Here is a 112,430-nt window from a genome sequence, read left to right on the forward strand (position 1 = left end):
GCTCCGATGCCGGGCCGGGGTACTACAACCTGACCACAGCAATGAAACAGGGCGGACAAACTGTCGGCGGCGCTTCCATCATCCGCGTGGTCACGTCGGCCGCACGCCACCCCGCGTGACCTGGTTGCTACAGCAAAGCAGCCACCGCACACGTCCGCCCGCAGCGCGGTACGACCTACAACCAGCGTGAGCTGCAGGGTGCCGATCCGTAGACTGGGCGGGTGCACGCCAACGAGCTGATCTGCCACCTGCACGACCTCGCCACGGTCTTCCGCTCGACCGCGCCCGGCCTCGAGCGGCTCCGCCGGATCCGGGCCGAGGCGGAGACCGCGGCGGCCGCGCCGGACCTGTGAAGGGATCCCGCGCGCGGGCGGGCGGTCGGCGTCCGCCTCGCCGTCGTCACCCGTGAGCTGGCCCGCGCCGAGACGGTGCGCCGGCGGCTCGACGACGCGCGACAGCTGGTCGCGCTGGCGGTCGACACGCACGATGACGCGGTCCTCGCCGACCTGCGGGTCGAGGCCGAGGCGCTGAGCGCCGCCGTCGAGGACCTCCAGATCCGGATGCGCCTCGACGGGCCCTTCGACCTGCGGGGTGCCGTGGTCGTCGTTCGCGCCGCCGGAACCGGCGAGGACGCGGCAACGTTGGTCGTGACCGTGCTGCGGCAGTACCGCGAATGGGCCGAGCGGCACGGCCACGTCGTCGCGTTGCCCGACGACGTCCCGCCGGGATCGCGCCTGTTGGAAGGAACGCTGGTCGTGGCCGCGCCGTACGCGTACGGCCTGCTGCGCGCTGAGGCCGGCCGGTTTCGCGCCGGCTCGGCCGAGGTCACCGTCACCGTGGCTCCGCTGGTCGAGGACGACGATCCGGAGACTGTCCAGGACGAGGATGTCCGGGTGGATCTGATGTGCACGCGGGACCCGGCCACGGCGTCGGTGCGATTCACCCATCTGCCGACCGGCCGGAGCGTGTCGTTCCGTAACGATGCGCGCGCGGGGCAACGGCGCGAGGTCGCCCGCCGGGTGCTCCGTTCGCTGCTGCTCGTCGCGGACGTCGAAAACCTCGGCTGACCGCGGTGCTCAGCCGGCCGGCGGGCCGTCCTGCTCGTGCTCAACCGCTCCCCGTCAGGCAGCGAACGGACGCGACAGCCTGATATCTTGGCCGGCTGCCCACCCGAAGGATGACCGTATGTCCACCGACCGCGTCCACCTGCCCACGTTTCGTCTGCTCACGTGGCCTGACGTCGACCCCGCCACGCGTCCCGGTTTCGATCCGGCAGGCGTGGCCGAGTTGGTGCGGTCACTACCGCCGGCCGCCGAGATCCCGCCGGCCGGCACCGATTGGCGGCTCGCTGACTTCTGGCTGGATCGGATGACAGCGGCTCTGGTCGAGCGCCTCGGCGCATGGGCGGTGGGCTGGCAGCACACGGTGGTGATGGAGGACTACCCCGGTCGCGGCGTCATCCCGATCTGGTGGAACATCGAGCTGCCGATCACGACGCCGGCCGAGACCCTGCATCGCCTCGCCGAAGCCCTCGTGGCCTGGCACGAGTTGACCGTCGAGCTCGCTACCGACGCCCGGGGCCGGTTCGCCGCATCAACACCGGCCACCACCGGCAGCAGCGATCCGGTGGCTTGGCAGGCAGTCAAAGCACCCGGTATCAGCCGTACCGACCCGGCACACTTCGACCGACGTTTTCCACACCCGAGCATGTTGAGCTGGGCCGACGTTGATCCGCGGAAACGGAACTTCGACCCGGCGTCGGTTGCGGCGGTGACCGCCGAGCTGGTCACGGCCGGCAATATTCCGGCGCAGGGCGCGGACTGGCGCCTGCGTGACCTGTGGCTGGAGAGCGTGTCGATCGGATTCACCGAACGGTACGGGTTGTGGGCGGCCGGCTGGCGATGGTCGGTCGGCGAAGGCGACCTCGACGGTGGGCCGGTCGCCAGCTGGTGCTGTTTCTCGCACTCGGTCACGACCCCGGAGCAGACCGCCGCGGCTGTCTGCGCCGCACTGATCGAGTGGCGCGATTGGCTGGAGGACCTCGCCGACAGATTCGACCAGTTCCTTCCGCTCGCCGCCGGCGAGCTGGACGGCTGGGAACGCGCGGTAGCCCACCTGGTGACCGCCGTCGGTGACCGCACGCAGTACGAATCCGCCTGGTATGACTGCTGCACCACCGTCCTCAGCTGGTTCCTGGAAGCGGCCGGTATCGCCCCGGACGAGCGCGAGCAGCTGCTCGAACACGCCATCGGCGGCCGGTTCGCCAGCTGGACGGAACCGGATCAGGAGCTCATCGCATCGGTGGCCGAGCGTCTGGCCGGGCAGGTAGCCGATGCCTGACCACCTCACCACCTGGCAGCAGACTCGCGAACAGGTGCCGTGGCGCGATGTCATCCCGCACCTGCAAACCCCGGTACGCGCTGTCCAGGACGGGTTCATCGCCCATGCCACGGCCGGCGAGGACCAGCAACGACAGAGTCTGCTGCTGACCGCCTACGGCGACGTCCGGAGTGCTGCGGCGACCGGAGCCGACCTCACGCCGAACCTGACGGCACGCTGGAACGGGATGCTGCGCGGGATCCCGGCAGCCGGTTTCCGGCAGGGCCTGGCTCTCGCCAAGAATGGCCGGGATCGTTACGGGCTGCACCCCGACACCCAACGGCGGTACGAGGCGTGTCTGTCGGAGTCCGCCGACCTGACGATCCCGGTGGCCGCGCGGGCGGCTCGCGCCCATCTCGACGTCGCGTTCTTCCACCCGTACGACGACGGCAACGCTCGCCTCGCCGGCATGGTCCTGCACTTCGTGTTGCTGCGCGCTGACATCGAACTCGACGAGGTACGTCCGATCCTCACCACTGTCCGACGCGCTGACGACCCGGAGGGTGCAGCCGGCTTCGCCCGCCTAGTGCACGGCATCGCCGCAGCCACTCACCGCCGCTGGCTCCGCTCGTCGACCCCTGAACAGCAGCCGATGACGCCATGACAGCTGTCTGGGTGGCCAAGGTCTGACGTACGCCCGGTCTCACCTACAACGTCGCGCCGCCAGATCCTCATCGCGGCTAGTTGAGTGCAACGGTCGTCGACCGTCGGTGAAGATTGGTGCTTGCCGGAATCCGTACGCAGACGGCACGATCCAACCGTGGATGATCTTGTGAGCCTGGTAGGCCTGCTCCAGTTGCCGCCGATGGACAAGGCTCATTGGCGATCGTCAGACTGGTCGGCTATCGAAACGGCACTCGGTGCTGAACTGCCGAGCGATTACAAGGTTTTCGTCGACGCATACGGGCCCGGCGCTATCGACGATCATCTGCTCGTATGCGCACCCGATGCCTCTCGCGGCTGGACTGACTTGGTCGACAACAATGCGGTGGCGCAGGAGTCGTGCCGGATCTGGTTCGGCGGCGTTGATGACGACTCGTTCAGCCGTCTCGAACGGGCTTGGCCGCTAGGTGATTCTTCCCGTTGGGACGGCGACGATGTTCCCGACTGGTTCCAGCCCGGCGATGACCTCATCTCCTGGGGCGGAACGCCCAACGGCGACTTCCTCTTCTGGCACGTCAAGCCCGGCGTTTCCCCCGCTGATCACCCGGTGGTCCTTTGCGAAGAAGGGCCGTACTTCGAACGCTTTCCCGGTGGGTTTGCCAGGACACTCGGGGGTTTGCTCACCGGCGCCATCCGTTCCCGATATTTGAGTAAATGGCTAAATGTCCCGCATTCTTACGGATTGGCCGGCCACAGAGACATCAATGGCAGGGATCTGGAGTGAATCCGTGGCCGGGAACAACCGAAGCACTCAACTCGGCAGTTCCGGGCGTTGAGCCTTGGCGTACTGATGACGCGTTGTGACGAGGGATGCTGCATCGGGAGCCGCTGGCCCGAATTTAGGTCATGGTGCTTCGGTGTCGTGATGGCGAGGGGCTAGCTTGTGGCAGATGACGGTAAGGGCGCCGCTACCGAGGATCAGCGACATGTCCGGGGTGCCCGAGACGGTGTCGGGAGCGGTGAACGCGGCGGCGTCCAGCGTGAGGCGTGTTGGCCGGGGAAACTCGAGCGACTGTAGCGTCCAGCCGTTGTCATCGTCCGGGGCGGCGAGGTTGATCACGGCGGCGGCATCATGTGGTGTGCCGTACAAAGTGTGGGCGGCGGTGTAACCGGCCAGGGTGAGCTGGGCCTGTGTAGGTATGCCCGCGGCGGCAGGCCGGTGTGGGCCGGTCCGCGACAGTTGATGGAGCCAGTGGCCGTCCGGGAGCCATCTCGCAATTCTGCGGGCCAGCTCGGGACTCGCGCCGATCCATTTCTCAGCAAGCTGACGAAACGCATGATCACGTTCTGATCGGGGCTGCGCGGCGGCGGCGAGTATTCCGTCGCCAGCGTCGGCGAAGGCGTGGCAGAGTTCCCGCAGTGGGGCCGAGCCGGCAAGCTTCGCGTAGCGCACCGAACGGATCTCCAGCATCGCCTGATGGAGCACGAACGCGGCGTCCGACGCGGCTCCACGCGGTTTCGGCCGAGTACGCTCCCGGGGCCTGCGTGTGGTGGTGCTTCGGTTCGGGGTGTCCGCGTCGGCGGCCCGACCACGCCGCGAGAGGTGCCAGGACGGGTCGTCGAAGGTGACGACGGCAGAGGCGGCGCGAAGGTGACCTTGGGCGCCGATACGAACCTCGACTCCGTCGGCACCGGTGGTCAAGGTCGCGCCGGCCCCGTCGCCGCTGTCGAACCGTACGTCCCAGACGTCATCGAGCATCACCTGCACGACCGCATCCGTCTGATCGGGTGGGCTGGCGTAGCGGCGCCGGGCCGTCAGCGCGAGATAGCCGGACAGCTCCCGTCCGGCGCGTTCCACCCGGACGGTCCGAACCTTGGCGCGGGTGAGGTCGTAGTCGTCCGCGATGCTCGCCGCGACCGCCTCGGTCACCGGTACGGCACCAGGCCAAACCCGACCCAGGCTGTCGCGGTGGTGCACCGTCTCGGGAACCGGTGGGCCGAGCAGCGGCTCTAGTCCGTACCCGGCGGCCCCGGCTTGCTCGATCATCCACGCCCGGCGCTGCGATCCCAGCTCTGCCATCCAGCGCAGCGCCGCTCTCGCACGCCGTTCACGCACCCACCCTGGACGGCACAGCGCGACGCCGAACAGCGGGTAGGTGTTGTTGTCCCAGACGTCCGCGACCTGGATGACCTTCTCCCGATCGAAGAAGCGGCCATCGGCCGCCGAATCCCTGATCTGGACGAACGAGCGGTCCAAGAGGGCGGCGAACATCGACATCGCGGAGGCCTCGGTCATGACCGAGGAGCCTAAGGGAAGCCCGAAATAGCCTCCTGGCCCCGGGACCGCGGCTCAACCATCCGCGTCGGGTGAACGCACACGACCGGCGGCAAAATATGGTAACCGTGAATGGCGTCCGGCCGGGCTGGCCAGTTACTGAATCTCATTTTTGGCTACAGATATGAACTCGTCGAGTAGTTCCAGGAGCTTCTTTTCGTGACTGACCAGTTTTTCGCGGTCGGGTGCGTGGGAGATGGCATCAATAGGATCGAATGCCGCACCAGCCAACGCAACTATTCGCGCGTCGCTGGCGACCAACTGGGCTCGAAGCCTTGCGTGGTTGGCCAATGCGCCCAATCTGTCCGCCTCTGTGTGGGCGGCAAGAAGCTCGGGACCATCCTTCATTCGCTGCTTCACTAGCCACAGACTTACGACGCCCTGCCGAAGGCTCGCCATCGCACCGGCGAATCCGCTGTAAGCGGCCATGCGCTCCTGCCGGAGACGTTCGTCCCGTGTGAATACCTCGGAACGCAGCGCATTGGCACGCTGGAAAAGATATGCCAGAGTGGCGCCCAGCAGGGTCCCTGCCACCGCGATCACACTGCCCACCCATCCGGCCATATTCGCAGTGTGGGCACTCGCTGCGAGTCATCTGACGACGACGTCAGCTATCCGACTGACCTCTGACGCAGTCAACCCGGCAGGACCGGACCTCGGTGTCGAGCGCTTGCCTTCCCAGCAGCACTTCATCGCTTCCCGCCACGGGGTTCGTGTCCGTAGGATCACGGTGTGCCACGCCGTCGCGCTTCGCGGATCCTGATCGTCGGAGAGCACACGTTCCTGTGGTCCATCGGCCACCTCCACGAGCGCGTCGACAACCCGCAGAGTCCGCCGGTCTTGGCGGCCGGTGGTTCGACGAGCAGCCGTGGACGTTTGCCCTATCCGGCGCCGGTGTCTCAGCGGCGTTGTAACGGGGACTTGTCGCCCACGAGCCAGAGATGTCCGTACGGATCGAAGAAGCCACCTTGCCGATGTGTCCCCCACGGCGCTTCATGGTCTCGTACCGGATCGTGGTAATTCGCTCCGGCAGCTGCGGCGTTGCCGGCGAACGAGTCCGGGTCGTCCACGAACACCTCGACCCGTACCGTCGTGGTGCCCAGGGCGACCGGGCTCTCCCAGCCGTTGCCTTCCGGCTGTGCCAGAAAGATCGGCGCGCCTCCGATTTCCAAGCCGATTACCGAGCCGAGGTTCCACAGTTCGGTGGCGCCGAGAGCGCGTTGATACCAGGCGGATGCCGCAGGGGCGTCCGGCACCGCGAGCATCAGAGAGATAGCGGTCACGAGCCGCACGATACGCACCGGAAGTCCTCACCCGGGCGTGACGCATGAACGGCGGTGGGCCGGGTACCGGGGTCGGTCAGCACCGCAGCTTCTGCGCGTGCGTCTGACGAGCACTTTCACGCTGGAGGAAGATCATGGCGACTACGGCGGCACTTCCCGAACTGGTCGACGAGCTTTATGGCGGGCAGGAGCGGATCGATCGGAACGAGATCTATCGCCGGGCGGTCGCCGCGGAGCTGCCGTCCGACGACATGGCCGTGCTCGACCGGCTGCCCGAGGGCGAGTACGCCGAGGACGAGCTGAACGAGGCCATCGCTCAGATCGCTGAGCCCGGCGCTTCCCCGCTGAGTGTTGCCGAGGAACCCACCGACTGACGCGCGCGCCCGTCCACGCGGAGACCCGGGGCAGACATGCCAGGATGCTCGGCGTGGATCCTCGGCACCAACCTCGTGTCAGGGCCGATGCCAACCGCAGCAGATCCGCCATCGGAATTCGCCGGGTCAGGTGGCGAGGACCCGCTGGTGCAGGGCGGTGACGGCGGCGCGGGCGGAGACGAAGGCGCCGTGCTGCCAGGCGACCTCGTGGCTGAGCCAGTCCCCGGCGAAGTAGACCCGGCCGGCGGGTTGCAGCAGCAACCGGTAGGACGCGCTGGTCCAGGGCGGGGAGGTCCAGGCGCCTTCCAGGTACGGGGTGCGGTGCCAGGCGATCGAGAACGCGGCGGCCAGTTCGGTCCGGTACTTCTCGCCGTGGATCTTCACGCCCTGTGCGACGGCCCGGGCGGTGCGCTCGTCGGGGGTCAGCACACCGTACGCGCGAGCGGCGGCGCCGGTGTTGTAGTAGCCGACGATCAGGCCGCGGCGGGCGTGGAAGTCGTGCGACGGATACCAGACGTGGGCGAGGTCCATGTCGGTCTCGGTGATGCCGCCGTAGATACGTAGGTCGGTCTCCCACCAGCGGCTGCGGTACTCCAGACCGATCTTGCCGGAGGCGGCGGCGGGGAACGCGCCGAGGGCGGCTGTCACGTCGGCGCCGAGGTTGTGCGGGATCCGCGCCATCAGGTGCGGCGGCAGCGTGGCGACGCAGAAGTCCGCGACCAGCGTGTGCACCCGCCCACCCCGCTGATAGGTGACCGTGACGTCACCGGCGCGGCCGGTCACGTCGAGGACCTCGGCGCCGAGGCGTACCCGGTGCCCGCCGACCGCGGTGGTCAGGGCGGCGGCGATCCGGTCCATGCCGCCGACCGGCTGGAACATCATCATCGCCTGGTCGTAGCCGAACTCGAAGGTGAAATACCGGCCGACGTTGCTGGCGAACACGTCGGAGAGCGCGGCCGGTCCGGGCAGCGGCGTGCCCGCGTCGTCGCCGGCCCCCGGGTACGAGGTGAAGCCGCGCCGGCTCGTGCCGGTGTACTGATGCGCCGAGCCGATCGCGCCGAACCCTTCGAGGAACGACAACAGCCGGGCCTTGTCCTCGGCGGTGATCCGGCCGTCGAGTGCGCCCTGGTCGGTGGCCTTGGCGAGCAGTTCGGAGACGTACCCATAGACGTCGGCCTTCGCGGTGCGGAAGCGGACCGGGGTGCCGGTGGCCTCGTTGTAGATCAGGGCGTCGGCGTTGGTGTTGACGAACGGCTGGATCGGCACACCGAGTTCGCGGCAGTAATCGAGGGTGACCATCCACTGTGCGATCCGGGCCGGCCCGGCGTTGAGGTAGGTGCCCGGCGAGTACCCGGCCTTCTGGGTGTGGCCGTCGAGGTCGGTATGCGTGGTGCCGCCGCGGACCGTGAAGTTGCGGCCGCCGGTGACGGCACGGGCTTCCAGGATCGTGCAGTCGTACCCGGCTTTGCCCAGCTCGTACGCGGCGGCGAGTCCGGCGATGCCGCCGCCGAGGATGACGACCTTGCGGGCGGCGCGCCCGGTCAGGTGGAAGTCGGAACGTTGTGGTGCGCGGAAGTCCGGGGCGGTGGCGTGGGCTGGTGCGAGGCCGAGCGCGCCCATCGTGGCGAAGAGCGCACCGGCGCCGCCGGTGGCACCCACGGATTGAAGGAATCGGCGCCGGGTGACTGACTCTTCACGCATCGCCCGAGTCTCACGGCGGCGAATTACATCGACAGCTGTCGAATGTTGCGGCCCGGTTTCCGGCCTGGCCGCGTACCGAAGATCGGTTCTTAGAAGTAGTCGTGCAGTGTCGGCACGGGGCCGGCGGTCGCGGTACGCAGCAGTTCGTCGGTGTCGGCGTCCCCGCCGGTCAGGAAGCCACTGCGGCGCAGCTGCTGTGGCGTTGCGGCGCCCGCGTACCAGGCGGCCAGGCCGCGTGGTGTCAGCCGGACAGTGCCCGCGCCGCCCGGCTCCAGCCGCGCGTTCCCGCCGGAGAGCACCAGCCGGTGGCGACCCTGGTTCCATGGGCAGACGTCGTCGATCAGTTCCAGGTCGACTTCGCCGGTCAGGTGCCGTGGCCAGCCGCGGGCAGCGACCGCGCCGGACGCGTCGACGACGCGCAGCATCCATGGCTGTGTGGTCTCGGGCTTGGCGTCGCCGCGTGCCAGCAATGACCAGGCCGGGTCGGCGGCGCCCAGCCGGATCAGTACGGTCGGCGCTACGCTCGCCCAGCCGCCGAGCATGGCCAGCAGCGTGCGCGTCGCCTCGGGCGTCAGCCCGATCAGATCGTGCACGGTGAGCGTGCCGCTCGCGTCGTAGCCTGGGCCGCGGTTCCAGGAGGCGTATCCGACGATGGTGCCGGTGTCGTCAACGGCGACGGTGAAGCCGTGGTAATCAGCCAGCAGCTGCGCCGGGGTCGCTCCGAAGGCAGGCCCGGAACGCTCCATCATGGCGGTGCCCGTCCGCGCCACCTCGCGGTAGATCTCGTCGACGGCGGGGATGTCGGCCTCGGTCGCCGGTCGCAGCGTTGTTGTGGTGTCGGGGCGAATCTCGGCCAGCACCCGGGTCGGCGCCGTCCAGTAGACCAGCGCACCGACCTCCTCCCAGCCCAGCGCCCGGTACGGTCCCGGCGTGGTGTCGAACAGCGTGCTGATCACCGCGCCCCGTTCCCGCGCGTCGTGCAGCAGCCGGGTCAGCACGAGCCGGCCGAGGCCACGCCCACGCAGCTCGGCCGCGGTCGCCACGCCGGCGACGCCGCTGACCGGTACGACCCGGCCGCCGAACCACTGGCCCTGTTCGCGGTCCACCGCCTTGGCGACCAGCCGCTCGGCCGGGTCGAAGACACCGACCGTCCGACGGCCAGGGGAATCGGAGGCCCAGCCTTCCGGCATCGGCCGCTCGTGGTAGCCGAACGCGAGGCTCCCGAGGTTCCACGCGAGCTGCTGATCCTCCGGCCCGAGCAGCCGTACCTGGTATGTCATACCGGACATCCTGCCAGGCCACCCCGCCACCTTGCCGCGATCAACGAGTGGCTATGACGTCGAAACGCGCCGTAGTCGCCGGATGGCGGGGGAGGGTCGTTGCGTCGCGCGGACATTCACGCTCAAGCAACGGTCACTGGCAGGCTCGTGTGGTCGTCAGAAGCCAGCCGCCTTCGTCGCCCTTGTCGAAGGTGAGCACGGTGGCGACACGGTTCGTCGAGTCGGTGAAGGTGATGTAGGTGAAATGATCGGACTGGTGGGCGACCGTGGGGCTGCCGGTGACCGAACCGCCCTGAGCTGCAGCCCAGGCTGCTGCCTGCACCTCGGGCGAGCGCGTCTCACGGGTCCCGGGGGCATAGTCGGTCATGGTGGTGGCGACGACCTCGTCACTGGTGCAGGACAGCAGGTCCGCGGGGCGGCTGGTTGTCGGCGCCTGCGGTGCGGGAGAACCCGCCTCGGAGGCCACCAGCTGCGCACCGCCGCACCCGGTCATTGCCGGCCCGGCCAGCAGGAGGACCGCCAGGGAGTTCCTGAGTCGTCGGGTCCGCGCGCGTGCCGGCCGATGAAACAACGATGGATTGGATGTCAAGGAAGGTCTCCTCTCAGGGCGGGCAGGGGCTTGGACTCCTCCATCGAGCTGACGGTTCCCGGTCACCTTCGGCGAGGTGATCGCGGATCCGCAGCGCGGACACCGGAACACCGTCGCTGGTCCGCTCCCGGGCGTAGTCAGCGGTTGAGGTAGGCGGCCAGGCCGCCGAGTTCCTCGCTCGCGATGAACACCGACCGCACGTTGATGATGGCCTCCTCGACGTGATCAGGGCAGCCCCACGCCGCGTCGCCCCACGAGTCGGCGATCTTGATCTCGCCCGGTGCGGTGCAGCCCGCTCCACCGCCGAGCTGGCAGTGCTCGAGGCGCGGTTCGGCGGCCTGCGGGATCAAGCCTCGGATCAGCGTGGCGGTCATCGGAGCCTCCGTGGTTCGGCGTGTGGTGTCTTCATCAAATCCGGCCGGACCGCCTCCGGCCAGCCGCTCGGCCGGACCCGTCCGGCTCCGGCCGGCCTCGTTGGATTCCGGCCGGATCCGGCTGAATCCGGCTGGATCCGGCTGTCTGCCTACACTTGCCCGGCAAGACGATCTTGGGGAGGAAGCATGGGTACGGAACGGGGCTTCCCGTGCCCGGACGAGGCGGCTGACCTTGCCGGATTCGTCAGAGCCCTGCGTGATGTCAAGGTGTGGGGTGGCAACCCGTCCCTGGAGGTGCTGCGCCGGCGGACCGGGGTGGCCGCGAGCACGCTCTCCGACGCGTTCAGCGTCAACCGCCGCCGTCTGCCGTCCCTGGATCTCGTCCGGGCCGTGGTGCTGGCGTGCGGCGGCGACCAGTACGCGATCGGCCGGTGGGAGCAGTCCTGGCGAACCCTGGCCGAACGACTCCACACCGCGCCCGCAGCGCCGCCGAACCCGGATCCCGCGCCGCAGCCCGCACAACCGCAGGACTGGACGCCGCGGCAGCTGCCACCGGACGTCGCCGGTTTCTCCGGCCGCCATGAGGCCATGGACGTGCTGACCGCGATCCCCGGGCAGGCGCCGGCCACGCTCATCACCGGAACAGCCGGTGTCGGCAAGACCGCGCTCGCCCTGCATTGGGCCCACCGGATCGCCGGCCGGTATCCCGACGGTCAGCTCTACCTCGACCTGCGCGGACATTCCGGTGATCCGACGATCCCGCCGGTCGAGGCGCTGTCGCTGCTGCTCCAGTCACTCGGCGTGCAGGCCGAGCGGATTCCGGCCGACCTCTCCCTGCAGACGGGTCTCTACCGGTCGATCCTGGCCGGCAGGCGGGTCCTGGTCGTGCTGGACAACGTCGTCGACACCACCCACGTCCGCCCGTTGCTGCCCAGCGGAGCCGGCTGCCACGCTCTGATCACCAGCCGGGACGCCCTCACCGGCCTCGTCGTCCGCGAAGGCGCCGCCCGGGTCACTCTGGAGACCCTCGAAGCGACCGAGTCGGTGGATCTGCTCGCCACCCACCTCGGCACGACCCGGGTGGCCGCGGAACCGGAGGCCACCGCGGAACTGGCCGCCCTGTGCGCACACCTGCCGCTCGCGCTGCGCATCGCCGCCGCGAACCTCGCCGCCCGGCCCCGGCACACCATCGCCGCCACCGTACGCGAGCTGCGCGGTACGGACCTGCTCGGCCGCCTGCAGGTGGTCGGTGATCCGGAGAGCGCCGTCGCCGCGGCCTTCGACATCTCCTACCGGGCTCTACCCGCCGAGGCCCAGCGCCTGTTCCGGCTGCTCGGCCTGCTTCCCGGCCCGGAGGCCAGCCGGGAGGCAGCCGCGGTTCTGCTCGGCCGCGATCTCGACGACCCGGTCCCCGAACTCGACGAGCTGGTCGCCGCCCACCTGCTCGCCGAACCCACACCCGACCGCTACCGCAGCCACGACCTGCTTTCTCTGTACGCCCGGCGCCGGGCCGCCGGCGACCCCGACACCGTCCGCGAACAGGCCCTGCACCGTCTCGTCTCCTGGTACCTGCTGAGCGCCGACGCCGCATGCGAGACGCTGGCACCCGGCCGCTCCAGCCGCGACCGCGGTGAGCTGTCACCGACCGGCAGCCCTCATCGGTTCACCGGTCCGGAGGAGGCCGGCGTCTGGCTCGACACCGAACTGGCGAATCTGACCGCGGCAGTGAACCATGTCGCCGACCACGGCCCACGGCCGTTCGCCTGGCACCTGGTGCACAGCCTGGGCGTGTACTTCTACACCCGCAGCCGGTCCGGCGTCATCCACCTGTCCATGGCCCGCGCGGCGCTGCGCGCGGCTCGGGCCGCCGAGGACCCCGACGGCCAGGGGCTCTGCCACATGGCGCTGGGCATGGCCAACGAGAATCTGCACGACCCGGCAGCCGCCGCCGACGAGTTCGCCGCCGCGATGGAGCAGTTCCGGCTCGCCGGTCGCACACGCGGCGTCACCGCCGCCTCGGCGAATCTCGGCGACGCCTACATCCGGACCGGTGACATCACCCGCGCGCTGCGCCTGCTCCAGGAGAACCGGGCCGGCGAAGAGATCCGTACCGCGGTGGACGCGGTCAATCTCGACAACCTGGCCACGGTCCAGCGGATCCGGGGAGATCACGCCGAGGCGCTGCGCCTCGATGCCGCATGCCACGCCTTCGGTGCGCGTACCGGCGACCCGTTGCTGGTGATGACCGCCGAGGTCAGCATGGCGATGACGCATCTGGAACGCGGTGACACGGCGGCCGCCGAGCGACTGCTGCTGAGCGCGCAGTCGGCGGCCGAGGAGGTGGGAAGCGAGGCTCACCTGTACGACGTCCTCGCCGGACTGACGCTGCTCTGCGCCCGCGCTCGGCGTCACCCGCAGGCCGTACGCTGGGCCGCTGCCTTGACGGCGCTGCTGGACCGAGGATTGACCAGCTACAGCGGCGAGGACTGGGCGCATGTCGCCATCGTCGAGTCACACCTGGCCGCCGGCCGTCCCGAGCAGGCCCTCGCGATAGGTGTCCCGGCACTGGAGGCACACGAGCGGACCGGTTACCGGCTTCTGGAGATGCGGCTGCGCCACCTGCTCGGCCAGGCCCACCTGACCCTCGGCGACACCGCGGCGGCGCGCACTCTCCTGTCGGCCGCTCTGCTCTACGCGACCGAGCAGGATCTGCCCGACCGCACCCGCATCGAGACTCTGCTGGAAACGGCCGCCCCGGATCCACGGGACACCTGATGGGTGCGAGCGAATTTTGTACTCTCTCCGCTTATGGACGAGATCGCGCTCTTCTTCCGGCAGTCCAGCCCGACCTCCGGTCTCGGGCGGCACCGCGACCGAGTGCCCGGCCTTCCGGCTGACCCCGAGGAGCTCAGCGCGATCGTTCGCGGGCTGCTCATTCACAACTACACGGCGACGGTCCAGGGCCTGCGGTTCTCCGCCGAGCGCATGTCGCACATGGAAACCGTCGGCGCCGCAGCGATCCTGGACAATGTGATCGGTATCGATCCGGCGCCCTTGGATCGTGAGCGGCCCGTCGAGCGGAGAATGTTCGGCTTCTGCTATCACTTCGCGCTGCTGCACTGCGCCTTGCTCCGGGCAACGGGCACACCAGCCCGTATCCGATGCGGCTTCGCCGGCTACTTCGTGGCGCAACGCTGGATCGACCACTGGGTGGTCGAATACTGGGATGGTTCCGGCTGGGTGCTGACGGACCCTCAAACCGGGCGCGGCGACTTGACCGGTGACGACTTTCAGGACGGTGTCACCGCGTGGAATCTCTGTCGCGGTGGTGCTTCCCGGCCGGCCGTATACGGCAACGGGGAGCTGTGGGGCTGGGATGAGCTCAGGGGCAGTCTGATCAACGATGTCGCCGCCCTCAACAAGGTCGAGGTCGCCGGCTGGTATTGGTGTGACCGCCTCCACGTGGAGCCCCTCGACCAGCCGCACGATGAACTCGACATGTCACTCGATGTTCTCGCGCGCCTCGCAGCCGCCGCGGATGCGGTCGACAAGCTCCGGAACTGCGTCGACCTGTATCCGGAGTTTCAGCCACCAGCAGGCGCCGTCGCGAGATAGAACGCTTTCTCATCGGCCGGCCGCGGTGAATGAGGCGCAGCACCCAGGAGCGGCCGACCCGAGCGCGGCGCCTGCGAGGGGCCACGGGGACAATCAGGCCATGATGGGGTTGCCGGAGATTGCTGTCGTGCTGCGGGGTACCACGCTGGCGGACCTGCCGATCCAGGAAGGGCCCGCCGGCGCGCTGGTGGTGTCCGGGATCGGCGCGGATGGTCTGCACGAGGCGTGGCGGGAGGCGCATGCACTGCTCCCGGTGACCGGCCGCTGGCCGATGCTGATCACCACCGATTTTGACGACGCACTGCTGGAGCCGAGGCCCCTCGACGCCGCAGCGCTGACGGCCCTCGATCGGGCGGCGCGCACGGTCGACCCCTGGCCGATTTTTCAGGACGGGGACGATGACGCTCCCGACGTCGAGTTGTCGTTCTACACCCAGGGCCAGTACGGCGTCGACGTCACCGCGGACGTGCTGCCGACGGTCGGGCCGGACGCCGGAACCCAGCAATTGCTCCGTACGGCCTACGACCACGTGCTGTCCGACCCCGGCCTGACGGATCAGGTGCGGGAGGGCACGCGCAGCGTCGTGAGCACTGACTACTGGTTTGTCCCGGATGAGGTGTCACTGCTTCTGTTGCCGACCGCGTCGTCGTGGCTCGCGCCGTACTGGGCCGGCTTTTTCGGTGCCCTCGGTCGTGAGGGAGATCTGGCCGCCGTGCTCTGGCAGTGGCAGCAGCGGTGGGACGCCCGGCTGGTCGCGTGCTGGGACACCATGTTGCAGTTCGAGGTGCACCGGCCGCCGGTGCCGGGTGACGACGCTTGGGCGGCTGCTCGGCAGTTGCTCGCGCTGGGGCCGAACTTCGACATCCAGCAGTGGGAGCTGGCGGTCGCGGTCACCGAGGGCGACGCGTGGTTCGTGCACAACCGGCCCTGAGCATGGCCGCAGTCCGTAGCGGCGGACACCGACGACCACCTCGCGCAGGAATCGACGATCTCGGATGTTGGATCTAGGGTCGGGAGATGGTGCGGACCGAGATTCTGGTGCGGCAGGGTGCGGACGTCGTCGTCGACGAGAGTTCGTCGACCCGATATCAGATCGCCTCGGTCAGCAAGCAGTTCACCGCTGCCGCAGTGCTGATGCTGGTGGAGCAAGAGGTGCTCGGCCTGGATGATCGGCTGGAGCAGTGGGTCGGTGGGTGGCCGGACGAGTGGCGGGGGATCACGCTGCATCAGTTGCTCACGCACACGTCCGGGATCGGGCACTGGGAGGACTATCCGCGGATTGATCCGGCGGTCCGGGTCGAGCCCGACGAGCTGCTCGACCACTTCCGGCGGCGGCCGCTTCTGTTCGTGCCGGGTGACGGCTGGCATTACAGCAGCCCGGCATACGTTCTCCTGGCGCACATCGTGCAGCGGGCCGCTGACCTGCCCTACCGGGACTTCCTCGCCGACAGGTTCTTCGGGCCGTTCGGGTTGAGCAGGACGTTCGCCGGGTCACCCACGGACGAGACGGAGGTGGCGGGTGGGCATGATGCGCAGGGGCAGCCGCTGCCGAGCTGGGAACTGGATGTGGTCGGCATGGGCGCCGGGGATGTCTGGTCGACGGCCGCCGATCTGATCGACTGGCTCGATGCTCTTGAGGACGGGCGGGTGCTGGGGGAGCCCTATCGGACGCTGATGCTCGGTGAGCGGGTGCGGATCGGCGGGAAGGACCCGGAGACGAGTGGGTACGGCTACGGCGTCTTCACCGGTGAGGTCGCCGGCCGGTCGTGGTGGTACCACAGTGGACACAATCCCGGATTCAAGGCGTACGCCGGGAGCATCCCGTCGACCGGGCGTCGTCTCGTGGTGCTCAGCAACACCGAGGCGACTGACGCGCGGGTGCTCGCCGACCTGGTCGGGAGCTGAGCACGGCGAGATCACCCTCTCCATCAGAGCCGGGCCATCACCGTACGGTGACGGGCTGGACGGCGGGGAACCTCACCCCGGTGAGGCCTTCGGACACGGCCCACAGCCGCTGCTGGAGCGCTACCTCGTACGACTGAGGGCTGGAAGTGACCAGCCGGGGGTGGCCTTTGACCTCGTTGCGTCCGCCGGGACCGTAGTACTGGCCGCCGAGCGCGGCCGGGTCGGTGGCGGCGCGCAGGGTCGGCAGGGCGCCCATCGCCGGCGTCTGGGTGATCAGCGGCGCGAGCCAGGTGAGCGGGAGCCGGAGGGCCGCGGGGGTGTTGCGGGCGAGTTCGGTGCTGGACATGCCGGGGTGCGCGGCCAGCGCGACGGTGGTGCCGTGCGTGGCGAGCCGGCGCTGCAGTTCGTAGGTGAACATCAGATTGGCCAGCTTGGACTGACCGTAGGCGCCGACGCGGCTGTACGACCGGTCCCACTGCAGGTCGTCGAAGTGGATCGCGGCCCGGATGCGGTGCCCGGTGCTGCTGACCGTCACCACGCGGGAGCCGGGCACCGGCAGCATCCGGTCCAGCAGCAGGCCGGTGAGTGCGAAGTGGCCGAGGTGGTTGGTGCCGAACTGCATCTCGAAGCCGTCCCGGGTGGTCTGCTTCGGGGTGTACATCACGCCGGCGTTGTTGATCAGCAGGTCGATCCGGTCGAGCCGGGACCGGAGTGCTGCCGCCGCGGTCCGGACGGAGTCGAGCGAGCTCAGGTCCAGTGCCTGCACGGTCACGTCTCCGGCGATGCGGGCTGCGGCCTGCTCGCCCTTGTCGACGTCGCGCACGGCGAGGACCACTGACGCCCCACGCTCGGCGAGCGCCTTGGCGGTCTCGTATCCCAGCCCGGTGTTGGCGCCGGTCACCACGGCCACCCGCCCGTGCTGGTCCGGAATGTTCGCCGTCGTCCACTTCTGGCTCATGTCTGAACTCCCAGCTCATTAACGTACCGAAGGTATCTTGTGCCGACGACGTTAAAGTACTTTCGGTACGTTGTCAACGTACCGTTGGTACGTAAGTTAGGCTGGTGACCGTGACTTTCCAGCGGGCGCGAACCGAAGAGCAGCGGGAGATCCGCCGGCGGGCGATCCTCGACATGGCGTCGGCGATGCTCGACGAGATGCCGGTCGCCGCGGTGACGCTGAACGAGCTCAGTCGCCGGGTGGGCCTGGCGAAGCCGAACGTGCTGCGGTACTTCGAGTCCCGCGAGGCCGTGCTGCTCGAACTGCTGGACCACTTCCTGCGGGAATGGCTGGCCGAGTTGGCGGGCGAGCTGGCCGCCGGTGTCGACGAGAACCAGCCGATGGCCGAGCGGGCGGCGGCAGTGGCCGAGATCCTCAGCGGTTCGCTGTCCCGCCGGGTGGTGCTGTGCGACCTCTTCGGCGCGCAGGGCAGCGTCCTGGAGCACAACGTCTCGGTCGAGGTCGTGGCGCGGTACAAGCGCGCTTCTCTGGACCGGCTGACCACCATGACCGACCTGATCCAGAAATGCCTGCCCGAGCTGGGCGAGGACGCGACCCTGTTCAGCCTGCAGACCATGGTCCTGGCCGGCGCGCTGTCGGCGTACAGCACACCGCCGCCCAGCCTGCGGGCCGCCTATCAGGCCGAGCCCGAGCTGGCGCGGTTCCATCTGGAGCTGAAGGATTCCTTGAGGCTGGCGCTGACCGCTTCCCTGCTGGGTGTGCTGCCCCGGCGGTGACCGGCGATCCCGGCTCCCGGTCGTCGCTGGAAGCCGGGATCGTCAGGCGTTCACGTCAGGCTCGGTCGGCGACCGGTTCGCTCGCGGGTGCTGTCGTCGAGGGCGTGGTCCCGGCGTCGGCTGGTTTCGCGCGCCTGCTGCTGATCAGGGCGTCGACGGACCAGGGGCCGGCGCCGACGACGGCGATGAGCAGGAAGGTCCAGGCGTACAGGGCCGGGGTGACGCCGCCGTTCTCGATCGGCATCAGGCCGTCCGGCTGGTGGACCACGAAGTAGGCGTACGCCATCGAACCGGAGGCGAGGATCGCCGCGGGCCGGGTGAACAGGCCGGCGATGACCAGGGCGCCGCAGACGAGCTGGATGAGGGCGGCGTACCAGCCCGGCCAGACGCCCATCGGGACGGGCTCGCCGGTTCCGCGGCTACCGCCGAAGAGGCCGAAGAGGCTGGACAGGCCGTGGCAGGCGAACAGGAGGCCGACGGCGATGCGGAACAACGGCCAGGTGACGTTGGCGAACCGGGGGGAAGACAATAGGGGCTCCTTGTCGGGAAACGGGCTAACCTGGCAATCGACGCTAGTCGCCGCCCGTTACGCCTTCCATCGAAGTTTATAAATGTTTTCTAAGAAGCGTCGGTGCTGCGCCTGCTCAGCCGTTTACGCGCAGGGGCGGCACTGGCCCGTGATCAGCTGCCGGGTCGCGTAATACAGTGCGCGCCCATGGGACATGTTTTCGCTCGCCTCGCTGGTCACGGGGTGGTGCTGATGCCGTATTGGCCGTACACCTTCGAACTCCCCGACGCCGAGTCCGAGGTGGTGCTGGTGACGAACTGGCGTGCCGACGGCCCGGCGACGGCCCTCGTCGATCCGTCGGATGCGCAGAGCGTGCCCGGCGTCGTGGACGTCGAGCCTGGCCCGGACCACCCGTTCTGGGTCATCGAGACCTCAGGATTCGATGCGGTCTGGCCGCGCGGTTTCAGCGTCGAGTCGAGCGTTGCCCCGTACTGCCTCGTGGGTGAGCACGACTCGTCGATCTCGGTGCAGGGCCCGGCGCACGTCGCCGACCCGGACGAGCTGATCGCGCCGGGCCAGACGGTCGTGGACCGCCGCACGATGGGTGAGGGCGTGCGAGTTCTCGAGCTGGCGTACGAGCATGACGGCGAACCGTGGTGGCAGGGCCTGTACCTGCTTCCGCGCAAGGGCGGGCGAGTGCTCGTCTTCACCGCGCAGTCCAGGGAGCCGGGCGTTACCGCCGCCCGGCACGGCGTGGAGTGGATGATGGGCCTGGCCTGAGTTCACGCGCGGTGGATCGCTCCGTCGAGCCGCACTGCGTGACCTCCCGAGCGGTAGGTGCCGATGTTATGCCGCGAGCAGGTCGGTGATCGCGGGCTCCAGCTCAGGGTGGGTGAATGCGAAACCCGCCTCGATCAACTTCTTGGGTACGCCTCGGCGGCCGGACAGTGCCAGGGCCGGGTCGGCGCGCAGGAACACCGAGCCGACGTGGACCACTGGAGCAGGGCTCGGCAGGCCGATCGAGCGGTGCAACGAGCGGCGCAGCGTGGACATGAGCTCGGCGTTGCGTACCGGGTTGGGGGAGGTGGCGTGCACGATCCCGGACAGTGACGGGTCGTCCAGGCAGAAGCGCACGATGGCGCACATGTCCTCGACGTGCAGCCAGCTGATCCACTGCCGGCCGCTGCCCATCGCGCCGCCGAGACCCCAGCGGACGAACCCGGTCAGCCGGTCGAAGGCCGGGGTGCCCGGATCGAACACGATGCCGGTGCGCAACGTGACCCGGCGGGCAGCGGGGATCTCCGCGGCGGCGTCCTCCCAGGCCTGCGCCACACCGGCCATCTGGGGCGGGCCGTCAGCCGGTGGCGTGGACTCGTCGAGGACCGTCTCACCGGCGTCGCCGTAGATCGCGAGGGTGCTCATCTGCAACAGCACCGGGATCGGCTGGTCCAGGTCGGCGCAGGCGCGGGCGAGCGCCCGGGTGGGCTCGGTGCGGGAGCTGGTCAGCAGGGCGATGTTGGCCGGGGTCGCCCGGCGGAACACCAACTCGCCGCAGAGGTCGAGCAGGGCGGCGCCGGCGAGTTCGGACGCCCAGCCGGCCTCGACGGTCCGGCCGTCCCAGCGCACGTGCCGGCCCCAGCGGACCGGGGTGGCCGAACGGCTCAGGACGACCACGTCGTGGCCCCGGCCGACAAGATCTTGAGCGATGCGCTGCCCGAGGGCGCCGGAGCCGCCGGCGATGACGACCTTCATCGGGCGGGGGTGAAGGCGGGGCCCACGGTCATGGGCGGCAGCGGATTCCACACGGCGGGGACGTCCCGCATCAACAGCCCGCAGTCGGGCACCGCGGATCCCGGCGGGAACCGGTCCGGGTCGTCGAAGAACGAGGACCGTACCGACACCAGCTCCACCGGCGTGACCTGCCAATCCTTGACGGTCAGTGCGATGCCGTCGAGGCGGCTCGGATCAGGTGTGTCGGAGAAACCGGCTGCGCCGCGGCGGAAGAACTCCGACGCCTGGTCGACGCTGCCGAAGACCTGGCTGGCCGACAGGTCGGCTGCCATGCGGGCGTGGACGTCGACGCGTACCTCATCGCCGAAGGCGATCCGCAGCTCATCCGCGCTCTCCCGCACGTCGAACCGGCTGCGGTGGTGCCGCCCGGGGAAGACGCGGCCGCCGGCCCAGGCGTTGAGCCGCGACCCGGTGTCACGACGCGGGATGTAGACGCCGTAGGCGACACCGTCAGGCGTGTCCCATTCGACCGCGATCCGGTGCGCCCCGTTCTCACTGCGCAGACCGGCCAGCATGCTGAGCCGGATCAGGCAGATACCCGACACTGCCCACCCGTCGACGACCTGCGGGCGCAACGGCGCGGGCAGCAGTCGCGCGGTGACCTCCGGGTCGGTGCGGTAGTTCACGAGCAGGCGTCGCTGAACGACGCTGACCAGCCGCGGGGCTCTCATCGGGTTGCCTCCGTAAACGAATTGAGCGGTCGCTCAAATGAAGACTACGGCGTCTTGAGCGACTGCTCAACCCCGCTGATCGAATGGCCGCGGTGATCTACCGTCAAGCCATGATCGAAGACGCCACCTGGCTGCCGTACGCCGTCACCGCCTTCCTCGTCGGCGTTCCGGCCCTGGTGGGCATCGCGCTGATCGTCGCGGCGGTCCGGCGGTGGCTCACCCTGCGTGCTCTCGCCGCATCCGGCCGCCCGGCGACCGCCCGCGTCGTCGACAACCAGATGGAATCCAGTTCCGAGGGGCAGATGAGCTTCCGGCCGGTCGTCACATTCCGTACCGAAGCAGGCCAGGAGGTGACGACGCCGCTCGCCGACCTGGACGGGTTCCGCTCCCACATCGTCGGCACCGAGATCGCCGTGCTCTACGACCCGGAAAGGCCCTCCGAGGCGACACCGGCGCGCGGCAGCAACACACGACTGATCGCCACGGTCGTGTTCGGCGTGATCTTCCTGGTCTTCGCGGTGTGCGCGTACCGGCTCGGCAGCGCGATGATCAGCGACTTCCTGGACATGCCGGGCGGCTTCGGCCAGGACAACGGCTTCGGCCAGGACATCGACTTCGGCGAGGACACCGACATCCCCTGACGCCGCGAAGCGCATAGGCTGCGAGCATGGTCCGCGATGAGCTGCTGCGCCTGCGAGCCCGCGCCCAGACCGAAGCGGCGACTCTCGCCCACGACCTCGAATCGGTGTTCGCGGCGTCCCGCGACTCCAATGCCGACGACGAGCACGACCCTGAAGGTGCCACCATCGGCTTCGAGCGCGCCCAGCTCACCGCGCTGCTGGCCGCCGCAAGAGACCGGATCGCCGAGGTCGACGCCGCGCTCGCCCGGGTCGACGCCGGAACCTACGGCGTCTGCGAGCGCTGCGCCCAGCCGATCGCCGCGGACCGCCTGGCAGCCCGCCCGTTCGCCCGCCACTGCATCACTTGCGCTTAGCGCGCCTCAGACCCCTTGGGTACGCGGAAACGAGACCCCCCTTGGGTACGCGGAAACGAGACCTTCACCGGGTGAAGCGCTCCAGCTGAGCCACGTCCACAGCCGCGCCCATCGCCAGGAACCCGGCCCGGTTCGGATGCAGGTGATCCCCGGCCCCACCGGCGCTGCTGTTGGTGTCGAACTCCGGCCGCAGATATCCCGGCCGCGCCGGATCCTCGGTCACCGCCGAGAAGTCCGCGACCCCGTCGAACAGCCCCGACGTGCGGATGAACGCGTTCACCTCGCGGCGCTCGGCGTCGGTCTCCGCGGTGCCGTAGAGCCCGAACGCCGTACCCGCCGACGGCGTCAGCGTCGCCCCGATGATCTTGATGCCACGCGCGTGGACCCGGCGGATGATCTCCCGATACCCGGCGATCACCTGCTCCGCCGTGGCGCCGCCGCCCCCGAGATCGTTGATGCCTTCGAGCAGGATCACCGCGCGTACCCCAGGCTTGGCAAGAACGTCGCGGTCCAGCCGGTCGAGAGCCGGCGGCCCGTCGCAGGGTGTGCACCCGCCGGGCGTGCGACCGATCCGGGTGACCATGTTGCCGCCGATCGCCTCGGTGACCACGGAGATCGAGCGACGGCCCTGCGCCCGCGCGTCGAGACGGCGTTGCAGCACGTCGGGCCAGCGGTCGGCGCCGTTGATCGTGGAGAAGAAGCCGTCGGTGATCGAGTCGCCGAACGCCACCACCGTGGCCGTGTCACGCCGCTGCGCCTGCACCTCGGAGACGAAGAACCACGAGGTCGTCGAGTGCGGGAACGCCGTGTCGGCGAGGTCCGCGGTGTGGTCGCCCGCGTTCGGATCGGACAGATACGACGTGGTGAACGCCGCCGCGTGCCAGGTCATCGGCCCGCTCGCGCCCGCGACGAACACGCTCACCGCGAGACGCTGCGACCCCGCGTCGGTCACCCTCACCGATACCGGATCGCTCAGCGTCGTCTGACCCTTGGGTACGGTGACCGAGCTGCGACCACCGAAGGTCAGTGCCCGATTCGTCCCGGGGGTCACCGTGCCGCCACTGGACTGCAGGCCCGCGTACGCGCGTCCGAAGGTGACCGGCCGGGTGCCGTACTCGTTGGTGAGCCGGATCCGCCAGCTGGTGCCGGTGACGCTGGGATCGACGATCAGGCGCAGGGTCTGGTTGCGGGCCTGGTTGTCCGGGAGTGCTGCGCTCAGCAGCGGCGCGGTGTTGCCGGGGCCGGCCGGGCCGGGGGTTCCGGGCTGCGCGACGGAGTACCCGACCGGGTAGACACCCTGCGCGGATCCGGCCCAGGCGGCGGTCCAGGGCGCCGGTGTTCCGGTGGTGTGTGCGATCGGTTCGTGGGCGATCGCGGCCGCGGGGGCGAGGATCACCCAGGCGACGGCGGCGGTGACAGCTCTGCTCGGACGTGTGACTCGCATGGTCACTCCCTCGTGGACGCCGATGTCCCATCGATGTTCATCGTTAGCACGTGTGCCGGGCACACTCAATGCCACGCACCGCTCTCACCGTCGGGTGAAAAGCCACCCGGGTCGGATTTGATCGATTTATGTCGTTAGAGTGCCTGTTTCGGCGTACCCAAGAGGGGTTTGTCTTTGACGGGGGTGGCTTGATGGGCAGGCGGACGGCTCGGGGTGGGGCGGCGCTGGTCGTGGCGGTGGCCATGGCGATGAGCGCGTGCGGAGGCAACGGCGCGACACCGGAGGCCGGTGGCGGCGTGAAGCCGACCGAGGCGGCGAAGGACGCGAGCACCGCGCTGATCGACGCCGCGACGACGCTGCAGAAGCAGTCGTTCAAGAGCGTCATCGACATGGGTGAGGCCGGGACGGTGAACGGCGTGATGGACCCGGTCACCAAGACCGGCGAGTTCCTGATGGAGGCCGAGTCCGACGGCACCACGGTCAAGACCGAGATGCGGATCGTCGGCGGCGTCAACTACGTCAGGCTGACCATTCCGGGCGCCGACATCCCGGGCATGGACGGCACGACGTGGCGCAAGCTCAGCGGCGCCGGCGGCACCGGCACGCTCGGCGGATTCGACGCCTCCGACACCGTGAAGAGCCTGGAAGCCGCCAGTGAGGTGGCCTGGGCCGGCGACGACGCGGTGACCGGGACCATCGATCTGACCAAGGCCGGGCAGCAGCTCGGGATGGGCGCGGACGTCGCCGACAAACTCGCGACCAAGACGGTGCCGTTCCAGGCGGGGTTCGACGGTGAGGGGCGCCTCGTCCGTTACTCGGTGACGGTGCCGGGCGTGGGGTCGGAGCCCGCCACCACGATGAACATGACGTATTCGGACTTCGGCCTGCCGGTCACGGTGAAGGCGCCGGCGGCGTCGGAGATCGCGACCAGCTGAGAGCGGGACCGGCCCGGTGCTTGGCGCACCGGGCCGGTTCTTCGGGAGAGGGTCAGTCGGTGATGGAGATGTCGTCGATGAAGCCGCGGTAGGCGCCGGTCTTGGCGGGCTGGTCGTAACCGATATGCTGCCGTTGTACTTCTGCGGGTAGATCCAGTAGCTGAGCACGATGGACGCCTGCACGCGGATGCCGCTGAGGTTGATCGTGCGCATGTACGCGTACGACTGGGTGGCGTTGTTGTCCATGCCGGAGATCCCGACGCGCCGGCGTACGCACGTGCGGCGATGGCCCACCTGAACCTCGTGGCCGTCCACCCGTGGCGCGACGGCAACGGCCGGACCGCACGAGCACCGCACACCCTGGTCCTGGCCCGCGCCGGCGAACTCGCCCCCGAGTTCTCCTCCATCGAAGAGTGGCTGGGCGAGCAGACCAACACGCCGCACTACTACGAAGCCCTCCGCACCACCCAGGGCGGCAGCTTCCAGCCGCAACCCGAGCGCAGGTCCTCGTTGAATAGACTCCGATGATGAGTGTGGTCTGGGCGGCGACCGAGCTGAGATCCCGCCGCTTCTCTCCCGCCGTGGTGCGGTCCGACCCGGCGGAGCTGGAGGACCGATTCCGCCGGCTGCGCAGCCGGCGCATCCGTGGCTACATCGAAGTGGGGATCCCGGACTCCGAGTCCCCGAAGCTGACCATCGGCTTCCGCGGCGAGTACGCGGTCATCCACATGGTCGCGGGCCCACAGTCCTTTCTGCTCGCCGGCGACGACAGCGTGCCCGACGAGGCCTACGTCGAGCTGCCGGTCATGGACGAACTGGCCCGGTTCACCGGCGACGTCGTCCTGCGGGTTCATCGCGGGTGGGACCTGATGCGCGCCTTCATCCGCACGGGTCGGGCCGCCGACCTCGGCGAGTGGCGCGCGTTGTAGCCGGGGGAACTGCGCTGCGCGGACGAAATGGCCCGGACCGCCGGCGACCACCATTACCCGGTTGTGGTCGTCCTGGCGGGCCCGCTCAACCGCGTGCAGCACCAGCTCGTACGCCACCCGCTGCTCATCGAGCAACGTGAAGTGCGACCGTTCCTTCAGTTTCTCGGGCGGCGAACGTCAGCAGGTGCCGGCTCGGGCGCACAGCACTATTCATGAACCGGTCCGCAGCGAATTCCGCGACATCCCGATCGACGGCATTGTGCAGATAGGTGCCCGCCATGTGCTTGACGGTGACCAGTCGTTCATTGCCTTCGTGCAACTGCACGAAATGATCGTGCGGATGGGAGGCATATCCAGGTTCGGGAAGCCTGTCGGACCGCTTACTTGACTACGCAGACCTTATCGGTGTCCGCTCTGTCGCTACGACGTGCGAGAGCGGGCCTTGCGGACGTCGGCGAACTGAAATGCCAGTTGGGCTGCGAATTCGAGGCCGGCCATGCGTACGGCCAGGGCTCGGGTTGGGTGGGTGTGGCCGTTTCGGGTGAGGCGGGTCAGCCAGCGTTTCTCCAGCTGGTGGCGGGCCACGATCGCGGCGACGCTCAGGCCGATCGCGCCCACGGCCAGGGCTGCCTTGCGTTTGTCGAAAGGCGGCTCGGGCTCGCTGGTGGCTGCACCCTCACTCACCGGGAACGGGTTCTCTCCGACGATCAGCTCGGCATCAGCATCAAAGGCGTCCTCTGAGGTGGAGGCGTCGTCCGGTGATACCAGGTATCCGACCGCTCCCACCACCGCCACCGTGCCGAGTCGCGCCAGGCGGCGCTTTGCCGGTGGGAGTTCGCGAGCGGCGATCCATGCGCTGCTGAGGACGGCTTGCAGAGCGGCCAGTCCGATGGCCCGCGGATATGTAGCAGGAGCACCCATACCGCGACGATAGCCTCACCGGTCAACAAGATCGGCAGGCGAAATGCCGAGGCGCGGGTGGATCTTGGAAACCTATGCTGCGGGCATGGGTGTGCTGGTGGCTTCGGCTGTTTCTCGGTGGGGGGATGATCCCTGGGCTCGGGGGTCCTGGAGTCTGATCGGGCGTGGCGGGTCGCCTGCTGATCGGGCCGCACTCGGGGAGCCGGTCGGTGGGCGGTTGCGGATCGCTGGGGAGGCTACGCATCCGACCCGGGCCGGGATGACTCATGGGGCCTATGAGCAAGGAGTTGCCGCCGCGGAGTGGGCTGTTGAAGCCGGGCACCTTCGGATCGCTGTCGTCGGGGCCGGGATGGCCGGCCTCGGCGCCGCCCGGGAACTCGGTCGGCGGGGTGTCGCGGCTGAGGTCTGGGAAGCCCGGAACCGGGTCGGCGGGCGGACTACCGGGGTGGACGTCGGCGGGTTCGGTTTTGACCTGGGCGCCAACTGGCTTCAGCAGTATGACGACAACGTTCTTGCTCGGCTTGCTGAAGAAATCGGGCTCGCCGTTGTTGCCACCGATTTCACGGATCCTTTGGTGCTGGGGCCGGCTCGTTTGGGCGTACCCAAGGAATTAGAGGGTGAGTTGCGCGCTCGGCTTGGGTCTGCGTCGCCGCAGGCGGCGATCGGGGATGTGGTGGGTGAGTGGCTTCGGGAGCCTGGGCGGTTTGCGGCGGCGGCGATTCGCGATTTTGTGGACGCTGAGATCGTGATGGATTCCGGGGCGCCGTTGTCGTGGTTGAGTGCGCGTTATGGGTTCGAGCCCGGGGTCGGCGAAGGGGATCGGTGGATCGTCGGGGGATATCGGCTGTTGGTGGAGCATTTGGCCGGCGGGGTGGATGTCCGGCTGCAGCGGCCGGTGACCGAGATTCGGGTTGGGGAGCGTGGCGTCACGCTTGTCGGTGATGGGCAGGTGGCCGATTTTGATGCGGCGATTGTGACAGTGCCTCTGCCGGTTCTCGCGACAATCGGCTTTGCGCCTGCTCTTCCGGATAGGCATCGGGTCGCGGTGGGGCGGCTCGGTATGGGGCGGGTGGAAAAGGTGGTGCTGCGGTTCGAGCGCCGATTCTGGCCTGAACATGCGGCGGGGTATTACCGGGTTCACGGGCCTGGTGAGAACGAGATCTGCGAGTGGCTGGACGCGAGCGCGGCGGATGGGGTGCCTACGTTGGTGGGGCTTTTCGCCGGCCCGTGGCTTGAAGAATTGTGGGACGGGACCGACGCCGAGGTGGCGGAACGAGCGGCGGAAATTTTCCGGGACGCCGTGGGATAGAGAGAAGCCACCCCGCAGCAGCGGGGTGGCGCTTCTTCACGAGGGCGTCGCCGCCGGCTCCGGCTTGGTCGTCGGTGCGGGCTCTGAAGACGGGCCGTGGTCATCAACCATCGTGGACTCGTCGAACGGGTCGCCGCCGCTCAACACCAGCGCTGCCCTCTCCCGATCAAATTCGCGAGTCCACGTCCCGATCAGCACCGTCGCCACCGCGTTGCCGGCGAAGTTCGTCAGCGCCCGCGCCTCCGACATGAACCGGTCGATGCCCACGATCAGCCCGACACCGTCGACGAGATCCGGCCGGTGGCTCTGCAACCCACCCGCCAGCGTCGCCAACCCGGCACCGGTCACCCCGGCGGCACCCTTGGACGCGATGATCATGAACACGAGCAGGGAGATCTGCTCGCCGACCGATAGCGGATCACCCATCGCCGACGCCACGAACAGCGACGCCATCGTCAGATAGATCGCGGTGCCGTCGAGGTTGAACGAATACCCGGTAGGCACCGTGATCCCGACGACCGGCCGCGAAACCCCGACGTGTTCCATCTTCGCGATCAGTCGCGGCAGCGCCGACTCCGACGACGACGTGGAGACGATCAGCAGGAACTCCCGGCCCAGGTATTTGAACAGGGTGAAGATGTTGATCCGGGCCACCATCCAGAGGATCGCGCCGAGCAGGCCGAAGACGAAGATCGCGCAGGTCAGGTAGAAGCCGAGCATGATCTGCCCGAGGCTGATCAGCGCGTCCACGCCGGTGGCGCCGACGACCGCGGCGATCGCACCGAACGCACCGATCGGGGCGAGCCACATCAGCATCGCCAGGACCCGGAAGACTACCTTCTGGAACAGGCCGATCGCCCGCAGCACCGGCGCGGACGACTCGCCGAGGCCCTGCAACGCGAAGCCGACCAGCAGGGCCGCGAGCAGCGTCTGCAGCACGTTGCCCTCGGTCAGCGGGGAGATCAGCGTGGTGGGAATGATGCCGAGCAGGAAGTCGGCGGTGCTCTCGCTGCCGGTCTCACCGACGGCCTTCTGACCGGCGGCGGCGATCGTCTCGTTGAGTTGCATGCCGGAACCGGGGTGGATCAGGTTGCCGACGACCAGACCGATGGCGAGCGCCACCGTCGACATCGTCAGGAAATACCCGAGGGCGAGCCCGCCGACCTTGCCGACCTTCGCGGCCTGCCGGACGGAGCCGACCCCGAGGACGATGGTGCAGAAGATGACCGGGGCGATCATCATCTTGATCAGATCGACGAAGCCGGTGCCGATCGGGCGCAGCTCGACGGCGAAGTCGGGCGCGAGGAAGCCGACGCCGATGCCGAGCAGGACGGCCACGACGACAGCCGGATAGAGGTATCTGGTGCGGTCCTTCTTGACCTTCGGGGCGGGTGCGGTTTCCATGACGTGAATGTGGCCTGGGTCTCACTCCAGATCACGATTGAGTTCATTCTGTTCACCCGAAGGCGAACTCGGAAGGCGTGCAAGCGTGACGAAGCGGTGGAGCATCGCCAGACAGCTCTTCGCGTTACAAGTGCTGGTCGTGACCCTGCTGGTCGCGGTCGGCACCACCGGCGCCGTGCTGCTGGCCCGCAAGGACGCCCGCAACGCCGCGGTCGAGGAGGTCAAAGCCGTCGCCGAGACGATCGCGCTGTCCCCGGCCGTCGTCGACGGGCTGCACAGCAGCGACCCGACCGCCGCCCTGCAACCCTGGGCGGAGGCGACGAGGAAGGCGACCGGCACCGACTTCATCGTGGTGATGGCACCCGACCGGACCCGGTACACCCACCCCACCACCAGGCTGATCGGCCTGCCGTTCGCCGGGAACATCGACGGCGCGCTCGACGGCGGAACCGTGGTCGAGGAGTATCGGGGGAGCCTCGGGGACTCCGTGCGTACCGTCGTCGCGGTTTTCGAACCGGGGACCGTGAGCGTCATCGGCCTGGTCTCCGTCGGCATCACCACCGCCGCGATCAACCGCAACCTGATCGCGCAGCTGCCGGTGGTCGCGACCGCGACCGGCATCGCGCTGCTGCTCGCCGCCGCTGGGGCGTGGCTGCTCAGCCGGCGCCTGCGGCGCCAGACTCACGGCCTCGGCCCGGCCGAGATGACCAGGATGTACGAGTACTACGACGCCGTCCTGCACGCGGTCCGCGAGGGCCTCGTGGTCGTCGGCCGCGACGGCGAAGTCGAGTTGATCAACGATGAGGGTCGCCGCCTGCTGGGTGTTTTGGAAGAAGGACCGACCGACCTGCCCGACGAAGTGGCCGCCCTGATCAGCGAACAACGCCCGACCGTCGACGAACCGGTCCTGGTCGGTGACCGGACGCTGGTCGCCAGCCGCCGCGAGACCCGCTTCGACGGCCGTCTGCTCGGCACCGTGCTCACCCTGCGCGACCACACCGAACTGCGCGCGCTCACCGGCGAGCTCGATTCGGTACGGGGTCTGACCGAAGCTCTGCGCGCCCAAGCCCACGAAGCCGCGAACCGCCTGCACACCGTGCTGACCATGGTGGAGCTGGGCCGCACCGACGAGGCGATCGAACTGGCCACCGCCGAACTCGCCCTGGCCCAGCAGCTCACCGACCAGGTCGTCGGCGCCGTCGAGGAACCCGCCCTGGCCGCGCTGCTGCTCGGCAAGAGCGCCCAGGCCGGAGAACGCGGCGTCGAACTGACCGTGGACCCTTCATCCCGGCTGGAAGGCGGTGTGGAAGGCGCGCCGCTGCCGGCCCGCGACCTGCTCACCGTCGTCGGCAACCTGGTCGACAACGCCCTGGAAGCCGTCGCCGGCCGCGACCTGCCCCGCAAGGTCGAGGTCCTGATCCGGCACGCCGACGCCGAGGTGCTGGTCAGGGTGCGCGACAACGGGCCGGGGCTGAGCCCCGAGCAGGCAGCTGCCGCGTTCCGGCGCGGCTGGTCGACCAAGCAGGGCGAGGGACACGGCATCGGCCTGTCCCTGGTCCGGCAGGTCGCCGAACGGTACGGCGGAACCTACGAGATCTCGTCGCCGGAGGACGGGGGAGCGGTGCTGACCGTCCGGCTCCCGGTGCCGTCGTGATCCGCGTCCTCGTCGTCGACGACGAACCACTGATCGCCGAAGCCCACCGCGCCTACACCGAACGCGTAACCGGATTCACCGTCGTCGCCGTCGCGCACACCGCCCGCGACGCCATGACCCGGCTGCGCGCCGAACCGATCGACCTGGTGCTGCTCGACCTCAACCTGCCCGACAAACACGGCCTCGAGATCGCCCGCGCCCTGCGCGCCGCCGGCAGCGGCACCGACGTCCTGGCCGTCACCTCGAACCGCGACATCGACATGATTCGCCAGGCCGTCGCCCTCGGCGTCACCCACTACCTGCTCAAACCGTTCACGTTCGCCGCGTTCCGCGACAAACTCGACGGGTACGCCTCCTACCGCCGCCAGCTGCTCGAAGCCGGCCAGGTCGCCGCCCAGCACGAGGTCGACCGGGTCTTCGCGACCCTGCGCGGCGCCACCGGTGACACCCTGCCGAAAGGCCTCGACCAGCGCACCTTCGACCTGATCCTCGGCGCGCTGCGATCAGCCGCACCGGCCGGGCTCTCCGCCACCGAGGTCGCCGGGCGCACCGGAACCTCCCGGGTCACCGCCCGCCGATACCTCGAACACCTCGCCGACGCCGGCCGGGTGGTGCGCAGCCCGCGATACGGCGGACCCGGGCGCCCCGAAGTCGAGTACCGGCCCGGTCCCGCGGGTATCGGGAATCCATGACGGACCAGAGCCTCATCATTCTCGGCGCGAGCGGCGACCTGACCGCCCGGCTGCTGCTGCCCGGCCTCGGCGCGCTGCTCGCCGCCGGACACGTCCCGGGCCTGCAACTGATCGGCGCGGCGACAGAGGACTGGGACGACGCGCGCTGGCGTTCGCGGGTGAGCGATTCCTTCGGTTTTTCTTGGGATAAAACCCGCTATATCCAGGCAGACGTCACGAAGGCAGATGATCTCCGTGCGGTGCTCGCCGCTGCGGACGGACCTCCGGCGATCTTCTTCGCCCTGCCGCCCGCCGTGACCGCCCGCGCCTGCTCTGTTCTCCTCGACGTCGATTTGCCGCCGGGCACTCGCCTCGTGCTGGAGAAACCGTTCGGCACGTCATCACAGGCGGCCGCTGAGCTGAACAGCCTGCTGACCCGCCTGGTCCCCGAGAAACAGATCCACCGCGTCGACCACTTCCTCGGCAAATCCACGGTCCTCAACATCCTCGGCCTGCGCTTCGCCAACCGGATCTTCGAACCCCTGCTCACCAGCACCCACGTCGCCTCGGTCGACATCGTCTTCGACGAGGACCTCGCCCTGGAGAACCGCGCCGGCTACTACGACCACGCCGGCGCCCTCGCCGACATGATCCAGAGCCACCTGCTGCAGATCCTCGGCCTGCTCACCATGGAGCCACCCACCAGCCTCGACGCCGGCGAACTCCGCGACCGCCTCGCCGACGTCCTGCGCGCCACCCACATCTGGGAGGGCAACCCCGCGGCCTTCAGCCGCAGAGCGCGATACACCGCCGGCTCACTGCAGGGCAGACAACTTCCCGGGTACGCGCAAGAGCCCGGCGTCGATCCGTCCCGCAACACGGAGACCCTGGCCGAAGTCGTGCTGGCCGTCGACACGTGGCGCTGGGCCGGTGTGCCGTTCCGATTGCGCTCCGGTAAGGCGATCGGCGACAGCCGCAAGGAAGCCGTGATCACGTTCCGCTGCCCGCCCCGGGTCCCGGACGGCCTGACCGGATACGACGAACACGACCGGCTGCGGATCGGCTTCGGCCCGGACAAGCTGGCCCTGGACTTCAACATCAACGGACCCGGCGACCCGTTCGTGCTGGACCAGGTGACACTGGAAGCGGGCTTCGGACCGGGCGACCTGCCGCCCTACGGTGAGGTGCTGCGCGGCGTCTTCGACAACGACCCGACCCTGTCGATCCGGGCCGACGTCGCCGAACAGTGCTGGCGGATCGTCGAACCGGTGACGGCGGCGTGGGCCGATGGGAAGGTGCCACTGCTGGAATATCCGGCGGGCAGTACCGGTCTTACGGATTCGCTGTTGAAGCCGTAGTCACCACTGTTGTGTAGTCGATCGTGACGGTGCCGTCGAGGGCTGCGGCGAGGCCGTCGAGCAGCGCCTGGAGTTCGCCGGGCGGGAGAAGGTTGTGACCGCCCGCGGTCGGAACCATGTCCAGCCAGGCCTCCCGGGTGTAGGTGTGCTCCCAGTCGAAGTTCCAGAGAACGGGTTCGCTGAAGGCTTTGCTCTCCCGGAGGCCGTCAGCGGCCCGGTCGTGGAAGCCGGTTCCCGTGTTCTTCGGGACTGCCCACGGGTTGAACGGCAGGCTCGGCGCCACCCGGCGATAGACCTCGCCGAACCGGGCCGCCACCTCCGGGCTCGGCGCCAACGCGTTCCAGAACAGCGCGATCATCCCGCCCGGCCGCAGCACCCGCGCCGCCTGTTGTGCGCCCGCCAGGGGATCCACCCAGTGCCAGGTCTGCCCGGCGATCACCGCGTCGAAGCGTCGGCGTTTTGGATCCCAGGTTTCGAAGGCTGACACCTCCACCTCGATGCCGTGCGTGCGGGCGAGCGCGGCCATCCGCTCGTCCGGATCGACGCCGAGCACCCGGCACCCGGCGGCTTGGAACTGCCGGGCCGCGATGCCGGTGCCGACACCGACATCCAGCACGCTTTTCGGGCTCGGCAGGGCCGCGACGATCCGCTCGACCATGGGCTCGGGATAGCGTGGCCGGGTCCGGTCGTAACGCTCGGCGTCCTGGCCGAACGACTCCGCGATCCGACGTAGCTCATTCGGAGTGGGCATGTGCCCACTATAGGAAAGGCGAGGCGTTGCCGACAGGGGTAGCCATCCGTGACGTGCGCGAACAGCTCTTCGACGCGGCCGACCGCATCCTGCTCACCGCCGGCCCCGACGCGCTGACCAGCCGCGCCGTCACCACCGAGGCCGGATGTGCCAAAGGTGTCCTGCACCGGCACTTCACCGACTTCGACGCATTCCTCGCCGATTACGTGCTCGACCGCGTCCACCGGATGGACGCCCAGGCCGCCCGGCTCACCGAAGCCGCCGGTACCGCCACCGTCGTCGACAACGTCGCCGACGCCCTGACGGCCCTGTTCGGGTCGGTCGCCGTCGCGATCGTCGCCCTCGTGACGTTCCGCGACGAGCTACGCGCCCGGCTCCGGGAATCCTGGCCCGCCGGTGTCCCGGTGCTCACCGAAGGCGCCCTCATGATCGCCGGATACCTCGAAGACGAACGCGCCCGCGGACGCGTCCCGGCCGACGCCGATGTGGACACGCTCGCCGCGATCCTGATCGGGACCGGACATCTGCTCTTCGCGGACCGTACCGGAGCCTCGCCCGAACCCGCAGCCGTCAGGCACATGGTCTCCCGAGTCCTGGTGTGAGTTTTTCTCAGCGGCGAGCCGGCGCCGCTCGGCGTCGCCGATGCGCCGCGCCGACCCACGAGACCGCGACGACGACGGCGGCGAGCACCTGGATCGGCACCAGGAACCGCTCCGGATAGATCACCCCGGTCAGGTACGTGTCGATGAAACCGCCGCTCAGCCCGGCACTGCCGGCCCGCTCCCGAGCCCGATCCTCCACCCAGGTCAGCGGGCAGTTGAACCGGAACACCGCGATTGCCAGACCCCAGCTCGCGGCCAGCAGATGCGCCCAGATCGCCCTCGGCCACCGCCACGCGAGGAAGCCACCGGCCACCACGAACGCGACGAAGGCGAAGTGCAGCACCATCGTCGCGTCGGCCAGGATGCGCCATCCCATGCGACCAGTCTGGGCCACCAGGCACAATTCCGGCTATGGGCGGACGGTGCGCGGGCAAGATCGTGGTGGTCACCGGTGCGGCACGCGGTCAGGGCGCCGCCGAGGTCGACGCGTTACGCGCCGAGGGCGCCACAGTGATCGCCACCGACGTCCTGCCCGGCGAAGGCATCCGCCTGCTCGACGTGTCCCGCCTCGACGAATGGCAGATCCTCGCCTCGGACCTGCGATCCACCTACGGACGCATCGACGCCATCGTCAACAACGCCGGCGTCACCGGCCGCGACCGGCTGCCCGACATCGACCCGGCCAACTGGGAACGCGTCATGGCGATCAACGTGACCGGGCCGATGTACAGCATGAAAACCCTGGTCCCGCTCATGCCGGCCGGCTCGTCCATCATCAACATCTGCTCGGTCGCGGCGATCTCCGGGCACGCCGCCGCGCCGTACACCGCCAGCAAGTGGGCCCTGCGCGGCCTCACCCGCAGCGCGTCGCTCGAACTCGGCATCCGCGGCATCCGGGTCAACGCCGTGATGCCCGGCCTCATCGACACCCCGCTGATGGACTCCGCCCCGCAGGAGTTCTTCGACGCGGCCCTGCCGGAGATCCCACTCGGCCGGGTCGGTGTCCCGGCGGACGTGGCGCCGCTCATCGTCTACCTGGTGTCGGATGAGTCCGCGTACGTCAACGGCGCCGAGATCGTCGTCGACGGCGGCCTCACCGCCCACGTCTCCCACAAGGCCATCGCCGACGCCACCCGCCCGCCGTTTAAATAGATTGCCGGTGCCGCGCCAGCTGCCTATCGTCGTACTCACCACGACGGGAAAGGGGCACGACGATGATGCGACGAGCAGTGCTCCTCCTGAGGTGGCGCGCCTAGCACTCCGCTAGCGACTCACGCGCCGCCCTTTCCGACTCCGGAAACCGGGCGGCTTTCTTTTTATCGACCTTTCTCCATCGGCGCCGCGTGCTTCTCTCTCGCGCCGCGCCGCCCACCCGGCTGTCCGGCCGGGTGGGCCCACGTCTCCGTAGCTCAGCGGATAGAGCACCGGATTACGGATCCGGCGGCCGGGAGTTCGAATCTCTCCGGGGACACGCACGCAAGTGGAAGCCCTCGTGGCCCAACAGGCAGAGGCACCAGGCCGAGGACCTGGACGGTGCGCGTTCGAATCGCGCCGAGGGCACGCAGTTTGTTGTTGAAGGGCTCGTAGCTCATCTGGGAGAGCGCCTGTCTTGCAAACAGGAGGTGGCCGGTTCGACCCCGGCCGGGTCCACGCACGTCATGTCGCCGTAGCTCAGGAGGCAAGAGCGCCGCCCTCATAAGGCGGAGGCCGGTGGTTCGACCCCACTCGGCGACACCGAGGAAGCCATGCCGAACGACGGCGTCGCGTGAATCCCGGTTCCGTACTCGTACCGCAGGTTCGCGTCCGCGATGACCCGAGCGGCGTGCGGCAGCACCGGGTGCGGACCGATCTTGTCGACGGCCATCCGGCGGATCGCCCGATTCAGCTTGCTGGAGGCACTGGTGACAGCCGGCCAGTCCCACGCGGCCGGATCACCCAGGCGGCGAATGGTTCCTGCCCACGCTGACGCGCGTTTCTCGCTGTTGTGATTGGTGTGGGTCCAGCGCAACTCCTCCGTCCCGAAGAGGCCGCCGTAATCCAGCTGAATGAGCCCCCAGCCCTCGCAGGTGTATCGGAACGTGGCATCGACGACCCCGGGAACGAAGTTGATACGTTCCGCCACCGGCTCCGGTCCGGCACCGACCACCAGCAGTTGCAGGTGCCGTCCATGCTGATCCGCAGGCACCTTGTCGAGGGCCCGGAACTCACGCAGCTGGTGATCGTGCCGCGAGCCGGACTCGAAGACACGGAACAGCCCCAGCTCGAACACCGTCCGAAGCACCGCGGACCAGTCCTCGTCCGCGGCATAGAAATCCAGGTTCGGCACAGCCCCACTATGCCTATACCTTCCGATAGAGGCGAGAATCCCGCTGCCGGCAGATCCGCCGGACCCGGTGCCGCTGCCAGAGTCATCGCCATGGAGAACACCCCGGAAATCAGCAACAAGCGCGTCTGGCTCCGCTACCTCGTCATCGCGATCTCCTGCGCCCCGCTCGCCGTGATCAGCGTTGTGCACACCATGGGCCGCACCGACGACTTCGGCATCCTCGGCGACTGGTACGTCATGGTCCCGCTCACCGTCGCCGCCTTCCTGGCCTGGACCCTCATCGAGAAGGCGATCACCTGGGCCACCCGCCCCGAGCTACCGCACGCCGAGGCGATCCCAGAAGTCCGCGGGGAGGCCGGCTGAACGCCGGTATCGCTGCACCAGATTCTCCAGATGGACCGACTCGAGTGGCGAGGCCGTCGCCCTCCTGGCCTCGATGTACGGCTTCACCGCCGCCCACACCATCGGCGGCGACCGGTGAAAACAGGCGATCACCAGATCGATGTCGATGTGCCGCTTCTCGACCAGGACGCCGAGAACCTCCAACTGGTCCAGCATCTGCCAGAAGCGGTGGAAGTCCTCCCGGCTCAGCCGGTCCGCGTCGAACTCCTCGGGTGACCCGAACTCCTTCGACAACAATCGCCGCCGGAACTCGCGGGCCTCGATGGAATGGTATTTCTCCTGAAAGGCCAGCAGCGCCGTCAAATGCCTGTTCACCCGAGCTTCGCGCAGCTGGAAATACGCGTAGACGCAGGCGATGGTGACGATTGTCGCGCTGATCCCGTCACTCACCGCGCCGACGGCGTCCCAGTTCACCGACATGACTTCAGTAGAGCAGCAGCGAGCACCGACTTGCGTGAGTGAATATGTGACATTTGGTCACCCTCACGTGTTGTGGCATCCCCTGCATATTGCCAGGAACGGCAGCAGGGACGAGTCTGCGGAGACACTCGTCGAAGGAGGGCCGCCGTGGGCAAAGTCGTGTCCGCGCTGTCCATGTCGCTCGACGGCTTCGTGGCTGACGAGCACGGCGGCGTCGGCGAACTCTTCGGCTGGTACCAGAACGGCGACGTCGAGATCCCCAGCGCCGACCCCCGCTGGACGTTTCACGTCACCGAGGCCAGCGCCCGCTTCCTGCGACCCGCGGTGAGCGGCGCGGTCGGCGCGCTGATCTGCGGCCGCCGGCTCTTCGAGCGCACCGACGGCTGGAAGGGGCGGCACCCGGCCGGCTGCCCGATCTTCGTGGTCAGCCACACGCTGCCCGCCGGCTGGCCGCGCGACGACCTGCCGGTCAGCTTCTACCCGGACGCGATCGCCGCCCTCGACGCCGCCCAGACGGTCGCCGGCGAACGCGTCGTCGCCGTCTCCACACCCACGCTCACCAGGCAATACCTCGACGCAGGCCTGCTCGACGAGATCACCGTGTCGCTCATACCGGTTCTGCTCGGCGAGGGCATCAGCTTCTTCGGCGGCCTCACGATCGCCCCGATCCGCCTCGACGGCCCCGAGGTCATCGACGGCAGCGGCGTCACCCACCTGACCTACCGCGTGATCAGGTGAGATGCCTTCGCCAGGAACCGGAACAAGTGCGGATCGAAGCGCGCCCGATCCGCCGCGAACAACTCCTCCGGCGACCACCACCGCACCTCGCGAAACTCACCCTGATCAGGGGTCAGGCTCTGATCAAGACCGAGCGAGAGTACGAACCACAGACTCACGTCCGTATGCCCGGCATCCATTCCGACGGTCCGGGTGACGGTCAGGAACAGCGGATTCTCGTCGATCCCGCCGTCGACACCGAGCTCCTCGCGCACCTCACGAGCCGCCGTCTCACGCGGGTCCTCGTCCACTTCGACGTGACCACCGGGCGGTAGCCACAGCCCGGCGTTGACGTGATCGACGAGCAACACACTGCCGCTGGCCGGGTCCACCGGCACCACGTACGACACGAGGTGCTGCGCCGGCTCGGCCGGCTTGACCCGCCGGAACACGTCACCGGTGCTGCGCAACCATCCCAGGGTGTGCGCCCGATGTTCCGCTTCCAGATTGTCGAACGGATCGAGTGCCGTCACCAGGTTGTGTACGAGCATCACTGACTGCCGCATCCGGGCATGATGCCACGCGATCGTTGCCGGGATGGTCACGTTGGCATAGCGAAACCCGGTTGACGCTCGCGCGAGCATGACAGCGTGCGGGGATTCGAAGAGTTGATCAGCGAGGCGGTTGCGGCGGACGTGACCGGCTGGGATTTCGGCTGGTTGCGGGGCCGGGCGTTGGAGGAACGGCCCCCGTGGGCGTACCAAAGAGTGCTGGCCCATCGCCTGCCCGGCGCCGAGTCCGCTCTTGATCTTGATACCGGTGGTGGTGAGGTGCTCGCCGGCGTGCCGCGCCTCGCGCGGCGCACGGTCGTGACCGAGGGCTGGCCGCCGAACGCCGAACGCGCCCGCCACCTGCTCGGCCCGCGCGGCGTCGAGGTCGTCGAGGTGCAGCAGGGCGCGCCGCTGCCGTTCGCCGACGGCGAGTTCGACCTGGTCACCAGCCGTCACCCGGTCGATCCGGCGTGGGGCGAGATCGCGCGGGTGCTCGCGCCGGGCGGCACCTATCTGGCGCAGCACGTGGGCCCGGCGTCCGCGTTCGAGCTGATCGAGTTCTTCACCGGCCCGCTGCCGCGGCAGCGCCTCGCGCGAGATCCGCGCGCGGAGACCTCAGCGGCGCGAGCTGCGGGTCTGCGCGTGGATCAAGCCCCTTTGGTACGCCTGAAGATGGAGTTCTTCGACGTCGGCGCGGTCGTGTGGCTGCTGCGCAGATGTGTGTGGTGGGTGCCGGACTTCGACGTCGAGCGTTACCGTCCGCAACTGGTGGCGATGGACGCCCGCATCCGCGAGCAGGGCAGTTTCGTCGCCCACTCCACCCGAACCCTGTTCGACGCCCGGCGCCTGGATAGGCTCCCTCGGTGATCGACGGCACCTTCGAAACGCACATCACGGTGCGGGCGCATGAGGGACCCGCGCTGCGGCAGTTCGCCGACGAGCACGGTCTGAAGTTCCTGCACATCGAGCTGGACCGGGGCACGTGGCGCTCGCAGCCGATGCTCACCCTGCACGGTTCCGGAACCCTCGAGGCACAGCAGGCCGTGGTCCGCGAGTGGTGTGAGCGGTTGTCGGCCGCCGGGTTCGCGCCGCAACGATCCAAGATCGAGGCGACACCGTGGTCGGCCGGGGTGCCGGAGACCGATGCCGATGCCAAGACCGAGCCGGCCGACCGATACTTCGAACACCACGTGAAGGTGCGACTGTCCTCGGCTCGGATCGTGGAGCTGCTGGCCGTCACCGAGGTCGCCGAGCGGCACGGGGCCCGGCTGTCCCGCAACGCCCGGCGCCGGGACAGCGATGGCGCGCAGGAGCGGTTCGTCAATCAGCGCTGCCGGCATGTCGGCCGGCAGTCCGCGGCCGAGCGGCTCGACCGTCTTGTCGAGGATTTTCGGGCGGCAGGCCACGAGGTGGTCAGTGCCGAGCAGGAGTACGTGGTGCACGACAGCCATCTCGACCTGGACCACGGCTGGCTGAACCCGCCGACCCCACCGTTCTACAACTCCCGGTACGAGGACGTGCGCCGGGTCGCTCCGGCCGGCGCGGCCGGCTATCCCGTGACGTATCGACCGCTCCCGGACGGGTGGGAGATCGAGCAGCGGGCCGCATTCGACCCGGCGCTCAAACAGCACGGATACGCGTACCGGGCCGGGGAACCGACCTTCACCGATCCCGAGCTCGGACTGCGCTGGCAGCAAGCCCGGCGCTCGGCACTGCGGCACCTGCTCACCGTGATCGGCGGAAGCGGCGCGGCCGAGCATCTGGTGCTGCGAGGCAGTGCCGCGATGGCAGCCTGGTTCGGTGCGGCCGCCCGCGAACCGGGCGACCTCGACTTCGTGGCCATCCCGGCCTCGATGACCAGTGACAGCCCGGCGGCGCGTGCCCTGCTCGACGACATCGTCGCGGCGGTGACGGCCAGGCCCGGAGCCGGGCTGCGGCCGGCGGAGACAGCCGAATCGGCGATCTGGACGTATGAGCGCGCCGACGGGCGGCGGCTGGTCATCCCGTTTGGTGCGCCCGGGATCCCGGACGGATCCGTGCAGATCGACGTCGTGTTCGGCGAGGACCTGCCGATCCCGGCGTCGCCGATCACCGTGTTCGGACAGCGGATCTTTGCCGCGACCGCTGAGTTGTCATTGGCGTGGAAGCTGATGTGGCTGGTGACCGACGGATATCCGCAGGGCAAGGATCTTTACGACGCGGTGCTGCTGGCCGAGTACACCACCGTCGACCTGGGGCTGGTCCGGGAACTGCTGCGGCCGGAACTCGGCGGCGAGGCTGACGCCTTCACCGCCGAGACCGTCCTGAACCTGCCGGACATCGACTGGCGCAACTTCACCGACGAGTACCCGCAGGTCGAGGGCGACGGACAGCACTGGCTGCGCCGGCTCGCTATCGCCCTCGACCGGTAACCCGGGCGATTACGCCGCGGGGCGGTAGCCCGCCGGGCGGCTCGTGAAGGTTCCACGGCCGTGGGTGCGGCTGCGGAGCCGGCTCGCGTATCCGAACAGCTCAGCCAGCGGGACTACCGCCGTCACTGTGCGTACCCCTGAGTCGGTGATCTGAGCGCGGCGCGCGGCAAGGTCGCCGAGTACCGCGCCGAGCGCGTCGGACGGCGCGCTGACCGTGACCTCCGCGACCGGCTCGAGGAGTTCCAGCGTGGCGGCGTGCAACGCCGCCCGCAGGCCGAACGGGCCGGCCGCCCGGAACGCCATCTCCGACGAATCCCTCGGATGCGTCTGACCGTCGCTCAGGGTGACCGCCAGGCCGGTCACCGGATGACCGGCGAGCGGGCCCGCCGTCAGGGCTTCGCGGCAGCCGGCCTCGACGGCGCGCACGTATTCGGCCGGGACACGCCCGCCGGTCACCGCCGACGTGAAGGTGAAGCCGGTGCCGAGGGGCGCCACGTCGAGGGTGACGACGGCGAACTGGCCGGCGCCACCGTCCTGTTTGACGTGCCGGTAGGTGATGCCGGTGACGCCGGCGGCGACCCGTTCGCGGTAGGTCACCTGCGGACGACCGGTAGTCACGGCGATGCCGGTCGTCTGACGCAGCTTCTCCACGGCTACCTCCAGATGCAGTTCACCCAGTCCGGACAGCAGGATCTGACCGGTTTCGATCTCGGTACGCACGCCCAGCGACGGGTCCTCCGCCGTCAGCGCGGCCAGCGCCGGAGGCAGGCGTAACGCGTCCTGGCGGGTACGGGCCTCGACCGCGACTGAGACGAGTGGTTCCGCGGAGCGTGGTGCCTCCAGCAGGACCGGATGCGCGCGTTCGCAGAGGGTGGTGCCGGCCTTCGCGGCTTTCACCCCGGCTACCGCGACGATGTCGCCGGCGGTCGCCTGGTCCACATCGGTGTGCTTGTCGGCCTGGACGCGCAGGATCCGGGCGATGCGTTCGGTGTGCTGTGCGCCCGTGTCCCACACGGTGTCCCCCTTCGTGATCGTGCCGTCGTAGACGCGCAGGTAGGTGAGGCGCCCGGCTCGCTTGAACACGAGCGCGGCCAGGTGCGCGGCCGGGTCGCCGGCCGGCGCGGGCAGATAGTCGACGACGGCGTCGAGCAGCTGTTCGACGCCGATGTCGCGGTAGGCGGAGCCGCAGAGCACGGGTATTGCCTGGTGGTTGTGGGTGAGGTCGCGGATGGCGGACCGCAGGGTGTCGTCTGACATGTCGGATAGTTCTTCCAGTGCCCCGGCGTGGAGTTCTGCGACGGCTTCTTCGAGGCGTTTCCGCGCCGAGGCCACGGCATGCTGCATGGCGGCGTCGAGGAGCGGACGTTCGCCGGGTGCCGCCCGCCTGCTGATCAGGTTGATCACGCCGGTGAAGTTGCCCTCCCGGCCGATCGGCACCTGCAGCACCAGCGGCACCACCCCGAGCCGCTCCCGGATCGACGCCACCGCCGCATCCAGGTCCGCGCCCGGGCGGTCCAGCTTGTTGACGAACGCGATCCGCGGCACCGCGTACCGATCGGCCTTGCGCCAGACGGCCTCGCTCTGCGGTTCCACTCCGGCGACGCCGTCGAACACGGCGACCGCGCCGTCGAGAACCCGCAGCGACCGCTCGACCTCGTCGGAGAAATCGACGTGGCCGGGCGTGTCGATCAGGTTGAGGCGGTGCTCGTTCCAGTCGCAGCTGACCGCCGCGGCGAAGATGGTGATGCCACGATCGCGCTCCTGAGGATCGAAATCGGTCACGGTGGTGCCGTGATGCACCTCGCCGGTCCGGTGCGTCGCGCCGGTGGTGAAGAGGATGCGTTCGGTGAGGGTGGTCTTGCCGGCGTCGACGTGGGCGAGGATGCCGAGATTGCGGACACGCATTGTCATTCGTCTTTCGAAGCTGATCCGATGATGGACAGCGCCGGCCGGACCGCGAGTCAGATGCGGTCAGGCACGTCCGGCCTCGATGGCGCAGCCGAGGCCGGGCACACCAGACACGAGGATCAGCTCGAAGAGCGACGCGGGGACGACGACGGCGGTGCGGTAACGCACGGCGGTCTCCTCCCTGGTCGATGCACGTGTTCGTTTTCGTTGGAGGGAGGTTACGAGGCCTGTGGTCGCGGTGTCGATCGCTTTATCGGTGATGGTGGTGGTCCGGATCTGGAACCGGACCGGCCCCGGATGGGCCCAGCCGATCACCGGTCCGCTGGCCGCGGCGCTGCTGGTCCTTCTCACCGGCGTGCCGCCGGCTCTCGGGACCGGCTATGGGTACGCCCTAACCGGCGTCCTCGTGATCGCCGCATGTTACGGGCTGGCCCTGCTCATCCCACCCACCCGCCGCGCCCTGGCCGCCCAGTACTTCCCGACCCCGTGGCGCACGGCGATCCTGGAGATCCCGCTCGCGACAGTGGTCTTCGAGGAGATCGCCTTCCGCGGGGTGCTCTGGACCCTGATCGACCGGCAACACGGTCCCGTCTGGGCTACAGGCGTCACCGCCGTGCTCTTCGGGCTCTGGCACATATCACCCGATCCAGCCCTCCGATCGCAGCTCGGCACAGTGGCGTTCACCACCATTGCCGGTGTGGCATTCGGCCTGCTCCGCGACGTTTCCGGTGGCCTGCTGGCGCCGGTAGCCGTGCACTGGGCAGCCAATGGCCTGGGAGTTCTCGCATCGACGGCGGTCCGCGCACGTTCCGGTGATGATCGTCGTGGGCCCGTTGCGAACGGGTAAAAGGCCTTCTGCCGGCAGTTAAAAGGGGACGTGGACCTGGAATTACGTCGCTAGGCTGCACGGCGTGCATCCCGGGTGCGCGCAGGCCCGCATCGTATGCCGCAGGATTCCCGGTCCCCAGGAGATTTCGTGAGTACACAACCCGTGGCAGCGCCGGCCAAACTCGACGGCGCCGTTCTTAAAATCGCCGGTGTCGTGGTCCTCGGCGCCATCATGTCGATCCTCGACATCACCGTGGTCAGCGTTGCCCTGCCCACTTTCCAGACCGAGTTCGGCGCGACGTACGCCGAGGTCGCCTGGACCATGACCGGTTACACCCTGGCCCTGGCGACGGTGATCCCGCTGACCGGCTGGGCCGCCGACCGGTTCGGCACCAAGCGTCTGTACATGACCGCGCTGCTGCTCTTCACTCTCGGCTCGGTGCTCTGTGCCACCGCCGACAGCATCGGCCAGCTCATCGGATATCGGGTTCTGCAGGGCCTCGGCGGCGGCATGCTGATGCCGCTCGGCATGACGATCATGACGAAGGCGGCCGGCCCGGAGCGGATCGGCCGGCTGATGGCCGTGCTCGGCGTACCGATGCTGCTCGGCCCGATCGGCGGCCCGATCCTCGGCGGCTGGCTGATCGACGCCGCGAGCTGGCACTGGATCTTCCTGATCAACCTGCCGATCGGCGTCATCGCCCTGGTCTACGCCCAGATCGTGCTCCCGAAGGACAGCCCCGAGCCGTCCGAGTCGTTCGACTTCATCGGCATGCTGATGCTCTCGCCCGGCCTCGCGCTCTTCCTGTACGGCGTGTCCTCGCTGCCGGAGACCGGCACCATGAGCGCCACCAAGGTGTGGGTGCCGATGCTCGCCGGCGCCCTGCTGGTGATCGGTTTCGTCTTCTACTCGTTCAAGCCGCAGCACCCGCTGCTCGACCTGCGCCTGCTGCGCAACCGCAACCTGACCGTCGCCTCGGTCACCCTGGCCGTGTTCACCGTCGCGTTCATGGGCGCCGGCCTGCTGTTCCCCAGTTACTTCCTGCAGATCCGCGGCGAGTCGACACTCGACGCCGGCCTGCTGATGGCGCCTCAGGGACTCGGCGCCATGGTCACCATGCCGATCGCGGGCATGCTCGCCGACAAGGTGCCGGTCGGGCGTACCGTGCCGTTCGCCCTGCTGCTGATCGCCGCCGGCTTCTTCGCGTTCACCCAGGTCGGCACGGACACGTCGTACCTGCTGCTGTGCGGTTCGCTGTTCGTCATGGGTCTCGGCATGGGCGGCACCATGATGCCGATCATGACGGCGGCGCTGCGGACGCTCACCAACAACGAGGTGGCCCGCGGTTCCACCCTGCTGAACATCCTTCAGCAGATCGCCGGTTCGATCGGCACCGCGATCATGTCGGTGATCCTGACCAACCAGCTCAACCAGTCGCCGGCCATCCCCGGCGTCACCAACCCGGTGAGCGGCGAGCCGGTCTCCGAGGCCGGTCTCGCGATCGCCGCCGTACAGGACCCGTCGGTGGGCCAGCAGTTCCCCGACCCGTCGGTCCTGGAGCGTGGCCTGCAGTTCGCCGCGGACTCGTTCGCGACGACCTTCATGGTGGGTTTCGTGCTCACCCTGCTCACGCTGATCCCGGCGTTCTTCCTGCCCCGCAAGCGGCAGGCCGCGTCCCTGGAGTCCGAGGGCGCCGCGACCCCGGTCATCCTGCACTGAGTTTCGAGTTTTGCGGCGGGGCCGGGCGGACGGAGAAGTCGCCCGGCCCTTCGCCGTTTCCCTGTCGACGGTCGTCGCTATGGTGGCGGAGGTGACCGGATTGCCTCTGATCGGAACCGGACGGCAGGCGGACGTCTTCGCCCTCGACGACCATCGCGTCCTGCGTCGCTATCGCGACGGCACGGACACCACCCCGGAAGCCGAGATCATGGCGCACCTCGCGCGCTTCGATTTCCCCATACCCCAGGTGTACGAGGTAGGCGGCACCGACCTGATCCTGGAACGCCTCGACGGCACCACCATGACCGAAGCCTTCACGACAGGCCGCATCGACGTGGCCGAAGGCGCCGCCTGTCTGGCCGACCTGCACCACCGCCTGCATACGCTCCCGGCCCGCACCGCCCGCCACCCCGGCGACCGGATCCTGCACCGCGACCTGCACCCGGAGAACGTCCTGCTGACCTCCCGCGGCCCGGTCGTCATCGACTGGAACAACGCGAGCGAGGGCCCGCCGGAGGTCGACGTGGCGTTGACCGCGGTCATCCTGGGCCAGGTCGCTGCCGATCCGGCACACCCGATGGCCTCGGCCGCCCGCTCGTTCCTGACCGCCTTCGCCCGGGTGGCCGGCGTCGACGTGCTGGCCGGCCTCGACGAAGCCGTCCTGATCCGGGCGGCCGACCCCGCGCTGACCTCGGACGACGTCGCCCGGCTGCCGTCGGTCGCCGCGCTCATCACATTTTTGTCATAGGCCGGTGGCAGCATCCCCGGCATGCGCTTCGTCGAGAAGGGCGCCGGGACCCCGGTGCTCGCCCTGCACGGCTGGACACCCGACCACCGGCTCATGCTCGGCTGCCTCGAGCCGATCTTCGAGGCCAGACCCGGTTATCGCCGGCTCTACCCCGACCTGCCCGGCATGGGCGCGACACCCGCTCCACCAGGCATCGCGAGCAGCGACGACGTGCTCGCCGAGGTGCGCCGCTTCATCGACGCCGAGATCGGCCAGGAGCCGTTCCTGCTGCTCGGCGAGTCGTACGGTGGCTATCTCTCCCGCGCCCTGACCCGCGACATCCCGCAGCGGATCCGCGGCGTCGCGATGATCTGCCCGACCGGCGTGGTCCGGCGCGAGGACCGTGCCCGCCCCGCCCACCAGGTGCTGCGCCGCGACCCGGCGCTCGACCTCGGCGACGATCCCCGCTTCGCCGCCGAGTTCGCGGAGATGGCGGTCGTGCAGACCGCGGAGACCGTGCGCCGCTTCCGCGAGGACGTCTGGGACGGCCTGGAGATCGCCGACACAACCACCCTGGCCCGCATCGAGCAGCGCTGGGAGCTCAGCGCCGACCCGGAGAGCGGCCCGCCGTTCACCCGCCCGTCGCTGATCCTGACCGGCCTGCAGGACGCGTCGGTCGGTTTCAGCGACCAGTTCGCGTTGCTCCCGCACTACCCGAGAGCAACGTTCGCCGTCCTCGACGTGGCCGGCCACAACCTCCAGTTCGAGCAGCCCACCCTGTTCAACGCCCTGATCAACGAATGGCTCGACCGTGTGGCCGCGGAGTGAGCTCTCATCCGATTCGCACCACCCGAGCCCACTTCGGCGGTGGCTGTCGCACATAGCCGGTGTTCTCCGAGTACCTCACCGGGCGCGGGAAGAGCCCGATCACCGTCCGGCACGACGGCTGCCGCTCCGGCCAGGGAGTCTGGCCGTCGGTGAGCGCCACGACGACGTCCGGTCGCGGGTTGCTCCGCAGCGCCTGCCCGAAACCGGCCCGCAGATCAGTGCCGCCACCGCCGATCAACGGGATCGACTCTGCCCGGCACAGCGGTACCGCGATGCCCGCCGCCGCGTCACAGGAGATCACCGACACCGCGTCACGCCGTCCACCGGTGGCCCGCCCGATCGCGGCCACCTCCAGGAGTGCGCTGCCCAGCTCGGCGTCGCTCACCGACCCCGAGGTGTCGATCACCACGCAGACCCGGGGCGGGCGTCGCAGCAGACTCGGCAGGATCACACCGGGCAGGCTCGCCGACCGGCGAGCAGGTCTTGCGTACGCGTAATCGTCACCCGTGCCGGCCCCGGACACCGACGACCGCACCGCCGCGCCGAGCAGCTGCCGCCACGGCTGAGGCGGGTGGAACGCCTCCTCGGCCCACCGCTTCCAGCCGTCCGGCGCGTCACCGGGCCGCCCCTGGATCCCCTGGGCCACCCGGAACCGAACCCGGTCCCGCTCCTCCTTGCTAAGCGCGTTCGCCCCACCGGGGCCGAGGTCCCAGGGCCGTTCGCTGCCGTCAGCGCCGCTGCCACAGTCCAGCCACGCCCACTGATGCGTACGTGGGCCGAGCCGGAACTCCCGCAGGTACTCCTCCATGAGCCGGCCGCATTCCATCCCGAGGCGGCTCGGATTGACGGCACCGGCCGGGACGGGCAGCCCGTCACCGAACGCATCGTCGTTGATCTCGCAGTCCGCGGCGATGTTCATCCGCAGCCGTTCACCGGGCCCGTCCACGTCATTCTTCGCGGCGTACCGATCCCCGCGCCCGTGGTGGTCCCGCAGCAGGTGCGACACCTCGTGCACCCAGACCGACGCCAGCTCCGCGAGCGGCGTGCGCTCCACGAACGCCGCCGACACATAACACCGCCAGTGCCGGTCCACAGCCATCGTCGGCACATCCCGCGACTCGACGGGATGAAGCGCGAACAGCGCGGTGGCGAGATAAGGCCGGGCCCGAGTCGCCAAGAGCCGAGCGGCAAACAGCTTCTCCCAGTCGACCTCGTGCTCCACGGCCGCGGGATGCCCCGCCGCCGGGCGCGCTGTCGCCGTGCGGCCTGTGGGGTGGGCGGGATCCGCCGCCAGCTGGCTGGGGGCGGGCGGTGCACTGCTCGGGCGGCTTGGTGTGTGGGTCTCCGTCATCGGGCGGCCACGGCTCCGGGGCGGATGGCGGCTTGCTCGGCGCGGGCGGTCTCGGCGCGGTCGGAGAGGGTCACCGCGCTGGTGAGGCGGTCGATCGCCGGTGGGATCGGCCAGTCGTTGTGGCGCAGCCTGGCCAGGGTGGTCGCGGGTACGACCACGAGATCAGGGGCACCGGTGTCCACCGCTCGGACCAGCACATCCCAGGCGGCGTCCCAGCGGGAGCGCTCCAGCCTGTTCCGGACGGCCTCGACCACCGCGTCGAGCGTCGCCTGGCGCAGGTCGCCACGGTCCGGCAACACCGCGTTCGCCGGGTCGGCCAGCAGATCCTCCGGATCCGGCAGGTCCAGCCGGTCCAGCGCGGCCAGCAGTTCCAGGCCGGGCCCGTCGCCGACCGCCCCGCGTACCACCATGGACAACGCCTCGCGAGAGGCGCCGGCGGCGGTGGCGAAAGCCAGCAGCCGCAGCGCCATCTCCCAGCTGCGCGGCGACGGCCAGGGTCCGCCGCGCCGGGTCTCGGTGTTCGGCAGCTGGTGCACCAGCTTGGGCCGGGCGCCGAGAAGCCCGCACACCGCCCGCCGGGCGAGCGCCACCGCCTCCGGCAGCCGGCCGGCGTCGAGGCTCGGCAGACCAGCCCGAGGCCACGTTCCGCCGAGACCGCGCACCACGACATCGTGGTCATACGCCCACTGCAGGTGGACGAACCGGTTCGCCAGCGGCGCGCTCAGCTCCCATCCATCAGCCGCCGACCCGCGCGGATTGGCAGCCGCCACGATCCGGATACCCGGCGGCAACCGCAGCGCGCCCACCTGCCGTTCCAGCACCACCCGCAGCAGCGCGGCCTGCACCGCCGGGGGAGCGGTCGAGAGCTCATCAAGAAAGAGCAACCCCTTTCCGGTACGCGCGAGGCGCACCGCCCAGTCCGGCGGCGCCATCGGCACACCCTGGACCGCCGGATCGTCACCGACGACCGGCAGCCCGGCGAAGTCGGACGGTTCGTGCACACTCGCGATCACCGTGGTCAGGGGCAGCCCGAGCGAGTCCGCGAGGTGGGTGAGCGCCGCGGTCTTGCCGATGCCGGGTTCACCCCAGAGCAGCACCGGAAGGTCGGCGCTGACCGCGAGAGTGAGAGCTTCAAGCTGGACGTCGGGCCGTGCCTCGGTAGCGGTGTCACCGAGCAGAGTCAGCAGCTCAGCAGCAATGTCGAGGGTGCCGGGCGAAGCGGGAGCAAGAGTCAATTCAGATCACCTTTGGTTGGTCGAAGTAGCGGAAGAACCTGATGAGTTGTGCGAGTGGCCCACACCCGCTGTGGGCGTGGCTACACCCGCAGCGGGTGTGGAGCGAAAGAGAACATGTCTCCGGCGCTCCCGCGGTGCGTCACAGATCAGTGACCACTAGCAGGGGTGTGGTGGCGTGGCGTCTGGCGACGCGGGGGTGCAGCGGCGAGGGTGCAACGGCGAGAGGGTGCAGCGTGCGGTGACGCGGCAGTGCGGGCAGAGAGCACGGCGTTGCGGGCAGTGAGCGTGGCGTCGCGGGCAGGGGTGCGGCGGCGCGGGAGTGCGGGCAGGGGGTGCGGCGTCGCGGGAGTGCGGGGTGCCGGTGCGGATGCCGGGAGTCAGCGGGATCTGGACAGGCGTGGGCGGGTCCGGACCTTGCGGCGGCGTTCGGTTTCCTCGGGGGAGCGGGGTGGACAGTGCCCGGCCATTCCGGCCCGGAACAGCCCGTGGATGACCCGCTGATCCGCGGCCGCTTCCAGCTCGTCCCGCAGGGCGCCTTCGCGGAGCAGCGCGCCGGGACCGAGCAGGGCCTCCAGGGTGTCGAGCGCCCCGGCGTAGTCACCATGGTCCAGCCGCGCCCGGACGTCGACCAGGTCCTCCGGATGCCGGATCGTCGCGTCGACGGCCCGCAGGCACGGCATCGGCGTGCCGCCGAGAGCGATCAGGAGCTGCTCACGGCGCAGCTCGGCCGGATCGTGATCGAGCGGAGCAAGCACCCCGTCAACCAGCCCGATCCGATGCCGAACACCGCCACAATCCACAAACCGCTCCCCAACCAAGCCAGCCGAGCCAGTCACACCGGCCGGGCCAGCCGGGCCAGCCGAGCCCGCCAGGCCCGGCCAGCCCTCCGGCGATTCGACGAAACCGGCCGAGCCCATGGAGACCGGCGGACCCGAGTCAACCGCCAACTCCGCGGAGGCCGGCAACTCCGGCGGAGCAAGTGCTGCCGCCACGAGCGGATGCAGCCGGCTCGGCTCGATCAGGCCTGCTCGAAGCAGCAACAGATCAGGCGGCACCCACGTAGACGCGTCCGGCAGCACCGGCAACCGGCCACCGTCACCCGTACAGGTCACAGCTCCACCCGGGCCGAGGTGTAGCCATCGCCCGGCCCCGAGCCGCACGGCAACCGGCCCCTCCGGCAAACCGTCAGCCGCCAACAGGATCGCGGCCTCGTCACCCCACCGATGCACAGCGAACCCCATCGCAGCGAGATCCACCCCTGCGACATCAAGCCCCGCGACATCAGGCCCCGCGAGAGAAGACCCCGCGGGAGAAGGCCCCGCGGGAGAAGGCCCCGCACGCTCCCGGAGCGACCCCGCCTGCTCCGCATCCCACAAACAGCGATGCAGGTCCAACCGGAACCGCCGGTCCGGCCGTGAGTGCGGATGCCCCGTCACCCCCGGACCGCCCCGCTCCCACAGCGCCAGACTCACCCGCTGGCCCGCGTCTGCCCAGGCCGGATCGGTGCGGGCGACCAGGTGCAGCCCGCCATATCGGGCGAGCGACAACGTCAGCCCCGGCCGGAGCAAACCCTCCGGCCCTACCCGTGGCAGATGCCAGCGCAGCAGATCCGGCGCGAGAACCCGCAGGTCCTCCCGCAAGAGCCCGGCGACCTCACAGCCGTGCGAGCCGGCCACGGCCTGAACAGAGAAATCGACGTCGAATCGCGCGGCCACGCACGCCCCGGCCCAGTCGCCGGCCAGGCGGCGAGCGGTGGCGGACTCGATCATCGAGGGCGGCACGGCGAACTCGCGCACGCGACGCCAGGATTGAAGACGGTTCTCGATCGCGGAGCGGGAGCGCATCAGCACTCACCTTCGGCGAACGAGACCCCCGTTTCGTACCAGGAGGTATTCATCGCCGGGAGCCTACAACGCCGGACCCGGCCCTGTCAGCAGTGATTCCAACTGATTGACATATTCGAATCTTTGGATTGCGGTGGAGGGTGACATCCTTCGACGCCGCAGGAGGTTCGATGCGCTGGCCGGCAATCCTGTCCGCCGCACTGCTGACCACGACGTTGCTGACGGTCCAACCCGGGACCGCCCAAGCAGCGCAAAAAGCCCAAGAAACCCAAGAATCCCAAACACCCGAGACGATCACGCTCGGAGAAGGCGAGCACGCCCTCATCCGATTCCAGCTGCCCGACGAGGCCGCCTTCGAGCGCCTCCTGACCAGCGGCGCCGACATCGCCGCCCGGCCACGAACCACGCCGGACAAAATCTTCGCCGACATCGTCGTGGACGACCAGCAACTCGCCGAGCTGCTCACGCTCAACGCCAAGCCCGTCCAACTGATCCACGGCGAAACCACGAACGCCGCCCGCAACCTGATCACCACCCAGCAGGCGGACACCCTGCAGTTCCTGCAGGCCTACTGGTGGACCAGCAACGGCCGCACATTCCTGCAGACCCAGGTAGCCACCACCGCCACCGACGACCCGGATGTCGAGATCACCGTGCGGTGGACGACCGCGGACGGCACCACCGGCACGTACCCGCTGGTCAGGTTCGAGGACGCGGACGAATACCAGTACCACTACGCCCTGCCGCAACCCCTGCCCGCCAAACCGGTCAGCGTCACCGCCACCTCCAGCCTCGGCGGGGTTTCCCGGACGATCACCCCGGCGACCTGGCCCGGCTCCACCCCGCCGCCGAATCCGGCCGGCTACCAGAAGGACTTCGTCGACGCCTACATGACGCCGACCGACATCACCGCCCGGATCAAGCGCCTGGCCAGGCAGTATCCGAAGCTGGTCGACGTGCTCAACCTGCCGAACAAGACCCAGGGATACCGGCGCACCGCCGCCGCCTACCTCGGTGACCCGGCGGCAGCGGCGATCGTCGTGGAGTCGGTCAAGTTCGGCGACCAGGGCTTCAACGGCGTCCAGGTGCGCACGATCGATCCGGGAAAGGCGAACAGCCCGCTCTCCGCCGCGTACCGTGATCGGGTTTTGACCGTGAAGCTCGGCACCGGAGCCGGCGGCGAAGTGATCAGCTCGACCGGCGATGTGGCCGCGCTGATCACGGCGAGGTTCCCGAAGCGGTTCACCGCGTTCGTCGAGGACGGCTCGGCCGGTCTGATCATGCCGGTGGCCGGTCCGGCGCGGCTCGACGACGGGCTGGCCGGCACCGAGGTGTCGCAGAAACCGCAGACCGTGCAGGCGCTGCGGATCGGCAAGGTGCGCAACGGCACGAAGCCCGGCGTGCTCGCCTATTCGCAGGAACACGCGCGGGAATGGGCGACCCCGCTCGTCACGCTCGAATTCGCGGAACGGCTCCTGGCCAATTACGCGACCGACCCGGCGACGAAGGAACTCGTCGATTCGACAGATGTCTTCATCATCCCGACGGTCAATCCGGACGGCGCCAACTACTCGTTCAACGACTTCAACTTCCAGAGGAAGAACCTGGTCAACCACTGTGCGGGCGCCCAGCGTGACCCCCGGTACCGCAACTCGTGGGGCGTCGACGTGAACCGCAACTACGCCGTCGGCTCATATTTCGACGGCTATGTCGGCGCCAGCGCGAACTGCCTCTCCGGCACCTACGCCGGCACCGCCGAACTGTCCGAAGCGGAAAGCCGCAACGTCGTGGCCCTCGCCTCGAAGCACAAGAACATCAAGTTCTCACTGAACGTGCACAGCTACGGCGGCTATTTCATGTGGTCGCCCGGCGCCTACAAGGTCCCCGGCCGGATCACCCTGCCCCGCCCGTCGATCGACGAAGCCGCGTTCTTCCTGAGCAGCGCGAAACGCATCGTCGGCGCCATCGCCGCCGAACGCGGCACGGTCACCTGGCCGGCCTACACCGGCCCGGTCGCCGACGTCCTCTACTCCGCGGCCGGCAACTCCGCCGACCACCTGTACTACGACCTCGGTATCACCGCCTGGAACTTCGAAGTCGGCAACGACCGCTGGAACGACTCCACCCAGCAGTGGGAAGGCGTCGGCTTCCAACCCCCGTTCGACGAGGCCCACGCCGAATCCCAGGAATACGCCGGCGGCCTCATCGAACTCGTCCGCATCGCCCGCGACCAGTCCGACCTGCGCTGACCCCGATGGTGGGCGCGCTGCGTTCCTCAGTCGCGCCCACCATTCGATACGCGTAACCGCAAAGGCACCGTCAGCCCGAGGCGCCTGACGTCCATGCCCCGGCGCGACCCGCCGCCACCTCCGGCGCCGGGTCGCGCTTCCGGGCGCACCAAGCGCACGTTCGGGGTACCGCCGAAGCGGTCCGGGAGAGTGGTAATCCTTTTCGGTCGCCGCCGCTCATGAATTGATCAAATAACGGAATGATTGCGGACCCGGATCCATTGTCCCTTTCAGGTGATCACAATGACGAATTCTGATCACTTTCATGCCCGATTAGTCCGGAAAAGTCAGGACTCGTCCCTGATTTCTCCAGTGTAACTGATCGATATCCCACGGATTTCCTGCACTGATTTCGTAGATCCGGTAAACCTCAGTCAGTCGATCGGCTATGGCTATGTGCGAAGAGTGCCTCCGACCGTTACGTTAAGTAGGTGTCCAGCGGCCCACGCCGGTGGCACGGATCTGTCATGACCTGGCACAACTCGCGTTCATCGAGATCAATAAAAGATCTGTCGCCCCGGGGTTAGCCGAATGGACACGGGGCGATAGAAAGGTAAGTGCATCCAGCGTTCCTGCCATGCCGACGCCCAGGCTTCATGCCGGCGTCGATCGACGAGGGTGGTGTGATGATCCGGGTCGTCGTTGTCAGAGACGAGGGATACTTCGGTGTCCCGGTGCGGACGTTCCTCGAGACCGAACCGGACATGCACTATGTCGACACCCTGCCCATCGGCAGCGACCTGGCGCAGCGCGCCGCCCAGCTCTGGCCGGGCGTCGTGGTGATCGACACGGAGTACATGGTGAGCCAGGTGCTGCCGATCGCCGTCGAGCTGCACACCGCGATCCCGTCCTGTTCCATGCTGCTGCTCTGCGACCCCTCCAAACGCGGCATGCTCCCACCCCGCAGGTGGAACGGCGGGCTGAACTTCCTGATCAAGGACTCCTCACCGACCACCCTCGCGGACGCGGTACGCCGTCTGGCCCGCGGCGAACGGGTGGTCTCGCCGATGCTGCAGGCCGCCTCCCTCAACACCGACCGCGGCCTGAGCACCCGGGAGCTGGAAGTCCTCGGCCTCGCGGCGGAGGGCGAGTCGGTCAAGGAGATCGCCGGCCGGCTCTACCTGTCCGGCGGCACCGTGCGCAACTACCTGTCCGCGATCATCTCCAAGACCGGCGCCCGCAACCGTCTCGACGCGATCCGGATCGCCCGCAAAGAAGGCTGGCTCCGCTGATCTACCAGGGCCCTCACAGCGCTGCGGCGTAGCGTGGGAGCCGATGGCAACCCATCTCGACATCCCGGCCCTGCCCGTGCTGCTGCCCTTGGGCGCCACACTGATGGTCGTGTCGTGGGTGCTGCTGCGCCGCGGCGGCACCCTGACCGTTCCCAGACTCGCCGCCACCTGGTTCGCCGTCTTCTACGCCTGCGCGGTGCTCGGCGCGACCATGCTGCCGATGCATTTGGCCTGGGGTCCCGGCGCCGGCGACGCGCAGCTCTACCGGTTCATCCTGGTGCCGATCCTCGAGATGCGCCCGATGGACTTCGTGCTCAACACGGTGATGACGCTGCCGCTCGCCGCGATCCTGCACACCGTCTTCGGTGTCCGTGACCAGCGCCGGGTGGTGCTGACCGGGTTCGCGCTCAGCGCCGCCATCGAGGTCACCCAGGGATTGCTGCTGCTGACCCTGCACGGCAGCAGGTGGGCCGACGTGAACGACCTGATGTCGAACACGCTGGGGGCCTACCTCGGTTATCTGCTGTTCCAGCGGCTCATGCGTTTCGCACCTTTCCGCCGGGCAGTGGAAAGCGCCGAGCCCGCCCGCGGTACGCCAGTAACGGTGCGATGACCTGCCGCCGGCGAGGCCGGTCCGCGATCCGTTCGTAGAGCCGCCCGACCGCCGCGGCCAGGTGATCCGCGTCGTACCGCGAACTCACCGACCGTCCCGGCAACCGCGCGCCGCCGCGCTCGTCCAGGCACAACAGCTCGGCGCGCAGCGCCCGCGGCAGCGACTCCCGATCCCGTGGCGAGAGCCGATGGGTGCCGTGCACCGCCGCCCGCGCCGTGATCCGCTCCTCCAGCGGCGGGCAGGCCGCGTAGACCGCCGGCAGCCCGGACGCGATCGCCTCCAGGATGGCCAGCCCGAACGTCCGCGAGTCCGGCGAGGCGAACACGTCCATGGCGCAGAGCATCTCCCGGGTGTGCACGACCGCCCCGGCGAACAACACCCGGTCGGCGACCCCCTCGATCACTGCGAGCCGCTCCAGCGAGGCCCGGGCCGGCCCGTCGCCGACCAGCAGCAGGCACGCGTCCGGCACCTCGGCGATCGCCCGGATCAGCAGGTCGAACCGCTTGTCCGGTTCGAGCCGGCCGACACCGCCGACCAGCGGGACACCGGGTTCGACACCGAGGCGGGCCCGGGTGATCGCCCGCGTCCGCCGGTCGAACCGGAACTCCGTGGGGTCGATCGCCTTGGGGATCATCGCGATCCGCTCGTCCGGCACACCCCAGTCGCGCAGCCGCCCGGCGATCGCCGGTGACGCCGCGATGGTGACCTGCCCGAGCCGCTCCCCGGCCAGGTAGAGGGCGCGCACCCCGGGCGAGACCCGCCGCCCTTCGAGGACCTCGGCGCCCAGGTGATGCTCGGTGGTCACCACGTGCGGCACCCCGGCCAGCCGCGCCGCGATCCGCCCCTGCACCGACGCCCGGTACAGGTGGGTGTGCACCACGTCGTAGCGCCCGTCGAGCATCAGCCGCCGCAGCCGCGCGATCGCCCCGGGATCGCGATCGCACGTCGCGGTCAGCCGATGCACTCTCGCGCCTTCCGCGCGAAGCGCGTCGGCGATGCCATCCGCCGCCGGCTCCGTGCCTGGCCGATCTTCAAGCTTTCCCGGTACGCGTGAAGCGGCCGGCGCCAGCATGACGACCTCGTTGTCGTGAGGCAGCCTGCGCACCAGCAACCGCAGCTGGTGACCGGCCCCGCCCGGCCCCGGCGTGCTGATGACGTGGAGCACCCTCATCTTTCGTGACCCCCGGTCGCATTGACGACAGAACGCTTGCGACACCCGCGCCAAAAGACGCTGCCGGAAGAAGTGGTCTCCGCGTAAGTCACAGATGTCATGCATAAAGCGAGAGCTTCTCACTGTCAGCATGACATCATCGTCCGAATGGCCGATCCGATGCCCCGAACGGCTCTGATCGAAACGCCGATCAAGGGCGCGTTCTCGCTGAAACGGGGAACGTGAGTGATCCTCACGTAGGCCATGACAATTGCTACTGTAATCGGCCCTTCCTGGCTGCAACTCTAATTTTGCGAAAGGTTGAAAGGGTCATCCGAGGCGAGTGGGTCGTGAAGCATTTCCGGCGTCCGGAAATGCATTCCGCCGCTCGCATTTCTTGTCGCGCGGAAAAACGGGTCTTGTCGAGCTGATGGTCCGCGGCCGGTAACGCCGGCATCGTACGAGGGGGATTCCATGCAGGTACGGCGATCAGCGACCGGCGATAGCGAGGCCGGCGTCTCAGCCGGCGAGTGGCGCGGCCGGAGACTGGATCCGGCGCCCTGGTTCGCTTCCGTGTTACCCGGCCGGGCCGCCCGGGCCGGCACCGACGCACTGGCCCTCGCCACCGCGCTGCTGATCGCCACGCTGCTGCGGCACGACGGTCACGTCGGTGAGACCGACTTCCGCGGCGTCATCCTGCTCTCCGGCGTCGCCGCGATCGTGCACACCCTGGCCGGCATCCACTTCGGCCTCTACACCGGACGCTGGGCGTACGGCTGCTTCGAGGAGATCGCCGCGCTGGTGAAGACCGCCGCGGTGGTGACACCGGTGCTGTTCCTGCTCGACACCCTGCTCGGCCGGCTGGTACCCCGCTCGGCGATCATCGCGGCCGGCCTGTTCGCCCTGGTCCTCGCGGCCGGCGTGCGATACACGACGCGGCTGCTGCGCGACAACCGGCTGCGGCCCTCACCCGAGCACGGCATCCGGGTCGTCGTGATGGGCGCCGGCGAGGGCGCCACCCAGGTCATCCGGGCCATGCTGCGCAGCCCCCGCAGCCCGTACGTCCCGGTCGCCCTGCTCGACGACGACCCCGCCAAGCGCACCTTCCGGATCATGGGCGTGCCGGTGGCCGGCAACCGGAACGCGATGGCCGAGGTGGTCCGCCGCTTCGACGCCGAGGCAGTGGTCATCGCGATCCCCAGCGCCAGTGCCGACCTGATCCGCGCGCTCACCGACCTGGCCCAGCCGCTCAACGTCGACCTCAAGGTGGTGCCGCCGGTCGTCGAGCTGTTCGGCCGTACCGTCCGGGTCGAGGACATCCGCCCGGTCAGCCATGAGGACCTGCTCGGGCGCCGCGAGATCGGCATCGACCTCGCCGCCGTCGCCGGATACCTGGAGGGCCGGCGGGTGCTGGTCACCGGCGCCGGCGGCTCGATCGGCTCCGAGCTGTGCCGCCAGCTGGCCCGGTTCAACCCGGCCAAGCTGGTGATGCTGGACCGCGACGAGTCCGGCCTGCACGCCGTGCAGCTCTCCATCGACGGCCGCGGCATGCTCGACGACCGTAACCTGGTCGTCGCCGACATCCGCGACCAGCAGCGCCTCGACGAGGTCTTCGCCGAGCACAAGCCGCACGTGGTCTTCCACGCCGCCGCCCTCAAACACCTGCCGCTGCTGGAGATGCACCCCTCCGAGGCGCTCAAGACCAACATCATCGGCACGTACCAGATCCTGCAGACCGCGCTGCGGCACAAGGTCGACCGGCTGGTCAACATCTCCACCGACAAGGCCGCCGACCCGTGCAGCGTCCTCGGGTACTCCAAGCGGATCACCGAACGGCTCACCGCCGCGGCCGACGCGTCGACCACCGGCACCTACTGCAGCGTCCGGTTCGGCAACGTGCTCGGCAGCCGCGGCTCGGTGCTCACCGCGTTCGCCGCGCAGGTCGAGGCGGGCGGCCCGATCACCGTCACCCACCCCGACGTGAACCGGTACTTCATGACCGTGCAGGAAGCGGTCCGCCTGGTCATCCAGGCCGGCGCCCTGGACAGCGACGCCGAGGTGATGGTCCTCGACATGGGTGAGCCGGTCCGGATCGCGGACGTCGCCAAACGCATCGCCGACGCCGCCGACCAGCACATCCAGATCGTCTACACCGGACTGCGCCCGGGCGAGAAGATCGCCGAGGTGCTGCTCGGGCCGAACGAGCCCGACCACCGGCCCAACCACCCGCTCATCTCGCAGGCCCCGGTTCCCCCGCTCGACGGCGCGGTGCTGTCGCTGCTCGACCCGGCGGCGCCCCGGGCCGACCTGATCGCTGTCCTGCACTGGCTCTCCGAGAGTCCGGCGCTCCCGGCCGTACTCCAGACGTCGCCGACCGCGACCACCGCGGCGGCGGGCTCATGGCACCGCCCTGCGCCGCGCAGCAAGCCCAGGCAGCCGGAAGCCGCATCCGTACCGCCGGCCAGGCGCTCGTGAAGGTACCGCGCTCGTGATCAAACGATCGAAGACCGCCCGTTCGCGGGCGGTCTGCCCGCCGCAGAAGAAGGCGGCCCCGAAGAAGACATCGCAGATGAAGGAGATAACACCCATGCGGGTCGTCATCGCCGGCCAGGGGTACGTCGGACTGCCGCTCGCGGTCCGCGCCGCCCAGGTCGGCCACACAGTCGTCGGCTTCGACGTCGACGACGACCGGATCAAACGGCTCGCCGCCGGTGAGTCCTACGTCGACGACGTCTCCTCCGACGACCTGCGCGACATCCTCGCCACCGGCAAGTTCACCCCGTCGTCCGACCCGCGCTCCTGCGGCGGGTTCGACGTCGCGGTGATCGCGGTGCCGACGCCGCTGCGCGAGGGCACTCCCGACCTGCGTTTCATCGAGGAGTCCGCCCGCACCCTGGCGCGGTACCTGCGCCCCGGCGCGACCGTCGCCCTGGAGTCGACCACCTACCCGGGCACCACCACCGAGCTGGTCGCGCCGCTGCTGGAGGAGGGCTCCGGCCTGATCGCCGGCGTCGACTTCCACCTGGGTTACAGCCCCGAGCGCATCGACCCGGGCAACCGCGAGTGGAACCTCACCACCACGCCGAAGGTCGTCTCCGGCATCAACCCGGCCTCACTGGAACACGTGCAGGCCTTCTACGCCTCGGTCGTCGACACGACCGTCCCGGTCGCCGACACCAAGGTCGCCGAGCTCGCCAAACTGCTCGAGAACACGTTCCGGCACGTCAACATCGCGCTGGTCAACGAGCTCGCGGTGTACGCCAACGAACTCGGCATCGACGTCTGGGAGGCGATCGACGCGGCCAGCTCGAAGCCGTTCGGATACATGCGGTTCGTGCCCGGCCCCGGCGTCGGCGGGCACTGCCTGCCGATCGACCCGTCGTACCTGTCCTGGCGGGTGCAGCGGACCCTCGGGCAGAGCTTCCGGTTCGTCGAGCTGGCCAACGACATCAACAACCACATGCCGGATTACGTCTCGCGCCGGCTGGTCGCCGCCCTGAACACCCGGCGCAAGGCGGTCAACGGCTCGACGATCCTGCTGCTCGGTCTCGCGTACAAGAAGAACAGCGGCGACGCGCGTGAGTCACCCGCGCGGCGGGTCGCCGCGCTGCTGCTCGGCATGGGCGCCGAGGTACGCGCCGCCGACCCGCACGTCGTCGAGGACGCCCACGTCGACAGCCGGGTCGCCCGGGTCGCGCTGACGCCCGAGCAGATCGCCGCCGCCGACGCGGTGATCCTGCTGGCCGACCACGACGACTTCGACCTGGACCTCGTCGTCCAGCACGCCGCCTACGTGCTGGACACCCGCCATCGCCTCACCGGACCCAACGTCGAGTCGCTGTGAACCTGAAATCTCTGCGGAGGTAATCGTGGACCCCGTCGTACGCCTTTTCTGGAACGGCCTGCAACGCCTGGTCGCCGCCGTCATGCTGCTCCTGCTCACCCCGGTGATCCTCACGATCGCGGCGTGGATCCGGATCGCCGACGGCCGGGGAGTCCTGTTCGTCCAGGACCGGGCCGGCGTGAACGGCACCCCGTTCCGGATGCTCAAGTTCCGCTCGATGGTGCACGACTCGGTCGCGCTCAGCGCCCAGCTCGGCATCGACGACCCGTTCGGCCTGGTCGAGAACGACCCCCGGATCACCCGGTGCGGCGGGTTCCTGCGCCGGACCAGCCTCGACGAGCTGCCCCAGCTGATCAACGTGGTGCTCGGTCACATGAACATGGTCGGCCCGCGCCCCGACGTGCTGCCGCAGGTCGCGAACTACTCCGCCGAGGACGCCCGCCGCCTCGAGGTCAAGCCCGGCATCACCGGCTGGGCCCAGGTCAACGGCCGCGACGACATCGACTGGCCGCAGCGGTTCATCCTGGACCGCTGGTACGTCGACAACTGGTCGCCGGCCCTCGACCTCAAGATCCTCTGGGAGACCGCGGTGACGCTCCAGCGCGGAGAGCCGCCGGTGCACGTCGACACCCTCAACATCGCCCGGCAGCAGACCCCTGCCGCCAGCCTCGATCAGAGAATCGTGATGGACCAGAAGCCAGCAGTTCAGGACGTATCCCGTGTCGCTTGAGATCGGATCGGAATTCCACTGGGACCCGGCCGTCCTGCTCAGTGCCGAGCAGGGCGGCCCGCCCGCGTGGCTGCCGGCGCAGCGCTCGCTGTTCGCCACCGGATGCGGCGCGCTCAGCGAAGTGCTGCGCCTGCTCGCACCGGCCGGCCGGCTGCACGTGCCGTCGTACTTCTGCATGGGTGTCGCCGAGGCGCTCTCCGAACGGATGCCGATCACCTGGTACCGGCACCTGCCGGACGGGCGGGGACCGCGCTGGGAGACGCTGCGGGTCGCCGACGGTGACGTGGTGCTCGCCCAGAACCTGTTCGGCCGGGAGAACGGCGGGTCGTGGGGCGCGTGGATCCGGGCACACCCCCGCATCCCGGTGATCGAGGACCACTCGCACGACCCGTTCAGCGACTGGGCGGAGAACAGCGAAGCGGCGTACGCGGTCGCCTCGCTGCGCAAGACGCTGCCGCTGCCCGACGGCGGGCTGCTCTGGTCGCCGCAGGGACTCTCGCTGCCGCGGCCGAGCGGGCCGGAGAGCAGCGGCTCGCACCTCAAGCTCGCGGCCATGCTGATCAAGGCGGCCTGGCTGGAGGGGCGGCCGATCGACAAGGAGCATTTCCGGGCGTTGCAGCAGCAGGGCGAGCACGATCTGCGGGGCAGTTCCGGGCCGGCCTGCGCGTTCACCCGGGCGGCGTTACCGCTGCTCGACGTGGCGGGTCTGCGGGAGGTCAGTGCGCGTAACGCCCGGGAGCTGGCGGGGCTGCTCTTCACGCGTACCCAGGGAATGAAGATCGTGGGAGACGGCCCGTTCCGCTTGCAGCTGGAGTGCGCATCGATCCAGGCGCGTGATGCGCTGCAGGCGCATCTGGCAGGCAATCGGATCTACGCGCCGGTGCACTGGCGGCAGGACCGCAACCGGCTCTGGAGCGGTGACCACGAGGCGGCGGACCTGGCCGACCGGATGCTCACGCTGCCGGCCGATCATCGCTGCGGACCAGGGGATTTGTCGCGGATGGCGGAGGTGGTGCGGTACTTCACGCCTGCGCTGGCGGCCTAGGGTCTTTCGCCGGCCTTTTCGCTGGACGGCGAGGGTCGCGCGAGATCGGCGGATCGGCATATCATCATTGTGTGATATGTCGATCAACGCAGCGTGATCAAGGGCGGTGACCACATGACCACCGCGCACTGGATGTCGCTCGGGCTGGCACTTTACGGCGCTCTGAGTTACGCGGTGGGATCGATCCTGCAGGCCGTCGGTGCGCAGCGCAGTCACAACACGGTGAGCACTCTCGGACATCCGCTCTACCTGGTCGGCATCGCCCTGGACATCTCCGCCTGGATCGCGGCGATGTTCGCCCTGCAGCACCTCGCGGTCTACGTCGTCGAGTCGGTGCTGGCCGGCTCGCTCGCCGTCACCGCCGTGCTGGCCTGGATGTTCCTGCAGTCCAAGCTGCGCCAGGTCGACGTGCTCGCGATCATCTGCACCGGCGCCGCCCTGACCACCCTCGCCATGTCGGCCGGCTCGCAGCACGAGATGGTGCCGACCTGGACGGTGCGGATCTCGTTCTGCTGCGCCGCCGCCGGCATCGTCCTCCTCGGCTGGGCCGCGACCCGCATCGGCATCCCCGGCCTGATCGCCGGGGTCGGCGGCCTCTCCCTCGGCGGCGCCGCCCTCACCGGCCGGGCACTGACCCTCCCGCCCGGCTCGATGGACACCTTCGGCACGGCGGTCGTCGCGATCGCCACCGAACCCCTGGTCTGGGCCCTGCTGATCTTCCCGATCAACGGCATGATCCTGTACGCGAACGCGCTCCAGAAAGGCGACGTCGGCCGGGTCACCGCCGTGCACTGGACCGGTGAGGTCGTCGGCCCCTCGGTGATCGCGCTGACCCTGCTCGGCGACACCGTGCGCCCCGGCTGGGAACCGGCCGCCCTGCTCGCCGGCATCATCACCGTCGGCTCCGCCGTGGTGCTCGCGTCCACACCCGCCGCGACCGCGCAGGTCGCCGCCCCGGCCGGTTCCTCGGTACCGGCCGGCACGTCGCTGGCCTCGCCACCACAGTCCGGGCTGGCCCTGCTCCCGGCCGAGGCCTGGCGGCTCGCCATCCCACCGGAAGCACACTGGCCGGCGTTGCAGCCACCGCTGGTCCGTGGTTACGGGACAGTGCGCTGGTGGGGGTCGCCGACGACGCCGCAACCGTTGTGGGTGCCGCCGGACCGCTCGCTCAACGTGCCGGGTTCGCTGCCGGCCTGGGCCGGCCCGCAGCTGCCGGATTCCCGCCCGCCGGACGAGTCCCGCCCGGCTCTGCGGCGCGCGGCCCACCGGGCGGTGCGCAGCCGGCACGCCCTGCCGTCGGGGCGCTCCAGCGCTGCCTGAACGCACGCGCTTCGCATAGATTGTCATCGATAGTCAAGTGGCTGAAGAGATGATCTTTGCTGTGTGTTCACTGTGTACGGTCACCTTCCGGATCAATGAGAAGGGGATCGATGAATCACCACACGGGGATGGCCCTTTCGCGTGCCTGGAACAGGCGCGTGAGGGGCGGTTTGTCGGCAGCAGTCGGTTTAGCGGTAGGCGTCACGGTCGGCGCGGTGCCCTCAGCGGCACAGGCGCCGGCGATGGTGCCGCCGATCATCTTCCGCGCCGGGAACGAGGATCTGGCCTCCGCGCTCGCCTCCGCCAAGCAGACCGGCGAACGCGTCCGGCTCGACGACGCGACCACCGAGACATCGGAATACTTCGCCACACCCGGCGGTGACGTCGTCGGCGTCATCTCGTCGGGCATGGTGCGCTTCCAGCGCAACGGAACATGGGTCCCGATCGACCTGACCCTGCGGCGGCACGCCGACGGATCGGTGGCACCCGCGGAACACCCGGACAGCCTGCGGCTATCCGGCGCCCGTACCACCGGCTCCACCGACCTCGCCTCGCTCGGCGGCGGCGTGGACAAGGTGACGATGGGCTGGCAGGGAAAGCTGCCGGAGCCCCGGCTCGAGGGCAGCAAGGCCACGTACCCGGAGGTCCGGCCCGGCGTCGACCTCGTCGTGCAGGCCACGCCGACCGGGTTCGAGCAGTTCACCGTGCTGAAGTCCGCCGCCGCGGCCAAGCGGATCACCGAGATCGCCCTGCCGCTGACCGGCCGGGGCGTCGACTCGGCCAGCGAGGACAAGCACGGCCGGGTCCGGGTCCGCGGCGCCGACGGCGACCGCTCGGCCTTCATGCCGACCCCGCTCATGTGGGACTCCGCGAAGAACCGCCCGCCGACCCGGCAGGTCGCCGTCGACGTGGCGAACGCGTCCGCCTCCGCTTCGTCCGCTGAGCCGGCCGTGACGCTCCGGCTCAAGCCGGACCGCAAGTGGCTGAACGACCCCAAGACGGTCTACCCGGTCGTCATCGACCCGCAGATCACCCGGCTCACCACCACCGGCACCGTGACGGTCATGAAGGGTTACCCGACCGCCTGGGTCGACGCCGACTCGATCTTCGTGGGCGCCTGGGACAGCAGCCTGATCGCCCGGTCGTTCGTGACCTGGGACGCTACCGCCCTGCGTGGTCAGAAGATCAAGTCAGCGAAGGTCAACTTCGCCAGCCCGTTCGCCAGCTCCTGCGAGCCCCGGCCCTGGGAGATCTGGACCACCGACGCGCCCTCCAGCGCGTCCTCGTGGGACAGCCAGCCCGCATGGCGGTACAAGGAGTCCACGTCGACCAGCACCACGTGCGCCGACTCCTGGGTCTCCGGTGACGCGACGAACTTCTTCCAGCGCGCCGCCACCGGCAACGTGAGCACGCCGACCATGGGCCTGCGCGCGTCCAGCGAGACCGACTACACCCAGTACAAGCAGTTCTGGTCGCGGAACTCCGGCGAGCTGGCGAAGGTTCCGTACGTCGAGGTGACCTACGCCAACCCGACCACCGGACCGGGCGTCTCGTCCACCGCGTACCGCGAGGAGTACTGGGCGGGCAACGCCGGCGTCGCCGGCTCGTTCACCTTCACCCAGCCGACCGGGCTCAAGGCCGCCGCGTTCCTGTACGGCCTCAACGTCAACCCGCCCACCACCGTGGTGACCGCCACCACGAGCGGAACGGCCACCGTCAACGTCACGCCGGCCACGACCGGCGTGCAGACGCTGTACGTCCGGTCGCGGGACTCCGCCGGAGTGCTCTCCGCGGTGACCGCGTACCAGTTCGGCGTCGGCGACGGGGTCAACGCGATCGGGTACCGGCCGGAACGGACCATGACCGCCGCGGAGATCACCGCGCAGGCCCAGCTGGTGCCGCTCGCCAAACAGTTCCTGCAGAACCGGGCCAACGAGATCACCGGCCACTACGACAACACGGCCGGCATCCCGATGTGGAACAGCGAGGCCTCGCTGGCCGTCGTCTCCGCCGCGGAACTGCAGTACGAGGGCGACACCCTGCTGATGGACAACCTCGACTACGAGGTCTCCACGGTCAGCTCCGACACCGGCATGGTGCAGATCTCCGGGAACCAGGCCAACCTCTGGCTCCGCGAGGAGACGTCGCTGGCGATGCCTTCCGACGATGCCGAGACCGCGTACGGGCACTCCGCCGACCGGGCCTTCGTCTTCGTGCGCAGCGGCACCACCTGGGCGCTGGCCGACCAGCGCCTGGTCGCCCTGGGTGCGGTGGCGCCGCTGACCGAGCCGATGGGCGAGTTCGAACCGGTGCTGGACGGCCTCATGCCGGAGGGCGAGCCCGCCCCGGAACCCGGCGGCGAGATCGACTACAACTTCGGCACCACTGAGCCGACCACCGACGAGCCGGCCACCGAGGAGCCGGCCGAGTCCAGCAGCGACGGCAGCGACCCGATCTGGGACGGCGAGAAGGTCGACGGCGAGTTCTCCGAGAGCAGTGGTTTCACCACGGCCGGGTACTCGACCGCGGCGGCGAAGTCCTCCGGCATGGTCCTCGCCGGAACCATCCCCAAGGGGCTCTGCTACTCGTGCATGGTGACCTATGCCCGTAAGTGGGCCATGGGCTTCAACCCCGGGTACCGGATCACCAAGGTGAAGGACAAGAACGGCAAGAAGGTGGAAGCCGACTGCACCAACTTCGTCTCGCAGGTGATGCAGGCCGGCAAGTGGAAGGAAGACTCGGGCTGGTACCAGAGCAACGGCAACTGGTGGTACACCAAGGCCAACCAGACCTGGACCTGGGGCGGCGCGAACAACTTCTCGAAGTTCGTACCGAAGCGCACCCAGAACATCTCCTCCATCTGGAAAGCGGGCCCGGGTGACATCATCCAGGCCGACTGGACCGGTGATGGCACGATCGACCACACCATGGTCGTGACCAAGACCGACCAGTACGACGTGTACGTCACCGGCCACACGAACGCGATCAAGGACAAGCCGATGAGCAAGATCACGCGGGATGCGAGGGCGAGGAACTCGCGGGTCAAGTTCTACGCCTACCGGACCTAAGGAGATCGATCATGGCGACCACAACCCGGTCCGTCTCCGCCGTGCTCGTGGTCGCGGCGATCGCCGCGACGGCGTTCTGGTTCCTCAAGGACAGCGGCGAACAGCCACTCGACGAGGCGTTCCAGGCCGAGCTGATCACGCGAGTGACCCCGCTCGTCGAGGAGCAGATCACGGAGACCTGGTCGTCCGGCGCCGGTCGGATGGCCTGCGCCGTACGCCCGGTCGGTGTCGAACCGGCGTCCGCCGCCACGATCACCGAGGTGACGACCGTGTACGCCTGGGCCAGGTGTGACACCCGCACAGCCGAAGGATCAGGGACCGTGACTCCGGTCGCGGTGCACCTGACCCCGGCCGGGCGGGTCGAAGCACCCACCGACGCGCAGTGGGATGCGGGCGAGGCCGGGGAGATGTTCCCGGAGCGCCTGCACGACGATCTGCTCGAAGGGCGGACCGCGGAGATGGACGCCGCGCTGGAGACGGCGTTGCGGGAGCGGATCCGCGAGCTCTCCTGAGTTTCATCGCGGTGCCGGCCAGGGTTGGCCGGCACCGCGTTTTTCTCGGCCTTGTTTTGTGTCGGGTTCACTTTGTGCCGAGTTTCAGCGGATCGATGACCGTGGTTGCCGGTCGGCGTTAGCATCGGGTCACCATGGAACTCCACTGGTGGACCATCGAGGTTCTGGACGGCGCGCATCAATCAGCGGCGCGCTGGCAGGACTCCTATGCCAACGTTCTGGTCGAGGCGGCCATCAGCCACGGGGCTTACGAGTGGACGTGGCACCGGCAGCCCTGGGGCCTGATCTTCGAGATCGGCTTCCGTGGTGATGACCGCTGGACGTCGTTCCGCGACCTGCCGGCGGTCCGCGCGGCCCTCGACGCGGTTCCCGACCCGATCAACGGCCTGCTGATCTATCCAGGCCGGGGCGGTAACTCGGGGCGTGTGTTGCCACGACGCCCTCGCCCGCAGGCCGGCGCCGGCGCGGCACCTCTCCCGGAGGAACCGGTCCGACAGCGGGTGGTCCTGGCCGTGAGCGCACCGGCCCCGACCCGAGGCGGCGTGGCCGCCTGACCCGGCCGACTCTAGCCGCTGCTCGATAGACGAAACCGCCGCTGCTCGATAGACAAAGCCGCCGCCGGTCCATGGGCGAAGCCGCCGCGAACGGCCAAACCTCGCGGTGTGTGTTGAGTTGGGGTGCGAATTGGACCCTGAATCGACACGCTGCTTCTGAGCTGCGCGATCTTGGGCCGTGGGTCACGTCGGGATGTGGTTGGGGGACCAAGATTGCGGCGGCGGACATGGTGGGACGCCATGGTTTTGGGCTAGGTTCCTAGGATGACCTAGCGTTGGCATGTCGGGTACAGGGCGGGACTGAACGGCTGCACTATGGACGGCGTAGACCCCAGGGAAGAGACTGGAAGGCGGGGGCTATGGCTTTCTACGGTGACCCGGACGAGTTGGATCGGCTTGCTGCCGAGCTGCGGGGTAAGGCCGCCCGCATCCGGAACGACGCGGCTGAGCACGAAGCACGCGGGCACACGGCCCGGTGGGTCTCCGACGCGGCTGCGGCTTATCGGCAGCAGCTTTCCCGGGACCGTGCGGAGACCGAGCGCCGGGCCGGGGAGATCGAGCATGCGGCGGCGTTGCTCGCCGCGCACGCCGATGAGGTACGCGAGACTCTCGCCGCCATCGCCCGGATCGAGAAGCAGATCACCGACTGGGTGTCCGACCAACGCCGATCTTTGATGGGCACGATCGACTCCGCAGCGGACAAGGTCACCGGCGCCGTCGACAAGGTCACCGGTGCCGTCGACCAGGTCGCGGACACCGCCGGGGGAGCGCTGCGCCGGGTGGTGGACTGGGCGGACGACCTTCCCGAGCCCGGCGACGTGCGCTGGCTCGAGGTCGGCCGCCTGATGAACAGGCAGGGCGCGCTGTGACCGGCAGGCGGATCGTGAACTCAAGGGGCGCGCTGTGACCGCGCGGCGGATTGTGCTCAGTCATGGGGAGATGGCTGCTCTCGTGGAGCGGGCCGGTGTGACGCTGCCGCCGGGGCTGGTTCCGGAGGATGCCGCTCCGAAAGAGCGGGAGTGGACCCCCGAAGAGGAACAGGCACTCGCCGTCAACGTCGCCGTTCTTGCGAAACCCGTCGTTGCGGTTCGCATCGAGACCGCTGTGCCGGGGCGGGTCCTGCGTGGACTGTTCAGCGTTTCCGGCAATCTTGGCGCCAGTCTCTTCCCGCTCGCTGGGGAGGCTGTGGAGCTGTCACTGTTCAACGCTACCGATCTCGGGCGTGAGCTGCTGCGGGCCGTGCCCGAGCCGGCTGACCTCGGTGGGAACTCCGTACAGTTCGCCTTGAATCCCGGCACGAGTGAACCGCTGACCGGGACCGTCGACCTGGCGGATCTGGCATGGCATCCCTGGATGCCGCCGCACGGTGACGAGCTCGCCGACCGTGCCCGCACGCAGACCCGGGGCAGCCTGTCCGCCCTGATCACCGGCCGTGCTCCGGACGGCGGGGTGCTCGCGGGGCAGGTGGCCTGGCTGCTCACCGGCACCCGGTGGACGGGGCTGCGGCCGATACCGGACGGCGACGGTACCCGGCAGGTCACGCTCGAGCCGGTGGACCGCGCCGACTTCCCGACCTGGGTGGCGCCACACCTCACTGCCGTCCTGGAGGCCGGCGGTGCCTCCTGAAAACGGAACTGAAACCCGGATCGCCGGCGGCGCGGGCGGGGTCGACGCCGACTACGACGACATGTTCACCCTCGCGGACAGCAGTGACGACCTGGCGTTCGCCCTCGGCCGGATCAGCGGCGAGTGCCACGCCGTCGCGGCCGACCCCGACCTGCTGGCCTCGGCGGCGCTTGCTCCGGTCTCGGCGGCCCGGTTCACCGGCGCGCTGCTCGCCGCCCTCGACGGGCCGGACGGGCTGACCGCGCAGGCGGCGGTGTTCGGGGTGCGGGCGCTCGGGCTGCGTACCGCGGTGGCGAGCTATGAGGCGACCGACCGCGCGCAGGCCGCGATGATCGACGCGGTGCTGTTCACCGGCGGGCTCGCCGCTCCGATCGTGCTGCCGGTCGCGATCACCGCGGCCGGGCTGTTCGCGGTCACCCACCCGGAAGTGGTGATGGACCCGCCGGACATTCAGGAACTGCTCACGAACCATCCGGGGACGGTCGACGCCGTGGTCGGCGCCGGACCGGGATTGCTCAGCTGGCTGCCGGGGGTCGGCGTCACCGACGTGCCGGGTGCGGCCGACCTGATCGCGAACCTGTATCCGGACGGGCGGCACACGGTCACTGATGTGGGTGTGGACGCGAATCCGCGTACCCAAGATCCTCCGGCCGGGATCGGTGACCTGATCGACGGCCTGGACCACCGCAATGGTGAGGTGAGCGGAGGCGAACCGGATCAGATCGACGTGCGGGTGATCACCGCGGCGGACGGGACGCGGTCGTTCGTGGTCGACATTCCGGGGACGAAGGACTGGAACGGGCCTCTGGAACACAATCCGGAGCTCAACGATCTCGGCACCAACCTGCACGTTCTCGCCGGTGACGTGAGTACGCGGGAGCATGCGATCGCCGAGGCGCTGCGGCAGGCGGGCGCGTCCGGCACCGATCCGGTCATGCTGATCGGGCATTCGCAGGGCGGCATGGTGGCGGCGCAGGCCGCGCACGATCACGGCAGCGGTACGTTCGACTTCAACGTGACGCACGTGGTGACCGCCGGTTCCCCGGTGGGCCGCATCGACGTGCCGGGTGACGTGCAGGTTCTCTCGCTGGAGAACCGGCACGACATCGTCCCGCACCTCGACGCGGCGGCGAACCCGGACCGGGCGAACTGGACGACGGTGACGTTCGCGAACCAGCACGGCACGATCGGCGAGGACCATTCGACGAGCGTCTCCTACCTGCCGGCCGCGCGGGATCTGGATGCCAGCAGCGACCCGTCGATCGTGGCATTCCGGGAGAGTGCCGAAAAATACCTCAGCGGGGATCAGGTGGAGAACCGCGTCTACGAGCTGACGAGAGTGCCATGAGACGACTGATAGTGATAATCCTGATGGTCCTCATCGCCGGCTGCGGGAACGATCAACAGCGTTACGACGCCACCACCGACACGCTCACCGACATCCTCGCCGCGCGCCCCGAGGTCGTGGACGCGAAGATCACGTACCAGAACAGCCTGGACGCGGCCGCCACCGCCGCCGCGAACGTCGAGGTCACCGAGGGTTCCGACCCGAAGCCGATCGCCGACGAGGTGGTCCGGCTGCTCTGGACCAGCACCCTCACCCCGCTCAACGGCGTCAGCGTCAGCGTCTGGGACGTCACCGACAACAAACGCAGCGACGTGCGCCAGCTCCAGTTCGAGGACCCGGCCACCAGGCAGCGGCTGGAGAGCGAGCACGGCAAACGCCCGGTCTAGACCGCGGCCCCGACTGGAACGCGAACCCCACCAGGTGCGCGCCGGTGCCGCTCCGGTCCTCGCCGGGTTAAACCACATCCGCCCACGGACGTATTCGTCATCAGCAACTACTGACGGTTCTGCTCCGGTCACACAACGAGAAGCATGGCGGTGACAACGACGTAACACACTGGAGGCGCACCATGTCAGGCAACAGAGCGGTTGTCTATCAGGGTCCCGGCCGGGTCGAGATCGCCGATCTCGACTACCCGACCTATGAGGTCAAGGACGGCCCCGGCGTCAACAAGATGAACGTCGGCCGCAGGACACCCCACGGCGCGATCCTCAAGACCGTAGCCAGCAACATCTGCGGCAGCGACCAGCACATGGTCCGCGGGCGCACCACCGCGCCGGAGGGCCTCGTCCTCGGCCACGAGATCACCGGCGAGGTGATCGACGTCGGCCCGGACGTCGAGTTCATCCGGGTCGGCGACATCGTCTCGGTGCCGTTCAACATCAGTTGCGGACGCTGCCGCAACTGCAAGGAACGCAAGACCGGCGTCTGTCTCAACGTCAACCCGGACCGGCCCGGTTCGGCGTACGGGTACGTCGACATGGGCGGCTGGGTCGGCGGACAGGCCGAGTACGTGATGGTTCCGTACGCCGACTGGAACCTGCTGCGATTCCCGGACCGGGACCAGGCCCTGGAGAAGGCCCTCGACCTGGCGATGCTCAGCGACATCTTCCCGACCGGATATCACGGCTGCGTCAGCGCCGGCGTGACCACCGGATCCACCGTCTACATCGCCGGCGCCGGACCGGTCGGCCTGGCCGCGGCCACGTCGGCGTTCCTGCTCGGCGCCGCCGTCGTGATCGTCGGCGACCTCAACGAGGAACGCCTCGCCCAGGCCCGCAGGTTCGGCTGCGAGACCATCAACGTGGCGAACGGCGACCCGGCCGAACAGGTCCAGCAGATCCTCGGCCGCTCCGCCCCGGCGATCGGCCAGCCGCTTGTCGACTCGGCCGTCGACGCGGTCGGATTCGAGGCGCGCGGCCACGGCCGTGACTCGGAGGTGGAGAAACCGGCCACCGTGCTCAACTCGCTGATGGACGTCACCCGCGCGGGCGGCGCGATCGGCATCCCCGGTCTCTACGTCACCGGCGACCCGGGCGGCGTCGACGAGGACGCCAAGGTCGGCTCGCTCTCGCTGCGTCTCGGCCTGGGCTGGGCGAAATCGCACTCCTTCGTCACCGGCCAGTGCCCGGTCATGAAGTACAACCACGGCCTGATGATGGCGATCCTGCACGACCGCGTGCAGATCGCGAAGAACGTCAACGCCAAGGCCATCTCGCTCGACGAGGCCCCGCAGGGCTACCAGGAGTTCGACCAGGGCGCGGCCCGCAAATACGTCCTCGACCCCCACGGGCTCATTCGCCGTTGATCGCTTGCGCTCCCTTCTTGGGTACGCGTGAAGCGGTGCCGGTCGTGCCGCCCAGCTGGCGACACGACCGGCACCACCGGGGTCAGACCGTGATGGTCAGGTTCGCCACGTAACCGGCGGACACCGAACCGGTCACGCTGGCCATCTGGGTCGCGGCCAGGTCGTCGCCGAACACCATGTCGCGAGCCAGGGTGATCCGCGACAGGTTGGTGACGCTCTGCGAATAGCCGGTGGCCGACGTGTAGACCGTCTGCGACACGTTCTGCGGCAGCGCGATCTGCGACGTCTTACGGATCGGGCCGGAACCGCTGGTGGCGGCGGCCAGGGACGCGAACACCTCGAAGTGGATGTGCGGCCAGCGGCCCGCGTAGCAGCCAGGATAGATGCTGGTGAACGTCGCGGTGCCGGATGCGTTCGTTACCTGGATGCCGCGCAGGTAGTTCTCGGTGGTCACGCCCGAGGAGTACAGCGAGTACCGCCCGGCCCGGTCACAGTGCCAGGCGTAGATGGCCGCGCCCGCGGTCGGTGTGCACGCCGAGTTCAGCACGGTGAGTGAGAACTGGAGCGGCACGCCCGGCGCCACCGTCGTCGACGTGCCGAACGATGGCCGGATGTCACTGCGCACGATCCCGGACTGCACGCGGACGTTCGGCCCGTTCGAGCCGTCCGCCGGATATGGCCCGGCGGTCTCCGAGTCGACCTCCGCCGCACACGCCGCGACCGCCGCGTCCGAGGCGGCGCCACTGAGCAGCGGCGCACCCAGAATCGCCACGCCACCTACGCCGGCGAGCATCCGCCGGCGCGACATGACGGGCAGGTCGTAAGCCAGGCCTTTGTCGTGCACCTCCCGCACGAAGGCCTCGTTGTCCTGCATGATTTCTCCCTTCTGCCGTTGGGGAAACAGAAGCGAAACATCGAAGTCTATGAATGACCTGTGGTTGATCTCCACCCCGCCATACCGCTTGAGTCATCCCGCCGCCACCGCCACCCCCGCCATCGCCGCCGCCATCGCCGCCACCACCACCCCGCCGGCGCCCACCCCCTCCGGCCGGGGCCCACCCCTGCCCGCCGTCGGCCGGCAGCGCACCTTGCCCTGTCCGTGTCGCGCTGCCGTGCGGCCCCGCCCGCCGCGGTGTCCAAGATTCGCCGAGCTGTTGCTCGGGTGGCTGGCCAGCGCCACCGTCTCGCCGAACCGTCACCGAGGGTGCGCGCCCGGCGAGGGGCGCCGCCGGCGACGGCGCGATCTTGGAGACCTGCGGCTGCTCTGACCCCCGCGGGTTTCCACAAAGCCAGAACGCTCCACGATTGTGGTGACAGCGCGTCACCAGGGTGCTAGCAGGCGACCGGAAATCGACACGCTACGGCGGCGGCTACCCGGAAACTCGTGAGTTTGCGGTCGATCGGACGGTCGATCGGACGGCTAAACCGCACAAGATCGAAACGACGCTCGCAACGAGAGCCACCGCGCGGCCGAATCCGCGATGAGTCCGCAGATGGCGAAATTCGAGGGGTCGAAATGGCGGCGCGGCTCGCCAGGTTCGGGGGAGGAGGCGGGAGGAAGCGGCGAGGGCGTTCCGGCGGGTGCTCGCGTTGGCGATCTTGAGCGATCGTCCACCTCGGAACGTAGAAAATCACTCAAGATCGCCAACGCATGCCGGGGCGGCGGGGTTAGAAGTAGGTGTCCTCGTGGGACTTCTCGTAGGGGTGGATCTCGCCGGGGTTGCCGGTGAGGGTGTGGTGGACCCAGGACGGGTTGCCGAGCAGGATGCGGCCCAGGGCTACCAGGTCGAACTCGCCCTGATCGAGACCGGTCAGCAGGCGGTCCTGGTGGGTGATGTCGCGGTCCAGGGCCACGGAGCCGACGGTGATGGCCGGCAGCCCGGTGATGCGGCGGGCCCAGCCGGCCAGGTTCAGCGGTGAGCCGTCGAAGACCGGTTCCCAGAAGCGGCGCTGGGAGGCGTGCAGCACGTCGGCGCCTGCTGCTGCCAGCGGCTCCAGCAGGGCTGCCAGCTCGGTCGGGGACTGCGCGATCCGTGCGGCGTAGTCACGCTCTTTGAACTGCGAGAACCGTACGATCAGCGGGGTTGTCGGCGGGAGCTGTGCGCGGACCGCGGCGACCACCGCGGCCGGGAAGGCCGCGCGGCGGGCCGGTGTGCCGCCGAACGCGTCGGTGCGCTGGTTGGTGGCCGGCCAGAGGAATTCGTCGAGCAGGTACCCGTGGGCGGCGTGGATCTCGACGGCGTCGAAGCCGGCGCGGACCGCCACCCGGGCGGACTCGGCGAACGCTTCGACGATGGTGTCGATATCGGACACGGCCATGGTTGCCGGGGTCCAGGACCAGCCCTCGCGCTCGCTGCCGAGGTGCCACAGCTGGGCGGCGATCCGGCCGCCGGCCGAGTGGACCGCGTCGGTGACCTGCCGCCAGCCCTGCTCGGCGGCTCCCGCGGTCATCCGGGGAACCGTGGTCTCGTGGCTCGCGCTCGGATGTCCGACCAGGGTCCCCTCGGTGACGATCAGGCCCACGCCGTTCTCGGCGCGGCGGCGGTAGTAGGCCGCTACCTCAGGAGTCGGCACGCCGCCGGGCGAGCGGAACCGGGTCATCGGCGCCATCACGAACCGGTTCGGCACGGTCAGCCCAGCCAGGGTGATCGGCGCGGTGAGCAGATCCAGCGAGAGGCTTGTCGTCGTCATGAGGAGACGCTAAAACTTGACATGGATGTGAGGTTCAAGAGGCTGTGACCGAGGAGACAAAATGCGGATCGGTGACCTCGCCGCGGCGACCGGTGCCAGTGCCCGATCGCTGCGTTACTACGAGGAGCAGGGCCTGCTCGCCAGCGTGCGCAGCCCCGGCGGTCAGCGTGGTTATCCGCACGCCGCGGTCGAGCGGGTCGGGCTGATCCGGTCGCTGCTCGCGGCCGGGCTGACCAGCGCTACCATCCGCGACGTGCTGCCGTGCGTGGCGGACGAGTCGATCCGCACCCCGTGGCTCGCCGACCGGCTGGGCGACGAGCTCACCCGGGTGGAGGGGCAGATCGCCGACCTGCACCGCACCCGGGACGTCCTGGCCGAGCTGGTGGAAAACTACAAGATCAACGGTACGGCGGAAACCGTCCTGTCAACGAATCAGGCGTGACCGGGCCGGCCAGTTTCTCGTACGCGATCGGGTCGGTGATCACTCGCCAGGTGTGGAAGTCCTGGCGCAGCGAGCCGAACGCGGCCTTGTAGCGGAACAGCGAGTCGTCCGAGCCGCCCAGCCCGCCACCGATGTGGAAGACCTGGTTGCCGCGCTCCCGGCCCCAGAGCCGCACCTCGTGGTAGAGCAGTTTGTCCGCCCACCAGATCTGACCGTCCCGGGTGGACTGCAGATGGGTGTGCATGATGCCCCCGTGTGAGAAGAACAGGTTGCCGCCGAGTACCTCGTCACCGCAGAGCGCCACCGCCAGGTGCAGGTTGTCGCCGAGCGCGTCCCGCAGCCGATGGAAGTGTGCGCGGTCGAAGAAGTAGAAGTCGGTCGCGCCGACCCGCTTCATCGTCGCGTGATAGGTCGAGATCCACTGGTCCAGCAGTGACCAGTCGTCGAACTCGATCCGGACCCCGGCCCGTTTCGACTTGTTGATCTGGTTGCGGTGGGTGCGGTGCGTCTCGCTCCAGAGCTGGTCCTCGGAGAGCGTCAGGTCGATGGCGACCGTCTCGCCGTGCCGGACCACCGTGCCGACCCGCTCCAGGGACACGGTCGGCGCCGGCAGCAGCGGGTGCAGCCGGACGAACGCGGTGATCGCGTCGTGGCAGCGCAGCAACTCGGCCATGGCCCGGGCGGCGCGCGCCCAGAACGCGGTGTTCGCCGGGGCGACGTCGCTGACCGGGCCCGGGTATCCGTACGGGGAGACGGCGTCACGCAGGCCGGTGCCCGGGATGGTTCGCAGCACCAGCGGGACCAGCATGACGTGGTCGGCTTCGTCGTATCGGAACGCGGCGGGTGTGCCCCCGGCCAGTTGCGCGTCCAGGGCGACGTAGTCGGGGAGGTGGTACACGTCGTGGCGGGCCTGGGCGAGCGCATCCGCCCACGCCGTGTCGCCGGGTTCCAGTAGGGCGCCTTCGGCCATCGGTCATCCCTTCGCGGTGGTCACCTGTCAGGCGGTGTTGGTGAGCATCGGGCGGCCGGGTGTCACCGGCCGTTTGCGGGCACGGCTCCACCGGCGGGCGCTCAACGTCCAGCGCAGCACGGTGCGCAGCACCCGGGTCTGCGTCGACATGTGCAGCAGGTATCGCCAGGTCGCGTACTCCCCGCGCCGGTTGGACAGCGCGTAGGAGAACCGTTTCGCGGGCAGGTCCGCGTACTCCTCGAAGCGCTCGAACCAGGCGCTGCTCGCCCGCGCGGCCTTCTGCAGCGGCGCGAGCGCCGCCTTGCGCCGGTGTTCGTACCGTTCGAGGGCCACCGGAAGAGCATCCCGGGAAGCGACCGCGTCCGCCAGGGCCATCGCGTCCTGCATCGCCAGTTTCGTGCCGGAGCCGATCGCGAAGTGGGTGGTGTGCGCCGAGTCGCCCATCAGCACTACGTTGCCGTGATCCCAGCGCTGCGCGGTGACCCGGCGGAAGTTCAGCCAGCCGGTCCCGCCGACCTCGGCGCGGTGGTCGATGAGCGGTTGCCCGCCCAGGTGCTTCGCGAAGATCTCCTGCAGCTTGGCGGTGCCGGCCCGGGCGTCGAGGGAGTCGAAACCCAGCGCCGCCCACGTCGACGGCTGGCACTCCACGATGAACGTGCTGGTCGAGGAGTTGAACGGGTACGCGTGGAACCAGATCCACCCGGCCGGCGTCTTCTCGAAACCGAACGTGAACGTGTCGAAGACATGCGGCGTGCCGAGCCAGATGTACTTGTTCGACGCGACCTCCACCTCGGCGCCGAAGTGCTCGGCGGCGGAGTCCCGGATCCGGCTGCGGGCGCCGTCGCAGGCCACCACCAGATCAGCCGGCGGCAGCGCGGCGATGTCGCTGAGCTCGTCCTGATAGCTGATCGTCACGCCGAGTTCGAGCGCACGCTCGGCGAGGATCTCCAGCAGGCGGTGCCGGCCCAGGCTGAAGCCGTACCCGGCGAGGTGGGTGACCGGTTTGCCGGTGGCCCGGACCTCGTACTCGTCCCATTTGCGGGCCGACTCCCAGATCCGTTCGGCGCTGACCTTGTCGTATCTGAACAGGTCGTCGAGCAGGTCGTCCCAGAACACCACGCCCCAGCCCCAGGTCACGCCGACCGGGTTGCGTTCCAGCACGGTGATCTCGTGGCTCGGGTCGGCGAGTTTCGCCAGCACCGAGAAGTACAGTCCGGCGGGTCCGCCACCGACGCAGGTGATCCGCATGGCGAGCTCCTTATCGGTAGGCGGGGAAGGTCGCGGTCAGGTCGTCCGGGTCGGCGCCGGGGCGCAGCCCGCCCACCAGCGCGCGATACCTGACCGGGTCGGCGACCACCCGCCAGGTGTGGAAGGCGTGCCGGCTGGGCGAGAACCCCGCCTTGTACGAGAACAGCGAATCGTTCGCCCCGCCCTTACCGCCGCCCAGGTGGAACACCTCGTCGCCGCGGTCCTTGCACCAGCGCCGCACCTCGTCGTACAGCATCTCGTCGGCGTAGCGTTTCGGCGCCCGGCGTGTCGACGAGACGTAACCGGTGGCGATGCCGTCGTATTCGAAGAAGGTGTTGCCGCCGACCACCTCGCCGTCCTCCAGCGCGACCGCCAGGTGCATCCGGTCGCCGACCGCGTCGTGCAGCGCCGCCAGATGCTCGCGGGTGAAGAAGTAGTAGTCGGTGGCGCCGACCCGGCGCATGTTGTCGTGGTACACCTCGACCCATTCGCCGAGCCGGTCCCAGTCGTCGAAGACCACCTCGGTGCCGGCCCGCTTGGCCCGGTTGATGTGGTTGCGATGGTCACTGCGGGTCTGCGACCACATCTCGTCGAGGCTCACCGTCAGATCCATCGACACTGTCTCGCCATGGTGGACGACCGCGCCGGCCTGCCGCATCGCCGGCACCGGCGCACCCAGCAGCGGATGCATCCGGATGAAGGCGGAGACGATGCCGTCGGCGCGCATCGTCTCCACGAACGCCGAACATGCCTGCTCCCAGAACGCGGCGTCCCCCGGCGCCGCGTCACTGACCGGGCCCGGGTAACCGTAGGGCGAGATCGCGTCCCGCAGCTCCGACTCCGGGATCGACCGCACGATCAGCGGGATCAGCAGCCGATGCCCGTCCCGCTCGAACCAGAACGCGGCCGGCGAGCCGCCGTAGAGCCGCGCATCCAGCACGACGTACTCCGGCACGTGGTACATGTCGTGCCCGACGTGCTGGAGGGTCTCCTTCCACTCCCGTGCCGATGGTTCCAGCAGGCATGCCGTCATGGTGTCTCCTTCCGCGTCTCAGCCGCGCAGCAAGCGGGCGTTGAGCGCCATGTTCGCGGCGAACTGATCGTTCACCACCTGGTGTTTCTCCAGCCGCAGTTGCACGGCCGGGTCGTAACGGCCCAGCTTCACCCAGCCGTCGGCGAACCAGCCGTTGTCGCTGCCGGTGCCGTCGACGAAAGCGCGATAGGTCGTCCCGCCGGGCCAGGCCACGGTGACGAGCAGGGCGGCGAAAGCCGCCATGTCCGCGTCGGTCCACCAGCTGCCGCGGTCACGCGCTTCCACGACGTACGCCATGACGCCGTTGCCGTGCCCGACGTCCTGACCCGGTCGTTTCGCCGACTCCCAGACATCGCTCCAGAAATAGGCCCGCGCATCGGCCGGATTACGGCGCAGCTGGCCCCGCAGCCGGGTCGCGATGGTGTCCGCCACCGTGGTGTACCGCGACTTGCGCCCGGCGTCCCCGGTGAGCCGGGCCAGGTTCAGCGCGATCAGCGCCCAGTGCGCCGCCATGTGCGTGCGCTCCCGGTAGATCGTGTCGTCGGCGCCCCGCGCGTACCACTTCTCGAAGATGTCCACCTCGGCGAACGCCAGCAGCTTGTCGTAGCGCGCGCGGTAACCGCCGTCGCCGAAGACGCCCGGGTTCTCCCGCATCGTGGTGAGCAGCGTGGTGGCGTACCGCCAGAAGTAGCTCTCGTAGAGCGGCACCTCGTCGCCGTGCTCGCCGGACTTGCTCGACGCCCAGCCGCGGTAACGGTCGGAGAACCCGCTCTGCGGCAGCGCCGCCGACGGTTTCGCCGACGCCACCACGTTCTCGGTGAACGTGAGCGCCCGGTCGAGGTATCGGCGCTGGTCGGTGGCCCGGAACATGGCCACGCAGGAGTCGACGTCGTAGGAGAGGTCGTAGTGGTCGCGGCTGTCGGCGGACCGGCTCAGCGGCAGGCCGTGCCGGTATTGGTAATCCCAGCTCTTCTGGAACACGGCGGCCCAGTGCGACACCGGTTTCACCTTCAGCCGGTCCTGTTTCGACGGGGCCGCGGCCGGCATCGGGTCACGGATCTCCGGCACCTCGTGGCCGCTGACCGCGGTGTGCGCCGCCGCGGTTCCGGCCGCGGCGAGGGCACCGGCGCCTAATAGAAGGAGGTTGCGCCTGCTCAGGGATCTCATCGGGGCACCGGCTCTCGGTCTCTCATGACCGGTACAACTTCGCGGGAAGGGGTCTCGGCGCGGGGCAGGGCGGCCGCGGCGGCGAGCGCCGCGAAGATCCAGGCGAGCCGGGAGTCGTAGTAGTCGCCGGAGAACAGGCTGCTCAACGCCACGAACACGGCCGCGGCGACGCAGAGGCCGGTCAGCTGCGGGCGGGCGCCGCCCCGGTAAACCAGACGGGTCCAGAGCACCACCGAGGTGGTCAGCAGGGCCAGACCGGCCAGGCCACCCTCGGCGGCGACGGCGAGCAGATAGTTGTGCGGGTACTCCACCATCTGGTTCACGCCGATCTCGCCGAAGAAGCCGTCCAGGCCGGCGCCGGCGATCGGATGGGTCAGGAACAGGTTCCAGGCGGCCGCCCAGATCGACGTGCGGTCCGACAGGTACTGCTCCTGGACGGTCTGCTCGACGAACCGCTCCTGGAACAGGCTGGTGAACTCCGGCGGCGAGAACGCCCACAGCGCGCCGACTACCGCGAGCAGGAACACCACGGCCGCGGCGATCGGACCGGCTTTGAGCCGGCGGCGCACCTTGAGCAGCGCGTACCCGCCGACCACCCCTCCTGCCAGCAGGCCGGCCCGGGAACCGGAGAGCACCGCGGCGAGCAGGAACAACGGGGTCACCAGCAGCGGCAGCAGCTTGCCGGTGACCATGTACAGCGCCACCGCGGCGATCACACCGAGCAGCTGGATGCGGACGAAGACGTTCGGGCCGCCACCGAACGCGGAGTACCGGCCCTGCTCGCCCGGCCCGCTGATCAGCAGGGCCTGCAGGGCGAACACGATCGCGGCGGCGAACATCAGGACGAACGTCGTGCGGATGACCGGTTCGGGGTCGCTTACCGCGTACCCATAGAAGGCTAGGACCAGGACGCCGAGAAGGACCAGGTCGAGGGTTTGCGGGCCGATCCGCGAAGCGGGAGGCGCCCAGAGCGCCGAGCCGATCTGGAAGAGGAAGAACAGGACCGCGACGAGCAGCCAGCCCTCCCGGCGGGTCGGCGCCTGCTGCAGCGCGGGGCGGCGGGCCAGATCGATGGCGAGCAGGACCAGCGCGATGATCAGGCCGATCACCCGCAGGTCCACCCAGGCGAGTTCGAGGAAACCGGCCCGGTCGAGGGTGTACCGGCCGCCGATCGTCACCAGGACCAGTACCAGTCCCGGTGCGAAGAAGGCCTGCTTGGGCACCCTGGTCACTTCGTGACGACCCGGGTGGCGATGAGCGCGAAGATCAGGCAGGCGCCGTAACCGAGCAGTGAGCCCCAGGCCGCGCCGAGGATGCCGATCTTGGGGATGAGCAGGATGTACGCGGCGAAGCTGACCACGAACCCGGTGATCTCGGCGGCCGAGACGAGACCGCCGTGGCCTTTGGCGATCAGCAGGCCGAGGCTGACCCGGGACACCGCGTAGAGGCCGGCCGCGGCCACCAGCGGCAGCACGATCACTTTTGCCGGCGCGTAGTGGTGGCCGAACAGCGGCTCGATCAGCAGGTACAACCCGCCGGCCGCGAACGGGACCACCACCAGGACGTAAACGGCGGCGGCCACCACGATCTTCTTGGCCTGCAGGGTGCCCTCACGGTAGGAGGCACGCCAGCGGCCCAGACGCGAGTCCGCGTACGCCCGCAGCGGCCACGCCAGCAGCTCGGTCATCGTGGCGACCGAGGCGTAGAGGCCCAGTGCCGCCGTCGAGGCGAGCGCCGGGATGACCAGGCGGTCCACCCGCAGCATCGCCATGTTCGACAGCGCCGCCGGGAACAGCGACAGACCCTCGCGCCGGACCAGGCGGTTCTGCGCTGCCGTGATCGGGCTGTCGGTGTCGAGGACCGGCAGCCGCAGCCAGATCACCAGGTACACGATCGTCGGTGCGGCCCCGGCCACCAGGTACGCGAGGAACCAGGTCTCCGGGTGCGCGGCGCCTGCGACGTAGAGCGCGACCAGCCCGCCGAGCAGCAGCACCGCCTCGATGACCCGGCAGAACAGGAAGTCACGGACCCGGCCGACCGCGATCGCGATCGACCGGGTGGCCAGGCCGGCCGCTTCGATCAGCGCGTACCAGGCGAGCATCCCGATGATCAGCGCGCCGGGGGTGTACCGCTGCGGCGCGACCAGCGCGTAGAGCACGGCGCCGCCGAGGAACAGCAGAGCGGGTACGGCCAGCAGGCTCGCGTACGCGCGGACCGCCGGCGCCGGCGAGACGTTGTGATAGCTGGCCACGAAGCTGCGTTCGGTGCCGAGCAGCAGCACCTGGGTGGCGAGGTAGACCACCTGCAGCATCAGGGCGACCTCACCGCGGTGGGTGGGGGTGAGCGAGCGGACCATCAGGATGTTCGCGGCGAGGGCGACCACCCCGGTGAGCACCTGCGAGGCGAGCAGCTGGATGTACGGCTCCCGCAGCATGCGCAGCAGCCAGGGGAACGGGTCGCCGCGTTTGCTCGGGGTCTGTCGTACCTGGAGCTCACTCACCTTTCCGCTGCTCCTCTTCCGGCTTCTCCGGCTCCTGCTGCTCGGGTTCTCGCTGGGCGGGGACCTCGGGCTCGATGGCGCCCTGCACCACGCCGGCGGCCTGCGCCACGCTGGCCCGGCCGCGGGCCGGACCGACCGGCGGCAGCGAGACGAACGTGTCCTCCATCCGGTGCCAGGTCGGGGTCACCGGGTCCGGGAGCAGGCCGATACTGTCCAGGCCGGTGCCGCTGTCCAGGCCGGTCTGCACCTCGGCGACCACCTCGTGCCAGTCCTTGCCGGTCGGCAGCTTGCGGGGCAGCGCGTTGAGCACCGCACCGGAGACCCGCGCGCCGACCCGCTGGAGCAGGTCCATCGACTTCTCCACCTCGGCGGCGCGGGTGCGGTTCGCCCGGACCACCAGCAGCGCGCTGTCGGTGACCTGGCTGAGCACCGCGGCGTCGGCGACACCGTGCAGCGCCGGGGAGTCGACAAGCACGATGTCGAAACGTTCGGTGAGGGTACGCACGGTGGCGCCCAGCCGCGGCGACGCGAGGATCTCGCCGGGGTCGGGCACGTTCTCTCCCGAGGGCAGCACTGTCACCCGGCCGCCGAGCGAGGTCTGCAGCACGTCGGGCATCCTGGCGTCACCGGTGAGCACCTCGGCCAGCCCGCGCGACGACTCCAGGTCGAGGTATCGGCCCAGTCCGGGCGTACGCAGGTTGGCGTCGACCACCGCGACCCGGGCGCCGGTCTCGGCCATCGCGATCGCCAGCCCGCAGGTCACCGCGGTGGTGCCCTCCCGGCGGCTGGAGCCGGTGAGCAGCACCGACCGGCCCCGCCCGGACGGCCCGGACGCCCGGCTCGCGTCGGCGAACTCCGGCAGCAGGCTGCGCAGCCGGCGGAACGCCTCGGCCAATGCCTGGTCCGGGTCGGTGGTACGCCGGTTGCCGAGAGCGATGATCCCGACCGTGCCGAGACCGAGCCGGCGCAGGTCGTCCTCCTCGGCCACCGTCTTCGCGGTCGCCTCTCGGATCGCCACCGCGATCGCGCCGATCAGCAGGCCGAGCACGGCCGCGAAGCCCACGTTGCGCAGCAGGTTCGTCGGTTCCTCCACGGTGACCGCGTCCTGAACGATCGAGATGGCCGGCGCCGGCGCGTCGCTGTCACCGGTCGTGCCGATCTGCCGGGCCAGGCTGACCAGCACCGACGCGGCCGTGGTGACGATCTGCCGGCTGCTCTCCGCCTCGGTGTCGGTCGCCGAGATCTGCAGCAGGTCGGTGCCCTCCTTGACCTGCGCGGACAGGCTCTTCTGCACCTGTTCGGCGGTCACGTCCGGGCCGAGCCGGTCGACCACGCCGTTCGCCACCCGCGGGCCGGTCAGCAGCGCGATGTAGGAGTTCAGCCGGCGGGCGTCGGCATCCGGGTCACCGTTCCCGCCGGTGACGAACACGATCATGGAGGATTTGTGCACGGGCGGCCCGGTCAGCGTCAGGCCCGCCGCGACACCGATCGCGACGATCACCGGCACCAGCAGCCAGAGCCATCGACGCCGGCAGGCCCTGATGTACGCACGCAGTTCCACGCTGACTTCCCCCGCTTCGTCAGGACTGCTCGGAGAGGACCGGACGTTTCGCCGCCGACCGGTTGAGTACTTCCTCGAAACGGTCGAAGAGCAGGTCCCGGGAGAACCGCTCGACGGCCAGCTGATGCGCGGCCTCCCGCGCCCGTTTCAGCCACAGCTCGTCGCGCAGGTGCCTCACCAGCAGCGACGCCGCCTCCTCGGTGTTCTCCGGGTCGAGCACCAGCCCGGCGCCGGTCTCGCGCAGCAGGTCGGCCTGCCAGCCGCCGTAGTTGATGGCGATCGGCCGCGACGCCGCGAGCGCGTCGAAGAACTTGTTCGCCGAGTTGTCCCACAGCCCGCGGATCGGGCGGACGAAACTGGTCGACATGGTGGCCGCGCCGAGGATCACCGGGAGCTCGGATTTCGGCACCTTCTCCCACATGTGCACGACGTTGCCGAGCAGGCCGTGGTCGGCGGCCAGCTCCTTTGTGGGCTCCCACTCCTTGCCGTGCCCGACGATCAGCACCCGGATGTCCGGGTCGATCTCCACCATCCGGGAGGCGGCGCGCACGATGTAGTCGACGCCGTTCACCGCGCCGAGAGCGCCCGTGTAGACGAGCAGCGGGCGGTCGCCGAGCCAGTCGTGCCGGGCACGGAAGGCCTGCACGGCCTCCGCGGAGACGGTGAAGAGATCCAGGTCGGCGGCGTTCGGGATGACCGTCGTGCGGGTCTTCGGCCGGCGCTTCGTGATGCCGGCAGCCATCCCGGGGGACAGGGCGATGACCTCGGACGCGTTGCGGTAGGCGAAGTTCGCCAGGGCGCCGGCCAGGCCACGGGCGAGCGGGTTGCGCAGCGCGCCCATCTCGATCGGCACCTCGGGCCACAGGTCGCGGACCTCGAAGACGAACGGCACCCGGCGCAGTTTCGCCGCGATCACCCCGGGCACGGCCACGGTCAGCGGCGTGCTGGTGGCGAAGACCAGATCGGCTTTCAGCCGGGCGGCTCGCGCCGCCGCGAGCACCATGAACTCGGCGAAGGCGCGCAGCCGCCGGGCATAGGACATGTTGTTCGAGTACGGGATCCGGAACCAGTGCACCCGTACCCCGTCGTCCTCGGTCACCTTCCAGCCCAGGTCCCGGTCGCCCGGCGTGATGTCCGTGGTGATCACGTCGACGGTGTGGCCACGGGCGACCAGCCGGCGCGCCTGCTCGTACGAGCGGATGCCGCCGGCCATCCCCGGATTGCAGTAGTACTGGTGGATGTAGACGATGTGCACCTCAGCCACCCCGTTTGCTGGTCGAACGGACCACGTCGGCGACGCGCTCCCGGTCGCGCGCGGTGAGCGCGGAACCGCTGGGCAGGCAGAGCCCGCGATGGAACAGGTCGGCGCTGACGTCGCCGCCGCGCATCACGCAGTCCTGGAAGACCGGCTGCAGGTGCATCGGTTTCCACGCGGGCCGGGCCTCGATGTCGTGCCGGGCCAGCTCGGCGATGATCCGGTCGCGGCCCTCGTCGACCAGCAGGCAGGTGAGCCAGTAGTTCGGTGTCCCGTAGTCGGCGATCGGCATGAACGTCATGCCGGGCAGGTCACCGAGCGCCTGCCGGTAGAACTCGAACGTCTCGCGCCGGGCGGCGATCATCTGCTCCAGGCGCTGCACCTGGCCCCGGCCGACCGCGGCGAGCAGGTTGCTGAGCCGGTAGTTGTAGCCGACGCTGCGGTGCTCGTAGTGCGCCACCGGCTCGCGGGCCTGGGTGGCGAGGTGCCGGGCCTGCTTGGCGATCCGGCCGTCGTCGGTGACCAGCATCCCGCCGCCACCGGTGGTGATGATCTTGTTGCCGTTGAACGACAGGACACCGGCCAGCCCGAACGAGCCGGCCGCCCGGCCCTGATAGGTCGCGCCGAGAGCCTCCGCGGAGTCCTCGATCAGCGGGACGCCGTACCGGTCGCAGGCGGTCAGCAGCGGTTCGTAATCGGCGCACTGGCCGTACATGTCGACGGCGATCACCGCGCGGGGCAGCTGGCCGCGCTCGGCCCGGGACGCGAGCTCGTCGGCGATCAGGTCGGGGTCGACGTTCCAGCTGTCCGGGGTGCTGTCCACGAAGACCGGGCGGGCGCCGAGGTACATCACCGCGTTGGCGCTGGCGGCGAACGTGAACGACGGCACCAGCACGGTGTCGCCGCGCCGCACCCCGGCGGCGATCAGGGCCAGGTGCAGCGCCGCGGTGCCGCTGCTCAGCGCGACCGCGTGCCGCACACCGACCAGCTCGGCGACCTGGTCCTCGAAGGCGTCCAGGTCGGGGCCGACCGGGGCCACCCAGTTCGAGTCGAACGCCTTGAGCAGCAGCTTGCGCTCCAGGTCGCTGACGTCCGGTGGAGAGAGGAAGATGCGTGCGTCAGTCATGAACCCGGGTCCTCACCGCCATGATCGGCCAGGCGGGGTGCAGGCCCTGGCGTCGGATCCACATCGGCGAATCGCCCGGGTGCATGGCCGGGCGCAGCGTCGTGGCGAAACTGCGATAACCCGCGTCCCGCGCGACGCGCACGTCACGCTCACGGAAATCGACGGCGGGATGTCCGTACGGGGCGGCGAAGTCGGTGACCTCGATGCCGAGCTCGTCCTCGATCTCGCGTTTCGAGTCGCGGATCTCCCGGGCCGCGGTCTCGTCGTCCTGGTCGGCGAGGCGGTGGTGGGTCACCGTGTGCGATCCGAACTGGAACCCGGCCGCGGACAACTGCCGGCAGTCCTGCCAGGTCAGGTTGCCCTGCTGGCCGACCATGCCGGAGGTCAGGAAGAACATCGCCGGAACCTTCATCTCCAGCAGGATCGGGGCGGCCACGTCACGCCAGCTCAGGTGCGCGTCGTCGAAGGAGAGGCAGAACATCGGGCCGGTCAGCGGCTTGTCGCCGGCCAGCACGGCGAGGGCCTCGTCCCACCCGATCATCGGGCCGTGCCGGCTCAGGGTGCGCAGGTGGCGGCGCAGGTCGCCGGCGTACGCCGGGAGGACGTCGTGGTAGAACGGGAAGTAGAGGCCCGGTGCGCTGGGCAGGCGGCGGAGGAGTCCGGCGGGCGCCAGGATCCGGCCCTGGGTCCGGGGATGCGCCCGCAGCCGGCTACGCAGCCCGAGCTCGTTCAGGCGCTTCTTCAGCGCCGTGGGCGGGTGCATGGTCCCCCTTCGGTCTCGTTTGGTCTCGACCACGAAGGGCCACGACGCTCTGCGCCCCGCGGCTCTTCACCCACGATGGCAAATGCGTACGGGCAACGGCAGTAGCAATTGTCATAAGGAACGCGAGTATTATTCACGTGAATGGGAATTGGTCCGAACGGGTCATTGTGGAATAGGTGCGAGGGTGGGCACCATCCGACCGCGGCGCCTATTTCTGATCGGGGATACCTCAACCATGCTTCGACTGCGACGGGTGGAACCGGCTGCGGCGCTCCTGAGCGACCGGGCCACGTACCACGACCGGCTGATCTTCCACACTCCCGAGTGGCTGGCGTTCGTCGCCGAGTGCCAGGGCGCCGAGCCGGTGCTCGCCACGGTGCACGACGACGGCGCGCTGATGGGCCACTTCACCGGACTGGTCACCAAGAAGTACGGCTTGCGGATCCTGGGCAGCCCGATGGCCGGCTGGACCACGTCGTACCAGGGGTTCAACCTGCGGCCGGGCGTGTCACGGCGGGCCGCGATGAAGGCGCTGATCCCGTTCGCCTTCGACGATCTCGGATGCGCGCACCTGGAGATCCGGGACCGGGCGCTGACCGAGGACGATCTCGGTGGCCTCGGGTTCCAATGGGACGCCGCGCCGACCGCGGTGATCGACTTGAATCCGGACGAGGACGCGCTGTTCGGCGCGATGGCCAGCGCGTGCCGGCGCAACATCCGCAAGGCCGCGAAGTCCGGCGTCACGATCGAAGAGGTGCACGGCGATCCCGCATTCGCCGAAGAATTCTACGATCAATTACGGGACGTATTCGCCAAGCAGAATCTGGTTCCCACCTATTCGGTGGAAAGAGTTAAGTCGTTGATCCGTCACCTGGAACCGGCGGGGCGGATCCTGCTGCTACGCGCGCGCGATCCGGAAGGCCGGTCGATCGCCACCGCGGTGCTGCCGTGGTACCACCGCACGATGTACTTCTGGGGCGGCGCGAGTTACCGCGAGCACCAGCATCTGCGGCCCAACGAGACGCTGATCTGGCACGCGCTGCGCTGGGCCAAGGCGCGCGAGGCGACCGAGTTCGACTTCGTGGGCGGTAACGCGTACAAGACCAAGTACGGCACCGTGGAGGTCCCGGTGCCATGGGCGCGGCGGTCCCGGTCGCCGCTGGTGGCCCGGCTGCGTGACGCGGCCAAGCAGGGGTTCGCGCTGAAGCAGCGGACGGCGGCGCGGCTGGCCGGGGTTCGCTCGGATTCGTGAAAAGCCTGAAACATAGGCAACTTCTTGCGGAAACAGGGTGTGCCATAGTTCCCCGTTCCCAGTCGGGGCACGGCCGATGATCACGGCTTCACCTGCGGATTCATTAGCTCGCTATGACCTAGAAACAAGCTGCAAGTTATGAAAGTTCTTGCATTCATAGGGTGGCGTCAATAGCGTTCGGTCCCGTGCATGGGACCGGCCGGCCATGCGCACCGATCCGGGTCTCACCCGGATCTCCGCATTGCCATCTGGGGAGACGCAATGACGTTGCACGCAACACGATGGCTGGTGGCGGCGCTGTCCGCCGCCGCCGTCGCCATCGCCGCTCCGGCCCACGCGGCCGAGCCGCGACCGACCGACACCAAGATCTCCACCGCGCTGCGGGCCGAGCTCGACGACGGGAAGACCAGCTTCTGGGTGATGCTGCGCGACCGGACCGACGTGGACGCTCGTCCGGCCGGCGACGTCTACCGGGCCGCCCGGGCCGGCGCCGACCGCAGCCAGAAAGGCCTGCGCACCCTGCTGACCAGCAGGAAAGCGGCGTTCACGCCGTTCTGGATCGCCAACACCATCAAGGTGACCGGTGACGCCGGCCTCGCCGAGACGATCGCCGCCCGGCCCGAGGTCAAGGCGATCCTGCCGGACGACCCGATCATCCTGCCCGCCCCCGCTCAGGGCGCTGTCCAGGCCGCCGTCGACGCCGTCGAGTGGAACGTCGACCGGATCGGCGCACCCCGGGTCTGGGCCGACCGCAACGACCGCGGCGCCGGGATCGTGATCGCGAACATCGACACCGGAGTCCAGTTCGACCACCCGGCGCTCGCCGCGAACTACCGCGGCCGGCAGGCCGACGGCACCTACCAGCACGACTACAACTGGTACGACCCGTCGCACACCTGCCCCGGCACCACACCCTGCGACAACAACGGGCACGGCACCCACACGATGGGCACGATGGCCGGGTCCGGCGGCATCGGCGTGGCACCCGGCGCGACCTGGATCGCCGCGAAGGGCTGCGAGACCAACTCCTGCTCGGCGGCGTCGCTGCTCGCGGCCGGGCAGTGGATCCTCGCGCCGACCGACGCCAACGGGCAGAACCCGCGGCCCGACCTGGCCCCGGACGTCGTCAACAACTCGTGGGGCGGCGCGGCCGGGTTCGACCCGTGGTACTCCGACGTGATCCGCGCCTGGACCGCCGCCGGCATCTTCCCGGCGTTCTCCAACGGCAACGCCGGACCCGGCTGCGCCACGGCCGGCACCCCCGGCTCCTACACGGACACGTACGCGTCCGGCGCGTTCGATGTGAACGGTGCGATCGCGAGCTTCTCCAGCCGGGGCTCGGGACAGGACGGAACCATCAAGCCGGACATCGCGGCGCCCGGCGTCGACGTGCGTTCCAGCGTGCCGGACGGGTCGTACGCCTCCTACAGCGGCACGTCGATGGCGTCACCGCACACGGCCGCGACCGTCGCGCTGATCTGGGCGGCCGCGCCGCGGCTTCGGCGTGACATCGCCGCGACCCGGGAGATCCTCGACGAGACGGCCGGTGACGCCGACGACACCTCGTGCGGCGGCACCGCCGGTGACAACAACGTTTTCGGTCAAGGCCGCCTCGACGCGTATGCGGCGGTCACCCTCGCCGTGAGCCCGGCGGGCAGTCTGGCCGGGGTGGTGACCTCGGGCGGTGTGCCGGTGCCGGGCGCTGCGGTATCGCTCGGCGGGCGCACTGTGAGCAGCGACGACGCGGGTGCCTACCGGTTCGGCCGGGTGGTCGCCGGGGACTACCGGCTGCGGGTGAGCGCGTTCGGGTACGACACCGTTTCGCGTGATGTGCGGATCGTGGACGGCGGGGCGCTGACCGAGAACGTTCAGCTGACGACCAGTAGTTCGGCAATCGTCACGGGCACGGTCAGTGCCGGTGGGGCGCCGGTGGCCGGAGCCACGGTGTCCCTTGGCGGCACACCGGTCTCGGTGGTCAGCGGTGCGGACGGCGGATACCGGTTCGCGGCGCCACTGGGCAGTTACCGGCTCACTGCCGATCCGGGCACCGGATGTTCCGCGGCGGCGGTCCGGGACCTCGATCTGCGCGGGGACACCACGGTGGACATCGGCCTGGAGGCCAGGACGGACCGGTTCGGGCACGGGTGCGGCCCGGCCGGCGAGGAGTACCGGGCGGGCAGCGAACGACTGAATCTGACCGGCGACGACAATGCGGCCGAGGTGAGCCTGCCGTTCGCGGCGTCGTCCTACGGCGTGAGCCACGACCGGGTCTTCGTGAGCACCAACGGGCTGATCGCTTTCGGCAGCGCGCAGACCGGGTACGCGAACACCGCGCTGCCGTCGGCGGTGACGCCGAACGACGCGCTCTACGCGTTCTGGGACGACCTGTTCATCGACGATCAGGCCGGCGTCTACGTCGCCTCGGACGCTGACACGTTCGTGGTGGAGTGGCGCAACGCCCGCTTCTACGGCGAGGACGCCACGCAGCGGATCTCGATCAGCGCGATCCTGCACCGCGACGGCGTCGTGACCTATCGCTATCGGGGTCTCGCGGGGACGCGGGCGACCGGGATCAGCGCCACGATCGGGATCGAGAACGCGGCCGGGGACGACGGTCTCACCTACGCGTGGAACACCGCCTCGGTCACCGAGGGCGGCGGAGTGAGCTTCCGGGCGGCGGCCGGGCGGATCGCGGCGACGTTCAACGTCACCGGCGAGACCGTCTGGGGGCAGAACATCTTCGTCGTCGGCAACGTCGCTGAGCTGGGCGAATGGGACCCGGCGCGTGCGGTGCCACTGTCGGCGGCGACCTATCCGGTCTGGTCCGCCGGCGTCAGCCTGCCGCCGAACACCCCTGTCGAGTTCAAATACCTGATCAAGAACACGGACGGCACCATCACCTGGGAAAATGGTGCTAATCGGACAACAGTGACCCCGCCGACGGGTACCTACACCACTCACGACACCTTCGGCGCCCACTGAAAGCAGCCGCGCGCCCGGTCCGCCAACCGGGCGCGCGGCCCCTCGACACCGCAGGCCTAAACCGCCGCAAAGGCCTGAGCGGGTCTGTCACGCTTCTTCTTCGGTACGCCCGGACGACTCACGTCGACCGGCTGGGCCACATCACTGCCCTGGGGGTGGTCGGACCGCGATGGGCCGCAGCCGGAGTGAGGGGACGCCGGGGCCGGCGGCGGGTCGCGCCGGCGGAAGGGGCGTCAGTCGCCTCGGGCCATGGGGTGGTGGCTGATGCGGTTGGGAAGCCCGTTGTGCGTACCTTTGAAAGTTCTTGACTTAGTTGGCGGGGTTGCCGGCCCAGGTGGCGGTCTCGTAGGGGGCGATGACCATGGCGCAGACCGGGTCGCTCTCGCAGACCACGCCGTGCACGACGAAGTCGGGGTCGGTGAAACCCTCCTCGTGGCCGCGGATCAGGTCACGCAGGCTGTCCTTGATCGCCTGGGTGACGTATCCCTCGCTGGTGCCCTCGTGCTCGACGAACAGGCCGCCCTTGCCGTCGAGGCGCTGCACCCAGCCGATGCCGGCCCAGGCCTGCTCGCCGGGGAGGGTGGCGTACTGGTCGGCGTAGACGCAGTAGAGCTTGTCGCCCCACGCGCCGACCGGGACCGGGGCCTTGCCGGTCGCGTCGACCGACGTGCCGGGCGGGATCACACTGGAGAGCCGCACCAGGTTGTAGACAGCAAGGTCGGCGTTGACCAGCGCGTCGTGGAACGCGGACAAGGTCGTCGAACCCTGGCCGGTGACCTTGACTACGGGGATCTGGTCGTACACCGCGGAGCTACGCACGTTTAGGTACCGGCCTCTCGAGTTCGCACTGTGACTGTCTCTCGCGAGTATTTGTCGGCCGGGGGCGGCGGGACTGAAGCTTTTACAGGGGACGATTTCAAAGGCGGTAACGCATCCAGATGCTCTGCTCGCTGTAGACGCCTTCGTCGGCGGCCAGGTTGACCGTCAGCGGGGCCAGGCCGCCGGGGATCACGTAGTCGCCGGACTCGGGCAGCGGCAGGTCCAGCCACTTCTCCCACTCGGCGACCGTGCCGGTGAAGGTGGTCGCCGGGTCGGTGATGCCGATCAGCTCGGCGCCGTGCCGGGCGTGCAGCTGCAGCCCGGGGTCGAACATCTCGCCGTGTTCGGTGCGCCAGTTCAGGAACGCCGGCATGGGGGTGAGCGGGTAGTCGGCTTTGCGGGCCGGGCGGACCGGGAGGATCAGGCGGCGGGCGCCCGCCTGTGCCGCGGATTGCTTGAGCGCCTGGATCAGCCGGCCGGCCAGGCCGTTCTCCCTGGTGGTGATCGTCAGGGCGAAAACCTGGTCGGTGCGGTTCTCGGTGTTGGCGGCGGCCGCGCGGATCGCGCCGTCCCAGCCGTGCGGGTAGGCCTCGCCGGGAAGCGGGAGGGAGAGCGCGGCACCGATCAGCTCGTCGCCCCTGACCAGCATGCTCTGGTGACCGGGGTTGTCGAGGAGGAGTTCGGCCAGGTTGACGCCGTGGCCGGCGGCGCGGCCCGCGAGGAGGAAGGCGGGCCACTGGGATTCGAGCAGCCCGGGGATCTGGGCGGCGAGGTCCGGGTTCTCCGCCAGGGTGGTGACGGTTATTTCGGATTTAGGGTGACGGAAGTCCGCTACGTAATACGTCTGGCGGTCCACCGGGCCGACCGTGCCGGCCTTGTGGAACATCGCCTTGATGTGCCGGCCGACGCCGTGCTCGTCGTTCCACGAGCAGATGTCGAAGCCGACGACAGCCTTCGCGGCGATCAGCCGTTCCTCGATCCGCTCGGCCATCGCGGCCAGCGCGCCGGTTCCGCGGGTCTGCGGCCGGACCACGGTGTATCCGAGGAACAGCAGGTTGGCATCGGGGTACCGGGACCGGTAGTAATCCGGGCTGATCCACGGGATCGCGGCGATGTCGGTGGCCAGGGTCGTCAGCGCGATCGGGGTGCCGTCGGCGGTCCGGGCGACGTACTTCTCGATGCGCGGATCGGCCATCTCGGCGGCGAACTCGTCGTCGGTGAGCAGGTGGCGGGCCGCAGCCTGGGTACGCAGGGCGTCGAAGCCCGCTGCGTACGCCGGATAGAACTGGCCGGCCTCGGCCGTCGACAGCACCGTTTCGACGGTGACCCGCATGCCGTACTCCTCAACTGCCTGTGTCGGACATTTCGGAGTTGAAGTCTCACGCGGCTTAAGCGGTTTTGGAACCGCTATGGGTGCTTTTCGGGAGCGACGAACGGGTGGGGTGAGGTGGGCCTTCCGGGGGCGCACCCGGACAGCGCCGCCGAGCGGACCAGCCCGCTGAGCGGGGCGAGCCTGCTGAGTGGGCCGGCCTGCTTGAGCGGGCCTGCTTGAGCGGACCAGCCTGCTGAGCGGGGCGAGCCGTAGCTCAGACGTGTCATCCGGCACTCATGACGTGCCTCAACGACGGCTGACGCCGCCCGGCCGTAGTCCAGCCACGGAATGCCGGGGCCATGAGATGTCTGAGGTACGGCTCGCGCCCCGTGCGATGAACAACTCGGAGCAGGCCTCGCCCCGGCAGGTCGGCGCACCTTGCCCTGCTTCCTCGGGCCGCGACCTTGAGCGATTGTCCACACCCTGACGGGAAGAATCGCTCAAGATCGCCCCGAGAGCGGGGGCGGGGGCGGGGGCACACCGTGGGTCCTGGTCGCCTTGCCTGCGGAGCGGCTGGTCAGCCTGGCGTGGCGATGACCACTGGGCCTGGTGGCAGGGGGAATGCCCGGCCTGCTCTTCCGGTCGCCGCGTTCACCGTGACCAGGGCGGACTTCCGCTCGCTCACCTGGGTCAGCACGTAAGCCGCTGACCCGTCGGCGCGGTGCAGGATCTCCCAGGGCTGGGCGCCCACCTTGATGGGTGGGCCGGCTCGGTCGGTCGTCGCGTCGATCCAGCCGATCACCGGGACGTCGGTGCTGCCGTAGACGTAGACCCGCTTGCCGTCCGGCGCCGCGCTCAACCGCCAGGCGTTGCCTACCCCGATGAGCGGGATCGTCGCCCGGATCCGCCCGGAAGCCACATCAACCGCGACCGCGACCGTGCCGGCAGAGCCAGCGCCGGAGGATACAACGGTGGGCCCGGATGTGACCGTGGGCGCTGATGTGACCGTGGGCGCGGAGGCATCGGGCTTGACCCGGCACAGCACATAAACCGACCGCCCACCCGGCGCAACCACCAATGACACGATTTTTCCGGGCATCTCGATCGGTGCGCGCAACTGCCCCGACACCGTGTCGTACGGGCCCAGCCAGCGATCCGCCGCCACGAACAGAACCCGCCCGTCCGGCGCCAGCGCGATCTCCCGTGCGCTGGCGTGCAGCGGCACACTCTTACTGCTCCCGGCGGCAACGTCCACGATGTCCAGCCGCGCCCCACCGGCGACACCGTCTCCGGCGGTCCGCTGAGCGGGCTCCAGCACGAACAGGTTCCCGCCTCGCCCACCAGCCAGCTGCCCCGCCTGCCGCCCGACCACGATCGGCGTCCCCGCGGAACCCGACGAAACGTCGACCGGCACGATCGTCGCCTGCTCACCCGGGCCGGGCCAGACCAGTGCGTACACCGTGCGGCCATCGCCGGCGATCACACTGCCGGTGGTCCCGGGCAGCGGAACGTGGCTGCGTACCTTGCGCGTCGCCGTGTCCACCAGCGTCAGCCCGTCGACGTTGCCGATCACCGCGGTGCGCCCGTCCGGCGTCAGCTTGAACCAGTCCGCCTCACCCGCCGGCACCGGCGACGCCGGCGAGCTCGTCCCGGTCGCGGTGTCCAGCGTGGTCAGCGTCCCCGCGTCGGCGTCCAGCACGTGCACCAGCGGCGCCGGCGCGATCGCGGGCACCGGGGGTGCGGTCGTCACGAAGCGCGGACCAGCGGGTTCGGCACTGCCACGGATTCCGGCGCCGCCGACAGCGGCGAGAACCAGCGCGATCACCGCGCCTGCCGCGACCAGGGTGCGGCGCCGCACGCCGCGTCGCTTTCGGGGGTACGCGGTAAGCGCCCCGTCCACAGCGGCATTCTCCAGTTCACGGCGTGCCGACGTCGGCACCCCGAGAGTCCGCTGGATCTCCGCCGCCAGGGGTGCGCCCGGCTCGGTGTCGCCGACCACGAAGACTCCGGCCAGGCGTTCGGCGGTGAGCCCGGCGCCGGAGACGGTGGTGAGTAGTTCGCCGACCACCCGGCGCCGGCCCTCCGGGGTGTGCGGGACCAGGACCTCGGACGGCTGGCCGAGGATACGGAAGCCGTTGCGCGTACGAACGAGAACCGCGACCTCGGCGACCGGACCGCTCAGGGTGACCACCGCGGCGGCCCGGCGCCGGCGCAGGCCGGTGGCGACCGAGTGCGCGACGGCGAGGGGGCCGATCAGAAACGACGGGCCGATGAGCCCGGCGGCAGCGGCGGCCCGGTTCATCGCGGTGTGGTGCCGGTCGTCCCAGGCCACCGGATGGATCACGGTGACCCGGTTCGGCATCGGCACGGCCTCGCGCAGCAGATCGCTGAAGAGGGCGGAGAGTTCGGCCGGCGTGATGTCGCCGCCCGCCGCGATGTCCCGGTGCGAGCAGGCCGGCAGGCCGCTCACCGTGTCGTCGTCGAGCGCCAGCGTGATCCGCCCGGCACCGAACCGGATGACCAGGCTCGGTCCAGCCACGATTCTCGCACCTCCCGTGCATTGGTTCCGTTGCCCGTCTCAACGGGGACTGGCGCTGGCGGTCGTGGGTAACACTGAAGGCATGTTCCTGTTGTTCGGCCTCAGCACGAAAGACCATCTCGTCGGCACCCACCTGATGAACTGCGAGATCTGCGGCTGGCAGGCACCTCAGCAGCTGTTGAAGCGGTCGACGAAGTTCACCCTGTTCTTCATCCCGCTGTTCCCGGTGAAGGCCGCGCAGTACTTCCTGGTGTGCGGGCACTGCCGTGGTTTCCGGCACACCGACCCGGCGCGGATCGGGGTCGCGGTCTGAGCGGTCGTCCTACTGAGCGATCGTCCTACTGAGCGGGCTGGATCCAGTCGAAGGTGCGTTCCACCGCGCGGCGCCAGTTGGCGTACTCGTGGTCGCGCACCGACGGGTCCATGGCCGGCATCCACTGGCCGGCGATGTGCCAGTTCTGCCGCAGGCCGTCCAGGTCGGGCCAGTAACCGACGGCCAGCCCGGCGCCGTACGCCGCGCCGAGCGATACCGTCTCCACCGCGAGCGGGCGGACCAGCGGCACATCCAGCACGTTCGCGATCATCTGCATCAGCAGGTTGTCAGCGGTCATCCCGCCGTCGACCTTGAGGGTACGCAGGGCCAGGCCGGAGTTCGCGTTCATGGCGTCGACCACCTCGCGGGTCTGCCAGGCGGTCGCCTCCAGTACGGCCCGCGCCAGGTGGCCCTTGGTGATGTACGAGGTCAGGCCCACGATCACACCGCGGGCCTCGCTGCGCCAATAGGGCGCGTACAGGCCGGAGAAGGCCGGGACGATGTAACAGCCGCCGTTGTCGGCGACGGTCCGCGCCAGGGTCTCGATCTCCGGGGCGCTGGAGATCAGCTCCAGCTGGTCGCGGAACCACTGCACCAGTGAGCCGGTGATCGCTATCGAGCCCTCCAGGGCGTACGCGGCCGGCTCGCCCGCGATCTGGTACGCGACCGTGCTGAGCAGCCCGTTCTGCGCCGGAACCAGCTCGGTGCCGGTGTTGAGCAGCAGGAAGCTGCCGGTGCCGTACGTGCACTTGGCCTCGCCAGGGGTGAAACAGGTCTGCCCGAACAGCGCCGCCTGCTGATCACCGAGGGCCGCGCCGATCCGGACGCCGGGGAACGCGGCCACGGCGGTGCCGAAGACACCGACCGACGGGCGTACCTCGGGCAGCATGGCCGCCGGGATGCCGAAGAAGTCGAGCGACTCGCGCGACCAGCGCAGGGTCCGCACGTCGAGCAGCATGGTCCGGCTCGCGTTGGTCACATCGGTGACGTGCCGGCCCCCGTCGACGCCGCCGGTGAGTTTCCAGATCAGCCAGGTCTCCATGGTTCCGCAGAGGACCTCGCCGCGTTCGGCGCGTTCGCGCAGGCCCGGCGTGTGCTCCAGGATCCACATCAGCCGCGGCCCGGAGAAGTACGTGGCCAGCGGCAACCCCGAGCGTTCCTCGACCTCCTTCGCTCCCGGCCGCGCTGACAGCTCGTGGACCAGGGCGTCGGTACGCGTGTCCTGCCAGATGATCGCCCGCCCGATCGGGACACCGGTGCTCGCGTCCCAGAGCACTGTCGTCTCCCGCTGGTTGGCGATGCCGAGCGCGGCCACCTGGTCGAGCCCGATCCCGGCCCGGCGCAGCACCCGGGGCGCGAGCCGTTCCACATTGCGCCAGATCTCCATGGCGTCGTGCTCGACCCAGCCGGGCCGGGGGAAGAACTGCTTGTGTTCCTGCTGGGCCAGGGAGACGAGCTGGCCACGCCGGTCGAAGACGATGCAGCGCGTCGAGGTGGTGCCCTGGTCGATCGAGACCACGAATCGCTCGGTCATCGGGTGGCTCCCAGGTCTCGTGACACGGCGCGGGCCGCATCCCGGACATTGGTGATCAGCTTCGGATGCGGGCGGTAATGGCTGTCGCAGAGCCGTTCGACCGGGCCGGATATCCCGATGGCGCCGACCACGAGTCCTCCGTACCCCCGGATCGGAGCCGCGATGGCCGCCTGGCCGAGCGTCAACTCCTCGATCTCCATGGCGAAGCCTGCCTCGCGGACGCCCTCCAGGGCGGCCGCGAGCGGTTTGGGATCAGTGATGGTCTTGCGAGTGAACCTTTCGATCTCCATGGGTACGCCCACCCCGCCGGCCCGATAGGCGAGCAGCACCTTGCCGAGAGCGGTGGCGTGCAGCGGCAGCAGCGTGCCGACGTCGAGCGTCTGGAAGGTGTCGTCGGGCCGGAAGACGTGGTGCACGACGAGCACCTGACCTTCCAGGACGGTGCCGATGCGCACCGACTCGCCGCTGCGGGCCGCGAGCGGGTCGGCCCAGTTGATCGAGCGGGAGCGCAGCTCGTTGATGTCGAGGTAGCTGGTGCCGAGGTGGAGCAGGGCCCCGCCGAGCTGATATTGGCCGGAGTTGCGGTCCTGTTCGACGAAGCCGACCAGTTGCAACGTGCGCAGGATGCCGTGGGTGGTGCCTTTCGCCAGGTCCAGCGTGCGGGCGATCTCGCTGAGCCCCAACCGGCCCGGCCCACCGGCGAGCGTCCGCAGAATCGCGGCCGCTCGTTCGATCGACTGCACCGTTCCGGGCATGTTTCGGACTCTATGCCACCGTGTGACAACCCGCCGTGATTGATGTTCGACAATGCCGACCGGTGTTCATTGCCCCTTACCGGACCTGTTCCTAGCGTCCAGTTCATCGACAGAGGGAGGGAGCATGGCACTTCGAGACAAGACTCCTGGACTCGCCGGCGAGATGGCAGCTGAGTTCGCCGGCACGATGATCCTCATTTTGTTCGGTGTCGGCGTGGTGGCGCAGGTCGCCGCCGCCGGCATCGGGGACCACGACAGCATCGCCTGGGCCTGGGGCCTGGGCGTCACACTCGGCGTCTACGTCGCGGCGCGGATCAGCGGGGCGCACCTCAACCCGGCCGTCACCATCGCACTCGCCGTCTTCAAGGGCTTCTCCTGGCGGAAAGTAGCCCCGTACGCACTCGCCCAGACGCTCGGCGCGTTCGTCGCCGCGCTGCTGGTGCGCTGGAACTACACCGAGGTCCTGCACGCCGCGGACCCCGGCCTGACGATCAAGACGCAGGGCGTCTTCTCCACCCTGCCCGGCAACGGGACCCTGCCGGTCGGCGAGTGGGGCGCGTTCCGGGACCAGATCATCGGCACCGCGATCCTGCTCTTCGTCATCCTCGCGCTCACCGACATGGCCAACACCGCGCCCGCTGCCAACCTCGGCCCGGTCGTCGTCGGCCTGCTCGTGGTGGCGATCGGCATGGCCTGGGGGACCAACGCCGGTTACGCGATCAACCCGGCCCGTGACTTCGGGCCGCGACTCGCCAGCTTCCTGACCGGCTATGGCGGAGCTTTCCGGGACCAGACAGGGTATCTCTACTTCTGGATCCCGATCGTCGCCCCGATCATTGGTGGTGTCATCGGAGCCGGGCTCTACCAGACTTTGATCGGACGATTCCTGCCGTCGGAGGCGCCCCAGGAACCGGGCGAGATTCCGACCCCTAGAGAAGAGAATGCGGAGGCAAGCCGTGGCTGACTTCGTCGGTGCAGTGGACCAAGGTACGACCAGCACCCGGTTCATGATTTTCGACCACGGTGGCAACGAGGTGGCCCGCCACCAGCTTGAGCACGAGCAGATCCTGCCGCAGGCCGGATGGGTCGAGCACAACCCGATCGAGATCTGGGAACGGACCGTCGCGGTCGTGCGTACCGCCATGCAGAAGGCCAACCTGACGGCGCGTGACCTGGCCGCGGTCGGCATCACCAACCAGCGCGAGACCACTGTGGTGTGGGACCGGCGGACCGGCCGGCCCTACTACAACGCGATCGTGTGGCAGGACACGCGTACCGACCGGATCGCCTCCGCCCTCGACCGGGACGGGCGCGGCGACATCATCCGCCGCAAGGCGGGCCTGCCGCCGGCCACCTACTTCTCCGGCGGCAAGATCCAGTGGATTCTGGAGAACGTCGACGGGGTCCGGGAAGCGGCCGAACGCGGCGACGCGCTCTTCGGCAACACCGACAGCTGGCTGCTGTGGAACATCACCGGCGGCGTCAACGGCGGCAACCACGTCACCGACGTGACAAACGCCAGCCGGACCATGCTGATGAACCTGGAGACGCTGGACTGGGACGACGAACTGCTGTCGTTCTTCAACATCCCCCGGCGGATGCTGCCGGAGATCCGGCCGTCCTCCGACCCCAACGGGTACGGCATCGCGCACATCGACGGACCGCTCGGCGGCGACGTGCCGCTCACCGGTGACCTCGGCGACCAGCAGGCCGCCACGGTCGGCCAGGTCTGTTTCGCCCCCGGCGAAGCCAAGAACACCTACGGCACCGGCAACTTCATGCTGCTGAACACCGGGACGAACCTGGTGCGCTCGGAGAACGGGCTGCTCACCACGGTCTGCTACAAGTTCGGCGACGCCGCACCGGTGTACGCCCTGGAGGGCTCGATCGCGGTCACCGGCTCGGCCGTCCAGTGGCTGCGCGATCAGCTGCACATCATCAACTCGGCCGAGGAGAGCGAATCTCTGGCCAGGTCGGTGCAGGACAACGGCGGGGTCTACTTCGTACCCGCGTTCTCCGGGCTGTTCGCCCCGTACTGGCGTTCCGACGCCCGCGGCGCGATCGTCGGGCTGTCCCGCTTCAACACCAGCGGGCACATCGCCCGGGCCACCCTGGAGTCCATCTGCTACCAGACCCGGGACGTGGTCGACGCGATGGCCCAGGACTCCGGCGTCACCCTGGACGTGCTCAAGGTCGACGGCGGCATCACGGTCAACAACCTCTGCATGCAGATCCAGGCCGACGTGCTCGGTGTGCCGGTCAGCCGTCCGGTGGTGGCCGAGACCACCGCCCTCGGTGCCGCGTACGCCGCCGGCCTCGCGGTCGGGTTCTGGAAGAACACCGACGAGCTGCGCGAGAACTGGAACGAATCGCAGCGCTGGCAGCCCACCTGGTCGCAGGACCAGCGCGAACAGGGCTACGGGAAGTGGAAGAAGGCGGTGCAGCGAACCCTCGACTGGGTGGATGTGGACTGATCATGACGAACCTTTCTCCTGCTTACCGGGACGCGGCCCTGACCGCGCTCGCCACGACCGAGGTCGACGTCCTGGTGATCGGTGGGGGAGTGGTGGGGGCGGGTTGCGCGCTCGACGCGGTCACACGGGGATTGACCGTGGGCCTCGTCGAGGCGCGCGACTTCGCCTCCGGCACCTCCAGCCGGTCCAGCAAACTGATCCACGGCGGCCTGCGATACCTGGAGATGCTGGACTTCGGGCTGGTCCGCGAAGCACTGCGCGAACGCGGACTCATCCTCCAGCGCCTCGCACCACACCTGGCCCGTCCGGTCCGCTTCCTCTACCCGCTCAAACACCGTGGCTGGGAACGCCTCTACGCCGGGGCCGGCGTCACCCTCTACGACGCGATGGCCTGGTCACACGCGATGCCCCGGCACCGCCACCTGAGCCGGCGCGGCGCGCTGCGCGCCTGCCCGGCCCTGCGCAGCGACTCCCTGGTCGGAGCGCTGCAATACTCCGACGCACAGCTCGACGACGCCCGGCACACCATGTTCCTGGCTCGCACCGCGGCCGCCTACGGCGCCCACGTCGCGTCGCGGACGGAGGTGGTCGGCTTCCTGCGCGAGGGTGAGAGAGTCACTGGGGTACGCGTACACGACCTCGAGCACGACCGGACATTCGAGATCCGTGCCCAGCAGGTGATCAACGCGACCGGCGTCTGGACCGACGACACACAGTCGCTCGTCGGCGAACGTGGACAGTTCCACGTCCGCGCCTCCAAGGGCATCCACCTGGTGGTTCCTCGCGATCGGATTCAGTCGTCGACCGGCCTGATTCTGCGTACCGAAACCAGTGTGTTGTTCGTGATCCCCTGGGGCCGGCACTGGATCGTCGGCACCACCGACACCGACTGGAACCTCGACAAGGCGCACCCGGCCGCCTCCAGCAAGGACATCGACTACCTGCTGGCCGAGGTCAACAAAGTGCTGTCCACCCCGCTGGAACGCGCCGACGTGCAGGGCGTCTACGCCGGCCTGCGCCCGCTGCTGTCCGGCGAATCCGAATCCACCTCGAAACTGTCCCGGGAACACTCGGTGGGCAGCCCGGTCCCGGGCCTGGTGGTGGTCGGCGGCGGCAAGTACACGACATACCGGGTGATGGCCCGCGACGCCGTCGACGCCTGCGTGCACAGCCTGGGCCGCTCGGTCCCGCGCTGCGTCACCGACAACGTGCCGCTGCTCGGCGCCGACGGGTACCCGGCACTGTGGAACCGCCGCGGCCAGCTGGCCGCCTCGTCCGGCCTGCACGTGGCCCGGGTCGAGCACCTGCTCGGCCGCTACGGCTCGCTGATCACCGAGGTCCTCGACCTGATCCGCGACGATCCGGGGCTGGCCCGGCCGATCGAGGGCGCCGAGGACTACCTGCGGGCCGAGTTCGTCTACGCGGCAGCAGCCGAAGGCGCCCGCCACCTGGTCGACGTGCTGACCCGGCGTACCCGGATCTCCATCGAGACCTTCGACCGTGGCGTGGTGGCAGCACCGGACGCGGCCGAGCTGATGGGACGGGTCCTGGGCTGGACACCCGAACAGCGCGAGCGAGAGGTGGAGAACTACCGGCTACGGGTGGAGGCCGAACGAGCCTCCCAGGAACAACAGGACGACGAAACAGCCGACGCGACACGGCTGGGCGCCCCCGACGTGGTCCCGATAAGCCTGAAGTAACCGAACCGGCGGGCTCTCCCTGCTGTCTCAGGCGTGTCGAGACAGCAGGGAGAGCCCGCCGGGTCAATTCTCGGGTGGTGGCGAGGGCTCGGCTGTGGTGAACAGCCAGCGGGTCACGCCGGTGGTGAGCGCCGCGGTGGTCTGGAGCAGGAAGGCGGCGAGGAGCGCCTGGAACACCCACCGCTTCGCCGTGCTCGTGTCGTCCTCGAACTCCACCAGCGGCCGGGCCGGCACCAGGTCTGCCGGGTGGTAGACCAGCGGTCCGCTCATGGCCTGGTCATCGGGGTCGTCGCGGAGGACCTGCGGCTCAGCGCCGTCGGGGCAGCGCAGACGGTACCGCCAGTGGTTGCCCCACACCGGTTCCGGTAACTGCTCGACCGCGACGACGGTGCAGGTCGCGGTCCTGCCGGTCAGGACGAGCGCGCTGTCCGGGCCACCGTCGGTGTAACTGGCGAGCGGGATGCCGATGAAGATCAGGACGCCGATCAGCGTCGACACACTGTTGCGCAGCAGCCGCCTGGTGAAATTCCACCAGGAGAACGAGGAGACACTGAGGACCGCGAAGATGAGGATATTGAGCACCGTGGTCTCGGGGCTGACGAAGCCGGCCACGATCCGCGCGACGATCATGGACAGTACGAGTGCGGTGATGACGATGTACCCGCTGAGGTGCTGGAGCCAGGCTCTGCGCCGGGCGCGCTCGGAGTAGCTCGACCACCGCTCGCGAACAGTTGCCATGGCCGAACATTACTGGCCGGTAGTGTTCGTCGGCATCGATGTCCGGTGTCGGCTTTCGGCCGCCGGTTTCGGCCTGTCCGGTAGTCCGGTGGTGAACCGCCACCGGATCGGGCCCACGATCAGCGCGGCGGCGGACTGGAGGAGGAAGACGCCGGCGGCCACCTGGAACATCCATTGCAGGACGGTGGCCTTGCGGCCCTCGTACTCCGCGACCGGCCGCGCCCGCACCAGGTCCGACGGGTGGTGGATCAGCGGGCCGCGCATCGCCGGATCGTCCTGCTCCTTGCGGAGCAGCTCCAGCTCGGCGCCGTCCGGGCAGGACATCCGGTACCACAGGGCCGGGCCGTTTGTGGGCACCGGATCCTGTGTCACGGACACGGTCGTGCAGGTCGCGGTCCGGCCGGTCAGGGCGAGGACCGTGTCCTCACCACCGCCGCCGAAGGCGGGGAGCGGGCCGGCCAGGACGACGATGAATCCGGTGACGACGAACAGGCGGGCGCCCAGCAACCGGGCGGTGGACATGACCCAGAAGTATGCGGGCGAGTAGGCGGCGATGTAGGTGATGTAGCTGATCGCCGAACGATACCGGCGTGCATCAATGGCCGCCCCCGTGTGACGGGAGCGGCCAGCGATGATGTTCGGCTACTTCCAGGTGTCGTTCAGGGTGTAGCTCGTCGCGGTTCCGGTGGTGTAGGAGCGGTTGGTGCCGGACTCCCAGGTGACGGTGCCGGCGGCGTCCTTCTTGATGTACTTGTACTGGAAGGTGGTGCTCTGCGGGATCGCCGCGACCCTGCTCCAGGTCGGGTACGACGCCGAGGACAGCGGGATGGCGTTGGCCGTGTTCCAGGCGCCCAGGGCGTCGATCGAGCCCAGGACGTAGACGTTCTGGCCGGTGCTGGTCGTCGCCGTCTCGTTGAAGGTGACCGCGGCGGCGCTCGCGGTCGCCACGTTCCAGCTGTTGGTGTACGTGACCGCGGTCGTGCCGGTCGTCACCGCGCGGTTGGCGGTGCTCTCCCAGGTGACCGTGCCGGCGGCGTCCTTCTTGATGTACTTGTACTCGAAGGACGAGCCGGACGGGACCGTGACCGTCGAGGTCCAGATCGGGTAACCGGTGGCCGACAGCTTCACCGCGTTCGCGGTGTTCCAGCTGCCGAGCGCGGCGTTCGAGCCCACCACGTAGACGTCGGTGCCGGTGGTCGTGGTGGCGTAGACGTTGAACGTAGCGGCGACCGTACCCGCGCTGTTGGAAGCGCTCGGGGAGACGCTGGCGCTCGGTGAGGTGCTCGCGCTCGGCGAGACCGATGCCGATGCCGAAGGCGAGGCCGAGGCGGAGGTGGACGAGGCCGACGGAGTCGGCGAGGACGTGGAGCCGGACTTGGCGTTGACGTCGATCGCGACCGCGCCGTTGGCCGGGATGGTGACCGAGGCGGTGCCGCCGGAAACGGTGATCGAGGTGCCGGCGCAGGTGCCGCCGCTCGTCACGCCGCCGGTGATCCGGTCACAGTAGGTGCCGTTCGCAAGGCCGGTCGTGTAGGTCGCGGTCGAGGCGCTGCCCGACCGGTTCACGCCGAACCAGCCGAGGCTGCCGCGACTGAAACCGATCACATTGCTGGCGGTGTTGGTCCAGTTCGAGACGCTCGTCGCGGACTTGGTGGCGTTGCGCCAGCCGACCATGCCCTTGATACCGGTGGTCTGGGTGAGGCACTGCCAGGCGCTGTTCGAGCAGTTGGTGTCGGTGACGAAACCGCTGGAGTTCGACGGCGGGGACGCGCCGGTCGCCGACGTGGAGAAGGCGAAACCGTCGTAGACGAACGGCTGGCCGTACGGGTAGGCGAGTAGGAAATAGTTCGCCAGGGTGTAGGTCGTGCCGTCCTGGTAGCGCAGGGTCGAACCGTCCCGCTCCAGGTCATGGTTGGTGACCATGGCGGCGGTCAGGTCGCTCGACGCGTCCAGGCTCCACGAACCGATGCCGGACAGGTTGTTCAGCGTCCCGTTGGCGAACTGGCTCTTCAGCCCGTAGGCGTAGGAGAAGCCGAGCACGTCGCCGTTGCCGGTGAAGGACGACGGCGCCACCCCGCCGGGGAAGATCTCCTGGGCGATGTACGGGGCCTTGCCCTCGGCCACGGTCGGGTTCAGCAGGGCGCGGATCGCGCTGAAGTCGTCGACCGAGACGTGCTTGGCGGCGTCCACCCGGAAACCGTCCACGCCGAAACCGATCAGTTTGTTCAGGTAGCCGGCGATCTTCGTGCGTACGCTCGTGTCCTGGGTCTTGAGGTCCGAGAGCGAGAGAAGCTCGCAGTTCTGGATCTCGTTGATGTCGTTCCAGTTGTCGATGACGCCGTCTTCGTCGTTGCAGTAACCGTCGCCAGGGTGGTGGAAGTCGCTGTACGCGTACGGCACCGACGGGTAGCTGTAACCGGTCGGGGTGAAGGTCGAGCCGCCGTACGTCGTGGTCTGCGTGTTGTTCGCACCGGCCATGTGGTTGATCACGGCGTCGACGTATACGCGTACGCCGGCGTTGTGGCAGGCCGTGGTCATCGCGGTGAAGGCTGCCTGGTTGCCGAGGCGGCCCGCGACGTCGTAGGACGTCGGCTGGTAGACCTCCCACCACGGGTGCGCGCCGTCGCTGGAGGTGGAGAGGCTGACCGAGTCCTGTGGGGGCGCCACCTGGACCGCGCCGAAACCGGCCGGGCCGAGGTGGTTGGTGCAGGCCGCCGCGACGGAGTTGAAGTTCCACTCCCAGAGGTTCGCGGTGACGTCGCTGTCGTTGAGGGACACGGCGGCGGAGGCCGTGGTCGGCAGCGAGACGGCGGTCAGAATGCCGGCGGCTGCGGTGAGCGTGGCGAGGGATCCGACGATGAGCTTGCTTCTCATGGTGGCGCCTTCTACTGGGGCCTTATAACCGGGGGATCGCAAGTTCTTTCATGGCACTGGTCGGTGGTGAAAGTTCTTGCAGGTTGTTTCAGCAAGTTACCAAGCTGTGTCGCGCTGGTAAAGAGTCCTCTGCGGACAGAAAAGTGCCCCGGCGGAAGATCCGCCGGGGCACTTCGTCGATCTTTTTCGTGTCAGACGAGGGCTGGTGCCTGGTCTGTCGTGGCCTTGGCCTGGAGCTTCTTCAGCCGCCGGTTGAACGTCTTCGTGGTGGTCCACAGTTTGAAGACGAGCAGCGCCTCGAACGCGAGCAGCAGCGCCGACGAGGCGATGGTGGTCGCCACGATCTGCCCGATCACCGGGCCGACGATGAATACGAACATCATGAACTCGATGCCGCTGAACACGTGCGCCCGGATCCGCTGGCGCAGCAGCAGGTTGCGAATCCGTACGAAGAGGCTGAACTTGGTACGGAAGTCGCCGTGCACGTCGACCGCCGACTGGGTGGGGTCGGCGTCCGGGTAGGCCGGTGTCTCCTCGTCGGTCTCCTCGACGAACTCCGGCTTCTTCGTGCCGGCCGCCTGGGCCGCTTCCAGCAGGCGATCCTTCATCGAGAGCTTGACGCGGCTCATCTGAAGGGCGTTCAGGTACCGGAACATGTCCATGAAGATGACCAGCGTCGCCAGCAGCGGGTAGATCACTTCTTCGGTACGCAGGTACTGCCCGCCGAAGAGGCCGATCGCGCAGGCCAGCACCCGGAGCCGGTCGAAGACGTAGTCGAGCCACGTCCCGAAGAGCGAACCGGTGCCGTTCAGCCGGGCGATCTTGCCGTCCATGCAGTCCAGCACGAAGCTCAGGTGGTACAGAACCGCACCGGCCACCAGCCACGTGTAGTCCTGCTGCCAGAAGCAGTACGCCGAACCGAGGCCGACGAAGAACGCGCCGATCGTCAGCCGGTTCGGGGTGACCCAGCGCCATGGCGCCACGAGCCAGACCAGCCGGGACGCGAGTGGGTCAACCAGCCAGACAGTCCACCAGGCATCCCTGCGTTTGTAAGTGCGCTCGCGTATCACCGCAAGCGTTGGTCGTTGTGCCATGCCGTGTCTCCACCGAAGGTCCGCAGGGATGTGAACAGGCGGAGGCGGCAGTCTGGACACTAATCAAGCGATGCATTGACATATCGAGACCCCCGCACTCGGGAGACATGATCTATGAGATCGCTGTGGGTATCCAGTCCGGGATCGGACAATCGGCGGCGCGGTGGCCGAGTGGTGCAGGTGAGAGGCATTAATCCCGATTTCACATAACTGCGGAGTGTTTTCGTCCCGGATACAGTGAGTCATCAGCGTGGACATGTCGGGCGTTGAAGATCCCTGTCATGAAGCCGTTCGACCGATTCCGGGTGTCCCACTGGGCCACCGAACTGATCGAGGTGGCCGCGGTTTTCTTCGCGGTCGGCACGGTGCACCTGTTCGTCACGCTGGTCGGCGAACACGCTCACGGCGAGATGATGCTGATGGCGAGCGCTGCCATCCTTCTCGCCGGCGCCCTGCTGCGCCGCCGCTGGCGTGCTGGACATCGGCGCCCCCAGTCGGTGCCGCAGCGACATGCGTCCCTGCACGATCTGCTCGCGATCCCGGCGAAGGACCGCGAGCTCATGCGGTTGCGCACCACCCTGCCGGACCGGCCCGGAACACTCGCCGGGCTGAGCGGCAGGCTCGCCGCCCGGGGCATCAACATCCTCGCCGTGCAGATCCACCCGGGCGAACGGGGTGCGGTCGACGAACTGCTGGTCGCGGTGCCCCGTGAGATCAGCGCCCCGGAGGTCGTCGCGACGGTGGCGGCGGGCGGCGGCGAGGAGACCGAGGTCAGCCGGGCAGATGTGCACGATCTGGTGGATCCGGCGACTCGGGCACTGAGCATCGCCGGCGAGGTCGCGGCGGGGCACGTCACTGCCGGTGAGGCTGTCCGGCGTCTGCTCGGCGCTGAGCTGGCGGTGGATGCGGGATATGCGGATTCGCACGCGGCCGCGTTGCGGGGGCCGGAAGGGGTGCCGCTTTATCTGGTGCGGTCGTCACCGGTGCTCACTCCCACGGAGATCTCTCGGGCGCAGGCCCTGGTGGATTTGTGCTCCCACATGGCGGCAGCGCGTCGCTGAGGTGGTAAGCCGCATGGCGGCAGCGTTTTTGCTGAGGTGGTGGGCCGCATGGCGACAGTGCGTCGCTGGCGTGGTGGGCCGCTGACGTGGTGGTGGCTCGCTCGTTGAGTCGGTGGTGGCTTGCCGCTGAGGTGCTCCTTATGCGTCGCGGTGGTGGAAGGCCGCCGCCGCGACGCTGAGGGCTGTCAGCGTCCAGACGGCTGCGGCGAGGCTTGGTTGTGGGGCTTCGGGCAGCCAGGTCTCGATGGCGGGTAGGCGGGCCCGAGCCAGCGGCGCGACCAGCAGATATGCCGTGAGGGCCACGCCTGCCGCGCCCACGTCGTTGCGCAGCAGCATGCCGGCGCCGGAGGCTGCCAGCGTCGCCAGAATCAGGTAGCCGGCGTTGTGGGCTGCGCCGTCAACGGCGAGGTGGAATGCCCCGGCCCCGGCCCCGGCCCCGATCCCGGCCTGGGCCTCGATCCCGGCCCCGGCCTGGGCTCCGGCCTGGGCTCCGGCTTGGGCTCCGGCCTGGGCTCCGGGGCCGGAGCCGGTCGGCTCGGCGGCGGTGAGCGTGACCAGGAGGGCTAGCGGTGTGGTCACCAGGGTCAGGGCCAGCGCTTTCGTGGCGGCGAGCGGCAGGCGGCGTGGCATGGCGAGCAGGGTGCTGTTGATCTGACTGCCACGGTCGTGCTCGTGGGAGGCCGCCAGCACGCCGAAGATCAGGAAGCCGGCCTGTGTGTGCACCAGGATCGAGCCGGGGAGGTCGACGAGCCTGAGCAGGAGCGTCACCGCCCAGGTCAGCAGGAAAGTCGTCCGCAGCGACGGCAGCGTCAGCAACTTGTTGATCTCTGCCAGCAGCATGCGCCCGGCGGCGGATAGGCGATTCGTCGCTGTCATGCGCGTCGGGGTCGGCAGGGGTCTGGTGGCTGTCATGCGTCGCGCCGGTGGAAAGTGAGCGTGGCGACGGCGATCAGAGCGGCCACCCAGGCGGTCATCACCAGGCCGGCGGTCACCGGAGGGATCTCCACCGGGACGTCCATGCCGCGCAAGAACATGTGGGCGCCGACGATGTCGGGCAGGTAGGCCGCCCACGGGGTCACCTTGGTCAGCAGGTAGGACAGTGACACCACAGTGCTGTTCACGATCAGCACCGCCAGGGTGATCATCCCGTTGCGGGCCAGCAGGGTGATCGACCAGGCCAGAAGGCCCAGCAGGGTCCAGTAGAGGACTGCCGCCAGCACCCGGCCTGGCTGTGGCGGCGGGACGAGGGCACCGTGCATCCGCTCGGTCAGCGCCAGCGTCGCGACCGCCGTGACCAGGCCCTGGGCCGCGACCACCAGGCTGAGGGCGATGGCCTTGGCGGCGAGCAGACGGGTACGTCGTGGTGCGGCCAGCAGGGTCGCGGTGAGCTGCCTCGCGCCGGGAGTGTCGTCGCCGGTCGGGGTGAACTCGCTGCTGACCGCCACGACACCGAGGATCATCGCGCCGAGCAGGCCGATGCCCAGATCCTGGAAGCCCAGGTCGGACGGGTCGCGGATCAGGCCGTCGGCGACCGCGCGGCGGGCCGCCGGAGCGTTCAGCACGGCGAGCGCCGGCGCCGCGACCAAACCGACCACAAGGCCGATCCAGGCGGTCGGCAGCCCGAGGAGTTTGCGCAGCTCGGCGTGGACGAGGCTCACCATGTGAAGCCTCCGCCGCAGATGGGTTTCACCATGTGGTGCCTCCCGCGGTGAGGGCGAGGAACGCGTCCTCCAAGGTCGGGTGCCCCGCGGTGACCTCGCCGACAGTGCCGCTTGCGACGACGCGGCCACGATCGATGATCACCACGTCGTCGGCGACGCCGGCCAGCTCGCCCATCAGGTGGCTGGAGAGCAGGACGGTGCGGCCCTCGCCGGCGCTCGACCGCAGGAACTCCCGCATCCAGCGGATGCCGGAGGGGTCGAGACCGTTCACCGGCTCGTCCAGGATCAGCACCGGAGGGTCGCCGAGCAGCGCTGCAGCCAGGCCGAGCCGCCGGCTCATCCCGAGCGAGAACCGGCCGGCCCGCTTGCCCGCCTCGGCAGACAGGCCCACCAGGTCGAGCACCTCGTCGACCCGGGATCGTGGCAGGCCGTTGCTCGCGGCCATCCAGCGCAGGTGGGCGCGCGCGGATCGGGCGCGGTGCGCGCCGCTGCCGTCGAGCAATGCCCCGACGACGGTCAGCGGGCGCGGCCAGTCGGCATATCTCCGCCCGGCGACCAGGGCGGTGCCGTCGCGTGCTCTGTCCAGCCCGAGCAGGACGCGCAGGGTGGAGGTCTTGCCGGCGCCGTTCGGCCCGAGGAAACCGGTGACCCGGCCGGGCCTTGCCTCGAAGGAGACGTCGTGCAGCCGGCCTGGGCGGCTCAGGTGGTCGATGGCGATCATTGCCCTAGTCAAGCCGGGTCGGCGACCGGGCACATCGGACCAGGATCCCGGTTTTCGCGGCCGTCTCAGACCAGGGTCTGAGAGCTACAGTCGGCTGGGTGTTCGCCCAACCTCGCCCGGCCTGGCGGTCCGGGGCCGTGCCGGTCATCGGCGCCGTCGCCACGGCGCTGATCCTCGCGCTGTGCACAGTCGGCACCTCCGGCCCGGTCACCATCGTGATCCCGTCGCTCATCGGCGGCATCGCGGTCGCCGCCCTGCTCTGGGGCGTGCGGCGGCGCCGCGCCGACCGGGCGGCCTACGAGCGGCGGCTCACCGAGTGGGCGGCGTCCGAGGCGGTTCTGGCCGAGCGTCTGCGGATCGCCCGTGACCTGCACGATCTCGTCTCGCACGGGCTCGGCCTGATCACCGTGCGGGCGGCGGCAACCCGCCACGTGCCGAAATCGCCGGAGATCCACGAGGCGCTCACCGACATCGAGGAGGCGAGCCGGCACGCGACAGCCGAGCTGCGCCGCATGCTGACGGTTCTGCGGGAGCCGTCGCAGGCCGGTCCGCGCGCTCCGCTGGAGGATCTCGGCACCCTTCCGGAGATCGTCCATGCCGCGCACGCCGCCGGCCTGCGGCCGCGGCTCTCCGCCGAGCCACTCGGTGAGGTCACCCAGGGCGTTCAGGTCGCGGTCTGCCGGACGGTACGCGAGGCGTTGAGCAACGCCGCCCGCCATGCCGGCCCGACCAGCGTTGACGTCCGGTTGTGCCGGGACGGCCCGTTCGTCGTGGTGATCGTCGCCGACGAGGGCCCCGCCGCGGGCGGCTGGCACGCGATGCCCGGCGCTGGGCACGGGCTGGCCGGCCTGCGGGAGCGCATCGGCAGCCTGGGCGGCACGCTCACCGCGGAGCCGGTCGGCGCCGGTTTCCAGCTGACCGCCCGGATCCCCGACTCATGACCAGCACCGATCCCGGGCTGAGGGCTGGCACAGGAATCGAGCACGAGGCCGAGTCCAGCGCCGATCCCGGGCTGAGGGCCGGTGCAGAAATCGAGCACGAGGCCGAGGCCGGCGCCGATCCCGGCGTCACGACCGGCTCCGGCCCGGGGCTCGTGACCCGCGTTCTACTCGTCGACGATCAGGATCTGTTGCGGCGGAGCCTTGCGGTGATCATCGAGCACGAGCCGGATCTGACCGTTGTCGGTCAGGCCGGGGACGGCGTCGAGGCGCTGGTCCAGGCTCGGGCGACCCGGCCGGACGTGGTGCTGATGGACGTGCGGATGCCCCGCCTCGACGGGCTCGAGGCCACCCGGCGCATCTGTGCCGACCCCGTGCTGAGCGCCTG

General features: G+C 69.3%; 104 protein-coding genes, 4 tRNA genes and 2 pseudogenes (1 of these 110 running past the window's edge). 62 read left to right on the plus strand and 48 right to left on the minus strand.

Annotated elements, in window-relative coordinates; genetic code table 11:
* Window positions 1-221 precede the first annotated feature (221 nt).
* The 5 genes and pseudogenes from B0I29_RS47365 (at window position 222) to B0I29_RS03420 (ending at window position 3,766) form a co-directional block, all read left to right on the plus strand.
* Window positions 222-353 (plus strand): hypothetical protein, encoded by a 132-nt coding sequence (locus B0I29_RS47365; protein WP_260329419.1) that lies wholly within the window; start codon window positions 222-224, stop codon window positions 351-353.
* Between the two features lie 30 nt (window positions 354-383).
* Window positions 384-1,067: pseudogene (locus tag B0I29_RS03405) on the plus strand (PCRF domain-containing protein); the annotation flags it as partial.
* A gap of 118 nt (window positions 1,068-1,185) precedes the next feature.
* A complete protein-coding gene (locus B0I29_RS03410) occupies window positions 1,186-2,340 on the plus strand; it encodes a hypothetical protein (protein WP_111647374.1) in 1,155 nt (384 codons plus the stop codon).
* Window positions 2,333-2,983 carry a Fic family protein gene (locus B0I29_RS46280; protein WP_220091273.1) on the plus strand — a complete coding sequence of 217 codons (651 nt, stop codon included), beginning with the start codon at window positions 2,333-2,335 and terminating at the stop codon, window positions 2,981-2,983. The genes B0I29_RS03410 and B0I29_RS46280 overlap by 8 nt, the downstream gene beginning before the upstream one ends.
* Window positions 2,984-3,139: 156 nt before the next feature.
* The gene (locus tag B0I29_RS03420) at window positions 3,140-3,766 is read left to right on the plus strand and encodes a hypothetical protein (RefSeq protein ID WP_245972190.1); all 627 of its coding nucleotides are present in this window, start codon (window positions 3,140-3,142) and stop codon (window positions 3,764-3,766) included.
* Window positions 3,767-3,886: 120 nt separating this feature from the next.
* On the opposite strand, the gene B0I29_RS03425 is transcribed toward B0I29_RS03420, so the two are convergent.
* From B0I29_RS03425 to B0I29_RS03435, 3 genes are all read right to left on the minus strand, one after another.
* Window positions 3,887-5,278, minus strand: coding sequence for a hypothetical protein (locus B0I29_RS03425; protein ID WP_111647375.1), 1,392 nt, complete (start codon window positions 5,276-5,278; stop codon window positions 3,887-3,889).
* 135 nt (window positions 5,279-5,413) lie between these two features.
* Window positions 5,414-5,881: a hypothetical protein gene (locus B0I29_RS03430; protein ID WP_111647376.1), complete on the minus strand. Its 468-nt coding sequence runs from the start codon at window positions 5,879-5,881 to the stop codon at window positions 5,414-5,416.
* Between the two features lie 335 nt (window positions 5,882-6,216).
* A complete protein-coding gene (locus B0I29_RS03435; protein ID WP_146616705.1) occupies window positions 6,217-6,600 on the minus strand; it encodes a VOC family protein in 384 nt (127 codons plus the stop codon).
* 134 nt (window positions 6,601-6,734) lie between these two features.
* On the opposite strand from B0I29_RS03435, the gene B0I29_RS03440 reads away from it, so the two are divergent.
* Complete coding sequence (locus B0I29_RS03440; protein WP_111647378.1) at window positions 6,735-6,974, plus strand: hypothetical protein; 240 nt, start codon at window positions 6,735-6,737, stop codon at window positions 6,972-6,974.
* Window positions 6,975-7,100: 126 nt separating this feature from the next.
* Here the strand turns inward: B0I29_RS03440 and B0I29_RS03445 are convergent, their stop codons facing one another.
* The 4 genes from B0I29_RS03445 to B0I29_RS03460 form a co-directional block, all read right to left on the minus strand.
* The gene (locus B0I29_RS03445; RefSeq protein ID WP_111647379.1) at window positions 7,101-8,675 is read right to left on the minus strand and encodes a flavin monoamine oxidase family protein; all 1,575 of its coding nucleotides are present in this window, start codon (window positions 8,673-8,675) and stop codon (window positions 7,101-7,103) included.
* 89 nt (window positions 8,676-8,764) lie between these two features.
* A complete protein-coding gene (locus B0I29_RS03450) occupies window positions 8,765-9,955 on the minus strand; it encodes a GNAT family N-acetyltransferase (RefSeq protein WP_181557676.1) in 1,191 nt (396 codons plus the stop codon).
* 133 nt (window positions 9,956-10,088) lie between these two features.
* Entirely contained in the window at window positions 10,089-10,544 is a 456-nt protein-coding gene (locus B0I29_RS03455; RefSeq protein ID WP_146616706.1) for a hypothetical protein, read from the minus strand.
* 137 nt (window positions 10,545-10,681) lie between these two features.
* Window positions 10,682-10,918 carry a hypothetical protein gene (locus tag B0I29_RS03460; protein WP_245972191.1) on the minus strand — a complete coding sequence of 79 codons (237 nt, stop codon included), beginning with the start codon at window positions 10,916-10,918 and terminating at the stop codon, window positions 10,682-10,684.
* 186 nt (window positions 10,919-11,104) lie between these two features.
* Between B0I29_RS03460 and B0I29_RS03465 the strand changes: the two genes are divergently transcribed.
* From B0I29_RS03465 to B0I29_RS03480, 4 genes are all read left to right on the plus strand, one after another.
* Window positions 11,105-13,693 carry an ATP-binding protein gene (locus B0I29_RS03465; RefSeq protein WP_111647382.1) on the plus strand — a complete coding sequence of 863 codons (2,589 nt, stop codon included), beginning with the start codon at window positions 11,105-11,107 and terminating at the stop codon, window positions 13,691-13,693.
* A 33-nt stretch (window positions 13,694-13,726) separates the two neighbouring features.
* Window positions 13,727-14,533: a transglutaminase-like domain-containing protein gene (locus tag B0I29_RS03470; RefSeq protein WP_111647383.1), complete on the plus strand. Its 807-nt coding sequence runs from the start codon at window positions 13,727-13,729 to the stop codon at window positions 14,531-14,533.
* A gap of 100 nt (window positions 14,534-14,633) precedes the next feature.
* Entirely contained in the window at window positions 14,634-15,464 is an 831-nt protein-coding gene (locus tag B0I29_RS03475; protein WP_181557677.1) for a DUF4253 domain-containing protein, read from the plus strand.
* An 86-nt stretch (window positions 15,465-15,550) separates the two neighbouring features.
* Window positions 15,551-16,438, plus strand: a complete 888-nt coding sequence (locus B0I29_RS03480; RefSeq protein ID WP_111647385.1) for a serine hydrolase domain-containing protein — start codon at window positions 15,551-15,553, stop codon at window positions 16,436-16,438.
* Window positions 16,439-16,475: 37 nt separating this feature from the next.
* Here the strand turns inward: B0I29_RS03480 and B0I29_RS03485 are convergent, their stop codons facing one another.
* Window positions 16,476-17,396 (minus strand): SDR family NAD(P)-dependent oxidoreductase, encoded by a 921-nt coding sequence (locus B0I29_RS03485; RefSeq protein WP_111647386.1) that lies wholly within the window; start codon window positions 17,394-17,396, stop codon window positions 16,476-16,478.
* A gap of 104 nt (window positions 17,397-17,500) precedes the next feature.
* Between B0I29_RS03485 and B0I29_RS03490 the strand changes: the two genes are divergently transcribed.
* The gene (locus B0I29_RS03490; RefSeq protein WP_245972192.1) at window positions 17,501-18,172 is read left to right on the plus strand and encodes a TetR/AcrR family transcriptional regulator; all 672 of its coding nucleotides are present in this window, start codon (window positions 17,501-17,503) and stop codon (window positions 18,170-18,172) included.
* 55 nt (window positions 18,173-18,227) lie between these two features.
* Here the strand turns inward: B0I29_RS03490 and B0I29_RS03495 are convergent, their stop codons facing one another.
* Entirely contained in the window at window positions 18,228-18,701 is a 474-nt protein-coding gene (locus B0I29_RS03495; RefSeq protein WP_111647387.1) for a DoxX family protein, read from the minus strand.
* 186 nt (window positions 18,702-18,887) lie between these two features.
* On the opposite strand from B0I29_RS03495, the gene B0I29_RS03500 reads away from it, so the two are divergent.
* Window positions 18,888-19,460: a hypothetical protein gene (locus B0I29_RS03500; RefSeq protein ID WP_111647388.1), complete on the plus strand. Its 573-nt coding sequence runs from the start codon at window positions 18,888-18,890 to the stop codon at window positions 19,458-19,460.
* A gap of 66 nt (window positions 19,461-19,526) precedes the next feature.
* Here the strand turns inward: B0I29_RS03500 and B0I29_RS03505 are convergent, their stop codons facing one another.
* Both B0I29_RS03505 and B0I29_RS03510 read right to left on the minus strand, forming a co-directional pair.
* Window positions 19,527-20,432: a TIGR01777 family oxidoreductase gene (locus tag B0I29_RS03505; RefSeq protein ID WP_111647389.1), complete on the minus strand. Its 906-nt coding sequence runs from the start codon at window positions 20,430-20,432 to the stop codon at window positions 19,527-19,529.
* Window positions 20,429-21,142 carry a DUF2071 domain-containing protein gene (locus B0I29_RS03510; protein ID WP_111647390.1) on the minus strand — a complete coding sequence of 238 codons (714 nt, stop codon included), beginning with the start codon at window positions 21,140-21,142 and terminating at the stop codon, window positions 20,429-20,431. The genes B0I29_RS03505 and B0I29_RS03510 overlap by 4 nt, the downstream gene beginning before the upstream one ends.
* Before the next feature lie 110 nt (window positions 21,143-21,252).
* Between B0I29_RS03510 and B0I29_RS03515 the strand changes: the two genes are divergently transcribed.
* On the plus strand, window positions 21,253-21,783 hold the full coding sequence (locus B0I29_RS03515; RefSeq protein WP_181557678.1) for a DUF3592 domain-containing protein: 531 nt from the start codon (window positions 21,253-21,255) through the stop codon (window positions 21,781-21,783).
* Window positions 21,784-21,809: 26 nt separating this feature from the next.
* The gene (locus B0I29_RS03520; protein ID WP_111647392.1) at window positions 21,810-22,136 is read left to right on the plus strand and encodes a TraR/DksA family transcriptional regulator; all 327 of its coding nucleotides are present in this window, start codon (window positions 21,810-21,812) and stop codon (window positions 22,134-22,136) included.
* A gap of 64 nt (window positions 22,137-22,200) precedes the next feature.
* Here the strand turns inward: B0I29_RS03520 and B0I29_RS03525 are convergent, their stop codons facing one another.
* Window positions 22,201-23,580: an SGNH/GDSL hydrolase family protein gene (locus B0I29_RS03525; RefSeq protein WP_146616707.1), complete on the minus strand. Its 1,380-nt coding sequence runs from the start codon at window positions 23,578-23,580 to the stop codon at window positions 22,201-22,203.
* Between the two features lie 191 nt (window positions 23,581-23,771).
* Between B0I29_RS03525 and B0I29_RS03530 the strand changes: the two genes are divergently transcribed.
* The 4 genes from B0I29_RS03530 to B0I29_RS03540 all read left to right on the plus strand — a co-directional run bounded on the left by B0I29_RS03530 (window position 23,772) and on the right by B0I29_RS03540 (window position 25,444).
* The gene (locus B0I29_RS03530) at window positions 23,772-24,515 is read left to right on the plus strand and encodes a hypothetical protein (RefSeq protein WP_146616708.1); all 744 of its coding nucleotides are present in this window, start codon (window positions 23,772-23,774) and stop codon (window positions 24,513-24,515) included.
* A gap of 169 nt (window positions 24,516-24,684) precedes the next feature.
* Window positions 24,685-24,813 (plus strand): hypothetical protein, encoded by a 129-nt coding sequence (locus tag B0I29_RS47370; protein WP_260329561.1) that lies wholly within the window; start codon window positions 24,685-24,687, stop codon window positions 24,811-24,813.
* Window positions 24,801-25,043 (plus strand): Fic family protein, encoded by a 243-nt coding sequence (locus B0I29_RS03535; RefSeq protein WP_245972193.1) that lies wholly within the window; start codon window positions 24,801-24,803, stop codon window positions 25,041-25,043. The genes B0I29_RS47370 and B0I29_RS03535 overlap by 13 nt, the downstream gene beginning before the upstream one ends.
* Window positions 25,043-25,444: a hypothetical protein gene (locus B0I29_RS03540; protein ID WP_220091293.1), complete on the plus strand. Its 402-nt coding sequence runs from the start codon at window positions 25,043-25,045 to the stop codon at window positions 25,442-25,444. Before B0I29_RS03535 ends, B0I29_RS03540 begins: the two co-directional genes overlap by 1 nt.
* 124 nt (window positions 25,445-25,568) lie before the next feature.
* Here B0I29_RS03540 and B0I29_RS46515 read toward each other — a convergent pair whose 3' ends face one another.
* Together B0I29_RS46515 and B0I29_RS03550 are read right to left on the minus strand one after the other, a co-directional pair.
* Window positions 25,569-25,769, minus strand: a complete 201-nt coding sequence (locus B0I29_RS46515) for a hypothetical protein (RefSeq protein WP_245972194.1) — start codon at window positions 25,767-25,769, stop codon at window positions 25,569-25,571.
* 95 nt (window positions 25,770-25,864) lie between these two features.
* The gene (locus B0I29_RS03550) at window positions 25,865-26,365 is read right to left on the minus strand and encodes a hypothetical protein (protein WP_111647396.1); all 501 of its coding nucleotides are present in this window, start codon (window positions 26,363-26,365) and stop codon (window positions 25,865-25,867) included.
* Window positions 26,366-26,450: 85 nt separating this feature from the next.
* On the opposite strand from B0I29_RS03550, the gene B0I29_RS03555 reads away from it, so the two are divergent.
* Window positions 26,451-27,674 (plus strand): flavin monoamine oxidase family protein, encoded by a 1,224-nt coding sequence (locus B0I29_RS03555; protein ID WP_111647976.1) that lies wholly within the window; start codon window positions 26,451-26,453, stop codon window positions 27,672-27,674.
* A 36-nt stretch (window positions 27,675-27,710) separates the two neighbouring features.
* Here B0I29_RS03555 and B0I29_RS03560 read toward each other — a convergent pair whose 3' ends face one another.
* Entirely contained in the window at window positions 27,711-29,078 is a 1,368-nt protein-coding gene (locus B0I29_RS03560; RefSeq protein ID WP_111647397.1) for a cation:dicarboxylate symporter family transporter, read from the minus strand.
* A gap of 85 nt (window positions 29,079-29,163) precedes the next feature.
* Between B0I29_RS03560 and B0I29_RS03565 the strand changes: the two genes are divergently transcribed.
* The 3 genes from B0I29_RS03565 to B0I29_RS03575 are packed head-to-tail and all read left to right on the plus strand — an operon-like array spanning window position 29,164 to window position 32,761.
* Window positions 29,164-30,732 (plus strand): sensor histidine kinase, encoded by a 1,569-nt coding sequence (locus tag B0I29_RS03565; protein WP_111647398.1) that lies wholly within the window; start codon window positions 29,164-29,166, stop codon window positions 30,730-30,732.
* Window positions 30,729-31,424: a response regulator gene (locus B0I29_RS03570; RefSeq protein WP_111647399.1), complete on the plus strand. Its 696-nt coding sequence runs from the start codon at window positions 30,729-30,731 to the stop codon at window positions 31,422-31,424. The genes B0I29_RS03565 and B0I29_RS03570 overlap by 4 nt, the downstream gene beginning before the upstream one ends.
* Window positions 31,421-32,761, plus strand: coding sequence for a glucose-6-phosphate dehydrogenase (locus tag B0I29_RS03575; RefSeq protein ID WP_111647400.1), 1,341 nt, complete (start codon window positions 31,421-31,423; stop codon window positions 32,759-32,761). The genes B0I29_RS03570 and B0I29_RS03575 overlap by 4 nt, the downstream gene beginning before the upstream one ends.
* On the opposite strand, the gene B0I29_RS03580 is transcribed toward B0I29_RS03575, so the two are convergent.
* Window positions 32,736-33,512: a class I SAM-dependent methyltransferase gene (locus B0I29_RS03580; protein ID WP_111647401.1), complete on the minus strand. Its 777-nt coding sequence runs from the start codon at window positions 33,510-33,512 to the stop codon at window positions 32,736-32,738. The genes B0I29_RS03575 and B0I29_RS03580 overlap by 26 nt on opposite strands.
* Before the next feature lie 53 nt (window positions 33,513-33,565).
* On the opposite strand from B0I29_RS03580, the gene B0I29_RS03585 reads away from it, so the two are divergent.
* Window positions 33,566-34,114 carry a TetR/AcrR family transcriptional regulator gene (locus B0I29_RS03585; protein ID WP_245972195.1) on the plus strand — a complete coding sequence of 183 codons (549 nt, stop codon included), beginning with the start codon at window positions 33,566-33,568 and terminating at the stop codon, window positions 34,112-34,114.
* A gap of 7 nt (window positions 34,115-34,121) precedes the next feature.
* On the opposite strand, the gene B0I29_RS03590 is transcribed toward B0I29_RS03585, so the two are convergent.
* Complete coding sequence (locus tag B0I29_RS03590; RefSeq protein WP_111647403.1) at window positions 34,122-34,490, minus strand: DUF2784 domain-containing protein; 369 nt, start codon at window positions 34,488-34,490, stop codon at window positions 34,122-34,124.
* 35 nt (window positions 34,491-34,525) lie between these two features.
* Between B0I29_RS03590 and B0I29_RS03595 the strand changes: the two genes are divergently transcribed.
* The 6 genes from B0I29_RS03595 to B0I29_RS03620 all read left to right on the plus strand — a co-directional run bounded on the left by B0I29_RS03595 (window position 34,526) and on the right by B0I29_RS03620 (window position 36,803).
* Window positions 34,526-35,266 carry an SDR family NAD(P)-dependent oxidoreductase gene (locus B0I29_RS03595; RefSeq protein ID WP_111647404.1) on the plus strand — a complete coding sequence of 247 codons (741 nt, stop codon included), beginning with the start codon at window positions 34,526-34,528 and terminating at the stop codon, window positions 35,264-35,266.
* A 246-nt stretch (window positions 35,267-35,512) separates the two neighbouring features.
* A tRNA-Arg gene (locus tag B0I29_RS03600) sits at window positions 35,513-35,585 on the plus strand.
* Between the two features lie 15 nt (window positions 35,586-35,600).
* Window positions 35,601-35,674: transfer RNA gene (locus tag B0I29_RS03605), tRNA-Leu, on the plus strand.
* Between the two features lie 17 nt (window positions 35,675-35,691).
* Window positions 35,692-35,764, plus strand: a tRNA-Ala gene (locus B0I29_RS03610).
* A gap of 10 nt (window positions 35,765-35,774) precedes the next feature.
* A tRNA-Met gene (locus B0I29_RS03615) sits at window positions 35,775-35,848 on the plus strand.
* Between the two features lie 682 nt (window positions 35,849-36,530).
* Entirely contained in the window at window positions 36,531-36,803 is a 273-nt protein-coding gene (locus B0I29_RS03620) for a hypothetical protein (RefSeq protein ID WP_111647405.1), read from the plus strand.
* Here the strand turns inward: B0I29_RS03620 and B0I29_RS03625 are convergent.
* Window positions 36,756-37,262: a DUF4760 domain-containing protein gene (locus tag B0I29_RS03625; protein WP_111647406.1), complete on the minus strand. Its 507-nt coding sequence runs from the start codon at window positions 37,260-37,262 to the stop codon at window positions 36,756-36,758. The two genes, B0I29_RS03620 and B0I29_RS03625, sit on opposite strands and share 48 nt — an antisense overlap.
* Before the next feature lie 147 nt (window positions 37,263-37,409).
* Here B0I29_RS03625 and B0I29_RS03630 point away from each other — a divergent pair, with 147 nt between their 5' ends.
* Window positions 37,410-38,000: a dihydrofolate reductase family protein gene (locus B0I29_RS03630; RefSeq protein ID WP_111647407.1), complete on the plus strand. Its 591-nt coding sequence runs from the start codon at window positions 37,410-37,412 to the stop codon at window positions 37,998-38,000.
* Here B0I29_RS03630 and B0I29_RS03635 read toward each other — a convergent pair.
* Entirely contained in the window at window positions 37,982-38,545 is a 564-nt protein-coding gene (locus B0I29_RS03635) for an NUDIX hydrolase (protein WP_245972197.1), read from the minus strand. The two genes, B0I29_RS03630 and B0I29_RS03635, sit on opposite strands and share 19 nt — an antisense overlap.
* Window positions 38,546-38,629: 84 nt before the next feature.
* On the opposite strand from B0I29_RS03635, the gene B0I29_RS03640 reads away from it, so the two are divergent.
* Both B0I29_RS03640 and B0I29_RS03645 read left to right on the plus strand, forming a co-directional pair.
* The gene (locus tag B0I29_RS03640) at window positions 38,630-39,397 is read left to right on the plus strand and encodes a class I SAM-dependent methyltransferase (RefSeq protein WP_111647408.1); all 768 of its coding nucleotides are present in this window, start codon (window positions 38,630-38,632) and stop codon (window positions 39,395-39,397) included.
* Window positions 39,394-40,941, plus strand: a complete 1,548-nt coding sequence (locus B0I29_RS03645) for a nucleotidyl transferase AbiEii/AbiGii toxin family protein (RefSeq protein WP_245972199.1) — start codon at window positions 39,394-39,396, stop codon at window positions 40,939-40,941. The genes B0I29_RS03640 and B0I29_RS03645 overlap by 4 nt, the downstream gene beginning before the upstream one ends.
* A 9-nt stretch (window positions 40,942-40,950) precedes the next feature.
* On the opposite strand, the gene B0I29_RS03650 is transcribed toward B0I29_RS03645, so the two are convergent.
* Window positions 40,951-42,846, minus strand: a complete 1,896-nt coding sequence (locus tag B0I29_RS03650) for an elongation factor G (protein WP_111647409.1) — start codon at window positions 42,844-42,846, stop codon at window positions 40,951-40,953.
* Window positions 42,847-43,087: 241 nt separating this feature from the next.
* Here B0I29_RS03650 and B0I29_RS03660 point away from each other — a divergent pair, with 241 nt between their 5' ends.
* The 4 genes from B0I29_RS03660 to B0I29_RS03675 all read left to right on the plus strand — a co-directional run bounded on the left by B0I29_RS03660 (window position 43,088) and on the right by B0I29_RS03675 (window position 46,952).
* Complete coding sequence (locus B0I29_RS03660) at window positions 43,088-43,696, plus strand: CPBP family intramembrane glutamic endopeptidase (protein WP_146616709.1); 609 nt, start codon at window positions 43,088-43,090, stop codon at window positions 43,694-43,696.
* Between the two features lie 96 nt (window positions 43,697-43,792).
* On the plus strand, window positions 43,793-45,397 hold the full coding sequence (locus tag B0I29_RS03665) for a DHA2 family efflux MFS transporter permease subunit (protein WP_111647412.1): 1,605 nt from the start codon (window positions 43,793-43,795) through the stop codon (window positions 45,395-45,397).
* A gap of 91 nt (window positions 45,398-45,488) precedes the next feature.
* The gene (locus B0I29_RS03670) at window positions 45,489-46,145 is read left to right on the plus strand and encodes a phosphotransferase (protein WP_245972204.1); all 657 of its coding nucleotides are present in this window, start codon (window positions 45,489-45,491) and stop codon (window positions 46,143-46,145) included.
* Between the two features lie 21 nt (window positions 46,146-46,166).
* On the plus strand, window positions 46,167-46,952 hold the full coding sequence (locus B0I29_RS03675; RefSeq protein ID WP_111647413.1) for an alpha/beta fold hydrolase: 786 nt from the start codon (window positions 46,167-46,169) through the stop codon (window positions 46,950-46,952).
* Between the two features lie 4 nt (window positions 46,953-46,956).
* On the opposite strand, the gene B0I29_RS03680 is transcribed toward B0I29_RS03675, so the two are convergent.
* The 3 genes from B0I29_RS03680 to B0I29_RS03690 all read right to left on the minus strand — a co-directional run bounded on the left by B0I29_RS03680 (window position 46,957) and on the right by B0I29_RS03690 (window position 51,382).
* Complete coding sequence (locus B0I29_RS03680; RefSeq protein WP_245972206.1) at window positions 46,957-48,174, minus strand: vWA domain-containing protein; 1,218 nt, start codon at window positions 48,172-48,174, stop codon at window positions 46,957-46,959.
* Window positions 48,175-48,299: 125 nt separating this feature from the next.
* Entirely contained in the window at window positions 48,300-49,538 is a 1,239-nt protein-coding gene (locus B0I29_RS03685) for an AAA family ATPase (protein WP_111647415.1), read from the minus strand.
* A 377-nt stretch (window positions 49,539-49,915) separates the two neighbouring features.
* Window positions 49,916-51,382, minus strand: coding sequence for a hypothetical protein (locus B0I29_RS03690; RefSeq protein WP_111647980.1), 1,467 nt, complete (start codon window positions 51,380-51,382; stop codon window positions 49,916-49,918).
* Window positions 51,383-51,552: 170 nt separating this feature from the next.
* Between B0I29_RS03690 and B0I29_RS03695 the strand changes: the two genes are divergently transcribed.
* From B0I29_RS03695 to B0I29_RS03705, 3 genes are all read left to right on the plus strand, one after another.
* Complete coding sequence (locus B0I29_RS03695) at window positions 51,553-53,631, plus strand: M14 family zinc carboxypeptidase (RefSeq protein ID WP_111647416.1); 2,079 nt, start codon at window positions 51,553-51,555, stop codon at window positions 53,629-53,631.
* A 665-nt stretch (window positions 53,632-54,296) separates the two neighbouring features.
* A complete protein-coding gene (locus B0I29_RS03700; protein ID WP_111647981.1) occupies window positions 54,297-54,902 on the plus strand; it encodes a response regulator transcription factor in 606 nt (201 codons plus the stop codon).
* 43 nt (window positions 54,903-54,945) lie between these two features.
* Window positions 54,946-55,515, plus strand: coding sequence for a VanZ family protein (locus B0I29_RS03705; protein ID WP_111647417.1), 570 nt, complete (start codon window positions 54,946-54,948; stop codon window positions 55,513-55,515).
* Here the strand turns inward: B0I29_RS03705 and B0I29_RS03710 are convergent.
* Window positions 55,439-56,686, minus strand: coding sequence for a glycosyltransferase (locus B0I29_RS03710; RefSeq protein ID WP_111647418.1), 1,248 nt, complete (start codon window positions 56,684-56,686; stop codon window positions 55,439-55,441). The two genes, B0I29_RS03705 and B0I29_RS03710, sit on opposite strands and share 77 nt — an antisense overlap.
* 453 nt (window positions 56,687-57,139) lie before the next feature.
* Between B0I29_RS03710 and B0I29_RS03715 the strand changes: the two genes are divergently transcribed.
* From B0I29_RS03715 to fdhA, 13 genes are all read left to right on the plus strand, one after another.
* Window positions 57,140-59,140: a nucleoside-diphosphate sugar epimerase/dehydratase gene (locus B0I29_RS03715; protein WP_245972208.1), complete on the plus strand. Its 2,001-nt coding sequence runs from the start codon at window positions 57,140-57,142 to the stop codon at window positions 59,138-59,140.
* A gap of 112 nt (window positions 59,141-59,252) precedes the next feature.
* Window positions 59,253-60,509: a nucleotide sugar dehydrogenase gene (locus B0I29_RS03720; protein ID WP_111647983.1), complete on the plus strand. Its 1,257-nt coding sequence runs from the start codon at window positions 59,253-59,255 to the stop codon at window positions 60,507-60,509.
* 25 nt (window positions 60,510-60,534) lie between these two features.
* The gene (locus tag B0I29_RS03725; RefSeq protein ID WP_245972210.1) at window positions 60,535-61,239 is read left to right on the plus strand and encodes a sugar transferase; all 705 of its coding nucleotides are present in this window, start codon (window positions 60,535-60,537) and stop codon (window positions 61,237-61,239) included.
* Window positions 61,229-62,284 (plus strand): hypothetical protein, encoded by a 1,056-nt coding sequence (locus B0I29_RS03730; RefSeq protein WP_111647419.1) that lies wholly within the window; start codon window positions 61,229-61,231, stop codon window positions 62,282-62,284. The genes B0I29_RS03725 and B0I29_RS03730 overlap by 11 nt, the downstream gene beginning before the upstream one ends.
* 114 nt (window positions 62,285-62,398) lie before the next feature.
* Window positions 62,399-63,604 carry a hypothetical protein gene (locus tag B0I29_RS03735; protein ID WP_111647985.1) on the plus strand — a complete coding sequence of 402 codons (1,206 nt, stop codon included), beginning with the start codon at window positions 62,399-62,401 and terminating at the stop codon, window positions 63,602-63,604.
* 215 nt (window positions 63,605-63,819) lie between these two features.
* Window positions 63,820-66,672 (plus strand): amidase domain-containing protein, encoded by a 2,853-nt coding sequence (locus B0I29_RS03740; RefSeq protein WP_146616710.1) that lies wholly within the window; start codon window positions 63,820-63,822, stop codon window positions 66,670-66,672.
* A gap of 11 nt (window positions 66,673-66,683) precedes the next feature.
* The gene (locus tag B0I29_RS03745) at window positions 66,684-67,184 is read left to right on the plus strand and encodes a hypothetical protein (RefSeq protein WP_111647421.1); all 501 of its coding nucleotides are present in this window, start codon (window positions 66,684-66,686) and stop codon (window positions 67,182-67,184) included.
* A 134-nt stretch (window positions 67,185-67,318) separates the two neighbouring features.
* Window positions 67,319-67,738, plus strand: a complete 420-nt coding sequence (locus B0I29_RS03750; protein WP_111647422.1) for a hypothetical protein — start codon at window positions 67,319-67,321, stop codon at window positions 67,736-67,738.
* Window positions 67,739-68,097: 359 nt separating this feature from the next.
* Window positions 68,098-68,607: a hypothetical protein gene (locus B0I29_RS03755; RefSeq protein ID WP_111647423.1), complete on the plus strand. Its 510-nt coding sequence runs from the start codon at window positions 68,098-68,100 to the stop codon at window positions 68,605-68,607.
* A 70-nt stretch (window positions 68,608-68,677) separates the two neighbouring features.
* On the plus strand, window positions 68,678-69,364 hold the full coding sequence (locus B0I29_RS03760) for a hypothetical protein (RefSeq protein WP_111647424.1): 687 nt from the start codon (window positions 68,678-68,680) through the stop codon (window positions 69,362-69,364).
* On the plus strand, window positions 69,354-70,712 hold the full coding sequence (locus B0I29_RS03765) for an esterase/lipase family protein (RefSeq protein ID WP_111647425.1): 1,359 nt from the start codon (window positions 69,354-69,356) through the stop codon (window positions 70,710-70,712). Before B0I29_RS03760 ends, B0I29_RS03765 begins: the two co-directional genes overlap by 11 nt.
* Window positions 70,709-71,098, plus strand: coding sequence for a hypothetical protein (locus B0I29_RS03770; RefSeq protein ID WP_146616711.1), 390 nt, complete (start codon window positions 70,709-70,711; stop codon window positions 71,096-71,098). The genes B0I29_RS03765 and B0I29_RS03770 overlap by 4 nt, the downstream gene beginning before the upstream one ends.
* A 182-nt stretch (window positions 71,099-71,280) precedes the next feature.
* Window positions 71,281-72,519: a formaldehyde dehydrogenase, glutathione-independent gene (gene fdhA, locus B0I29_RS03775; protein ID WP_111647427.1), complete on the plus strand. Its 1,239-nt coding sequence runs from the start codon at window positions 71,281-71,283 to the stop codon at window positions 72,517-72,519.
* A gap of 82 nt (window positions 72,520-72,601) precedes the next feature.
* Here fdhA and B0I29_RS03780 read toward each other — a convergent pair whose 3' ends face one another.
* Window positions 72,602-73,393: an intradiol ring-cleavage dioxygenase gene (locus tag B0I29_RS03780; protein ID WP_111647428.1), complete on the minus strand. Its 792-nt coding sequence runs from the start codon at window positions 73,391-73,393 to the stop codon at window positions 72,602-72,604.
* Window positions 73,394-74,187: 794 nt separating this feature from the next.
* Complete coding sequence (locus B0I29_RS03785; protein WP_111647429.1) at window positions 74,188-75,210, minus strand: oxidoreductase; 1,023 nt, start codon at window positions 75,208-75,210, stop codon at window positions 74,188-74,190.
* A gap of 61 nt (window positions 75,211-75,271) precedes the next feature.
* On the opposite strand from B0I29_RS03785, the gene B0I29_RS03790 reads away from it, so the two are divergent.
* Complete coding sequence (locus B0I29_RS03790) at window positions 75,272-75,652, plus strand: MerR family transcriptional regulator (protein ID WP_111647430.1); 381 nt, start codon at window positions 75,272-75,274, stop codon at window positions 75,650-75,652.
* Here B0I29_RS03790 and B0I29_RS03795 read toward each other — a convergent pair.
* The 10 genes from B0I29_RS03795 to B0I29_RS03840 are packed head-to-tail and all read right to left on the minus strand — an operon-like array spanning window position 75,609 to window position 87,275.
* The gene (locus tag B0I29_RS03795) at window positions 75,609-76,622 is read right to left on the minus strand and encodes a GNAT family N-acetyltransferase (protein WP_111647431.1); all 1,014 of its coding nucleotides are present in this window, start codon (window positions 76,620-76,622) and stop codon (window positions 75,609-75,611) included. The genes B0I29_RS03790 and B0I29_RS03795 overlap by 44 nt on opposite strands.
* A gap of 27 nt (window positions 76,623-76,649) precedes the next feature.
* Window positions 76,650-77,870, minus strand: coding sequence for an FAD-dependent monooxygenase (locus B0I29_RS03800; protein ID WP_111647432.1), 1,221 nt, complete (start codon window positions 77,868-77,870; stop codon window positions 76,650-76,652).
* A 10-nt stretch (window positions 77,871-77,880) separates the two neighbouring features.
* Complete coding sequence (locus B0I29_RS03805; protein ID WP_111647433.1) at window positions 77,881-78,903, minus strand: GNAT family N-acetyltransferase; 1,023 nt, start codon at window positions 78,901-78,903, stop codon at window positions 77,881-77,883.
* Window positions 78,904-78,921: 18 nt separating this feature from the next.
* Window positions 78,922-80,070 carry a hypothetical protein gene (locus B0I29_RS03810; protein ID WP_111647434.1) on the minus strand — a complete coding sequence of 383 codons (1,149 nt, stop codon included), beginning with the start codon at window positions 80,068-80,070 and terminating at the stop codon, window positions 78,922-78,924.
* Window positions 80,067-81,302 (minus strand): O-antigen ligase family protein, encoded by a 1,236-nt coding sequence (locus B0I29_RS03815; protein ID WP_245972213.1) that lies wholly within the window; start codon window positions 81,300-81,302, stop codon window positions 80,067-80,069. Before B0I29_RS03815 ends, B0I29_RS03810 begins: the two co-directional genes overlap by 4 nt.
* On the minus strand, window positions 81,299-82,570 hold the full coding sequence (locus B0I29_RS03820; protein WP_111647435.1) for a lipopolysaccharide biosynthesis protein: 1,272 nt from the start codon (window positions 82,568-82,570) through the stop codon (window positions 81,299-81,301). Before B0I29_RS03820 ends, B0I29_RS03815 begins: the two co-directional genes overlap by 4 nt.
* On the minus strand, window positions 82,563-84,131 hold the full coding sequence (locus tag B0I29_RS03825) for a tyrosine-protein kinase domain-containing protein (RefSeq protein WP_111647436.1): 1,569 nt from the start codon (window positions 84,129-84,131) through the stop codon (window positions 82,563-82,565). The genes B0I29_RS03820 and B0I29_RS03825 overlap by 8 nt, the downstream gene beginning before the upstream one ends.
* 19 nt (window positions 84,132-84,150) lie before the next feature.
* The gene (locus B0I29_RS03830) at window positions 84,151-85,395 is read right to left on the minus strand and encodes a glycosyltransferase family 4 protein (RefSeq protein WP_245972215.1); all 1,245 of its coding nucleotides are present in this window, start codon (window positions 85,393-85,395) and stop codon (window positions 84,151-84,153) included.
* A complete protein-coding gene (locus tag B0I29_RS03835; protein WP_111647437.1) occupies window positions 85,388-86,512 on the minus strand; it encodes a DegT/DnrJ/EryC1/StrS family aminotransferase in 1,125 nt (374 codons plus the stop codon). The genes B0I29_RS03830 and B0I29_RS03835 overlap by 8 nt, the downstream gene beginning before the upstream one ends.
* Complete coding sequence (locus B0I29_RS03840; protein WP_111647438.1) at window positions 86,505-87,275, minus strand: polysaccharide deacetylase family protein; 771 nt, start codon at window positions 87,273-87,275, stop codon at window positions 86,505-86,507. The genes B0I29_RS03835 and B0I29_RS03840 overlap by 8 nt, the downstream gene beginning before the upstream one ends.
* Before the next feature lie 235 nt (window positions 87,276-87,510).
* Between B0I29_RS03840 and B0I29_RS03845 the strand changes: the two genes are divergently transcribed.
* Window positions 87,511-88,527 carry a lipid II:glycine glycyltransferase FemX gene (locus B0I29_RS03845; RefSeq protein ID WP_111647439.1) on the plus strand — a complete coding sequence of 339 codons (1,017 nt, stop codon included), beginning with the start codon at window positions 87,511-87,513 and terminating at the stop codon, window positions 88,525-88,527.
* A gap of 261 nt (window positions 88,528-88,788) precedes the next feature.
* Window positions 88,789-91,509 (plus strand): S8 family serine peptidase, encoded by a 2,721-nt coding sequence (locus tag B0I29_RS03850; protein ID WP_181557680.1) that lies wholly within the window; start codon window positions 88,789-88,791, stop codon window positions 91,507-91,509.
* A 309-nt stretch (window positions 91,510-91,818) separates the two neighbouring features.
* Here the strand turns inward: B0I29_RS03850 and B0I29_RS03855 are convergent, their stop codons facing one another.
* The 3 genes from B0I29_RS03855 to B0I29_RS03865 form a co-directional block, all read right to left on the minus strand.
* A complete protein-coding gene (locus tag B0I29_RS03855) occupies window positions 91,819-92,328 on the minus strand; it encodes a pyruvoyl-dependent arginine decarboxylase (RefSeq protein WP_111647441.1) in 510 nt (169 codons plus the stop codon).
* Window positions 92,329-92,425: 97 nt separating this feature from the next.
* Complete coding sequence (locus B0I29_RS03860; RefSeq protein ID WP_111647442.1) at window positions 92,426-93,661, minus strand: hypothetical protein; 1,236 nt, start codon at window positions 93,659-93,661, stop codon at window positions 92,426-92,428.
* 556 nt (window positions 93,662-94,217) lie between these two features.
* Entirely contained in the window at window positions 94,218-96,179 is a 1,962-nt protein-coding gene (locus B0I29_RS03865) for a YncE family protein (RefSeq protein ID WP_111647443.1), read from the minus strand.
* Between the two features lie 82 nt (window positions 96,180-96,261).
* Here B0I29_RS03865 and B0I29_RS03870 point away from each other — a divergent pair, with 82 nt between their 5' ends.
* The gene (locus B0I29_RS03870; RefSeq protein WP_111647444.1) at window positions 96,262-96,492 is read left to right on the plus strand and encodes a zinc-ribbon domain-containing protein; all 231 of its coding nucleotides are present in this window, start codon (window positions 96,262-96,264) and stop codon (window positions 96,490-96,492) included.
* Between the two features lie 25 nt (window positions 96,493-96,517).
* Here B0I29_RS03870 and glpK (B0I29_RS03875) read toward each other — a convergent pair whose 3' ends face one another.
* Window positions 96,518-98,026, minus strand: a complete 1,509-nt coding sequence (glpK, locus tag B0I29_RS03875; protein ID WP_111647445.1) for a glycerol kinase GlpK — start codon at window positions 98,024-98,026, stop codon at window positions 96,518-96,520.
* Window positions 98,023-98,781 (minus strand): IclR family transcriptional regulator, encoded by a 759-nt coding sequence (locus B0I29_RS03880; RefSeq protein ID WP_111647446.1) that lies wholly within the window; start codon window positions 98,779-98,781, stop codon window positions 98,023-98,025. Before B0I29_RS03880 ends, glpK (B0I29_RS03875) begins: the two co-directional genes overlap by 4 nt.
* Window positions 98,782-98,905: 124 nt before the next feature.
* On the opposite strand from B0I29_RS03880, the gene B0I29_RS03885 reads away from it, so the two are divergent.
* From B0I29_RS03885 to B0I29_RS03895, 3 genes are read left to right on the plus strand one after another with little or no spacing between them, the layout of a single operon-like run.
* Window positions 98,906-99,745 (plus strand): MIP/aquaporin family protein, encoded by an 840-nt coding sequence (locus B0I29_RS03885; protein ID WP_111647447.1) that lies wholly within the window; start codon window positions 98,906-98,908, stop codon window positions 99,743-99,745.
* Complete coding sequence (gene glpK / locus B0I29_RS03890; RefSeq protein ID WP_111647448.1) at window positions 99,738-101,255, plus strand: glycerol kinase GlpK; 1,518 nt, start codon at window positions 99,738-99,740, stop codon at window positions 101,253-101,255. Before B0I29_RS03885 ends, glpK (B0I29_RS03890) begins: the two co-directional genes overlap by 8 nt.
* 2 nt (window positions 101,256-101,257) lie before the next feature.
* Window positions 101,258-102,955, plus strand: a complete 1,698-nt coding sequence (locus B0I29_RS03895) for a glycerol-3-phosphate dehydrogenase/oxidase (RefSeq protein WP_111647449.1) — start codon at window positions 101,258-101,260, stop codon at window positions 102,953-102,955.
* A 63-nt stretch (window positions 102,956-103,018) separates the two neighbouring features.
* Here the strand turns inward: B0I29_RS03895 and B0I29_RS03900 are convergent, their stop codons facing one another.
* The 4 genes from B0I29_RS03900 to B0I29_RS03915 form a co-directional block, all read right to left on the minus strand.
* Entirely contained in the window at window positions 103,019-103,693 is a 675-nt protein-coding gene (locus B0I29_RS03900) for a hypothetical protein (protein WP_111647450.1), read from the minus strand.
* A gap of 9 nt (window positions 103,694-103,702) precedes the next feature.
* Complete coding sequence (locus tag B0I29_RS03905; RefSeq protein WP_111647451.1) at window positions 103,703-104,215, minus strand: hypothetical protein; 513 nt, start codon at window positions 104,213-104,215, stop codon at window positions 103,703-103,705.
* A gap of 120 nt (window positions 104,216-104,335) precedes the next feature.
* A complete protein-coding gene (locus tag B0I29_RS03910) occupies window positions 104,336-106,567 on the minus strand; it encodes a carbohydrate-binding module family 20 domain-containing protein (protein ID WP_111647452.1) in 2,232 nt (743 codons plus the stop codon).
* A 191-nt stretch (window positions 106,568-106,758) separates the two neighbouring features.
* A complete protein-coding gene (locus B0I29_RS03915) occupies window positions 106,759-107,661 on the minus strand; it encodes a CDP-alcohol phosphatidyltransferase family protein (RefSeq protein WP_111647453.1) in 903 nt (300 codons plus the stop codon).
* Window positions 107,662-107,942: 281 nt separating this feature from the next.
* Between B0I29_RS03915 and B0I29_RS03920 the strand changes: the two genes are divergently transcribed.
* Window positions 107,943-108,722 (plus strand): ACT domain-containing protein, encoded by a 780-nt coding sequence (locus B0I29_RS03920; RefSeq protein WP_111647454.1) that lies wholly within the window; start codon window positions 107,943-107,945, stop codon window positions 108,720-108,722.
* Window positions 108,723-108,860: 138 nt separating this feature from the next.
* Here the strand turns inward: B0I29_RS03920 and B0I29_RS45595 are convergent, their stop codons facing one another.
* Genes B0I29_RS45595 through B0I29_RS03945 form a run of 3 tightly spaced genes read right to left on the minus strand, consistent with a single transcriptional unit; the run spans window position 108,861 to window position 111,104 of the window.
* On the minus strand, window positions 108,861-109,598 hold the full coding sequence (locus B0I29_RS45595; RefSeq protein WP_181557681.1) for a hypothetical protein: 738 nt from the start codon (window positions 109,596-109,598) through the stop codon (window positions 108,861-108,863).
* 32 nt (window positions 109,599-109,630) lie between these two features.
* The gene (locus B0I29_RS03940) at window positions 109,631-110,383 is read right to left on the minus strand and encodes an ABC transporter permease (RefSeq protein WP_111647458.1); all 753 of its coding nucleotides are present in this window, start codon (window positions 110,381-110,383) and stop codon (window positions 109,631-109,633) included.
* A gap of 25 nt (window positions 110,384-110,408) precedes the next feature.
* Window positions 110,409-111,104: an ABC transporter ATP-binding protein gene (locus B0I29_RS03945; protein ID WP_111647459.1), complete on the minus strand. Its 696-nt coding sequence runs from the start codon at window positions 111,102-111,104 to the stop codon at window positions 110,409-110,411.
* Window positions 111,105-111,202: 98 nt separating this feature from the next.
* Between B0I29_RS03945 and B0I29_RS03950 the strand changes: the two genes are divergently transcribed.
* A complete protein-coding gene (locus tag B0I29_RS03950; protein ID WP_111647460.1) occupies window positions 111,203-112,045 on the plus strand; it encodes a sensor histidine kinase in 843 nt (280 codons plus the stop codon).
* Between the two features lie 152 nt (window positions 112,046-112,197).
* A pseudogene (locus tag B0I29_RS46520) lies at window positions 112,198-112,430 on the plus strand (response regulator transcription factor) (its annotated part continues 418 nt past the right edge of the window); the annotation flags it as partial.

It is taken from the genome of Actinoplanes lutulentus, assembly GCF_003259845.1.
Classification (GTDB): domain Bacteria; phylum Actinomycetota; class Actinomycetes; order Mycobacteriales; family Micromonosporaceae; genus Actinoplanes; species Actinoplanes lutulentus.

Bases quoted from the DNA above. Each gene is read 5' to 3' on its own strand.
- B0I29_RS03410 (WP_111647374.1), top strand. From the start codon at position 1,186: ATGTCCACCGACCGCGTCCACCTGCCCACGTTTCGTCTGCTCACGTGG.
- B0I29_RS46280 (WP_220091273.1), top strand. From the start codon at position 2,333: ATGCCTGACCACCTCACCACCTGGCAGCAGACTCGCGAACAGGTGCCG.
- B0I29_RS03425 (WP_111647375.1), bottom strand. From the start codon at position 5,278: ATGACCGAGGCCTCCGCGATGTCGATGTTCGCCGCCCTCTTGGACCGC.
- B0I29_RS03430 (WP_111647376.1), bottom strand. From the start codon at position 5,881: ATGGCCGGATGGGTGGGCAGTGTGATCGCGGTGGCAGGGACCCTGCTG.
- B0I29_RS03440 (WP_111647378.1), top strand. From the start codon at position 6,735: ATGGCGACTACGGCGGCACTTCCCGAACTGGTCGACGAGCTTTATGGC.
- B0I29_RS03445 (WP_111647379.1), bottom strand. From the start codon at position 8,675: ATGCGTGAAGAGTCAGTCACCCGGCGCCGATTCCTTCAATCCGTGGGT.
- B0I29_RS03450 (WP_181557676.1), bottom strand. From the start codon at position 9,955: ATGACATACCAGGTACGGCTGCTCGGGCCGGAGGATCAGCAGCTCGCG.
- B0I29_RS03460 (WP_245972191.1), bottom strand. From the start codon at position 10,918: ATGACCGCCACGCTGATCCGAGGCTTGATCCCGCAGGCCGCCGAACCG.
- B0I29_RS03465 (WP_111647382.1), top strand. From the start codon at position 11,105: ATGGGTACGGAACGGGGCTTCCCGTGCCCGGACGAGGCGGCTGACCTT.
- B0I29_RS03470 (WP_111647383.1), top strand. From the start codon at position 13,727: ATGGACGAGATCGCGCTCTTCTTCCGGCAGTCCAGCCCGACCTCCGGT.
- B0I29_RS03475 (WP_181557677.1), top strand. From the start codon at position 14,634: ATGATGGGGTTGCCGGAGATTGCTGTCGTGCTGCGGGGTACCACGCTG.
- B0I29_RS03480 (WP_111647385.1), top strand. From the start codon at position 15,551: ATGGTGCGGACCGAGATTCTGGTGCGGCAGGGTGCGGACGTCGTCGTC.
- B0I29_RS03485 (WP_111647386.1), bottom strand. From the start codon at position 17,396: ATGAGCCAGAAGTGGACGACGGCGAACATTCCGGACCAGCACGGGCGG.
- B0I29_RS03500 (WP_111647388.1), top strand. From the start codon at position 18,888: ATGGGACATGTTTTCGCTCGCCTCGCTGGTCACGGGGTGGTGCTGATG.
- B0I29_RS03505 (WP_111647389.1), bottom strand. From the start codon at position 20,432: ATGAAGGTCGTCATCGCCGGCGGCTCCGGCGCCCTCGGGCAGCGCATC.
- B0I29_RS03510 (WP_111647390.1), bottom strand. From the start codon at position 21,142: ATGAGAGCCCCGCGGCTGGTCAGCGTCGTTCAGCGACGCCTGCTCGTG.
- B0I29_RS03515 (WP_181557678.1), top strand. From the start codon at position 21,253: ATGATCGAAGACGCCACCTGGCTGCCGTACGCCGTCACCGCCTTCCTC.
- B0I29_RS03520 (WP_111647392.1), top strand. From the start codon at position 21,810: ATGGTCCGCGATGAGCTGCTGCGCCTGCGAGCCCGCGCCCAGACCGAA.
- B0I29_RS03525 (WP_146616707.1), bottom strand. From the start codon at position 23,580: ATGCGAGTCACACGTCCGAGCAGAGCTGTCACCGCCGCCGTCGCCTGG.
- B0I29_RS03530 (WP_146616708.1), top strand. From the start codon at position 23,772: ATGGGCAGGCGGACGGCTCGGGGTGGGGCGGCGCTGGTCGTGGCGGTG.
- B0I29_RS47370 (WP_260329561.1), top strand. From the start codon at position 24,685: ATGGACGCCTGCACGCGGATGCCGCTGAGGTTGATCGTGCGCATGTAC.
- B0I29_RS03535 (WP_245972193.1), top strand. From the start codon at position 24,801: ATGGCCCACCTGAACCTCGTGGCCGTCCACCCGTGGCGCGACGGCAAC.
- B0I29_RS03540 (WP_220091293.1), top strand. From the start codon at position 25,043: ATGAGTGTGGTCTGGGCGGCGACCGAGCTGAGATCCCGCCGCTTCTCT.
- B0I29_RS03550 (WP_111647396.1), bottom strand. From the start codon at position 26,365: ATGGGTGCTCCTGCTACATATCCGCGGGCCATCGGACTGGCCGCTCTG.
- B0I29_RS03555 (WP_111647976.1), top strand. From the start codon at position 26,451: ATGGGTGTGCTGGTGGCTTCGGCTGTTTCTCGGTGGGGGGATGATCCC.
- B0I29_RS03560 (WP_111647397.1), bottom strand. From the start codon at position 29,078: ATGGAAACCGCACCCGCCCCGAAGGTCAAGAAGGACCGCACCAGATAC.
- B0I29_RS03575 (WP_111647400.1), top strand. From the start codon at position 31,421: ATGACGGACCAGAGCCTCATCATTCTCGGCGCGAGCGGCGACCTGACC.
- B0I29_RS03580 (WP_111647401.1), bottom strand. From the start codon at position 33,512: ATGCCCACTCCGAATGAGCTACGTCGGATCGCGGAGTCGTTCGGCCAG.
- B0I29_RS03590 (WP_111647403.1), bottom strand. From the start codon at position 34,490: ATGGGATGGCGCATCCTGGCCGACGCGACGATGGTGCTGCACTTCGCC.
- B0I29_RS03595 (WP_111647404.1), top strand. From the start codon at position 34,526: ATGGGCGGACGGTGCGCGGGCAAGATCGTGGTGGTCACCGGTGCGGCA.
- B0I29_RS03620 (WP_111647405.1), top strand. From the start codon at position 36,531: ATGGAGAACACCCCGGAAATCAGCAACAAGCGCGTCTGGCTCCGCTAC.
- B0I29_RS03625 (WP_111647406.1), bottom strand. From the start codon at position 37,262: ATGTCGGTGAACTGGGACGCCGTCGGCGCGGTGAGTGACGGGATCAGC.
- B0I29_RS03635 (WP_245972197.1), bottom strand. From the start codon at position 38,545: ATGCGGCAGTCAGTGATGCTCGTACACAACCTGGTGACGGCACTCGAT.
- B0I29_RS03650 (WP_111647409.1), bottom strand. From the start codon at position 42,846: ATGCGTGTCCGCAATCTCGGCATCCTCGCCCACGTCGACGCCGGCAAG.
- B0I29_RS03665 (WP_111647412.1), top strand. From the start codon at position 43,793: ATGCCGCAGGATTCCCGGTCCCCAGGAGATTTCGTGAGTACACAACCC.
- B0I29_RS03675 (WP_111647413.1), top strand. From the start codon at position 46,167: ATGCGCTTCGTCGAGAAGGGCGCCGGGACCCCGGTGCTCGCCCTGCAC.
- B0I29_RS03690 (WP_111647980.1), bottom strand. From the start codon at position 51,382: ATGCGCTCCCGCTCCGCGATCGAGAACCGTCTTCAATCCTGGCGTCGC.
- B0I29_RS03695 (WP_111647416.1), top strand. From the start codon at position 51,553: ATGCGCTGGCCGGCAATCCTGTCCGCCGCACTGCTGACCACGACGTTG.
- B0I29_RS03700 (WP_111647981.1), top strand. From the start codon at position 54,297: ATGATCCGGGTCGTCGTTGTCAGAGACGAGGGATACTTCGGTGTCCCG.
- B0I29_RS03705 (WP_111647417.1), top strand. From the start codon at position 54,946: ATGGCAACCCATCTCGACATCCCGGCCCTGCCCGTGCTGCTGCCCTTG.
- B0I29_RS03710 (WP_111647418.1), bottom strand. From the start codon at position 56,686: ATGAGGGTGCTCCACGTCATCAGCACGCCGGGGCCGGGCGGGGCCGGT.
- B0I29_RS03715 (WP_245972208.1), top strand. From the start codon at position 57,140: ATGCAGGTACGGCGATCAGCGACCGGCGATAGCGAGGCCGGCGTCTCA.
- B0I29_RS03720 (WP_111647983.1), top strand. From the start codon at position 59,253: ATGCGGGTCGTCATCGCCGGCCAGGGGTACGTCGGACTGCCGCTCGCG.
- B0I29_RS03735 (WP_111647985.1), top strand. From the start codon at position 62,399: ATGACCACCGCGCACTGGATGTCGCTCGGGCTGGCACTTTACGGCGCT.
- B0I29_RS03745 (WP_111647421.1), top strand. From the start codon at position 66,684: ATGGCGACCACAACCCGGTCCGTCTCCGCCGTGCTCGTGGTCGCGGCG.
- B0I29_RS03750 (WP_111647422.1), top strand. From the start codon at position 67,319: ATGGAACTCCACTGGTGGACCATCGAGGTTCTGGACGGCGCGCATCAA.
- B0I29_RS03755 (WP_111647423.1), top strand. From the start codon at position 68,098: ATGGCTTTCTACGGTGACCCGGACGAGTTGGATCGGCTTGCTGCCGAG.
- B0I29_RS03760 (WP_111647424.1), top strand. From the start codon at position 68,678: ATGGCTGCTCTCGTGGAGCGGGCCGGTGTGACGCTGCCGCCGGGGCTG.
- B0I29_RS03770 (WP_146616711.1), top strand. From the start codon at position 70,709: ATGAGACGACTGATAGTGATAATCCTGATGGTCCTCATCGCCGGCTGC.
- fdhA (WP_111647427.1), top strand. From the start codon at position 71,281: ATGTCAGGCAACAGAGCGGTTGTCTATCAGGGTCCCGGCCGGGTCGAG.
- B0I29_RS03780 (WP_111647428.1), bottom strand. From the start codon at position 73,393: ATGCAGGACAACGAGGCCTTCGTGCGGGAGGTGCACGACAAAGGCCTG.
- B0I29_RS03785 (WP_111647429.1), bottom strand. From the start codon at position 75,210: ATGACGACGACAAGCCTCTCGCTGGATCTGCTCACCGCGCCGATCACC.
- B0I29_RS03790 (WP_111647430.1), top strand. From the start codon at position 75,272: ATGCGGATCGGTGACCTCGCCGCGGCGACCGGTGCCAGTGCCCGATCG.
- B0I29_RS03795 (WP_111647431.1), bottom strand. From the start codon at position 76,622: ATGGCCGAAGGCGCCCTACTGGAACCCGGCGACACGGCGTGGGCGGAT.
- B0I29_RS03800 (WP_111647432.1), bottom strand. From the start codon at position 77,870: ATGCGGATCACCTGCGTCGGTGGCGGACCCGCCGGACTGTACTTCTCG.
- B0I29_RS03805 (WP_111647433.1), bottom strand. From the start codon at position 78,903: ATGACGGCATGCCTGCTGGAACCATCGGCACGGGAGTGGAAGGAGACC.
- B0I29_RS03810 (WP_111647434.1), bottom strand. From the start codon at position 80,070: ATGAGATCCCTGAGCAGGCGCAACCTCCTTCTATTAGGCGCCGGTGCC.
- B0I29_RS03835 (WP_111647437.1), bottom strand. From the start codon at position 86,512: ATGACTGACGCACGCATCTTCCTCTCTCCACCGGACGTCAGCGACCTG.
- B0I29_RS03840 (WP_111647438.1), bottom strand. From the start codon at position 87,275: ATGCACCCGCCCACGGCGCTGAAGAAGCGCCTGAACGAGCTCGGGCTG.
- B0I29_RS03845 (WP_111647439.1), top strand. From the start codon at position 87,511: ATGCTTCGACTGCGACGGGTGGAACCGGCTGCGGCGCTCCTGAGCGAC.
- B0I29_RS03850 (WP_181557680.1), top strand. From the start codon at position 88,789: ATGACGTTGCACGCAACACGATGGCTGGTGGCGGCGCTGTCCGCCGCC.
- B0I29_RS03860 (WP_111647442.1), bottom strand. From the start codon at position 93,661: ATGCGGGTCACCGTCGAAACGGTGCTGTCGACGGCCGAGGCCGGCCAG.
- B0I29_RS03870 (WP_111647444.1), top strand. From the start codon at position 96,262: ATGTTCCTGTTGTTCGGCCTCAGCACGAAAGACCATCTCGTCGGCACC.
- glpK (WP_111647445.1), bottom strand. From the start codon at position 98,026: ATGACCGAGCGATTCGTGGTCTCGATCGACCAGGGCACCACCTCGACG.
- B0I29_RS03880 (WP_111647446.1), bottom strand. From the start codon at position 98,781: ATGCCCGGAACGGTGCAGTCGATCGAACGAGCGGCCGCGATTCTGCGG.
- B0I29_RS03885 (WP_111647447.1), top strand. From the start codon at position 98,906: ATGGCACTTCGAGACAAGACTCCTGGACTCGCCGGCGAGATGGCAGCT.
- B0I29_RS03895 (WP_111647449.1), top strand. From the start codon at position 101,258: ATGACGAACCTTTCTCCTGCTTACCGGGACGCGGCCCTGACCGCGCTC.
- B0I29_RS03900 (WP_111647450.1), bottom strand. From the start codon at position 103,693: ATGGCAACTGTTCGCGAGCGGTGGTCGAGCTACTCCGAGCGCGCCCGG.
- B0I29_RS03905 (WP_111647451.1), bottom strand. From the start codon at position 104,215: ATGTCCACCGCCCGGTTGCTGGGCGCCCGCCTGTTCGTCGTCACCGGA.
- B0I29_RS03910 (WP_111647452.1), bottom strand. From the start codon at position 106,567: ATGAGAAGCAAGCTCATCGTCGGATCCCTCGCCACGCTCACCGCAGCC.
- B0I29_RS03915 (WP_111647453.1), bottom strand. From the start codon at position 107,661: ATGGCACAACGACCAACGCTTGCGGTGATACGCGAGCGCACTTACAAA.
- B0I29_RS03920 (WP_111647454.1), top strand. From the start codon at position 107,943: ATGAAGCCGTTCGACCGATTCCGGGTGTCCCACTGGGCCACCGAACTG.
- B0I29_RS45595 (WP_181557681.1), bottom strand. From the start codon at position 109,598: ATGACAGCGACGAATCGCCTATCCGCCGCCGGGCGCATGCTGCTGGCA.
- B0I29_RS03940 (WP_111647458.1), bottom strand. From the start codon at position 110,383: ATGGTGAGCCTCGTCCACGCCGAGCTGCGCAAACTCCTCGGGCTGCCG.
- B0I29_RS03945 (WP_111647459.1), bottom strand. From the start codon at position 111,104: ATGATCGCCATCGACCACCTGAGCCGCCCAGGCCGGCTGCACGACGTC.